The 84,597-nt window shown below is 67.5% G+C and carries 74 protein-coding genes, 1 tRNA gene, 1 other RNA gene and 2 pseudogenes (1 of these 78 running past the window's edge); 31 read left to right on the top strand and 47 right to left on the bottom strand.

Annotation, left to right across the window (positions count from 1 at the left end; all coding sequences use genetic code 11):
• The 3 genes in view from purL to purS are tightly spaced (at most 1 nt apart) and all read right to left on the bottom strand, a layout consistent with a single transcriptional unit that may run on beyond the window.
• Positions 1-1,724, bottom strand: partial view of a phosphoribosylformylglycinamidine synthase subunit PurL gene (purL, locus tag J2T23_RS12365; RefSeq protein ID WP_307360350.1) — the 5' portion only. 586 nt of this gene lie to the left of the window's left edge; 1,724 of the gene's 2,310 nt are visible here — the first part of the coding sequence; it begins with the start codon at positions 1,722-1,724; its stop codon lies off the left edge, out of view.
• Positions 1,721-2,494, bottom strand: coding sequence for a phosphoribosylformylglycinamidine synthase subunit PurQ (gene purQ / locus J2T23_RS12370; protein WP_141158234.1), 774 nt, complete (start codon positions 2,492-2,494; stop codon positions 1,721-1,723). The genes purL and purQ overlap by 4 nt, the downstream gene beginning before the upstream one ends.
• A gap of 1 nt (position 2,495) precedes the next feature.
• On the bottom strand, positions 2,496-2,747 hold the full coding sequence (purS, locus tag J2T23_RS12375) for a phosphoribosylformylglycinamidine synthase subunit PurS (RefSeq protein WP_015935902.1): 252 nt from the start codon (positions 2,745-2,747) through the stop codon (positions 2,496-2,498).
• Between the two features lie 247 nt (positions 2,748-2,994).
• Between purS and J2T23_RS12380 the strand changes: the two genes are divergently transcribed.
• Both J2T23_RS12380 and J2T23_RS12385 read left to right on the top strand, forming a co-directional pair.
• Positions 2,995-3,180 carry a hypothetical protein gene (locus J2T23_RS12380; protein ID WP_141158233.1) on the top strand — a complete coding sequence of 62 codons (186 nt, stop codon included), beginning with the start codon at positions 2,995-2,997 and terminating at the stop codon, positions 3,178-3,180.
• A 277-nt stretch (positions 3,181-3,457) separates the two neighbouring features.
• Positions 3,458-6,565, top strand: coding sequence for a S8 family serine peptidase (locus tag J2T23_RS12385; RefSeq protein WP_442439574.1), 3,108 nt, complete (start codon positions 3,458-3,460; stop codon positions 6,563-6,565).
• 74 nt (positions 6,566-6,639) lie between these two features.
• Here J2T23_RS12385 and J2T23_RS12390 read toward each other — a convergent pair whose 3' ends face one another.
• From J2T23_RS12390 to J2T23_RS12405, 4 genes are all read right to left on the bottom strand, one after another.
• Positions 6,640-6,972, bottom strand: coding sequence for a serine protease inhibitor (locus tag J2T23_RS12390; protein WP_141183216.1), 333 nt, complete (start codon positions 6,970-6,972; stop codon positions 6,640-6,642).
• Positions 6,969-7,901 (bottom strand): 3-methyladenine DNA glycosylase, encoded by a 933-nt coding sequence (locus J2T23_RS12395; RefSeq protein ID WP_307360355.1) that lies wholly within the window; start codon positions 7,899-7,901, stop codon positions 6,969-6,971. The genes J2T23_RS12390 and J2T23_RS12395 overlap by 4 nt, the downstream gene beginning before the upstream one ends.
• Complete coding sequence (locus J2T23_RS12400) at positions 7,879-8,439, bottom strand: SSI family serine proteinase inhibitor (RefSeq protein ID WP_307360357.1); 561 nt, start codon at positions 8,437-8,439, stop codon at positions 7,879-7,881. The genes J2T23_RS12395 and J2T23_RS12400 overlap by 23 nt, the downstream gene beginning before the upstream one ends.
• Before the next feature lie 73 nt (positions 8,440-8,512).
• Complete coding sequence (locus J2T23_RS12405; RefSeq protein WP_307360359.1) at positions 8,513-8,977, bottom strand: MarR family winged helix-turn-helix transcriptional regulator; 465 nt, start codon at positions 8,975-8,977, stop codon at positions 8,513-8,515.
• A gap of 76 nt (positions 8,978-9,053) precedes the next feature.
• Here J2T23_RS12405 and J2T23_RS12410 point away from each other — a divergent pair, with 76 nt between their 5' ends.
• Entirely contained in the window at positions 9,054-9,296 is a 243-nt protein-coding gene (locus tag J2T23_RS12410; protein ID WP_141158229.1) for a hypothetical protein, read from the top strand.
• A gap of 118 nt (positions 9,297-9,414) precedes the next feature.
• A complete protein-coding gene (locus tag J2T23_RS12415; protein ID WP_141158228.1) occupies positions 9,415-9,630 on the top strand; it encodes a hypothetical protein in 216 nt (71 codons plus the stop codon).
• Positions 9,631-9,715: 85 nt separating this feature from the next.
• Here the strand turns inward: J2T23_RS12415 and J2T23_RS12420 are convergent, their stop codons facing one another.
• From J2T23_RS12420 to ffs, 4 genes are all read right to left on the bottom strand, one after another.
• Positions 9,716-11,074 (bottom strand): aspartate kinase, encoded by a 1,359-nt coding sequence (locus J2T23_RS12420; RefSeq protein WP_307360362.1) that lies wholly within the window; start codon positions 11,072-11,074, stop codon positions 9,716-9,718.
• 216 nt (positions 11,075-11,290) lie between these two features.
• Entirely contained in the window at positions 11,291-11,890 is a 600-nt protein-coding gene (recR, locus tag J2T23_RS12425) for a recombination mediator RecR (RefSeq protein WP_141158226.1), read from the bottom strand.
• 75 nt (positions 11,891-11,965) lie between these two features.
• Entirely contained in the window at positions 11,966-15,349 is a 3,384-nt protein-coding gene (locus tag J2T23_RS12430; RefSeq protein ID WP_370871442.1) for a DNA polymerase III subunit gamma and tau, read from the bottom strand.
• A 21-nt stretch (positions 15,350-15,370) separates the two neighbouring features.
• Positions 15,371-15,467: signal recognition particle sRNA small type (gene ffs, locus J2T23_RS12435), an RNA gene on the bottom strand.
• 398 nt (positions 15,468-15,865) lie between these two features.
• On the opposite strand from ffs, the gene J2T23_RS12440 reads away from it, so the two are divergent.
• A tRNA-Ser gene (locus tag J2T23_RS12440) sits at positions 15,866-15,950 on the top strand.
• An 80-nt stretch (positions 15,951-16,030) separates the two neighbouring features.
• Here the strand turns inward: J2T23_RS12440 and J2T23_RS12445 are convergent.
• Complete coding sequence (locus J2T23_RS12445) at positions 16,031-16,966, bottom strand: oxygenase MpaB family protein (protein ID WP_307360367.1); 936 nt, start codon at positions 16,964-16,966, stop codon at positions 16,031-16,033.
• Between the two features lie 602 nt (positions 16,967-17,568).
• Here J2T23_RS12445 and J2T23_RS12450 point away from each other — a divergent pair.
• Positions 17,569-17,922: pseudogene (locus J2T23_RS12450) on the top strand (M23 family metallopeptidase); the annotation flags it as partial.
• A 74-nt stretch (positions 17,923-17,996) separates the two neighbouring features.
• On the opposite strand, the gene J2T23_RS12455 reads toward J2T23_RS12450, so the two are convergent.
• Complete coding sequence (locus J2T23_RS12455) at positions 17,997-18,809, bottom strand: hypothetical protein (RefSeq protein ID WP_307360469.1); 813 nt, start codon at positions 18,807-18,809, stop codon at positions 17,997-17,999.
• A gap of 89 nt (positions 18,810-18,898) precedes the next feature.
• Between J2T23_RS12455 and J2T23_RS12460 the strand changes: the two genes are divergently transcribed.
• Both J2T23_RS12460 and J2T23_RS12465 read left to right on the top strand, forming a co-directional pair.
• On the top strand, positions 18,899-19,411 hold the full coding sequence (locus J2T23_RS12460; protein WP_307360370.1) for a glutathione peroxidase: 513 nt from the start codon (positions 18,899-18,901) through the stop codon (positions 19,409-19,411).
• A 160-nt stretch (positions 19,412-19,571) separates the two neighbouring features.
• Positions 19,572-20,498, top strand: a complete 927-nt coding sequence (locus tag J2T23_RS12465) for a phosphodiesterase (protein WP_141158222.1) — start codon at positions 19,572-19,574, stop codon at positions 20,496-20,498.
• Between the two features lie 54 nt (positions 20,499-20,552).
• On the opposite strand, the gene J2T23_RS12470 is transcribed toward J2T23_RS12465, so the two are convergent.
• The gene (locus J2T23_RS12470) at positions 20,553-22,190 is read right to left on the bottom strand and encodes a stealth family protein (RefSeq protein WP_307360372.1); all 1,638 of its coding nucleotides are present in this window, start codon (positions 22,188-22,190) and stop codon (positions 20,553-20,555) included.
• A gap of 76 nt (positions 22,191-22,266) precedes the next feature.
• The gene (locus J2T23_RS12475; protein ID WP_307360374.1) at positions 22,267-23,196 is read right to left on the bottom strand and encodes a hypothetical protein; all 930 of its coding nucleotides are present in this window, start codon (positions 23,194-23,196) and stop codon (positions 22,267-22,269) included.
• A 143-nt stretch (positions 23,197-23,339) separates the two neighbouring features.
• Between J2T23_RS12475 and J2T23_RS12480 the strand changes: the two genes are divergently transcribed.
• Positions 23,340-23,639 (top strand): type II toxin-antitoxin system VapB family antitoxin, encoded by a 300-nt coding sequence (locus tag J2T23_RS12480; protein ID WP_210411385.1) that lies wholly within the window; start codon positions 23,340-23,342, stop codon positions 23,637-23,639.
• A complete protein-coding gene (locus tag J2T23_RS12485; RefSeq protein ID WP_307360375.1) occupies positions 23,632-24,306 on the top strand; it encodes a LytR C-terminal domain-containing protein in 675 nt (224 codons plus the stop codon). Before J2T23_RS12480 ends, J2T23_RS12485 begins: the two co-directional genes overlap by 8 nt.
• Before the next feature lie 30 nt (positions 24,307-24,336).
• Here the strand turns inward: J2T23_RS12485 and J2T23_RS12490 are convergent, their stop codons facing one another.
• Positions 24,337-24,987 (bottom strand): TetR/AcrR family transcriptional regulator, encoded by a 651-nt coding sequence (locus J2T23_RS12490; RefSeq protein WP_141158217.1) that lies wholly within the window; start codon positions 24,985-24,987, stop codon positions 24,337-24,339.
• Between the two features lie 35 nt (positions 24,988-25,022).
• Positions 25,023-25,721, bottom strand: coding sequence for a DsbA family oxidoreductase (locus tag J2T23_RS12495; protein ID WP_307360377.1), 699 nt, complete (start codon positions 25,719-25,721; stop codon positions 25,023-25,025).
• 214 nt (positions 25,722-25,935) lie between these two features.
• On the opposite strand from J2T23_RS12495, the gene J2T23_RS12500 reads away from it, so the two are divergent.
• Positions 25,936-26,997, top strand: a complete 1,062-nt coding sequence (locus tag J2T23_RS12500; RefSeq protein ID WP_141158215.1) for a glycosyltransferase family 4 protein — start codon at positions 25,936-25,938, stop codon at positions 26,995-26,997.
• 58 nt (positions 26,998-27,055) lie between these two features.
• Positions 27,056-29,236: an amylo-alpha-1,6-glucosidase gene (locus J2T23_RS12505; RefSeq protein ID WP_307360379.1), complete on the top strand. Its 2,181-nt coding sequence runs from the start codon at positions 27,056-27,058 to the stop codon at positions 29,234-29,236.
• Positions 29,237-29,241: 5 nt separating this feature from the next.
• Here the strand turns inward: J2T23_RS12505 and J2T23_RS12510 are convergent, their stop codons facing one another.
• Both J2T23_RS12510 and J2T23_RS12515 read right to left on the bottom strand, forming a co-directional pair.
• Positions 29,242-29,775 carry a GNAT family N-acetyltransferase gene (locus J2T23_RS12510; protein ID WP_307360381.1) on the bottom strand — a complete coding sequence of 178 codons (534 nt, stop codon included), beginning with the start codon at positions 29,773-29,775 and terminating at the stop codon, positions 29,242-29,244.
• A 16-nt stretch (positions 29,776-29,791) separates the two neighbouring features.
• The gene (locus tag J2T23_RS12515; RefSeq protein ID WP_307360383.1) at positions 29,792-30,751 is read right to left on the bottom strand and encodes a D-2-hydroxyacid dehydrogenase family protein; all 960 of its coding nucleotides are present in this window, start codon (positions 30,749-30,751) and stop codon (positions 29,792-29,794) included.
• 145 nt (positions 30,752-30,896) lie between these two features.
• On the opposite strand from J2T23_RS12515, the gene J2T23_RS12520 reads away from it, so the two are divergent.
• Entirely contained in the window at positions 30,897-32,090 is a 1,194-nt protein-coding gene (locus J2T23_RS12520) for an MFS transporter (protein WP_141158211.1), read from the top strand.
• A gap of 257 nt (positions 32,091-32,347) precedes the next feature.
• Here J2T23_RS12520 and aceB read toward each other — a convergent pair whose 3' ends face one another.
• Together aceB and aceA are read right to left on the bottom strand one after the other, a co-directional pair.
• Positions 32,348-34,000: a malate synthase A gene (gene aceB, locus J2T23_RS12525; protein WP_307360387.1), complete on the bottom strand. Its 1,653-nt coding sequence runs from the start codon at positions 33,998-34,000 to the stop codon at positions 32,348-32,350.
• A gap of 220 nt (positions 34,001-34,220) precedes the next feature.
• Positions 34,221-35,537 (bottom strand): isocitrate lyase, encoded by a 1,317-nt coding sequence (aceA, locus tag J2T23_RS12530; protein ID WP_307360389.1) that lies wholly within the window; start codon positions 35,535-35,537, stop codon positions 34,221-34,223.
• Positions 35,538-35,713: 176 nt separating this feature from the next.
• On the opposite strand from aceA, the gene J2T23_RS12535 reads away from it, so the two are divergent.
• Positions 35,714-37,198: a helix-turn-helix transcriptional regulator gene (locus tag J2T23_RS12535; RefSeq protein ID WP_141180697.1), complete on the top strand. Its 1,485-nt coding sequence runs from the start codon at positions 35,714-35,716 to the stop codon at positions 37,196-37,198.
• Positions 37,199-37,434: 236 nt separating this feature from the next.
• Here the strand turns inward: J2T23_RS12535 and J2T23_RS12540 are convergent, their stop codons facing one another.
• The 3 genes from J2T23_RS12540 to J2T23_RS12550 are packed head-to-tail and all read right to left on the bottom strand — an operon-like array spanning position 37,435 to position 40,560.
• On the bottom strand, positions 37,435-38,457 hold the full coding sequence (locus J2T23_RS12540) for a TAXI family TRAP transporter solute-binding subunit (RefSeq protein ID WP_307360457.1): 1,023 nt from the start codon (positions 38,455-38,457) through the stop codon (positions 37,435-37,437).
• Complete coding sequence (locus J2T23_RS12545; RefSeq protein WP_307360390.1) at positions 38,441-39,892, bottom strand: sensor histidine kinase; 1,452 nt, start codon at positions 39,890-39,892, stop codon at positions 38,441-38,443. The genes J2T23_RS12540 and J2T23_RS12545 overlap by 17 nt, the downstream gene beginning before the upstream one ends.
• Positions 39,889-40,560: a response regulator transcription factor gene (locus J2T23_RS12550; RefSeq protein WP_307360392.1), complete on the bottom strand. Its 672-nt coding sequence runs from the start codon at positions 40,558-40,560 to the stop codon at positions 39,889-39,891. Before J2T23_RS12550 ends, J2T23_RS12545 begins: the two co-directional genes overlap by 4 nt.
• 183 nt (positions 40,561-40,743) lie before the next feature.
• Between J2T23_RS12550 and J2T23_RS12555 the strand changes: the two genes are divergently transcribed.
• The gene (locus tag J2T23_RS12555) at positions 40,744-42,192 is read left to right on the top strand and encodes an MFS transporter (protein WP_370871443.1); all 1,449 of its coding nucleotides are present in this window, start codon (positions 40,744-40,746) and stop codon (positions 42,190-42,192) included.
• 163 nt (positions 42,193-42,355) lie between these two features.
• The gene (locus J2T23_RS12560) at positions 42,356-44,104 is read left to right on the top strand and encodes a pyruvate dehydrogenase (protein WP_307360395.1); all 1,749 of its coding nucleotides are present in this window, start codon (positions 42,356-42,358) and stop codon (positions 44,102-44,104) included.
• Between the two features lie 91 nt (positions 44,105-44,195).
• Here J2T23_RS12560 and J2T23_RS12565 read toward each other — a convergent pair whose 3' ends face one another.
• The 4 genes from J2T23_RS12565 to J2T23_RS12580 form a co-directional block, all read right to left on the bottom strand.
• On the bottom strand, positions 44,196-45,053 hold the full coding sequence (locus J2T23_RS12565; protein ID WP_307360397.1) for a hydroxymethylpyrimidine/phosphomethylpyrimidine kinase: 858 nt from the start codon (positions 45,051-45,053) through the stop codon (positions 44,196-44,198).
• A 71-nt stretch (positions 45,054-45,124) separates the two neighbouring features.
• Positions 45,125-45,535, bottom strand: a complete 411-nt coding sequence (locus J2T23_RS12570) for a hypothetical protein (protein ID WP_141180703.1) — start codon at positions 45,533-45,535, stop codon at positions 45,125-45,127.
• Positions 45,532-46,443 carry a TIGR01777 family oxidoreductase gene (locus tag J2T23_RS12575; protein ID WP_307360401.1) on the bottom strand — a complete coding sequence of 304 codons (912 nt, stop codon included), beginning with the start codon at positions 46,441-46,443 and terminating at the stop codon, positions 45,532-45,534. Before J2T23_RS12575 ends, J2T23_RS12570 begins: the two co-directional genes overlap by 4 nt.
• Positions 46,444-46,464: 21 nt before the next feature.
• The gene (locus J2T23_RS12580) at positions 46,465-47,121 is read right to left on the bottom strand and encodes a TetR/AcrR family transcriptional regulator (RefSeq protein ID WP_307360459.1); all 657 of its coding nucleotides are present in this window, start codon (positions 47,119-47,121) and stop codon (positions 46,465-46,467) included.
• A 195-nt stretch (positions 47,122-47,316) separates the two neighbouring features.
• On the opposite strand from J2T23_RS12580, the gene J2T23_RS12585 reads away from it, so the two are divergent.
• Positions 47,317-48,078 carry a queuosine precursor transporter gene (locus J2T23_RS12585; RefSeq protein WP_307360404.1) on the top strand — a complete coding sequence of 254 codons (762 nt, stop codon included), beginning with the start codon at positions 47,317-47,319 and terminating at the stop codon, positions 48,076-48,078.
• Between the two features lie 122 nt (positions 48,079-48,200).
• Here the strand turns inward: J2T23_RS12585 and J2T23_RS12590 are convergent, their stop codons facing one another.
• From J2T23_RS12590 to J2T23_RS12620, 7 genes are all read right to left on the bottom strand, one after another.
• Entirely contained in the window at positions 48,201-49,139 is a 939-nt protein-coding gene (locus tag J2T23_RS12590; protein ID WP_307360406.1) for a hypothetical protein, read from the bottom strand.
• Positions 49,140-49,295: 156 nt separating this feature from the next.
• Positions 49,296-50,045, bottom strand: a complete 750-nt coding sequence (locus J2T23_RS12595) for a dienelactone hydrolase family protein (protein WP_307360408.1) — start codon at positions 50,043-50,045, stop codon at positions 49,296-49,298.
• A 35-nt stretch (positions 50,046-50,080) separates the two neighbouring features.
• Positions 50,081-51,367, bottom strand: coding sequence for a tRNA guanosine(34) transglycosylase Tgt (gene tgt, locus J2T23_RS12600; protein ID WP_141180707.1), 1,287 nt, complete (start codon positions 51,365-51,367; stop codon positions 50,081-50,083).
• A 55-nt stretch (positions 51,368-51,422) separates the two neighbouring features.
• On the bottom strand, positions 51,423-52,148 hold the full coding sequence (locus tag J2T23_RS12605; protein WP_141180708.1) for an SRPBCC family protein: 726 nt from the start codon (positions 52,146-52,148) through the stop codon (positions 51,423-51,425).
• A gap of 82 nt (positions 52,149-52,230) precedes the next feature.
• A complete protein-coding gene (locus J2T23_RS12610) occupies positions 52,231-53,262 on the bottom strand; it encodes a DUF6707 family protein (protein WP_141180709.1) in 1,032 nt (343 codons plus the stop codon).
• Positions 53,263-53,350: 88 nt separating this feature from the next.
• On the bottom strand, positions 53,351-53,890 hold the full coding sequence (locus tag J2T23_RS12615; protein WP_141158190.1) for an NUDIX hydrolase family protein: 540 nt from the start codon (positions 53,888-53,890) through the stop codon (positions 53,351-53,353).
• A 9-nt stretch (positions 53,891-53,899) separates the two neighbouring features.
• Positions 53,900-54,652, bottom strand: coding sequence for a VOC family protein (locus J2T23_RS12620; RefSeq protein ID WP_141183258.1), 753 nt, complete (start codon positions 54,650-54,652; stop codon positions 53,900-53,902).
• A gap of 106 nt (positions 54,653-54,758) precedes the next feature.
• On the opposite strand from J2T23_RS12620, the gene J2T23_RS12625 reads away from it, so the two are divergent.
• On the top strand, positions 54,759-55,361 hold the full coding sequence (locus tag J2T23_RS12625; protein ID WP_307360413.1) for a YdeI/OmpD-associated family protein: 603 nt from the start codon (positions 54,759-54,761) through the stop codon (positions 55,359-55,361).
• A 134-nt stretch (positions 55,362-55,495) separates the two neighbouring features.
• Positions 55,496-57,139 carry a glycoside hydrolase family 32 protein gene (locus J2T23_RS12630; protein WP_307360414.1) on the top strand — a complete coding sequence of 548 codons (1,644 nt, stop codon included), beginning with the start codon at positions 55,496-55,498 and terminating at the stop codon, positions 57,137-57,139.
• Here the strand turns inward: J2T23_RS12630 and J2T23_RS12635 are convergent.
• The gene (locus J2T23_RS12635) at positions 57,136-58,428 is read right to left on the bottom strand and encodes a glycoside hydrolase family 76 protein (protein ID WP_307360416.1); all 1,293 of its coding nucleotides are present in this window, start codon (positions 58,426-58,428) and stop codon (positions 57,136-57,138) included. The two genes, J2T23_RS12630 and J2T23_RS12635, sit on opposite strands and share 4 nt — an antisense overlap.
• A gap of 141 nt (positions 58,429-58,569) precedes the next feature.
• On the opposite strand from J2T23_RS12635, the gene J2T23_RS12640 reads away from it, so the two are divergent.
• Complete coding sequence (locus J2T23_RS12640; RefSeq protein ID WP_307360419.1) at positions 58,570-59,364, top strand: 3-hydroxyacyl-CoA dehydrogenase; 795 nt, start codon at positions 58,570-58,572, stop codon at positions 59,362-59,364.
• Positions 59,361-60,569, top strand: a complete 1,209-nt coding sequence (locus tag J2T23_RS12645) for an acyl-CoA dehydrogenase family protein (RefSeq protein ID WP_141180714.1) — start codon at positions 59,361-59,363, stop codon at positions 60,567-60,569. Before J2T23_RS12640 ends, J2T23_RS12645 begins: the two co-directional genes overlap by 4 nt.
• A 14-nt stretch (positions 60,570-60,583) precedes the next feature.
• On the opposite strand, the gene J2T23_RS12650 is transcribed toward J2T23_RS12645, so the two are convergent.
• Positions 60,584-61,426 carry a DUF1684 domain-containing protein gene (locus J2T23_RS12650; protein ID WP_141180715.1) on the bottom strand — a complete coding sequence of 281 codons (843 nt, stop codon included), beginning with the start codon at positions 61,424-61,426 and terminating at the stop codon, positions 60,584-60,586.
• A 93-nt stretch (positions 61,427-61,519) separates the two neighbouring features.
• Here J2T23_RS12650 and J2T23_RS12655 point away from each other — a divergent pair, with 93 nt between their 5' ends.
• The 3 genes from J2T23_RS12655 to J2T23_RS12665 all read left to right on the top strand — a co-directional run bounded on the left by J2T23_RS12655 (position 61,520) and on the right by J2T23_RS12665 (position 65,380).
• Positions 61,520-62,059 (top strand): hypothetical protein, encoded by a 540-nt coding sequence (locus J2T23_RS12655; RefSeq protein WP_307360423.1) that lies wholly within the window; start codon positions 61,520-61,522, stop codon positions 62,057-62,059.
• A gap of 113 nt (positions 62,060-62,172) precedes the next feature.
• Positions 62,173-64,980, top strand: a complete 2,808-nt coding sequence (ppc, locus tag J2T23_RS12660; RefSeq protein ID WP_141158181.1) for a phosphoenolpyruvate carboxylase — start codon at positions 62,173-62,175, stop codon at positions 64,978-64,980.
• Positions 64,981-65,074: 94 nt separating this feature from the next.
• Positions 65,075-65,380 carry a hypothetical protein gene (locus J2T23_RS12665; protein ID WP_307360427.1) on the top strand — a complete coding sequence of 102 codons (306 nt, stop codon included), beginning with the start codon at positions 65,075-65,077 and terminating at the stop codon, positions 65,378-65,380.
• On the opposite strand, the gene J2T23_RS12670 is transcribed toward J2T23_RS12665, so the two are convergent.
• Positions 65,377-66,000, bottom strand: a complete 624-nt coding sequence (locus J2T23_RS12670) for a DedA family protein (RefSeq protein ID WP_141180718.1) — start codon at positions 65,998-66,000, stop codon at positions 65,377-65,379. The two genes, J2T23_RS12665 and J2T23_RS12670, sit on opposite strands and share 4 nt — an antisense overlap.
• A 34-nt stretch (positions 66,001-66,034) precedes the next feature.
• On the opposite strand from J2T23_RS12670, the gene J2T23_RS12675 reads away from it, so the two are divergent.
• Positions 66,035-66,559 (top strand): O-acetyl-ADP-ribose deacetylase, encoded by a 525-nt coding sequence (locus J2T23_RS12675; protein WP_141158178.1) that lies wholly within the window; start codon positions 66,035-66,037, stop codon positions 66,557-66,559.
• Here the strand turns inward: J2T23_RS12675 and J2T23_RS12680 are convergent.
• Entirely contained in the window at positions 66,556-67,518 is a 963-nt protein-coding gene (locus tag J2T23_RS12680; RefSeq protein ID WP_307360463.1) for an RluA family pseudouridine synthase, read from the bottom strand. The genes J2T23_RS12675 and J2T23_RS12680 overlap by 4 nt on opposite strands.
• Before the next feature lie 99 nt (positions 67,519-67,617).
• Here J2T23_RS12680 and J2T23_RS12685 point away from each other — a divergent pair, with 99 nt between their 5' ends.
• Together J2T23_RS12685 and J2T23_RS12690 are read left to right on the top strand one after the other, a co-directional pair.
• Positions 67,618-68,253, top strand: coding sequence for an ArsR/SmtB family transcription factor (locus J2T23_RS12685; protein ID WP_307360430.1), 636 nt, complete (start codon positions 67,618-67,620; stop codon positions 68,251-68,253).
• Positions 68,250-68,942: an SRPBCC family protein gene (locus tag J2T23_RS12690; protein WP_307360434.1), complete on the top strand. Its 693-nt coding sequence runs from the start codon at positions 68,250-68,252 to the stop codon at positions 68,940-68,942. The genes J2T23_RS12685 and J2T23_RS12690 overlap by 4 nt, the downstream gene beginning before the upstream one ends.
• Positions 68,943-69,042: 100 nt before the next feature.
• On the opposite strand, the gene yczR is transcribed toward J2T23_RS12690, so the two are convergent.
• Positions 69,043-70,554: a MocR-like transcription factor YczR gene (gene yczR / locus J2T23_RS12695; protein ID WP_307360437.1), complete on the bottom strand. Its 1,512-nt coding sequence runs from the start codon at positions 70,552-70,554 to the stop codon at positions 69,043-69,045.
• A 60-nt stretch (positions 70,555-70,614) separates the two neighbouring features.
• Here yczR and yczE point away from each other — a divergent pair, with 60 nt between their 5' ends.
• Positions 70,615-71,235, top strand: a complete 621-nt coding sequence (gene yczE, locus J2T23_RS12700; RefSeq protein ID WP_141158174.1) for a membrane protein YczE — start codon at positions 70,615-70,617, stop codon at positions 71,233-71,235.
• A 32-nt stretch (positions 71,236-71,267) separates the two neighbouring features.
• Here the strand turns inward: yczE and J2T23_RS12705 are convergent, their stop codons facing one another.
• The 4 genes and pseudogenes from J2T23_RS12705 to J2T23_RS12720 form a co-directional block, all read right to left on the bottom strand.
• On the bottom strand, positions 71,268-72,098 hold the full coding sequence (locus J2T23_RS12705) for an Fpg/Nei family DNA glycosylase (protein WP_141158173.1): 831 nt from the start codon (positions 72,096-72,098) through the stop codon (positions 71,268-71,270).
• Positions 72,091-77,136 (bottom strand): Lhr family helicase, encoded by a 5,046-nt coding sequence (locus J2T23_RS12710; RefSeq protein ID WP_307360441.1) that lies wholly within the window; start codon positions 77,134-77,136, stop codon positions 72,091-72,093. Before J2T23_RS12710 ends, J2T23_RS12705 begins: the two co-directional genes overlap by 8 nt.
• A gap of 34 nt (positions 77,137-77,170) precedes the next feature.
• Positions 77,171-78,775, bottom strand: a complete 1,605-nt coding sequence (locus J2T23_RS12715; protein ID WP_307360443.1) for an FAD-dependent oxidoreductase — start codon at positions 78,773-78,775, stop codon at positions 77,171-77,173.
• A 215-nt stretch (positions 78,776-78,990) separates the two neighbouring features.
• A pseudogene (locus J2T23_RS12720) lies at positions 78,991-79,341 on the bottom strand (DUF4232 domain-containing protein); the annotation flags it as partial.
• Positions 79,342-79,396: 55 nt separating this feature from the next.
• Between J2T23_RS12720 and J2T23_RS12725 the strand changes: the two are divergent.
• Together J2T23_RS12725 and J2T23_RS12730 are read left to right on the top strand one after the other, a co-directional pair.
• Positions 79,397-79,639 (top strand): hypothetical protein, encoded by a 243-nt coding sequence (locus J2T23_RS12725; RefSeq protein WP_307360467.1) that lies wholly within the window; start codon positions 79,397-79,399, stop codon positions 79,637-79,639.
• Positions 79,640-79,885: 246 nt separating this feature from the next.
• Positions 79,886-80,233, top strand: coding sequence for a hypothetical protein (locus J2T23_RS12730; protein ID WP_141180727.1), 348 nt, complete (start codon positions 79,886-79,888; stop codon positions 80,231-80,233).
• Between the two features lie 75 nt (positions 80,234-80,308).
• Here J2T23_RS12730 and J2T23_RS12735 read toward each other — a convergent pair whose 3' ends face one another.
• Together J2T23_RS12735 and J2T23_RS12740 are read right to left on the bottom strand one after the other, a co-directional pair.
• On the bottom strand, positions 80,309-80,953 hold the full coding sequence (locus tag J2T23_RS12735; RefSeq protein ID WP_141158168.1) for an NADPH-dependent F420 reductase: 645 nt from the start codon (positions 80,951-80,953) through the stop codon (positions 80,309-80,311).
• Between the two features lie 140 nt (positions 80,954-81,093).
• A complete protein-coding gene (locus tag J2T23_RS12740) occupies positions 81,094-81,723 on the bottom strand; it encodes a TetR family transcriptional regulator (RefSeq protein WP_307360448.1) in 630 nt (209 codons plus the stop codon).
• 71 nt (positions 81,724-81,794) lie between these two features.
• Here J2T23_RS12740 and J2T23_RS12745 point away from each other — a divergent pair, with 71 nt between their 5' ends.
• Complete coding sequence (locus J2T23_RS12745) at positions 81,795-82,574, top strand: SDR family NAD(P)-dependent oxidoreductase (RefSeq protein WP_307360450.1); 780 nt, start codon at positions 81,795-81,797, stop codon at positions 82,572-82,574.
• A 105-nt stretch (positions 82,575-82,679) separates the two neighbouring features.
• Here the strand turns inward: J2T23_RS12745 and J2T23_RS12750 are convergent, their stop codons facing one another.
• Positions 82,680-84,395 carry a thiamine pyrophosphate-dependent enzyme gene (locus tag J2T23_RS12750; RefSeq protein WP_307360452.1) on the bottom strand — a complete coding sequence of 572 codons (1,716 nt, stop codon included), beginning with the start codon at positions 84,393-84,395 and terminating at the stop codon, positions 82,680-82,682.
• Positions 84,396-84,597 lie beyond the last annotated feature (202 nt).

Below are 84,597 nucleotides of genomic sequence, written 5' to 3' on the forward strand. Positions count from 1 at the left end.
TGGATGGGCGTGGTGCCCGTCTGGTTGTACAGCGAGACGTTGCCGCCGGTGACGGGGATGCCCAGCACCATGCAGGCGTCGGACAGGCCGCGGATGGCCTCGGCGAGCTGCCACATGACGTCCGGGTCCTCGGGGGAGCCGAAGTTCAGGCAGTCGCTGACGGCCATGGGGATGGCGCCCGCGGTGGCGACGTTGCGGTAGGCCTCGGCCAGTGCCAGCTGCGCGCCGTGGTACGGGTCCAGGTAGGTGTAGCGGCCGTTGGCATCGGTGGCCAGGGCAACGCCCAGGCCTGACTCCTCGTCAACGCGGACCACGCCGGCGTCGTCGGGGAACGCCATGGAGGTGTTGCCGCCGACGTAGCGGTCGTACTGGTTGGTGATCCAGGCCTTGGAGCACATGTTCGGTGACGCCACGAGCTCGGTGACGGCCGCAGCCAGCTCAGCAGGGGCGGCCGGACGGCCGGCGTCCTGCACCGAGCCAGTGAAGGTGTCCGCCTGCACGGCGTCCTGCCACTCGGGGCGGGCGAACGGGCGGTCGTAGACCGGGCCGTCGTGCGCCACGGTGCGGGGATCGACGTCGACAATCACGTCGCCTTCCCACGTGATGATCAGGCGGCCGGTATCCGTCACCTCGCCCAGCCAGGAGTACTCCACGGCCCACTTGTCCATGACGGCCTCGAACGCTTCCACGTTCTCCGGCGTGACCACGGCCATCATGCGCTCCTGCGACTCGGACATCAGGATCTCGCCCGGGGTCAGCGTGGGGTCGCGGAGCAGGACGGAGGTCAGCTCAACCTGCATGCCGCCGTCGCCATTGGATGCAAGCTCCGACGTGGCGCAGGAGATGCCTGCGGCGCCGAGGTCCTGGATGCCTTCCACCAGGGAGCCCTTGAAGAGCTCCAGGCAGCACTCGATGAGCACCTTCTCCGCGAAGGGATCGCCCACCTGGACGGCGGGGCGCTTGGAGGGCTTGGTGTCATCGAAGGACTCGGAGGCCAGCACGGAGGCGCCGCCGATTCCGTCGCCGCCGGTGCGTGCACCGAACAAAACCACCTTGTTGCCCTTGCCGGAGGCGTTGGCCAGGCGGATATCCTCGTGGCGCATGACGCCGACAGCCAGGGCGTTGACCAGCGGGTTGCCCTGGTAGACGGAGTCGAACACCATCTCGCCGCCGATGTTCGGCAGGCCCAGCGAATTGCCGTAGCCGCCGATGCCCGCCACGGCGCCGTGCATGACGCGGGCGGTGTCCGGATGGTCGATGGCGCCGAAGCGCAGCGGGTCCATGACGGCGACGGGACGGGCGCCCATGGAGATGATGTCGCGGACAATGCCGCCGATGCCGGTCGCGGCGCCCTGGTAGGGCTCAACGAACGACGGCGAGTTGTGCGATTCGATCTTGAAGGTCACGGCCCAGCCGTCCCCCAGGTTGGTCACGCCGGCGTTTTCGCCGATGCCCACCAGCATGTCCTTCTTCATTTTCTCGGTGACCTTCTGCCCGAACTGGCGCAGGTGGTTCTTGGAGGACTTGTAGGAGCAGTGCTCGCTCCACATAACGGAGTACATGGCCAGTTCGGCGCCGGTGGGGCGGCGGCCAAGGACCTTGACGATCTCGTCGAACTCGTTCTGCTTCAGGCCAAGTTCCGCCCAGGGCAGCTCGGTGTCCGGAGTCTTGGCGGCGTTCTCGACGGTGTCGATGTTGAACTTCTTGGTGGTTTCGGTGGTCACTTGTCGCCTCCCACAATCTTGTTCAGGACGGAGGTGAAGAAGCCGAGGCCGTCGGTGTCGGAACCGCCGATGCCATCGAGCGATTCGGGGCCGAAGCCCGGTTCCACGGCGTGCTCGGGGTGCGGCATGAGGCCCACCACGTTGCCTGCTGCGTTGGAGATACCGGCGATGTCGCGGCGGGAGCCGTTCGGGTTGAAGCCCACATAACGGAATACGACGCGGCCCTCGGCCTCAAGGGCGTCCAGGGTTTTCTCGTCAGCGATGTACTGGCCGTCCTGGTTCTTCAGCGGGATGGTGATTTCCTGGCCGGCCTGGTAGTCCAGCGTCCACGCGGTGTTGGTGTTCTCCACGCGCAGCACCTGGTCGCGGCAGAGGAACTTCAGGTGGTCGTTCTTGATCATCGAGCCGGGCAGCAGGTGCGATTCGGTGAGGATCTGGAACCCGTTGCAGATGCCCAGGACGGGCAGCTTGGCATCGGAGTTGGCGGCGTCGATGATCCTGGACATCAGCGGCGCGAAGCGGGCAATGGCGCCGGCGCGGAGGTAATCGCCGTAGGAGAAGCCGCCGGGAATCACGACGGCGTCCACGTCACCAAGTTCGGTGTCGCCGTGCCAGAGTTCGACGGCGGTGGCACCGGCGAGGCGCACGGCGCGGGCAGCGTCCCGGTCGTCAAGGGTGCCGGGGAAGGTGACGACGCCGATGCGGGCGCCGGCGAGGCGCGGTTCCGCCGCGACAGCGACAGCTTCGCCGATCAGGGGAAGTTCAGTCATCTCAGGCCTCGACGACCTCGACGTTGACGACGTCCTCGATCACGGGGTTGGACAGGAGGGTTTCGGCGGCGTCACGGGCCTGGGCCAGGATTTCCTCGGTCACCTCGCCGTCGACCGTCAGTTCGAAACGCTTGCCCTGGCGGACAGAGCTGAAGCTGGTGAAGCCCAGCCGGGGGAGAGCGCCAACGATTGCCTTCCCCTGGGGGTCCAGAATCTCGGGCTTGGGCATGACGTCAACAACGATCCGGGGCATCCGGCAACTCCTGTGCGTGAGCTTGGGTAAGGGCGCAGCGGAGTGGTGCCGTCTCACGCCGTACCGGTGTGTCGGGGGACATGGTGGACGGGCGCTCCGCGAGCTTGCCCTATCATTCTACCGGCACGGGCGCATCGCTTTGAATCCCCGCGGCCCCGGTGGGGGTGCCGCACAAAACGCCGGAGCATTCGAGGCGTATGGAGGTCTGGTTCTGGAGTTGCCGCAGGGCCTTCACTAGGATTGCTGGATGGCTGAGAATTCGAAGTCCGTGTTGTTGCCGATGGTCGCTGCTGCCGTGTTCGCCGGCCTGGGCCGCATGGTGTTCCAGAAGGTCAAGGCTGACCGCCTGGCCCGCGAGACGCGGGTGGCGGGCCCGGTGGATGAGAAGACCAGGCAATGGATCAGTGACGTGGTGCGGACTCCGCGGCATTAGCCCGCAGGCATCCTCCCACTCTGTAGCAGGGCGTCCTTCGGGGCGCCCTTTTGCGTGCCTGAGGTTACTGAGGCTTTAACCGCCGTATGACAGGCGAAAATTTTTCAAATGTGCTCTATGTCATATCGCGCTCTCAGTCTGTACCCTGTGAACAGTCTGGTCTCAGCTAATTACAAAACCTGTAATTCCCTCTGCAGTGCCAGTCATTCGGGGCGCCCACCACTCTGGGCGGCACATCGTGAAAGGGTTGCACGTGAAATCAACTGGAAAGAGCCCCTTGCGGGCTGGGGGACTCCGGAAGGCGGCCGCCCTGGCCGTCGGGTTGCCCCTGATCCTTAGCTCGCTGGCAGTGGGGCCCGCTTCGGCGGCGCCTGACGTCCAGGGCGCCGGACACGCTTCATCCGCCGCCAAGGACGGCCAGTTCAGGGACGGCAGGTACATCGTGGTACTCGCCGGCCCGGCTGCCGCGGCCTATGAAGGGGGAACTGACGGGCTGGGCGCTACCAAGCCGCAGCAGGGCAGGAAGCTCGACGCGGGCAGTCCCAACTACAAGGCCTACGACGCCCATCTGCGCAAGCAGCAGCGCGACGTTGCAGCTGCGCAGGGGGTCACTCCCGCCAAGCAGTACACCGCGGCCCTGAACGGGTTTACGGCGGAACTGACCGCGGCGCAGGCGGGAGCCCTGTCCAAGGACAAGCGCGTCCTGGTGGTTGCGCCCGACGTCGAGAACAAACCCGATTACACCACCACCGACTTCCTCAAGCTCACCGGTCCTGATGGGGCCTGGGCCAAGCAGTTCGGGGGCGAAGCCAACGCCGGCAAGGGCGTAGTGGTGGGCGTTATCGATTCGGGCTATGCCCCGGACAACCCCTTCCTTCAAGGGGAACCGGTGAAGGCCCTGCAGGGTGAGGCGCAGGTTGGCGTCCCCTACCGCACCGGCGACGGCAAAATTGCCATGCTGAAAGCGGACGGCACCACTTTCGAGGGTGAATGCCAGAAAGGACAGGGAACGGGGGCATCCTTCGACGGATCACTCTGCAATTCCAAGGTCATCGGGGCCCGGTACTTCGCGGATTCCTTCCTGCAGTACGTAACACCCGGCAACCGCGCCCCCGAAGAGCAGATCTCCCCCGTGGACGTGGGAAGCCACGGCACCCACACGGCCACCACTGCCGCCGGCAACGCCCATATCGAGCAGGTGATCGACGGGGCCAGCTTCGGCAAGAGCTCCGGTGTGGCGCCGGCCGCCAAGGTTTCGGTCTACAAGGTCTGCTGGGAAGACACGAACCCGGACACCGGCGGCTGCTACTCCTCCGCTTCGGTTGAGGCCGTGGACGCAGCCATCAAGGACGGCGTCGACGTCTTGAACTACTCCATTTCCGGAAACAACAACAGCACCACCGATCCCGTGGCGCTGGCCTTCCTGAACGCCGCCGCCGCCGGCATTTTTGTTTCTGCCTCGGCAGGAAATTCCGGTCCCACGGCCTCCACCGTCAACCACGCCTCGCCATGGCTGACCACGGTGGCCGCCGCAACCTTCCCCAGTGACCTGGTGGGCACGGTCAAGGTATCCGACGGATCGCTGTACCGCGGCGCATCCATCATGAAGTCCGAGCCGGCGGACAAGCCTGTGGTCCTGGCTGCTGCTGCCGCCGCGGCCGGTGCGGCCAACCCCAACCTCTGCGGCCCGGGCACACTTGACGCCGCCAAGGTGGCCGGCAAGGTTGTGGTCTGCGACCGCGGCGTGGTGGACCGGACCGCCAAGAGCCAGGAAGTCCTGGACAAGGGCGGCGTGGGCATGATCCTGGTGAACCTCACCAGCAGCTCCGAGGACGCCGACAACCACGCTGTTCCCACCGTCCACGTCAACGCGCCCAAGAGCCTGGAGCTGAAGGCCAAGCTCGAAGCGAATCCGGCACTGACGGTAAGTTTGGTCAAGGGCGACCTGACCGGACTTCCCCCGGCGCCGGCGCCCCAGATCGCGGGCTTCTCGTCCCGCGGGCCCACCCTCGCGTCCGGCGGTGACCTGCTCAAGCCTGATATCTCGGCCCCGGGCGTGAACGTCCTTGCCGGCGTCTCCACGATCGGCAACCATGGCGACCAGTTCGGATTCATGTCCGGCACGTCCATGGCCGCGCCGCACATCGCCGGTTTCGGTGCCCTGGTGCTCGGCAAGCAGCCGAAATGGTCGCCCGCCATGGTGAAGTCCGCCATGATGACCACCGCCTACCCGCTGGTGAACGCCGACGGCACGCCCAATACCGATCCCTTCCAGGGCGGCGCCGGCCACATCGACTCCACCCGTGTCCTTGATCCCGGGCTGGTCTACGATTCAGGCATCCAGGACTGGCTCGGCTTCCTCAACGGACAGGGCGTGGAAACGGGAGCGCCGCAGGCGGGCACCATCGCTGCCCGCGACCTCAATGTTCCCTCGGTTGCCCTGGGCAGCCTGGTGGGTGAGGTCCAGGTCAAGCGCAAGCTGACCGCGCTGGTCCCGGGCATGTACCGCCCCGAAGTGAACATGCCGGGCTTCAACGTCAACGTCGAACCCAAGGCATTGAACTTCGCCAAGGCCGGGCAGACCCGTGAAGTGACCCTCACCATCCGGAACGTCAGCGGCCCAGTGGGCAAGTTCAGCACCGGCAGCCTCACCTGGAAGGGCCCACGGACGGTGAGCTCACCGATCGCCATCCGGCCCGTTGACGCCCAGATCGCCCCGTCGTTCTCCTTCAGCTCGCCCACGGGCACCGGCAGTGGATCGATGAACCTCGTATCCGGCTCGGACAGCCCCATCGCCGTCGGAGTAGAGGGGCTGGCACCCCTGAGCCAGACCGCCATCACCAAGACCCCGGGAGCGTACGCAGCCACGAACGACGCGCACAACGCCCTGCTCCAGGTGAAGGTGCCAGCCGGCGCCACGTTTGCCCGGCTGGGCATCCAGGCGCAGTCGAACGACGTCGACTGGGACATGGTGGTCTACGCACCGAACGGATCCGGGGGCCTCACAGCCACCCAGGTGGCAACGGCATCGGCCAGTGAGTTCCTGGACCTCGAATCACCGCGTCCCGGGACCTACTACGTGGTGGCGAACCTGTACGCCACCCCGGACAACGGGCCTGCCACTGCTGCGGTCCAGGCCGTCTCCTTTGCCGGTGACGCAGGCAACCTGACGGTTAATCCCAACCCCATCGTGGCGCCGAACGGGACCGCCACCTCGGCCACGCTCAATTGGACTGGACTTTCCGAAGGGTCGTACCTCTCCCGGCTGAGCCTGGGCAGCAACGGCATCAAGACCTGGGTCAACGTGCAGGTAGGTTCCGGCTCTGCCCCGGCTCCGGCCGGCGCTCCCCAGATGGGCATGGCCCAGGCTGTTCCCGCAGCCTGACCATCAACTAAGCATGGGGGGAGGGTCCCGGACGATACGTCCGGGACCCTTTTTCGTGCCAAGGGCGCCGGCGGTCAGGCGCCGTTGCCACCCAGCAGGGGAGCCATGGCCTTCCACCGGGCGATCTCGCAGCCATCCGTCCGGGTGAAGACCGAATGGACCGCCCGGCCATGGAACGTGCCCGAAACGACGGCCACCTGTGGTCCCCCGTACTGCTGGGTGCACAGCCTGGGTGGCCCGGGCCGGGGAAAGAAGATGTCTTCCCCGAATTCCTCCACGGCCGCCAGCGCAGCTTCCGGTGCCGGCAGGGTGGTCCCGGGCGCCGGAGTCCCGTCCTCCGCCACAAGCCGGAACACATACTCGGGAGCCTCCGGGGCCTCCCGGACGCTGATGGCCAGGTCGATCACTTCTGCACACCATCTGCGAGGGCACCAAGGTCCAGGGCAAGTCTCTCCCGCAGCGCGGTTGCCTCCGCGGCAAAATTGCGCTGGTGCTCAACGTAGGAAGCCTTGCCCTGTGGAGTTTCGATGGGAATGGCTGGGTAGCCCCACTCGGCGAGGTCGTATGGGGAAGCCTGCATGTCCATGGCCCGGATGCGCCAGGAGAGTTCGAAACAGTCCATGACCAGTTCGCTGGACAGTGCCGGCAACAGTTTGTACGCCCACTTGTAGAGGTCCATGTTGGCGTGCAGGCAGCCCGGCTGCTCCATGTGGCGCTGCGACTCCCGGCTGGGCGAAAACTCGTTGAGCGGAATGGCATCAGGGGTGTAGAACCGGAACGCGTCAAAGTGGGTGCACCGGATCCTGTTGTCCTCCACCACCTTGTCCGTACCCGCTGACCCAAGCCGCAGCTGCAGGTATTCGTGGCGGAGGTCGAACTTGTCCTGCCGGTAGACCATGGCCCATTCATGCAGGCCGAAGCAGCCGAACTGGGCAGGCCGGGCCGCCGTGCCCCGAAGGATCACCCCGGCGAATGCCACTGCTTCCTTGCGGTCCGCAAGGAAGGCGGCCCGGTCGAAGGTGGCCGCCGTACATCCCGCAGGCAGGCCCAGGAAACCAAGCTCGCCGTCGTCGAGCCTCCGGTAATGCTTCCAGCCCAGCCGCTCGGCTGCCTGGGCGCCGGTGAGGACCGCGCCGGCGCCCGGGTGCCAGCGCTTCAGCTGCCCCGGTTTCTGCGTGTAGTAGGTGAAAAGGAAATCCTCCACCGGGTGCTTTTGTCCTGCCGACCGGCGGGCCAGGTAGGGATCGGCGTAGCGGCTGACGCGCTGCAGGTGGGCTTCCTCCCGTGCCTGGGCGCTGTCCTCCGCCAGCAGGCTAAGAGGCTCCACCGGCGGCACCGAGCACATCCCTGGCAGCGTCCCATGCGCTGATCTCGCATCCGTTGGTCCGCGCAAATTTGGAATCCACGGCCACGCCGTCCACCATGCCCGTGACGGTAGCTGTTTGGGGGCCGCCGTACTGTTGGGTGCAGGGCCGCGACGTCCCTGCCGGGGCCGGGGCCAGGATGCCTGGGTTCGCTTTCAGCGCGGCGCAGGCGGCAGCGGCGTTGGGATGGCTGCTTTCGGCGGCGGGGGTGCCCGCGGAACAAACCAGGGTGTAGTCGACTTCGGGTGCGCCCGGGGACGGAACCACGGTGATGGCGAGCTCGGCATTTCCCTGTCCCGGGCCCTCGTTTGGCCGCGACGTGGCGGGGGCGGGCGCCGGTACCGAGGTTTCTGTGTCCGGAGAGGGGGCGGCAGTGCCGGCCGGGGAGCCTGCCGATGCGGTGGAGGGCGCTGTTGACGCGGATGTGCCATTGTCGGGAGTGCCGCTGCAGCCCGAGACCAGGCCGGCGGCAACGGCAAGGAATGCTGCGAGCATCCGGAACTTCCGCATCAGGCCACCTTCCCTTCGTCCAGCAATTCTAGTCGCTTGGCATGGGGCAGGCAGGCCGTCGCCCTCCGGGCAGTCACTGGGAGGTGGCGGCGATCAGCCCCATCATGGAGGCATGCAGTTCGGTGACCTGGTCACGGGTCAACCCCAGCCGTTCCATCATGGTTCCCGGTACCTGGAGCGCCTGTTCCCGCAGGGCAGTGCCTTTGGGAGTCAGCTCCACGGCCAGGGCGCGCTCGTTGCCGTCCACACGGCGCCGAGTGATCAGTTCCGCCGCTTCGAGCCGGCGCAGGAGCGGAGAGATGGTGGCCGGCTCCTGGGCCAGGGCTGTACTGATGTTCCGGAGGGTGCGCGGGCTGTCCTCCCAAAGGCAGAGCATCACCAGGTACTGCGGATGCGTGAGGTTGAGCTTCTCGAGTACGGGTTTATAGGCGCCCACCACGCTGCGGGCGGCCACCGTCAGCGCAAAGCAGAGCTGATGTTCAAGCAGCAGGTCTTCGTCGTGTGCCGGGTCTGTTGCTTGTGAGTCCGTTGCAGTCATTGGGCCTCCGATTGTTAGTGCACTAATCATTAGTGTACATTTGTTTTAGCCGGTATTGAGTGGAAGGAACCTCTTCATGGGCAAGGACAGGTCCGCGGACAAGGGCAACGCCTCCCAGCGCTTCATGCGCGCCACCGGTAAGCTGCGGGCCGTTTTTGGGCCTGCCAACCGAAGCGCCCTGGCACATGACATGACTGAAGAGAACCGCCGCCTGCTGGCCCAGCGCCAGGCGGAAACGCAGCAGTGGGAGACCGTCACCAGGCCGGACGGCAGCACCTACGTGGTGCCGAAGAACCCCGAGGACCGCTCCCTCCGGTAGCAATTCCGCCACCCTGGGCCGGAGCCTTTTTGCTGTCCCGGGCATAAAATTAGGGCACTGGCTCCTGACGGAGCCAGGCGGCACTTTCGCCCGATATTCGGGAAGGGGGTGGAAAACAGTGGCACATGTCCTCACCAGTTTCATGGGCCTGACCGAGCGGCTCCGCTTTGTCTTTGGTCCCGCCACCCGACTGGACGCCGATGCGCCCGTGGTGCACAAACACGACGAATTTGAACAGGCTTCCGAAGAGGACCTTTCTCACTTCGTGGTGGAGACCGATTCAACCGGCCACCATTACGCGGTGCGCCGCGAAGATCTGGAACGCGAAACCTGATCCTTCCCGGATGCTTCCAAGCACGGAAAAGCCGGGCCGTCCTTCTCCCTTCAAGGGGAGGGGCGGCCCGGCTTTTCGTTGGCGCCTACCGGCCGGTGCCGCCGTAGACCGTCGCTTCGCTTTCGGTGTCGAGCCCGAATGCCTTGTGGATGACGCGAACTGCTTCGTCCAGCAGATCGGCGTGCGTCACCACCGAGATACGGATCTCCGAGGTGGAGATCATGTTGATGTTGATGCCGGCGTCTGACAAGGCCTTGAAGAACGTGGCGGAGACGCCGGGGTGGGACCGCATGCCGGCGCCGATCAGCGACAGCTTGCCGATCTTCTCGTTGTATTCGATGGCCTCGAACCCAATCTGGTCCTGCGCAGCCTTCAGGGCGGCCAGGGCTTCGGCGCCTTCCACGATGGGCAGCGTGAAGGAGATATCGGTCTTGCCCGTGCCATGCGTGGACACGTTCTGGACGATCATGTCGATGTTCGAGTGGGCGTCGGCGATCACCTGGAAGATCGCGGCGGCCTTGCCGGGGATGTCGGGGACGCCGACCACGGTGACCTTCGCTTCGGAACGGTCATGCGCAACGCCGGAGATGATTGGCTGCTCCAAGGCAACTCCCTCTTGAGTGGTGATCTTGTCGTCGGCGCTGGGGATGACCCAGGTGCCTTCATGCTGGCTGAATGAGGAACGGACGTGGAGCGGGACGCCGAACCGGCGGGCGTACTCCACGCAGCGCAGGTGGAGGATCTTGGCGCCGGACGCCGCGAGTTCCAGCATCTCTTCGCTGGAGATCGTGTCGATCTTCTGGGCTGACGGGACAACGCGCGGATCGGCGGTATAAATACCGTCCACATCTGTATAGATCTCGCAGACGTCCGCTTCGAGGGCTGCCGCCAGCGCCACGGCCGTGGTGTCCGAACCACCGCGGCCGAGCGTCGTGATCTCGTTGGTGGTCCGGGACATGCCCTGGAAACCTGCCACGATGGCGATGTGGCCTTTGTCCAGGGCGGTGCGGATGCGGTGGGGGTCGACGTCGATGATCCGGGCCTTGCCGTGGATGCCGTCGGTAATCATGCCTGCCTGCGACCCGGTGAAGGACTGGGCGGACGCGCCGAGCTTATTGATGGCCATGGCCAGGAGCGCCATGGAAATCCGCTCACCGGCAGAAAGGAGCATGTCCATTTCGCGGGCGGGGGCGGAATCGGTCACCTGTGCGGCGAGGTCCAGGAGCTCGTCCGTGGTGTCACCCATCGCAGAGACAACCACCACCACCTCGTTGCCGGCAGCCTGTGCATCCACCACCCGCTTCGCGACGCGCTTGACGCCGTCAGCATCAGCAACGGAGGAGCCACCGAACTTCTGCACAATGAGTTGTTTGGTCACCGCGCCGGAGGCGGGGGCTGCCAGCGGCTGTGTTGCGTGGTGCACTTCGGTGGTGGGCGTACTCATGCGCGTACCTTCATCGGATCAATTGGAGTTCTGGAGGCCAGGCAGCCTGACGCTTGACGGCGCGGCAATCCTTTGGGACAGTTTATCGCCGCGCCCGGAGGGACGTTGAATTGTGACCACATTCCGGCCACGGACCACCGGGGCCGCAGCCTTCGCCGGCAGGGGCGGCAGGTCCGGCCAGGGGGGAGGTCCGACGGCGGGTGGCCGCCGGGTGCCTTAGCCCAGGGCGTTCCGCCGGCCCTCGAAGGCGCGGCCAAGGGTGACCTCGTCGGCGTACTCCAAATCACCACCAACGGGAAGGCCGGACGCCAGTCGGGTGACTGCGATACCGATCGTCTTGAGCATGCGGGCCAGGTAGGTGGCCGTTGCCTCACCCTCCAAGTTGGGGTCCGTGGCGATGATGACTTCCTGGATTTCGCCGTCGTTCAGCCGGGTGAGCAGTTCACGGATCCGCAATTGTTCCGGCCCCACACCGGCGATGGGATTGATGGCGCCGCCCAGCACGTGGTACCGGCCGCGGAACGAACGGGTGCGCTCCACGGCCAGGACGTCCTTTGACTCCTCCACGACGCAGATGACCGCGGGGTCGCGGCGTGGGTCGCGGCAGATGTTGCACAGCTCCTGTTCCGTGACGTTGCCGCAGACGGTGCAGAACTTCACCCGTTCCTTGACGGTGGTGATCGCCTCGACCAGCCGCTTCATGTCCTGGGGATCGGCTTCAAGGATGTGGAAAGCCAGCCGCTGCGCGGACTTGGGGCCCACGCCCGGAAGGCGTCCGAGCTCATCGATCAGCTCCTGGACGGCACCTTCGTACACTTTTTCCTCTTTAGCTTCGTGTGGATAGCGGATGGATCAGTCAGTTGGCCATGCGGGGCCGGCACTCCTCAGCCGTCAATAGCGTGGCGTCACAGGGCTTCCGTCCAGGGACCGCTCCTCGATCAGTTTTCCGCCCAAAATGCGTTCGACGGCGGCCCGGCCGAATACGCCCGATTCCTCGATGGTTTCATCGTCGGCGCTCGGGATGTCCTGGACGTACGCGCTCGGGGCGGCGGCGGCCCTGGCCGGCGCCTTCGCGCGTCCAGCCTCGGCTTCAGGGCTGTTGGACAGCCGCTGGTAGAGGCTTTGCCGGGTTTGGGTTGGTCCGGCGGCAGGGGTAGGAACCGGCGCGCCAGCCGCTGGCCGGGGAGGGGCGGGTGCCGCGGCCGGTGCCACCGAAGCCGGGGCAACGGCGGCGCGGGCAGTTGCGGCCTGCGTAACAGGGGACGGGGCTGCAGCCGCCATGGCGAATTCGGGTACCGCAGCGCGGTCGGGGGACGGCGACTGGTAGGTTCCCGAAGCCGGGTCAGCATGGCCGGAGCCGGAGCCGGAGCCGGAGCCCGGAGCCCAGGATGGCACCGTTACGGCAGGGGCCACGGGTATGGAGGGCGGCACCTGGGCGGTTGCGGGTTCGTAATGCGGGACATCGGCCGATGCCCCGATGTTGTCATTTGCCGGGCCTGAGGCAGGTGCGGCACCAACGTTGCTCTTGTCGCCAACCACCCATACGCCGGGCGCCTGCTCCACCGCCCTGGTCCAGGGATCGTGGGCGGCGTCCGCCCGCGGGGCATCAGATTGGGACGCGGTACTCGAGCCCGGGGCGCCGGAGGGAGTGCCTTGGGTACGCGCGGCAGCGCCGGCTGCCGGCTGCGGGACACCAGGGGCAGGGGAGGGTGATGCCGTCCGGCCGTCCGGACGTGCCGAGGGCTCCCAGTCCATGGGGGGCTCCTCATCCAGTGGGGGAGCATCCTCATCCCGGGGCGGGCCCCAGTCGTCATCGGAATAGGAGTAGTCACCACCTGCCGATGGGTAGGTGGGCGGGGCGGCGTCCGTGGCGGATGGCTGGGCAGCAGCGTTCCCGCCGTTGACGGATGCGCGGCCGGACACTGGCCCCCGGGTGGCGGAGGCGGTGGCGACTTCCGTGGGTCGGCCCCCGGCCGGGGCAGCAGCAGGGGGAACGACGGCGGATGCCGCGGCCGGGCTGGCGGCAACGGCGGAGCTGCCCGAGCGGGCAGCAGGGGCGGTGGTACCGGCGTTGGAGCCTCCGGCGCCGTCCGGGTTCTCCGCATTCCCGCCAAGCGGCGTGCCGGGGACGGCCGCGGTTGCAGGAGCATGCGCAGTGGGTGCTGCCCCCGCAGGGGCCCCGGCAGGCGCAGGAGCCAGCCCCCAGGCAACGTCAGCTGAGGTGGCCGGAACCACCGGACTGGCGGGTACTTTTGGGTTTGGCTCAGAGCTCGCCTGGCTGGCGCCACCGGCAACCGCCTGGATCTGGCAGTCGATACCGACAGTCTTGAGGATGGCCTGCCGCAGGTTGTCCGAGTGGTCCGCCCTGCCGAAGGCGCCGGCAAGCCCCGATGTGGTGAAGGACAGCGTCAGGATGCTGCCGTCGAACGCCTGGACCTGCGCATTGGGCTCAACAAGGGCCCAGGTGCTGCGCTTGATTTTGGACAGTGCCTGCAGGACGTCCGGCCAGGCCCGGCGAAGGACCTCCACGTCTCCCATGGCCGGGGGAGCAGACGGGACGGACGCGCCGGGTGCCTGCTGGTTCGCCGCCGGGACCTGGCGGGCAGGTGCCTGCGGTGCAGCATCGGGCTGCGGCGCTGCGGTGGCCGGCGCCGCAGCGGGGGGTAGCTGCGCAGCAGTGGGGGCCCCTGGAGCGGCGGCGTTCTGGGGCGCCCGGCCACGGACAGGTTCCTCGACGGGCCAATCGCTGGTGCTGACCCGAGGTGGCGTAAGCGGGCTGCGGGCGCCGTCAACGGCTGGAGTATCCTGCCCGTGCCCGGAAGTGGGCGGGGACGGAGCTGCCGGAACAGGGCGTTCGTGCCTGCCCTGGGCATCCTGGGCCGCGGCAGGCGAACCGTCCCCGGCCTGCGCTGGAGAGTCCTGCGCTGGAGAGTCTTGGGCGGCCGGCTCCTGTGCGCGATGGGAGTCCGAGGGGGTGTCCACGCGGGCGGCGGCCGGAGCCGCTGTTTGGGGCGCCGGTGCTGCTCCCGCGGGCTGCGCGGGCGTTGCCGTTGCGGGGACACTGACGTCGGTCCCTGCGTAGTTCAGCCGCCTCTCCACGCGGTCGATCCGTGCGGCCATGCCCCGTTCGTTCTGCTCGGAGCTGGGGAGCAGGATACGGGCGCACAGCAACTCCAGGTGCAGCCGGGGTGAGGTGGCCCCCGTCATTTCAGTCAGGGCCGTGTTGGTGACATCGGCAGCCCGGGAAAGTTCGGCGGCGCCAAGGTTGTGGGACTGGTTCTGCAGGCGGGCGATCTGGTCCGCCGGCATCCCGCGCAGGATGGCGTGGGCGCTTTCGGGCATGGCCTGGACGATGATCAGGTCGCGGAAGCGCTCCAGCAGGTCCTCAACGAACCTTCGGGGATCGTGGCCAGTCTGGATGACCCGGTCCACGGCGCGGAACACGGTGGCGGCGTCGGAAGCGGCCACGGCCTCCACGACGTCGTCCAGGAGCGAGGCGTGCGTGTAGCCGAGCAGCGCCACTGCGAGCTCGTAATCCAGCCCGTTGGGTCCGGCACCCGCCATGAGCTGGTCCAGGACTGAGAGGGAATCACGGACGGAACCGCCTCCCGCGCGGATCACCAGTGACAGGACCCCGGGGGCCACGGGAACGTTTTCCTGGCGGCACAGGAGCTCAAGGTAGGCCATCAGCGGCTCGGGCGGTACCAGCCGGAACGGGTAATGGTGGGTCCGGGAACGGATGGTTCCGATGACCTTGTCCGGCTCCGTGGTGGCGAAGATGAACTTGATGTGTTCCGGCGGCTCTTCCACGATCTTCAGCAGGGCGTTGAACCCGGCCGAGGTGACCATGTGGGCTTCGTCGATGATGAAGATCTTGTAGCGGTCCCGCACCGGGGCGTAGGTGGCCCGCTCACGGAGGTCACGGGCGTCGTCCACGCCGCCATGGCTTGCGGCGTCGATTTCGATGACGTCGAGGGAACCCGGGCCGCCACGGGCCAGTTCCACACAGCTGGGGCAGGTTCCGCAGGGGGTGTCAGTGGGGCCCTGGGCGCAGTTGAGGCAGCGCGCCAGGATCCGGGCGGAGGTGGTTTTGCCGCAGCCCCTGGGGCCGGAGAAAAGGTAGGCGTGGTTGACGCGGTTCTTGCGCAAAGCCGTCATCAGGGGCTCGGTGACGTGCTCCTGCCCGATAACGTCGGCGAACGAGTCGGGACGGTATCTGCGGTACAGGGCGGTAGTAACTGTCACGAAGAAAACCCTACCAATCCGGGCTGACATCATGCCGCCCTGTGGGGGAATAGTAAAGACCCCCCATGCACCCGCCAGAGCCCGTCTACCCTTGCTACCTTCCGGTCCTGGGGGAGTTCAACAGGATGACGCCACATGAGGGGCCGTCAGATACTTTACCCGAACATGGAGCACGACTCGAATCGGCGCCCGCCACTGCCTTCCGACCCCCGCACGGCCGGTGCGGGGCCGGTGCGGGACCGGAAGGAAACAGGCATGTATCTCCATTGCGCATCTCTGCCCCACCCGCGATCATGTGTATGTACACCGATTGGGGCAATCTCAAGGTTGTGAGCTGCGTGGCCTGGCGTAACGGAACGGACCCGGCAGCTCAACGGTGCACAGGGAATGGGCGCATTGGGGGCGTCCATTTCCAGGCGAAAAGGCAACCCGGCACCCGTTCAGCGGGGAGGCGGGCGGCGGCCCAAAACCCGCGCCGGAGGAGCCAATTGGGCGATGCGGAAAACTTCAGGTAATCTAGTACCTGCTTTTGATTCAGAAGCAGTTGGAGAATTCGCCTAGCGGCCTATGGCGCACGCCTGGAACGCGTGTTGGGTTAACGCCCTCGGGGGTTCAAATCCCCCATTCTCCGCCGGTCAAGAACCCGGTCCCGATAACCCGGGGCCGGGTTCTTGCTTTATGCGGAGCGTGCAGGCCCCCGAAAATGGGGGATCAGGCCACATCTGCCAACGGTTCCCCCAGCCGCCTCAGACGCTTCCTCGCTGCCGTTTCGCTGGGACCCCTCCGCCTCAGCGGGCCGCCCAAAGCAAAATGGACGACGACGAGCACGGCTTTGGTTGCCAGCCGGACCGGCAGTGGAAACGGGCCCAGCCGTGGAACCGAAAGTCCCAGCATGTCCCGGTACCGGGGTTCCAGGCTGTACACGGCACCAGCAAACAGGATCCGGTAGCCGGGCTTCAGCAGGGGATGCAGCGGCGCATTGCGGATGAACTCCACAGTTTCCTTGACCCGGGCATCCGCGCGCAGTTCGCCCCCTGCATTCCACCGTTCCAGCTGGCCGTGCAGCTGTGCTTCCGTCAGCGGCGGGTCTTCCACTCCCATCAGCGTCCCGGCCTGGGCCCACTGCCGGACGTACGCGTCCGTGCCGCCCGGGATGGGCTTGCCCCAGATCTTGTGGGCTGCGAGGAAGCCATCGGTAAAGGCCAGATGGATCCAACTGGCCAGTCCGGGATCGTTCGCACTGTAGGCGCGTACACCGCCGTCGTTGTCCTGGTAGTTGCCTTGGACGGGCTCATGCAGGCGGCGGACACGCCGGGTTGCCTCCTCCGCGGCCGCCGTGGACCCATAGGTCACCGTGAAGATCCAGCGGATGGTGTTGGCCAGCCGGCGCAGGGGATCGTCGCGGAAGTTGGAGTGCTCGTGGACCCCCGCCAGCGCGCCCGGATGCAGCGACTGCATCAGCAGCGTGCGGATGCCACCCACGATGGGCGTCATGGAGCCGTGCACCGCCCAAACGGCGGATCCGGGCAGGTGGTAGCCGGGGTCGTCCCCTTCGGCCAGCTTCAGCGTCCAGTCCGGCGGGGCGTCGGCCCTGCCGGAGAACGTCTTTTTGATCTCGTCCTGCCATGTACGAAGGACATTGCGCATGAGACATTGTTGCCCATTTCCGGCGGCACGGCCGCTCCGGTGGTGAAGCGCGGCCTCCCACCCCCTAACGGCCCACAAAAAACCCGCATAGTCCGGCTTTGGGGTTTCCACCCCCGCGGTCCTGTGGTCCCATGGGACATACCGTCGAGACAACGCGCGGCAGGCCACGTCCTGGAGTCAGTGAATTGGGCAAGAATTCCGTGCCCGGCAACCGCAAGCCGGACCAGCGCAGCCTTCCCCCAGTGGCCCGTGCCGTCGCCGCTGCCGGTGTCCTGGCGGCATCCGTTTATGCCGTAAACCTTTCCGCCGGCTCCGGGGAGCGGCCGCAGTTTGCGCGGTCGGTTTCCGAAGCAGGGACCACCCCCGGTGCGGCTGCCCTGGACGGAATTTTTGGAACCATACTTGGCCACGAACCGGACAGCGCACCTGCTTCGTCCAAGGCAGACCAGGTGGGTGCCGCGCCCCTTCCACCCGCCATCCTTTCCAGTCCCCAGGCCACGTTGGCGTTCCCGCGCACGGCAATCGGCGGCGCCGACCAGGGTACAGCGGCCGCCCTGACTGTTGGCCCTGCCGGCGCGGGCAGGCCATTGGCCGGATTCCTGATGGCACCCCTGCAACTCCTGTATCCGAGTTCGCCGTTCGGTTTCCGGGTGAGCCCGATCAGTGGGTCGGCGGGGGACTTCCATCTGGGACAGGATTACGCAGCGCCGTGCGGGACACCGGTTTACGCAGCTGATTCCGGCGTCGTGCGGGCAGCCGGCTGGCACCCCTGGGGAGGCGGCAACCGGATAGAGATTGACCACGGCGACGGGCTCATCACCACCTACAACCATCTGGAATCGATCGGCGTACGCACCGGCGACCAGGTACGGGTGGGGCAGGCCATCGCCCGCGTAGGCACCACCGGATGGTCCACGGGCTGCCACCTGCATTTTGAAGCCATCCTGAACGGCCGTTACACCAACCCCCTGAGATGGACATTCCTCCAGCTCCGGGCGATGAACCAGTCTTTCCCGGCTGACATGGTTTCCTATGCGCCGGGCACGGGGTTGTCCGGCGGCCGGATCAGCTGGACCATTCCCCTCCAGGTCGATCCGGGTGATGGACTCCCCGCAGCCGGCCTGCAGGCTTCGCCCTTCCCGCCGCTCCCGGTCCCGGGGCCGGCGCCGTCGCCGTCGCCGTCCCAACCGACGGGCGTTGTGCTGCCGCCACCCGACGTGCAATTGACGACGACGGCCCCGCCAACTGCGGAACCGGCGGGCAGTGCCGCGCCGCCGCCTTCCGATCCGGCAAGCCCGCCGCCGTCGCCGACGGATCCTGCGACGACTGACCCGACAAACCCTTCACCGTCGCCCACGTCGCCGACGGAACCTGCGCCGTCTGATCCGGCACCGTCTGATCCTGTAAGCCCGTCGCCGTCACCCACGTCACCGACGGAACCTGCGCCGTCTGATCCTGCGACGACTGACCCGGCAAGCCCGCCGCCGTCGCCTACGCCCGTCCAGCCCGAACCCGCACCGACGGAACCTGCGCCGTCTGATCCTGTAACCCCGCCGCCGTCGCCTACGCCCGTCCAGCCCGAACCCGCACCGACGGAACCTGCGCCGTCTGACCCGGCAAGCCCGCCGCCGTCGCCTACGCCCGTCCAGCCCGAACCCGCCTCCGTGGGGCCGGCACCTGTCGAACCGGCCCCTGCGCCCGTCGCTGTTGAGCCCGTTCCTGTGCCACTTCCCGTTGAACGTGCCCCGGCACCGGCGCCTGTTGACCCGGCCCCCATCACCACCACGCCTTCACCCGAGCCAACCGTTCCAGCCGCGGAACCCACCCCGGCGCCAACTCCCACCGTGACCGAGCCATCCCCAACGGCACCCCCGCCCTAGAAATTTTCTCCTCCGGACCCGTACGGTCCGCCGCCGGCAACGAATTCCCTGCATGAGCAATTTCCTGCTGTCGCGCAGCCCGCGACCCCTCTATCCCATCCCGCTGATCCTGAACGACGGCACCAGGACACATTTCGGCCAGTTCAAAGGGAAGGTGGTTTTGGTGGTCAACGTGGCCTCGAACTGCGGCTTCACGCGGCAGTACGCCGCGCTGGAAGCGCTGTACGGGAAGTTCCGCGACCGCGGGTTCGAGGTCCTGGGGGTTCCGTGCAACCAGTTCGCGGGGCAGGAGCCGGGAACCGACAGCGACATCGCGGACTTCTGCGAACGGAATTTCGGTGTCACGTTCACCCTGACGGCCAAAGCCGAGGTCGGCGGCCGCAACCAGCACCTGCTCTATTCAGAGCTCACCAAGTTCAAGACCGGGCTGCTGCCGGGGCTGGTGAAGTGGAATTTCGAGAAGTTCCTGGTCAACCGCGAGGGGGACGTGGTGGCCCGGTTCGCCCCTACGGTCGAACCAGATTCGGAAGAGGTGACCGGCGCCATCGAACACGCACTGGGATAAACGGGCAGCGGGCCGAATGCGGCCGGCAAAAGCGCAGTTCTTTTAACTTTTTCCACATCAGCCACGGCGATTTACCCCATGTTTGCCAAATGTCTGATTGGATAAATATTACTGAAGGGTACAAGGGAAGAACGGCTTCCCACCAACCATAGAGGTAGCAATGGAGCACATCGAGGCCGAACACCCCCGGCCACGCCACTTCCTACTCCACCTGAGCGATCCCCACCTGTTGGGAGGTCCGGAACCCCTCTACGGAATCGTCGACAGCGAGGCCAGGCTTGCCCAGCTGTTCGACGAAGTCAAAGCGTCCGGGGCCCGGCCTGAGGCTGTCATCTTCACCGGTGACCTCGCCGACAAGGGTGACGCCGAGGCCTATGTAAAGCTGCGGGCCATCGTTGAGCCGGCCTGCAAGGAACTCGGGGCCCAGGTCATCTGGGCCATGGGAAACCATGACGACCGCGCCAACTTCCGCCGGGGGCTGCTGGACCAGCCCGGCAGTGACGAACCCGTGGACCACAGTTACTTCATCAATGGCCTGCGTGTCATTACCCTGGACACCACTGTGCCCGGGTTCCACCACGGCGAACTGAGCCCGGCGCAGCTGGAGTGGCTGGCCCGCCAGCTGGAAACCCCTGCTCCGGACGGAACCATCCTTGCGATGCACCACCCCCCGGTCCCGTCGGTGCTGGACCTTTCGGTACTCGTGGAACTGCGCGACCAGGCTTCGCTGGCGGCGGTGGTGCGCAATTCGGACGTCCGCACCATCCTGGCCGGACACCTGCACTACTCCACCACCGCGAGCTTTGCGGGCGTGCCTGTCTCGGTCGCTTCGGCCTCGTGCTACACCCAGGACCTGAACGTCCCTGTGGGTGGAACGCGCGGCCAGGACGGCGGCCAGGCGTTCAACCTGGTACACGTGTACGAACACACCATTGTGCACTCCGTGGTGCCCATGGGCAGTGCGCCCACGGTGGGCGAATATGTCTCCCCGGAAGAGACGGCCCGGAGGCTGCAGGCTGCAGGGGTCCGGATTCCGGAGACCACCAAGCGCGGCAGCACCAAGCTGGGCGCACCCAGCCGGCGCTAACACGGTTGCTCCGGCCGGCCCGGCTACCGGACCGGCCGGAGCGATGCGTGCGGCCTACTTTTCCCAGGGCGCCCTGATAGGAAAGTACCGTTCCAGGAAGTCGGTCACCACTTCAGCCCGCTCGTCCGCGCTGACCTCAGGAAAGCTGCCGTCGTTCAGGCAGAAGAAATCCATGTTCCGCTTGGCCAGCAGCTTGGGCAGGTACTTCAGGCCGGAGCGCATGGTGGTGTCCACGTAACGCACCTTTGCCGCCGTCTGCGTGACGGCTCGGCCCGTAAGAAGGGCGTAATAGTGGTAGAAGGAGTTGGTCACGGAGATGTTGTCCGCTGCCCGGAATCGGCTGGCAGCGGTCTTGCGGAACTCTTCCGGGAATTCCTCCTCCATCTGGTCCACGACGCTGCGCCGCAGCGGCGCGGCCGTATGCTCGAGGTGCCGGGTGGTGATCCGGCCGAACCGGTTCCACAGGAGTTTGCGGTTTACCCGGGCGGCGTTTTCGAACCCGCTGCGTTCGGCGTCGTTCTCACCCAGGCCGATCCTTGTTTCAGCCTCGATGAACTTGGTGATGCCTCCGGGGGTGAAGAACATGTCCGGGCCCACCGGCCGGCCGAAGAACATGTCGTCGTTGGAGTAGAGGAAGTGCTCGGACAGCCCTTCGATGTTGTGCAGCTGGCACTCCACGGCCTGCGAGTTGTGCGTTGGCAGCACCGAGGGATCGGAGAAGAACTCCTCGCTGCGGACGATCGTGACGGACGGGTGGTCCGCCAGCCAGGCAGGCGCGGGGGAGTCCGTGGCGATGAAGATGCGCCGGATCCACGGTGCAAACATGTACACGGACCGCAGCGCGTACTTGAGTTCGTTGATCTGCCGGAACCGGGCCTCGTGGTCGTCGCCTTCGCCCAGGACATGTCCCTTTTGCTGGGCGCGGCGGGCCGCGATGTATTCGGGGGAGCTGCCGTCCACCCAGGAGAACACGATGTCGATGTCGAAACTGATGTCGCTGGCGTGGTCGGCGAACATGTTCTCGATGGTGGGCCAGGTGTGGCCGTACCGTTCCACGGTGCCGCGGACCGCATCCTGGCGCAGCAGCGTCCGGCGGGTCAGCGAGTTCTCGATGGGGAGGATCAGCTGCTCGCCCTCAAAGGCCCACAGCTCGATCTGGACGCCGGCTGAGGCGCCAAACTCAAAGCCGCCCACCGGTTCCACCCGCGGCCGGTAGAGGCGGAAGATGCGTCCCTGCCGGTTGGGCGAGAGCTCTCCGTCCGCCACCAGGACGGAAGTCTTCTTCTTGGCGTCCACGGTCATCGAGTAGAAGGGTTCGTCCCGGCAGGCATCCACCAGGGCGGCCCGGAGCTTCTTCCGGTCCTTCCAGTCCAGGGCCACCACGGGCCTGTCGTTGTTGCCGCGGACCAGGAGGTACGAAAGGCCGGCCTTGGCCAGGACGTTGCGCAGGAACAGCAGGTCTTCCACCATGGCCTGGTACGGAGTCCTGGTGTCGTTGATCAGGGCGTAGCGGCCCTTGTGCCGGACGACGTCGGGTCGGTGCTTGAGGCGTTGCTCAGCCGCTGCCGATGTGATTTCGGCGTGAAATTGTTCTTCCACGGACGCTTGGGCGCCGTAGTAAACCTCGTCCTGGACCGGTGCTTCTGTAATGGTGGTCTCCGTGCTGGTGGTGGTGGGCATTCTTACCTGCATGATAGTCCTGCCCGGGTAACGGAAGGTTTCCGGGCAACTTGGCGGCCGGCAGGCCGCTTGTCCGCCCGGCAGCGGCTCAGGCGCCCAGCGCGTCGCGCCATGCGTGAAGGAAGGCTCCGCCGGCGTCGTCGTGGATCACTGTGTCCTCCAGCCCCAGGTCCGCTGCCGTCAGTACCGGATACGGCTTGCTGGGAATGCCGTCCGCCGGGCGCACGTCGACGTGCTTCACGGGGTGGTCGTTGTGGTGCAGCCAGTCCGCCATGGCGTAATCGGTGCGGGAATCGCCCACGGTCCGCCACGCCTGGGGCGTAATGCCCTGCGCTGCGAGGAGTTCCACCGCGCGGCTGGCGCCCAGGTCCTTGCCCAGCCGCACCGACTCAATGTCCGTGGAAATAATGGTGGGATCCACCCGGTAGTCCACCTCGTCGTCGGAATTTGGTGCGTGGTGGTCGAGCCGGACAACACCCAGCCCGTGCCGTGCCATGAGCTCCACGGCCTCCGCATCAAACAGTTTCTGCTCGGCCAGGTAGTCGGCGCTGGGCACGTTGATGTGCTGCTCCACGGACACCATGGCGCGCTTGGTCTCGTCGAAGAACATGTGGGCGGCATAGTCCTCCGCCACGAGCCGGCGGATGTCATCCCCGTACGCTGCCGGAACGGCGAGTTCCCGGTCCACGTGGATGGGGCCGGGGCCGGCGGACGTATAGCTGAACCAGACCGCGCCCTTTTCGCAGATGGCATGGATGACGGTTCCCGCCGGAATGCCGGCCGCGATCATGGGTTCCATGACCTGCTCGCGGATAAAGGCGTCGGAACGGCCGGTATTGAAGATGACCGGGATGCCGGCAGCCGCGAGGGCCACCAGGTCAAGGATGATGCCGGGCTTGACGTCACGTGTCACCGGGCTGGCCACCGGGCCGTCCACGTCCAGCAGGAGGGCCAGCGGCGGCGCCGCCGGCTGGCTGGTTCCGGGCGCGGACACGGCAGGGGACTCGGAGACTGTCATGGGTCCATTCTGTCAGCAGGACCGGCGCCATTCCGCGCCCCCGGCGCCGGGGGCGCGTGGCAGATGGTCACTGTTTGGCTACAACCTGCCGCGCGCCAGCCGTGCCACTTTCGCTGGGGCACAGGGGTGCCTACTGTTGCATGGTGATATTCAAAGCTGTGGGCGAGGGCCGCCCTTACCCCGACCATGGTTACAGCACCCCCAAGCAGTGGGCGTCGCTGCCGCCGCGGCCGGTCCGGCTGGATGAACTGGTGACCACCAAGCGCACCCTGGACCTGGAAGCGCTGCTGGCGGAAGACTCAACATTTTTCGGCGACCTGTTCCCGCACGTCGTGCAGTACCGGGGGACCCTTTACCTGGAGGACGGCCTCCACAGGGCGGTGCGGACCGCCCTGCACCAGCGCACCGCGATCCATGCCCGGGTCCTGGTGCTTGATGGCTAGCAAACGGCCAAAGGATCCGAGCGTCCTGCACGGCCACCACGTCGTTACCGGCCCTGAACTGCGGGCCGCCATGGAGGCGGCGAGGGACGCCGACGAAACCGCCCGGGTCCGGCGCCGAGTCCTGCACGGGGTGGTGCTGGTCCTGCTGATCGGCGTGATCGCCGCGGCCATCATCCTTGCCCTGGCCATCATCAACGGCCGGCTGCAGCTGCCCTCCGCGGAGCCCGCCCCGAGCCCGGTGTCATCCTGCCCGCCTTCGATCTACGACTACGTTCCGGCGGACAAGGTCAACCTCAACGTCTACAACTCCACCAGCCGGCCGGGCCTTGCCCGGTCCGTCGCGGACGAATTCCTTGCACGCAAGTTCGTCGTGGGGAACGTGTCAAACGTCAACGCCGGCTACCGGGGCGTGGCCGCCGTGGTGTCGGGTGCAGCAGGGCATGCGGCGGCATTCACGGTCCAGCGCCATGTGCCCGGCTCGGACTACTTCCAGGACGGAAGGACCGATGCCAGCGTGGACGTGATCCTGGCACAGGACTACAAGGCACTGACACCGGCGGACTTGGTGGACCAGACCCCCGGCAAGCTCAGTTGCCCAAGGGAAAGCCGGCGTATCGCGGACACGGACAAGCTGCCCGTGATGCCCGCCGCCGCTCCGACCCGCTGACCGCAGCCAGCCGGAAACAGCGGGCCGGACTCATCGGGCCACCACCGGAAGCTGGGCCACCTTCACCGGGCGCCCGTCGTCGTCGAACCGTGCGCCGGCGCCCAGCTGGATGAACCGGACGGTCCTGGCCACACGCGCTTCCAGCTCAGCCGGCTCGTCGCTGCCCCGCGCCGCGCTGGAGGACAACGTGCCCAGGATCAGCTGGGACTGCTGGCCCACGTCCGCCACCGGCAGGTACCCCTGGTCCATGCCGTCGCGCAGGATGCCCTGCAGCAGGACGCTGAGCTCGCCCACATGGTCGGAGAGCTTGGCAAAGGACGACGGCGACAGCACCGCCCCCATGGCAGGGCCCGGCGGGAGGTGGCGTCGGCTGAGGTCAACCACCTGGGCACGGACGTACAGGGCCAGCCGTTCCACCGGGTTTGCAATCCGGTCCAGCGATTCGCGCAGTTCGGAGAGGAACTTCTCGGTCTCGTCAAGGGCGTAGGAGATCAGGAGTTCTTCGATATCGGCGTAGTAGTTATAGACAGCCGTGCGGCCCACGCCTGCGTGCCGCGCCACGTCCGTCATGGTCAGCCCCGGAAGGCCGTGAGTGAAGAGAAGCTCGCCAAAAGCGGTGAGGATACGTCGCTGGGTGTCCGCGCGTTGTTCGGCATTGCTCGCCGCTGAAATCCTGGGCATACAGACACTTTACCGCGATGTGTCAGTAAAAAGCGCTAAACGGCGCACCCGTCAGGTCCGCAGGCCTCAGCCTCGGAGGAATTGACCAGGACCAGGGGGTTGGCGTCCTGCCATGCCTGGGTGAGGGCAGCGGTGAACGTCTCAGTGGGCTGGGCGCCGGACAACCCGAATTTGCGGTCGATCACGAAGAACGGGACCCCGCTGATGCCCAGGCCCCGGGCCTCCTGGAAGTCGAACCGGACCTCGTCCGAGTACTTGTCCGTGGTGAACAGTTCCTCCACCTCGCCTGCCGGCAGGCCGAGATCGTTGCCCAGGGACGTCAGGTACTCCCGGCTCCCGATGTCCTTGCCGTGCTCGAAGTGGTCGCTGAGGAGGCGTTCCTTGGCAGCGTCCTGGCTGCCGTGGGCTGCCGCAAGGTGGATCAGGCGGTGGGCGGTGAAGCTGTTGGCCACCACCACCTGGTCGAACCGGTAGTCAAGGCCCTCGCCCTTTGCCTGCTGGGCCACATGTTCGAACATCTGCGACACCTGCTGGGCGGGCATGCCCTTCCGGCTGCTCAGGTATTCCAGTTCGGTTCCGTCATAATGCTCCGGCAGTGTGGGATCCAGCTGGTAGCTGCGCCACACCACGTCCACAGCAGCGCGGTGGGGGAACGCAGCAAGCGCAGCCTCAAACCGGCGCTTGCCGATGAAACACCACGGGCAGGCAACATCTGACCAGATCTCAATCTTCATGCCTTGCACAACCCGGCTGCCGTTGCCGCCATTCCGGCGCGTGCCGTGAGATGGGGCACAATCAGCCCTTGTGGCCGGGGCGATCCTGGGCAATAGTCGGAGTTAGGTGAAGCAGACGCCCTACAAAAATAAAACACCGCGGGACCTCCATGTCCCGCGACGGAATATGCCTGGCGGCTGGGGAGCGCGGGCCTCGTTTCCCTGGAGGCCAAGTATGCGAATTGGACTTATTGCCGGACCCTGGATTCCCATTCCTCCGCTGACATACGGCGGCATCGAAAGGGTTGTGGATACCTTGGCGCGGGGCTTTGCGGCCGCCGGGCACGACGTACTGCTCGCGGCTCCCACCGAAAGCACCTGTCCCGTTCCGCTGCTGCCGGGCATGCGGCCGGCGGTCCGGGATGAGCTTGGCTCGACGATGTCCGAACTCAGCCATGTGATCCGGGCCTACCAGGGGCTGCAGGACGTGGATATCATTCACGACCATACGCTGGCGGGCCCGCTCTACGCCCACCGGCCGGCCAAGGTACCGGTGGTCACCACCATCCACGGTCCTCTCCACAAGGAGGCGGAAGACCTCTACCGTGCCATGGCCCGGGATGTGGCAATTGTTGCAATCTCCCGGGACCAGGCCTCACACGCTCCGGAAGTCCCCGTCACCCAGGTAATCCACCACGGCATGGACGTTTCCGCGGTCCCGGTAGGCAGTGGCCGTGGCGGGTATCTCTGCTTCGTTGGGCGCGCCTCCCACGACAAAGGGCTGCTTGAAGCAATCACACTCGCCCGGGACGTGGGCATGCACTTGAAGATCGCCGTCAAGATGCGGGAACCGGACGAGATCCGCTACTTCCGCGAGGTCATCGAACCGATGCTGGGCCCCAACGAGGATTTTGTGGGGGAAGTGGACGACGCCACCAAATACCGCATGATGGGCGAAGCCACGGCCTTCCTGAACCCCATCCAGTGGTCCGAGCCGTTTGGGCTGGTGATGATCGAGGCGTTGGCCACCGGAACTCCCGTGATCGGCACAAGGATCGGCTCAGCCCCTGAGATCGTGGAACACGGCCGCACGGGCTTCCTTGGAAAGACCGGGGAACTGCAGGGCTTCGTTGAGGCAGCCGCCGGGCTCAGCAGGGAGCGCTGCCGGGCATCAGTGGAGGACCGGTTCAGTGCCCACCGGATGGTGGCGCAGCACCTCAGGCTCTTCGATGACCTGCTGGCGGGGAGATTGCCGGGAGGGGTTCCGGTTACCCCGCCGGTGCACCAGAATCGTTAAGGGGACGGGCGGGCGTTGGGCTCCCCGGCAGCATCCAGCCTGAGAAGGGAGTCCTTCCATGACCGCCTGGAACGAAGACAATGAGGCCTCCGGCTCCGATGTTGGTGCCGTCACCGTACTGGAAGGCTCTTCGTTTTGCATCTCGGCCGGTACCGGCGACATAAGCGCCGACGGCAGCACAAACGGCGCGTTCTACCAGGACACCCGGATCGTCTCGGGCTGGGTGCTGCGGATCAACGGCTCGCGGCGCGAACCGCTGTCAGCCCAGAAGGCCCAGCCGTTCGAAGCAACCTTCGTGGGCCGTGCAACGTGGCCCGGAGGCCGGTTCGACAGTCCGCTGGTGGTCCGCCAGGTCCGCCACATCGGACCGGGCCTGCAGGACGACATCATCCTGGAGAATTACGCGGCGGAACCCGTTGAATGCGCCATCGAGCTGCTGGTGGACGCGGACCAGGCCGACCTCTTCGAAGTGAAAGGCGGCCGCACAACGGGCCCCGATGACACCACCCGCGCCGTGGTGGATGGAAAGCTCATCATCGAAGCATCCCGGCACGGCCAGCAGCGGGGCTCCGCCATCGGGGCCAAGGATGCGGAGGTGGGCACGGATGGGCTCCGGTTCAACGTCACCGTTCCGGCCCGCGGCAAATGGAGCACCAGCGTCATCGTGGTGCCGCTGGTCAATGGGGAAGCCCCGGAAAAGCCCTTCACCGAAGGCCAGCTCCCGCACCACCGTGAGGGCGTGCAGCGCCACTTGGCGTGGGAGGAGAACGTTCCGCGGATCAGCATCGAGGACACCAGCTTCCAGAATGTGCTCAACCGCAGCCAAAGCGACCTTGGTGCACTACGGATCTTCGATGCCCGCCATCCCAACCGCGCCGCGGTCGCGGCGGGGGCTCCCTGGTTCATGGCGCTGTTCGGTCGGGACTCGCTGCTGACGTCCTACATGAGCATGATGGTCAACCCCAATCTCGCCCTGGGCACGCTGCAGACCCTGGCCGGGATCCAAGGGAAGAAAGTGGACGTGGATTCCGAGGAGGAACCTGGACGCATCCCGCACGAGGTCCGGCTGGGCGTTACTGCCGGCCTGTCGCTGGGCGGCACGGCGTACTATGGCACGGCGGATGCCACACCGCTTTTCGTCGCAACCCTGGGCGAGCTGAGCCGGTGGGGGCTTTCCCGGGATGCGATCCAGCCACTGCTGGCCCACGCCGACCGCGCCCTGGAATGGATCGAAAAATACGGCGACCGCGACGGCGACGGCTTCGTGGAGTACCTCCGGCCCAATGACCACGGCCTGGTCAACCAGGGCTGGAAGGACTCCTGGGATGGCATCAACTTCGCGGACGGGACCATCGCTGAAGCCCCCATCGCGCTCTGCGAGGTCCAGGCCTACGTCTATGCGGCCTACCTGGGCAGGTCGCTGCTGGCCCACTGGACAGGGGATCCTGACCTGGAAAAGCACTGGGCCGACAAGGCTGCAGCCTTCAAGGAGGAGTTCAACAGGAAGTTCTGGCTGCCGGACAAGGGCTACTTTGCGGTGGCACTTGATAAGGACAAACGGCATGTCGACGCGCTGACGTCCAACATCGGCCACTGCCTGTGGACGGGCATCGTGGACGAGGACAAAGCCGCGTCCGTCATGGAAAACCTGATGTCCCCGCAGATGTTCACGGGCTGGGGCATCCGCACGCTGGCCTCCGACATGGGCGCCTACAATCCCGTCAGTTACCACAACGGCTCTGTGTGGCCGCACGATACCGCGCTGGTGGCCACTGGGCTGATGCGCTACGGGTTCGTGGACGAGGCCAAACGGGTGGCACTGGGCATCCTCGATGCTGCCCGGCATTTTGATAGCCGGCTGCCGGAATTGTTCTGCGGGTTCGACCGCGGCGAGTTTCCGGGCCCTGTTCCGTATCCCACCGCATGCTCACCCCAGGCGTGGGCGGCGGCGGCGCCCGTGCAGCTCGCCAGGATCCTGCTGCGCTTCGACCCCGTCTTCACCCGCAGGGTGGTGCACCTGGCGCCGATCCTGCCGGAGTCAGTGGGAACCTTCCGGGCCGAAAATGTCCTGTTGGATACCAGCCGGGTCACCATCACCGCCACCGGAACAACGGGCGCCATCGACGGACTCCCGCCGGGGCTGAAGCTCCTGACGGAGCCCCGCCCGCCACTGGCCTACCCACCGGACGGAACCCCCGCCAACTCCCGCGTCCCGGGCACCCAGCAGGCCAGCAGCTGAAGCGCTCAGGGCAGGGCGCGTTCCAGCACGAAGTCGTGCTCCACGGTGCTGCCCAGCCGGAACGATTTGGTGCCCACCTTCCGGAAGCCGGATTTCTCGTAGAAGCGGATGGCGCGGGCGTTCTGGCTGTTCACGCCCAGCCACGCCCCGGCGCCCCCGGTGGCAGCCGCGGCCTGGAGGCTGGCGTGCATCAGTTCAGCAGCCGCGCCCAGGCCGTGGTATTCGGGGTGGACGTAGCACTTGCTGATCTCCACGGAGGGCAGCAGTGCCAGTGCGGAGGCTACGTCCGGGTCCGCGGCCGGCCTGTCCACCAGGAGGCTGTAGCCGGTGAGCCGCCCGTCGGCGTCGATGACCAGGATGGTGACATCCGGGTCCTCGAGGTAGCCCGTGAAGTGTTCCTCGCTGAGCGTGTTGGCCAAGTGGGCGGCAATGTCGGCAGGTGAGGACGACGGCGGGCAGGCCAGCGGAAAGGTGACGGCCGCCAGGTCGGCGAGCGGGCCGGCGTCGTCCGCTGTTGCCCTGCGGATGATGTGGGTCATGTGGTGTCCCTCCACGTCAGGGGGTGATGGTTCGGACGGGGGAGCCGGCAAGCCAGGCGGTGATGTCCTCGAGGGCGCCGCCATAGAACTGCCGGTAGCTTTCCTGGGTGACGTAGCCCAGGTGGGGCGAAAGCACAGTGTTCGGCGCGGCGAGGAGCGGGTGCCCGGCCTGCAGGGGTTCCTGGTCGAAGACGTCCAGGGCGGCGCCGCGGATCCACCCCTCGTTCAATGCCTTGATGAGCGCGTCCTGGTCTACCAGGGGTCCGCGGGCGGTGTTGACCAGGAGGCCTTCGGGGCCCAGCAGCTTCAGCTCGGCCTCACCCACGATGTTCTCCGACCGCGGGGAGAGCCGTAGGTGGAGCGTTGCGACGTCGGCCACCGTGAAGAGTTCTTCCTTTGACACCGGCCGGGCGCCGGCTTCCGCTGCGGAGTCCGCAGTGAGGTTTTGGCTCCAGGCCACCACATCCATGCCGAACGCCTGCCCGTAGGCCGCAATCCGCCGGCCGATCTTGCCCAGGCCCACGATGCCCAGGGTCTTCCCGGCAAGTTCGACGCCTACCGTTGACTGCCAGGCACCTGCCCGCAGCGAGCTTTCCTCGGTGGGAAGGTGCCGGGCAATGGCCAGCAGGAGGGCCCAGGTGAGTTCCGGCGCTGCCGTAGGTGAGCCGGGCGTGCCGCAGACCGTCACCCCGTGTTCGGCGGCGGCTGCCACGTCGATCGCGGCGTTCGCCATTCCGGTAGTGACCAGCAGTTCCAGCGCCGGCAGCTCCTCGAAGACTTCCCGGGGGAACGCGGTCCGCTCGCGCATGGCGATCACCATGGTGGTGTCCGCCAATGCCGCAACCAAGGCATGCCGCGACGTGAAAGGTTCACGGTAGGTGGTCACGGTGACACCCGACGCCTCCAAAGCCGCGAAGTCGGCGAAGCCGTGGGCCACGTCCTGGTAGTCATCGAGGATGGCAAGGCGGTGCGTCATCGGGAGTCCTTCGCAGTGTCCTACGTCCTGGGTCACGCTTATCGTATGGCAGGGGCCGGCCCACAGGGTGCGTGAAGCCCCGGCAGCGCAGGAGCGTGATAGCAATGGGAGTGATGAATCCACGCCTATTCCCGATTTTGTCCCTGTGAGCGGCCCCGCCCTGTCCCGCATCCCGAAAAGCTGGGTCCTGCTGGCCTGCATCGGCCTGCTGGCCCTGAACCTCCGCGGCCCCATCGTTTCCGTGGCACCCCTGGTGGACCTCATGCAGGCGGAACTGCACTTTTCGCCGGTCATGCTGGGGCTGCTGACCAGCATCCCGGTGCTGTGCTTTTCGCTCGCCGCTCCGCTGGCGTCCCTGGCGGCGCGGAAGTTCGGTGCGGAGTTCGCGGTGACGCTGACCATCGTGGGGGTGCTGGCCGGCGTGCTGCTCCGTTCCGCGGGAGGGCCGGCGCTGGTGGTGGCCGGCACGGTGGTCATCGGCGTGGCCATTACGGTGGGCAACATTGCGGTTCCTTTGATCATCCGCCGGGATTTTGCGCCGCGGCGGCAGGGGACCGCGATGGGCATCTATACCGCAGCCCTGAACATCGGATCCTTCCTGACCTCGGTGGCCATGGCCCCGCTGGCGGCCGTGACCGGGTGGCGGCTGGCCCTAGCCGCGGTGGCTGTGTTGGCCGTCGCCGCGGTGGTGGTGTGGGTGCTGGCCGTGGGTCCCCGCACAGCGTTCCTGGTCTCGGCCGAAGACGGCGCGGACGCGCCGCGGGCCCCCGTGAGCCGTTCCGGGTGGATCACGGTGGGGCTCACCGCGGGCTTCGGGGGCCAGGCCTTCTCCTACTACGGCGTCACGGCATGGCTGCCCAGCTACCTGCACGACGAACTGGGCATGAATGCCGCACAGGCCGGCGCAGCGTCCTCGATCTTCCAGATCCTGGCCATCGTGGGCGGCCTCGGTGTGCCTTTTGCGGCCAAGTACATGAGTACGACGGCGGTGGCGGTCACCCTTAGTGCCCTGTGGCTTGCCGTTCCGGTGGGGCTGCTTTTCCTGCCGCAACTGTGGTGGCTGTGGTCCACCTCCGGCGGCATCGCACAGGGCGGCGGCATCACGCTGATCTTCATTGCCGTCATCAAGCTGGCCCGGGACCAGGCCGCTGCGGGCCGAATGTCCGCCACCGTCCAGGGGCTGGGCTACTGCCTCGCAGCCGTGGCCCCGCCGCTGCTGGGATTTGTCCACGACAGCTCTGGATCCTGGACGCCGGCCCTGCTGGTCATCCTGGGTTCGGTGCTGGCCTTCTTTGTCGGAACCACGCTCTCCGTGCGGAAGGTGCCGAAGGGCCGCTGAGGCGACCCGCCGCCGTCGGACGTTCCGTCACCCCCGACGCCCGCTCACTTCTTGCACTAAACGGTGAAACGCCCGCTCACTTCTTGCACCAAATGGCGGAACGCCCGATCACTTTCTTTGGGAAAGTGATCGGGCGTTTCGGGTTTTCCTGCAGTAAGTGAGCGGGGGTGTGAGGGGTGTTCCGTTGCCGGGCCGGCGCCCCGGATTTCGGGGGGCCTGTTGCGAAGGGCGTGCCGGCCCGGCAAACGGAGGTTTGGTTACGCCGCGGCGAGCTCCTCGACGGTGGCCTTTTCGCGGGCCTCGGTCAGGTAGCGGGCGTAGGCGGGGAGGGTGAGGAACGAAGGGAACTCACGGCTGAGCGTGACTTCCTCGAAGATGTCGCGGGCGTCCTCGAACCGGTCGCCGTCGAAGCGCTCCAGCCGGGCGAATTCCTCGTCCAGGAGTTCCTCCACCCACTCGTGGCTGACGATCTCGCCCTGGTCGGTGATGGCCCGGGCGTAGATCCACTGCCACAGCTGGGAGCGGGAGATCTCCGCGGTGGCGGCGTCCTCCATGAGGTTGTGGATGGCCACCGCGCCGTTGCCCCGGAGCCAGGATTCGATGTAGCGGATGCCCACTTCGATGTTGTTCCGGATGCCCTGCTCGGTGATGGTGCCGGTGGTCGCGGCAACGTCGATCAGGGCACGGTCATCGGGGGTGACGTCCTCGCGGAGCCGGTCCAGCTGGTTCGGCTTGCTGCCCAGGACGCCGTCGAACACCTCGCGGCACACGGGCACCAGGTCGGGGTGGGCCACCCAGGAGCCGTCGAAGCCATCGTTGGCCTCGCGGGTCTTGTCTGCGCGGACCTTCTCCAGGGCGTTGGCGTTGGCTTCGGGGTCCTTGCGGTTGGGGACGGCCGCGGCCATGCCGCCGATGGCCATGGCACCGCGCTTGTGGCAGGCCCGGACCAGCTGTTCGGTGTAGGCGCGCATGAACGGCTGGGTCATGGTCACCTGGCCGCGGTCCGGGAGGACGAAGCGCGGGCCGCGGGTACGGAAGTTCTTGATCAGCGAGAAGATGTAGTCCCAGCGGCCGGCGTTCAGGCCCGAGGCGTGGTCGCGCAGTTCATAGAGGATCTCCTCCATCTCGAACGCTGCGGTGATGGTTTCGATCAGCACCGTGGCGCGGATGGTGCCCTGCGGGATGCCGAGCAGGTCCTGCGCCAGGATGAAGATATCGTTCCACAGCCGGGCTTCGAGGTGGTTCTCGATCTTGGGCAGGTAGAAGTACGGGCCCTTGCCCTGCGCGAGGAGGCGGCGGGCGTTGTGGAAGAAGAACAGGCCGAAGTCCACGATGCCGCCGGCGATGGGCTGGCCGTCGATGAGCATGTGCTTTTCCGGCAGGTGCCAGCCGCGGGGGCGGACCACGATGGTGGGCAGGTCCCCGGCCGGGCGGAGTTTGTACTCCTTGCCTTCTTCGGTGGTGAAGTCGATCCGGCGCTCCAGGGCGTCGGTGAGGTTCAGCTGGCCCTTGATGACGTTCCGCCACGTGGGGGTGGAGGAGTCTTCCATGTCCGCCAGCCATACCTTGGCACCGGAGTTCAGGGCGTTGATGGTCATTTTCTTGTCCACCGGGCCCGTGATTTCCACGCGGCGGTCCTCCAGGCCCGGGGCCGGGGGAGCGACCCGCCAGGACGGATCATTCCGGATGTGCTCGGTTTCCCGCAGGAACCGCGGGTCCGCTCCGGCGGCGATGTCAGCCCGCCGGGTGCGCCGCGCCTGGAGCAGTTCCTGCCGCCGCTCCGCAGTGGCCCGGTGCAGCTTCGCGATGAACGACAGGGCGTCCGGCGTCAGCACCTCGTCCTGCCGGCAAATCGGCTGCGCGGTCAGGGTAATGCCATTGATCGTAAAACTATCGGTGAAGCTGTTCATCTCAGTCTCCTTAAAGACGAAAGGGAAGTTCGACGGCGGGTAGCGGCAGGGCGGCGACTGAGGCACGAGGCCGAGGAGCCGGTGTCGCGGCAGCCTGCGTAAAAGGGGCCCTGTGCCCGCCCCCGACCGAGTTCTACGAGGTCATGGGGCGGGCGTGGGGAATAGCAGGCAGAGCGACGCCGGTCCGAAGGCCGGAGGCGACACCCGCCGTCGTAAGTTGCTAGTGGAACTGGCCCTCTTCGGTGGATCCCACGAGGGCGAGGGTCGACGCGTTCGGGTTGAGCGCCGTGGAGAGGGTGTCGAAGTAGCCGGTGCCGACTTCGCGCTGGTGCTTGGTTGCGGTGTAGCCGCGGGACTCGGAGGCGAATTCCTTTTCCTGGAGCTCGACGTAGGCGCTCATGCCTTCACGGGCGTAGCCGTGGGCGAGGTCGAACATCGAGTAGTTCAGGGCGTGGAAGCCGGCCAGGGTGATGAACTGGAAGGTGAAGCCCATGGCGCCGAGTTCGCGCTGGAACTTGGCGATGGTGGCGTCGGCCAGGTGCTTGCGCCAGTTGAAGGACGGCGAGCAGTTGTAGGAGAGCATCTGGTCCGGGAACTCGGCCTTGACGGACTCCGCGAACTTGCGGGCCAGTTCCAGGTCCGGGGTTCCCGTTTCCATCCAGATGAGGTCGGAATAGGGGGCGTAGGCCTTGGCGCGGGCGATGCAGGGTTCGATGCCGTTGCGGACCTTGTAAAAGCCCTCGGCGGTGCGCTCGCCGGTGATGAATTCCTGGTCGCGCTCGTCGACGTCGGAGGTGATCAGGGTGGCGGCCTCGGCGTCGGTGCGGGCAATGACGACCGTGGGGGTGCCTGCGACATCTGCTGCCAGGCGGGCGGCGTTCAGGGTGCGGACGTGCTGCTGGGTGGGGATCAGGACCTTGCCGCCAAGGTGGCCGCACTTCTTCTCCGAGGCGAGCTGGTCTTCCCAGTGAACACCTGCTGCGCCGGCCTGGATCATGGATTTCATGAGTTCGTAGGCGTTCAGCGGACCGCCGAAGCCGGCTTCGGCGTCGGCAACAATCGGGACCAGCCAGTCCTCGACCGTCTGGATCCCCTCGGAGAACTCGATCTGGTCTGCGCGGAGCAGGGCGTTGTTGATGCGGCGGACCACGGTGGGGACGGAGTTGGCCGGGTAGAGCGACTGGTCCGGGTAGGTGTGGCCGGAGTTGTTGGCGTCGGCCGCGACCTGCCAGCCGGAAAGGTAGATGGCGCGCAGGCCCGCCTTGACCTGCTGCACTGCCTGGTTGCCGGTGAGGGCGCCCAGGGCGTTGGTGTAGCCGCCGGTTTTGTGCTCCTCGGTGAGCTGCTTCCACAGCTTTTCCGAGCCGCGGCGGGCCAGCGTCTGCTCTTCGGTGACGCGGCCGCGGAGGCGGACGACGTCGGAGGCTGAGTAGTCCCGGGTCACACCTTCCCAGCGGGGGTTGGCGGCCCACTCGAGCTCCAGGGCGGCGGCCTGCTCTTCGGGCGTCTGCTGGGTGGGCTCAAATGCTGCAGTCATCGTTGATCTCCTTGATTGAGCTCCGGATGGAGTAGGTGGGAACCGCTTCGTTGAGGTTCCCACCGGCTTATCCGGTGCGGTGTTTCTTTCCGTGACAACTACTTTTCAGCACTTTCAACCCCCTTTCTAGATGAAAAGTCTGGAAAGAAATGCACTTCTTCACGTATTCTTCATAAATGTCGCCTTCAAGCTGGAACAGGGACGTTTCCCAGCCACCGTCAGCCGCCGCAGCGGAACTTGACGTCATTGCGCTGGGCCGCCGCGTCCGCCATCTCCGCAAACAAGCCGGGCTCACGCTCGATGACCTGGGTGCCGCCGTCGGGACCGCTCCCAGCCAGCTGAGCCTGGTCGAGAACGGCAAGCGGGAGCCCAAGCTGACGCTGCTCCAGCACTTGGCAGCAGCGCTGAATGTCAGCATCGACCAGCTGCTCGGGGCCGAGCCGCCCAGCCGCCGAGCCGCCTTGGAAATCGAGCTGGAGCGCTACCAGCGCGGGCCGCTGTACGAGTCGTTGGACCTGCCCAAAATCCGCATCAGTTCGCGGCTTCCGCTGGATGTGCTGGAGGCCCAGGTGGGACTGCTGCACGAGCTGGAACGGAAGATGAACGAGCAGGTGGCCACCCCGGAGGAAGCCCGCCGCGCCAACGGCGAACTGCGGGCCATGATGCGGGAGCGCGGCAACTATTTCCCGGAGTACGAGGCAGAGGCGCAGAAGGTCCTCAAGGAGGTGGGTTACACCGCAGGTCCGCTGAGCCAGCACGTCATCGCGGACATCGCCGAGCATCTCGGTTTCACCCTGCATCACGTGGGGGATTTGCCGCATTCCACCCGTTCGGTGACGGATTTGAAGAACCGCAAAATTTACCTGACGCAGAGCCAGCGGCAGGACCACGACCCACGCTCGGTGCTGCTGCAGGCCCTGGGCCACTATGTCCTGGGCCATGAAACGCCCAAGAACTACGGTGACTTCCTGGCCCAGCGGGTAGCCACCAACTACTTCGCCGCCGCCCTGCTCCTGCCCGAGCAGGCAACCGTCGAATTTCTGCAAAAAGCCAAAGCAGCCAAGGAAATCGCCGTCGAGGACATCCGGGACGCGTTCGCCGTGTCCTATGAGACCGCCGCACACCGGTTTACCAACCTGGCCACCAAGCACCTCGGCATCACGACGCACTTCCAGAAGACCCACCAGAGCGGCATCATCTACAAGGCGTACGAGAACGACGGCGTGAACTTCCCGCAGGACCACACCGGCGCCATCGAGGGCCAGCCGTCGTGCAAGGCCTGGACGTCGCGGGCGGTGTTCGACGTCCCGGACAAGTTCAGCGCCTACAGCCAGTACACTGACACGCCGTCCGGCACGTACTGGTGCACGGCCCGCACCGAGCGGTCCGCCAGCGGGGAGTTTTCCCTAAGTATCGGGGTGCCGTACCAGCACGTGAAGTGGTTCCGCGGGCGGGAAACCACGGCCAGGGCGACGTCCAACTGCCCGGATCCGAAGTGCTGCAAACGGCCGCCCGCCGAGCTGGCCAACCAGTGGGCCGGGAACGCGTGGCCCTCGGCGCGGGCCCACTCGCACCTGTTGGCAGCCATGCCCCCTGGCGCCTTTCCTGGGGTGGACGAAACCGAGGTGTACAGCTTCCTGCAGGCCCACTCGGGGAGCTGAACAACGCCCCATCACTTCCTGCGGGTTTCTTCCTGACGCCCCATCACCTTCTGCGGGTTTCTTCCTGACGCCCCATCAGCTCCTGCCGGTTTCCTTCTGACGCCCCATCACTTTCTGGGCGGAAGTGATGGGGCGTTTTGGTTTGTGGGGCAGGAGGTGGTGGGGCGTTTTGGTTTGTGGGGCAGGAGGTGATGGGGCGTTTGGGTTAAGGCGGCAAAAGGTGATGGGGCGTTTGGTCAGCCGTGGAGCTTGCGGTAAGCCCCAGCGGCGGCGGGGTGCAGGGGGATCCCGGCGGTGTTGATGAGGCTTTCCGCGCTAAGGAACTGCACGCCCAGGGTGGATTGGGGAATGAGTTCGCCGGCGTTGTGCACCAGCAACTGGACTGTGCGCTCCACGGTGGCGCTGTCCAGGTCCCGCCGGCAGAGCAGCAGGTTGGGAGCCCCCACTGTCCACACCGCGGGTACTCCTGGATAGCTGCCCTCCGGAATCAGGACCCGGTCGTACATTCCGCCGTACCTCCGGCGCAGCTCCGGCAGCAGCGCGGACAAGTCCAGCAGTTCCAGCGCCACCTCCTGCTGCGCGGCGGCGATGGCGGCGGTGGGCACGCCACCGGACCAGAACAGCGCATCCACGGTCCCCGCCTTGAGCGCCGCGATGCCGTCGTTCAGGCCAAGATGTTCGACGCCGGCAGTCCCCGCAGAGGGCTGCGCCGCATCCGTTGAGGTGCCCAGCCCCGCTGCTTCGAGCAACCGGGGAGTGGTAAGGGAAGTCCCCGATCCGGGTTGCCCCACGGCCACCCGCCGCCCTGCCAGCCCGGAAATGTCCCGGATGGCACTGTCCTTCCGGACCACGCAGTGGACGTAGTTCTCATAAACCTTGCCGATCGCAGCGATCCCTGCCGCCTCCCCGCCGGACTGGTCCCCGGCGGCATCGGCCAGGGCGACGGCAAAGGCGGCACGCCCAGCCCGCAACTCGGCGATGTTGTCCAGGCTTCCGCCGGTTGCCACGGCCCGGGCGTGGCCGGCTACGCCGTGGCGCTCAAGCGCTGCGGCCAGCAGCGTCGAGAACTCGAGGTAGAAGCCGCCCGGCTCACCGCCCGCCACCACCAGGTCCTCCGGGCGGTCGCCCCCGGTGCAGGCGCTGAGGCCGGGCGGCAGGCAGGCCGCGAGTCCGACGGCGACGACTGACGTGAGCACGGACCGCCGCGGCACTTGCGGCACTGGACCGCCCGGGGCTACGGGATCACGCACGGGCACCACCCCGGCTGGAACCCGGGAGCGCATGGCCGGCAGGATGGACGGGGAACTCGATGCGCGCGGACAACCCATGGGGGACGGCATCGGCCAGCACCAGGCGCGCGCCGTTGGCAGCGGCAAGCTCTCCCACAATGGTCATGCCCAGCCCGGTGCCCGGAACCGACGCATGCTGAGGCGACCGCCAGAACCTGGTGGCTGCCGAGGCGCGCTCAGCGGCGGTAAGCCCTGGACCGTCGTCGGTAATTTCCACCGCCACCATGCCCGGTTCCGGCCGGACCGCCGCCGTGATGGTGGCACCCCGGGCGTACTTGATGGCGTTGTTGAGGAGCTCGGCCGCCATCTGGGCCAGCTCCGCCGGGTGGCAGGAAACCAGTGCCGGCGGCTGCGGGGCCGGAGCAAGGACCAGCCGGCAGCCTGCCTGTTCCGCCAACGGGGCTGCCCGTTCGATTTCGCCCTGGAGCACAGGGAACGGGTCCATCGGGTCCGGCGCGGGAAGCTCTTCGAGGCTGCCGGCAGCCCGCAGGTAACCTTCGGACGCGCGGTGCTCAGCTGCGGCGAGTTTCAACACTCCGTCCAGGATCTCTTCCACCCGGTCCAGCTCCGCCACGGCACGTTCGGCTGCGTCGTGTTCGCGGGCCGTTTTCAACTCGAGCTGCAGCAGGTCCAGCCGCAGCCGGAGTGCCCCCACCGGGTTGCGCAGCTGGTGCGAGGTGTCCGCAATCAGCTGGCGCTGTGCTGCCATGCTGGCACTGACAGTCCGCGCCATCGCTGTGAAGGACCGGCTCAGTTCCCGCAGCTCCGGGGGCCCGTCCTCAGGGAGGCTCCCGGTGCGCCCGGTCCGCTCCAGCTCGTGCAGGGCCGAATCCAGGCGCAGGACCGGACGCAGGACCCAGCCGGTGACCCGCGCAGCCCCCACCAGGAGTACGGCCGCCAGGGCAAGCGCGGCAACCCCCACCCCCAGCCAGCGTTCGCGGAGTTTCTGCCGTGCAGCGTCGGCGTGAACGTCCAGCAGCACGGCGCCCAGGACCTGGCTGGCGCTGCCGAACGGCCGGAAGATGAGCTGCGAACCGGAGCCAAGGGGTTCCAGTGGTTCAAGGGTGGTGTTGCTGACGTTCAGCCGGGCCAGGGACAAGGCGTTCTGCACGTCGGGCCGTCCGGCATCCAAACCACCGGAGGCCAGGGTCTGCTCCTGGACGCGCACCACGATCCCCTCGCCGTACAACCCGGAATACGTGTCCATCTCCCGCTGCAGCCGGGCCGTGTCCCCATCGCCCGCGGCGTCAAAGGCCACCTGGGCCAACCGGTTCAGGGAGGTGGCCCGGTTGATCTGGAGCTCCTGGGTCAGTTCACGTGACGCGGATGTGAGGATGGTGCCCGAGATCAGGAAGACCACCACCAGGCAGAGTACGCTGAGGACGCCCAGCACCCGCAGCCTCATCCGGAAGCCGCCTCCACCCGGTAGCCGACTCCGCGGACGTTGATGATGAAGCCCGGTTTCTGCAGTTTCGCCCGCAGCCCGGTGAGGTGGACATCCAGGGACCGGGAGGAGGCCAGGAAGGCGTCACCCCACAGTGCGTCCAGGATCTGTTCGCGGGTAACCACCGAGCCGGCGTGGCGTGCCAGCAGGGCGAGGAGTTCGAACTCGGTGGCGGTCAGGGCCAGCGGCAGCCCCGCTTTTGTAGCGGTGTGCCGCTTCAGGTCGATCGCCAGGTCGTCGAGCACAATGGTGTCTTCCTGCTGGACGCCCCCGGCCCGCGCCGCCCGCCGCGTCACCGCTTCGATCCGGGCCAGCAGTTCCACCAGCTTGACCGGCTTGACCAGGTAGTCGTCCGCGCCGGAACGGAGCCCGAGCACCACGCTGCGTTCGTCGTCCCGCGCGGTGAGGATCAGGATGGGGACGTCGGTGACCTGCCGGAGCTTGCGCAGCACCTCCAGCCCGTCCATGTCCGGCAGTCCCAGGTCGAGGAGGATCACCTGGAAGTTCCGGTGGGAGAGCAGCGCGTCAGCGCCGCGCGCGAGCCGCCGGGGGTGGTGGCCGGCGCTTTCGACGGCGGCGGTCAGGGCACCTGCCATGGCGTCGTCGTCCTCGACGATCAGCACGTCCATTGCCATCTTCCTTGCCGTTGCTGCGGTGCCTGGATCATCCCCCGCCTTTGGAGACTACCGCCTGAAGAACGGATTTGCCCGACGGCGGCAGGCCGGCAAGGCGGGGAGAGGCCGTCAGCGGATACCTAAGGAAGTGTTAGGAATTGCCCCTCCGCGTTGGTTGTGCGGTGGATCACCCATACCGTGGATGAGGCCCTCCGGCGTTGGAGGACGCACGTCACCACAAGGAGGAACTCACCGATGAGCACCCAGCAAACCGCGCCCCGATCGGAGGCCGCCCAGACCCGGCGGGCCGTGGGCAACATCCTGAAAGGTTCCGCCGGCAACCTTGTGGAGTGGTACGACCTCTACGTCTACACCGTCTTTGCCGCCTACTTCCAGGCCCACTTCTTCAATTCCAAGGATGAGCTCCAGGCGGGCCTCGAAGCGATGGCCGTGTTCTCGACGTCGTTCCTCATGCGCCCCATCGGCGCCTGGTTCTTCGGCCGGTACGCGGACCGCAAGGGCCGCAAGGCGGCGCTGACGCTCAGCGTCACCATGATGTCCGCCGGCTCATTCGCCATCGCGGTGCTGCCCACCCAGGACGTGATCGGCCTGTGGGCCATGATCCTGCTGGTGCTGGTCCGCGTGATCCAGGGCTTCTCCGTGGGCGGCGAGTACGGCACCAGCGCCACCTACATGTCCGAGGCCGCCACCAGCAAGCGCCGCGGCTTCTTCTCCAGCTTCCAGTACGTCACCCTGATTGGCGGCCAAATGCTCGCCCTGCTGGTCCTGGTGATCCTGCAGAACGCCATGCCCAAGGGCGACCTGGGCGAGTGGGGCTGGCGCATCCCATTCGCGATCGGCGGCGTGGCTGCCCTCGTGGTCCTGTGGCTCCGCCGCTCCATGGAGGAGACCGTTTCCGCCGAGCAGATAGAGGCCGCCAAGACTCCCGTGGTTGCCGGACAGGCCCAGCCGGGCACCATGAAGCTGCTGTTCACGAGCTACTGGAAGCCGCTGCTGGTCTGCATCGGCATCACCCTTGGCGGCACCGTGGCGTTTTACACCTACACCAACTTCATCCTGAAGTTCATGAACGATACCTCCGGCATCGCCAAGACCGACACCTCCGTGATCAACTTCTGGGCCCTGTTCATCTTCATGCTGCTCCAGCCCGTCTACGGCATCATCTCGGACAAGGTGGGCCGCAAGCCGCTGCTGCTCTGGTTCGGCATCACCGGCGTGCTGTTCACCTGGCCGCTGCTCTCCACCCTGGCCGGCACCAAGGACCCGTTCACCGCGTTCCTGCTGATGATGGGTGGCCTGCTGATTGTCGGCGGCTACACCTCGATCAACGCCCTGGTGAAGGCCGAACTGTTCCCCGCCTCCATCCGTGCGCTCGGCGTGGGCCTGGGCTACGCGATCGCCAACTCGCTCTTCGGCGGCACCGTGCCGCTGATCGGCGCCGCGTTCCAGAAGGCCTCGCGTGAGGACCTGTTCTTCACCTACGTGACCATCACCATCGCGATCTCGCTGGTGGTCTACATCTTTGCCCTGAAGAATAAGAAGGCCACGCACCTTGATGACGAACAGGGCCATGCATGGGCATCCAACGCGGCCGACGGCGAAGAACGGGTGGGTGCCGGACGGTAGCCTTTAGCGGCACCCAGGGGCCAGCTCCCCAAGGAGGCGTACGACGGCGGCTGCCGGGCCGCCGTCGTACGCCTCTTTTTGCATGCCACGCCCAAGTGTGCCCGGGGTGGGCGGACTATATTGGGCGAGTGTCAACACCACCACAATCGCGGGAGTCTGCACCATGGCCAAGGAACTTGCCACCCAGCTCATCGAACAACTCCAGGCTGCCGGCGTGCAGCGGATCTACGGGATTGTGGGTGACAGCCTCAACCCGATCGTGGACGCCGTCCGCCAAACGGGTGGCGCCGCGAAGGGCGGCATCGACTGGATCCATGTCCGCCATGAGGAAGCCGCTGCCTTTGCCGCCGCTGCCGAAGCCCAGCTCACCGGCAGGCTGGCGGTCTGTGCTGGATCCTGCGGCCCCGGAAACCTGCACCTGATCAACGGGCTCTACGACGCCAACCGCTCCGGGGCGCCCGTGCTGGCCATCGCCTCCCACATCCCCAGCAAGCAGATCGGCAGCAGCTTTTTCCAGGAAACCCACCCGGACCGGCTGTTCAACGAGTGCTCGGTGTACTCGGAGCTGGTCAGCACCGCTGAGCAGGCGCCCCGGGTGATGCACAGCGCCATCCAGCACGCGCTGGGGCTTGGGGGAGTCGCCGTCGTGACCCTGCCTGGCGACATCGCAGGACTGGAAGCCGCAGGCCCCACGCCGCTCCCGGCCACCTTCCGGCCGGCCAGCCTGGTCCCGGACCCGGCCAGCGTCCAGGCCCTCGCGGACGCCATCAACGACGCCGGCAAGGTGGCTATTTTCGCCGGCGCCGGCGTGGAGGGGGCGCACAGCGAGCTGATGGCGCTCGCCGAACTGGCCAAGGCGCCGGTGGGCCACTCCCTGCGCGGCAAGGACTTCGTCCAGTACGACAACCCGTTCGATATCGGCATGACCGGGTTGCTGGGCTACGGAGCCGCCGCGGAGGGCATCGAGGACGCCGACCTGCTGGTCCTCCTGGGCACCGACTTTCCCTATGACCAGTTCCTGCCTGACACCCGCACCGCGCAGGTGGACCGGGTGGCCCACCGGCTGGGCCGCCGGACCGACGTCGACATTGCCGTCCACGGCGACGTGCTGCCCACCCTGCGCGCTCTGCTGCCACTGGTGACGGCGAAGAAGAGCCGCCGGTTCCTGGACCAGATGCTGAAGAAGCATGACCGGCTGATGAACAAGGCCGTGGGCGCGTACACCCGGAAGGTGGAGAAGAAGCAGCCCATCCACCCGGAGTACGCGGCGTCGCTGCTGGACCAGGTGGCCGCCGAGGACGCCATCTTCACAGCGGACACCGGCATGTGCAACGTCTGGACCGCGCGGTACATCAACCCGCTGGGCACCCGCCGGCTGATCGGGTCCTTCCTGCACGGCTCCATGGCCAACGCCCTGCCGCACGCCATCGGCGCCCAGTTGGCCTACCCCGGCCGCCAGGTCATCTCCGTCTCCGGCGACGGCGGGCTGTCCATGCTGCTGGGCGAGCTCATCACCGCGGCCGCCTACAAGCTGCCGGTGAACGTGGTGGTGTTTAACAACTCCACCCTGGGCATGGTCAAGCTGGAGATGCTGGTGGACGGGCTGCCCGACTTCGGCGTGGACGTGCCGGACGCCAACTACGCGGCCGTGGCAGGGGCACTGGGCTTCCATGCCGTCCGGGTGACCGATCCTGCGCAGATCGAGGCGGCGTACCGGGAGGCCTTCGCGCACCCCGGCCCGTCACTGGTGGAGCTCATCACCGATCCCAAGGCGCTGTCCATCCCGCCGAAGATCTCCGGGTCACAGGTGTTGGGGTTCGCCACGGCGATGTCCAAGGTGGTGCTGAACCGGGGAGCGGGCGAGGCCGTGAGCATGGCGCGCAGCAACCTGCGCAACATCCCGCGGCGCTAGCTGTGCTGCCGAGTTCGCCGGAAACTGCCGGGTTCGCCGCAAAATCCCGGCGGTCTCGAGGGTTTCCGGCGAACCCGCGGGGAGATCGGTTCTACCGGGTGCCGCCCTGCCAGAGGGCGTCGAACGGGGCGCCGGAGGCAACGCGGTTGCGGATGCCGGCGGTAACAAAATCCTTGGCGGTCCGGGCAGCATCCAGCGGCGTGGCACCCTTTGCGAGCTCGGCGGTTACTGCGGCGGCCAACGAGCACCCCGCACCGGAAACTGCCACCTCGCCCACCTTGGGAGCACTCAGGACTTCGAGCGTCTCACCGTCGTAGAAGACGTCGACGGCGTCCGGGCCTTCCAGGCGAACGCCGCCCTTGGCCAGGACTGCTGCGCCGCTGAGCTCGTGGATCCGGACCGCAGCGGCCTTCAGCGACTCCACGTCCGTGATGTCCAGGCCGGACAACGACTCCGCCTCGAAGTGGTTGGGCGTGACAAACGTGGCCAGCGGCAGGATCTGGGCTTTCAGGGCCTGGTCCGTGTCCAGCGCGTGGCCGGGCTCCTGGCCCTTACAGATCAACACCGGATCCAGCACCACGTTGGCGAAGCTGTTCTCCTGCAGGGCACCGGCCACCGTGCTGATGGTGGCGGGGCTGCCCAGCATCCCGATCTTCACCGTATCCAAAGCCGAAGGTGCGCCGGACGCCGGACCATACGCCGCCGTCGTCGCCTCCAACTGGTCCGCGATCACCTGCTGGGCCACCGGCACGAACCGGTGGTTCCAGCTGTCCTTCGGGTCGAAGGACACGATGCACGTGAGGTTGGCGATACCGAAGACACCGAGTTCCTGGAAGGTCTTCAGGTCGGCCTGCGCGCCGGCGCCACCGGTGGCTTCGGAGCCGGCGATAGTGAGGACGACGGCGGGACTTGCGGTGGGCAGCGTTGCGTCAGGGGTAGCGGAAGTCATGCATCCATCCTGCCACCCGGCGTCGGGCGCTTTCCATGTGTCACCGGACAGGGGGCCGGGACGCGGTATGGTCAGGGTTCCAGCGGTGGGCCGGGCTTCCGCGCAGCCACGGGTTCCGGCGCAGGCGCGTCATGGACTGTGACGAGGCCGGACACGGCTGCCCGCCCCAGCGCTGCGCAGAACCCCGTCCAAAGGATCGTGCCCCACATTGCGGACCAGTGGCTGCCGGTGATGACCATGAGCGTGAGCACCCCCGTAACCAGCCCTGCCACGCCGACGGCCACGGCGTGGAGCAGCTGGTTGCGGACGGGCCGCATGCAGATCCCGGCAACCAGCGCCAGGGGCATTCCCAGGATTAGCGCGGAGAGCGTTCCGTAGAGGTAGCCGGGGAAACCCAGGGGGAACCCGAAGACCAGGACCGTGAGGCCCGCGCCGGGAAGGAACGCGCCTGGGCCGAAGGTGACGCGGAGCGGGCGGCTCATTCCCGGCCCTTGGCGATCTGCAGCAGTGCCCGGCCCAGCTCCGGCTGGCTGTAGACGAAGCCCGCGTCGAGGAGCTTCTGCGGCTGGACCCACCTGCTTTTGAGCACCAGCTCGGTTTCGGTGCGGATCAGGACGGCCCCTGCACGGAGGAGCCACGCAGGGGTGGGGAGCCCGAAGCGGGCGCCGTAGGCCCGCCGCACCAGGCGCATCATCTCCCGGTTGCTCACCACGTCCGGCGAAGCCACATTAACGGGTCCGGTGACGTCGGTCCGCGCATGCAGGAAGCGGATGCTGCGGTACAGGTCCTCCACGTGGATCCAGCTGAACTTCTGCCCGCCGTCGCCCATGTGGCCGCCCAGGCCCAGCCGCGCCAGGTTGGCGAACGGCGCCAGCGCGCCGCCGCGGCGGCCCAGCACGATGGCGATCCGCAGCGGGATCTTCCGGGTGGCCGGCGTGGTGGCCGCCGCGAGGGCGGCCTCCCACGCTTTGGCCACGTCCACGGAGAACCCGGAGCCAAGCTCGCCGTCGGTTTCAGGCTGGGGGTGGTCCCTGGCATCCCGGTAGATGGTGCCGGTGCTGGCATTGAGCCAGGTCGACGGCGGCTCCGGGCATTGTGCGATGGCCCGCCCCAGGGCCTGGGTGGTGGCCACGCGCGAGTCCATGATGAGCGCCTTGTTCCGCCGGTTGTAGCGGCAGGAGACGGACCGTCCGGCGAGGTTCACCACCAGCCCGGCGCCGTTGAGCACCCGGACCATGCCGGCGTCGTCATCCCATCCGGCCGCGGCGCTGCCCGTTCCCTTGCGTCCAATGGTGCGCACGGTCCATCCGTCTTCCCGGAAGCGCCGGCGAAGGTATGTGCCGATGAAGCCGGAAGCCCCCGCCACCACCACGGTCTTTGTGCAGTCCATGTTTCCCCCAATGTTTCTTCCCTAATCGCGGATGCTGCGGCTCAGGTCCAGGACGTCGTCCAGCACCTTGCTGACTCCCGGGATGCGGGCCAGTGCGAGACCGCGGGCAATGAGTGGGGCCGCACCGTCCACCAGCCTCCTGGTCCGCCGCTGGCCCTCCGAGGTGTCATAGACCCAGAAGAGCGTGATGCCCATGTAGCAAAGCCACAGCAGCTCCGGCAGGTCGGTCCGCAGCTTCTTCGGTACGGCAGGCCTGGCCCCGTCCACGGTGCGCCTGAAGATGTCCAGGGATGCCTCGCGCGCAGGCGTGGACCCTGCTGAGAAGGGGTTCACCGGTGATGTTGGCCGGATTGCGGTGGCAACGAAGTCCGCGCCGAACCGGTGGTACGGGGCCATGACGTCAAGGCCGGCATGCAGCGTGGCCTTCAGGCGCTCAGCCAGGGAAGCGGTCCCGTCCAACGCTTGCGAGGCCCGCGCCGCATGCTCTGCCTGCACCTGGATGTACAGCTCGTGGACCAGGTCATCCTTGGACGCGAAGTAGTAATAGGCGTTGCCGACGGAGACGCCTGCCCCGGCGGCGATGGCGCGCATGGTGGTCTTCTCGAACCCGATATCTCGGAACATTCGCAGCGCCGTGTCCGCCACCAGCTGCCTGGTCTGTTCGCTCTTCGCTGCCACGGCACCCCCATTCTTGAACATGTTCAAAAACAGTGTGCCACAGTAGTTGAACATGTTCAAAAACTGTTTCCGTGCTAACCAGCCCTTCTCCTGGGGAGCTTTGCCGCAGGGCACGGTGCGAGAATGGCACGAGTGCTAATACAACCGGCCGCCCCGTACGGCAGGCCGGCCAACCACTCCTGAACGGATCCCTCAATGACCTCCGCCCCCGGCCACAGTGCCGTGCCCCAAACCGTCCAACCCACTGCCGCAGGTCCCGCCGCCAGATTCGCGGACATCGGATCGCCCTACTTCGGGATCATGCTGGCAGCCATGGCAGTGGTGCTGATCCTGTCCAACATTGGAGCGTCCAAGGGGGTGGCATTCGGCCCCATCGTCACCGACGGCGGCTTCTTCCTCTTCCCGCTGGCTTACATCCTCGGCGACGTGATCAGTGAGGTCTACGGCTTCAAGGTGGCCCGCAAAGCCATTTTCACCACATTCGCGCTGTCCGTCTTCGCTTCCCTCTGCTACTGGGTTGTCATTGCGCTGCCCGGGTTCGACGACGAGTACGGTGCCGCCAAGCAGTCCGCCCTGGAAGGGGCGCTTGGCCCCGTGCCACAAATCGTCCTGGCCTCCCTGCTGGCATTCCTCGCAGGGCAGACCATCAATTCCTGGATCCTGGTCCGGATGAAGGCCCGCACCGGGGAGAGGTCCCTATGGGCGCGGCTCATGGGATCCTCGGGCGCCGGGGAGTTTGTGGACACGCTGATCTTCTGCAGCATCGCCGCACCCGTCATCGGCATCGCCGACCCCGGCAGCTTCGTGAACTACGTGCTGGTGGGTTTCGTCTACAAGACCGTGGTGGAGTTCCTCTTCGTCCCCGTAACCTCGCTGGCCATCAACTGGGTCAAGCGTCGCGAGCCCAGTTACGGCGCCGCCGGCCACGCCGCGGAAGGGGTGACAAACGCCGCATAGCTGCCGCCCGGCGTCGTACGTTGCAACTGCTGATCGCGTGGGATCGCCGGAAAGCTGCCGGATCGCCGGAAATTACCGGCGACCCGGCACCCTTACGGCGATTTCGCGCTCCGGCCGGGTGGCTAGGGCCGGAGCGCCGCAAGGACACGGGCCTTAAACTCGTGTTCGCGGAAGAGGTCGGCCCATTTCACGCGCACAAAGGTCCAGCCGTCCTCGGTGAGGGCGTTCTCCCGCTGCCGTTCCTGAAACAGCACCTCGGCCGTTGGCTTGTAGTCGAAGTACTTCGTTTTCCCGTCGAATTCGAGGGCAACCTTCTTTTCCTTCCAGGCGAAATCCAGCCGATACCGCCCGGCACGCGTCGCCACCGCAACCTGGGGCTCCGGCAGGGGAAGTTTCAGCCGCAGCAGGAGTTCGCGCGTGAGTGTCTCGCCGGCGGACTCCGACCGCGGATCTGCGTGGGCGAGCGCCAGCCGGAGGGTCCGGATTCCGCGGCGTCCCTGCAGGCCGTCAGCCATTCTCTCCATGAGGGCCTTGTCCGCACCTAGCCGGAGGGCGTGGTCCATCAATACCAGTGACTGCCGGTAAGCCAGCATCATGGCGCAATCCACTGCCGTCCGCTCCAGCGAGGTCACCCGGAGGTTGCCGAGGGTCACCACTTCCGGCCCGGTCCAGGGACGGGTGTGGCCACGGACATCCTTGCCGAGCCGCTCGCTCGAGGGGTTTCCCGGCAGTAAAAGGTGGATCAGGTCATCAACATCCCAAACATACAAATGGTGCAGCCGGGCGGCGGAGGTGTGGCTGTACACATAGCCGCCGGCTGAAGTGGTCAGCGTCCCGTGGGCATGGGCGTGGATCAGCTGCCTGCTGCGGACTGGCCCCGACTGCTTCTCCCACAGCTCGGCGCGGATGTAGCAGCCATGGCGGAGTCGGACCAGCTTCCCGTGGAGGGCCAGGGCCTTGATGGCCCGGGAATTGAGGCCGTGCCCGTGCAACTGTTCCGTCCGCCAGAGGTTGCCGGTGCCTGGAAGAGCGGGAAGGCGTGCTGTCTGCTGCGGTGTCATTCCGACAGGGTCCCGCCGCTGCGGCACCATGGGAAGGCGCCGCCGTCGTCATGTGGAAAACGTCCCGCGTCCCGAGCTCGCCGGAAGCCGTCCGGATCGACGGAAAGTTCCGGCGGGCCGGCAGCTTTCCGGCGGGTTCGACGGCGGCGGGCCGGCTTAGGCCTTCAGCGTCCCGTCCAGCAGGGCGCGCAGTTCCTGGAAGTGCCGCTCCGTGGCTTCGGGGTGGAACGCCGAGGTGTCCGCCATGGAGTAGCCGTGCGGTGCCCCGGCGTAGATCTCGTTGGATGCCTGCAGTCCCGCGGCGTGGAGCGCTTCGCCCAGACGGGCGACGGCGTCGGGGGCCATGCTCCGGTCGTGGTCCGCGTGGCCGAAGACGAACCGCGCCCGCGCGTTGCCAAGCCCCAGGTGCGGGCTGTCCGGATCCTCCGTTGCCAGGCCGCCGCCGTGGAAGCCGCCGCACGCTGCCACCACTTCGGGGTGCGAGGTGGCGGTCCGGACCGCGAGCCGGGCGCCCATGCAGTAGCCGGTGGTCCCGATGGGGCCCGGCGCCACGTCGTCGAGGGCTGCCAGCGCGGAAACCCAGGCATCGATGTCCGGCAGGGCCTTGTCCGGGGTCAGCCTGCCCACCCGCGGGAAGGCAGCCTTGCCGGCGGCTTCCCGGCCCTCCTGGGTGGACATGTCACCCCCGGGGGCAAGCTCGGCGACTGTTCCTTCACGGTAGAAAACGTTGGGCGCCAGCACCACGTAGCCCCAGTCGGCAATGCGCTGGGCCATCTCCTGGATGCGCGGGCGCAGGCCGAACGCGTCCATGTAGAAGATGACTCCCGGGAACGGGCCGTTTCCGGCGGAAGGGCGGGCAACGATGGCTTCGGCACGGCCTGCAGGGGCCTGGATCTCGATGAGCATCTGGTCAGGATAGCGGAGGCGCCCGGGAGGCATGCTCAGGAGTAGTACCGGCCCAGGGTCTCTGCCTTGAAGTCGAAGAACGTGCCGGACTCGATGGCCAGCCGGGCGTCGTCCACCATCTTCACCACGAACCGCTCGTTGTGGATGGAAATCAGGGTGGCGGACACCATTTCCTTGGCCTTGAACAGGTGGTGGATGTACGCCCGCGAATAGTTGGTGCAGGCGTAGCAGTCGCAGCCCTCCTGCAGTGGCCCGAAATCGCGCTTGTACTTGGCGCCGGAGAGGTTGAACCGGCCTTCCGGGGTGTAGAAGGCGGAGTTCCGGGCCACCCGCGTGGGGGAGACGCAGTCGAACGTGTCGGCGCCGTTTTCGATGGCCGTGAAGATGTCATCCGGTTCGGAGATGCCCAGCAGGTGCCGCGGCTTGTCCTCCGGCAGTTCCTCGTTGCACCAGCGAACGATCGTGCCCAGGTTTTCCTTCTCCAGCGCCCCGCCGATGCCGAAGCCGTCGAACGGCATGGCGCCAAGGTCGCGGCAGGCCTTCCGGCGCAGGTCCTCGTACTGGGCGCCCTGGATCACGCCGAACAGGGCCTGGTACGGCTTGCCCGCGCGGTCCTCCGTCAGGCGGAAGTGTTCCGAGATGCACCGCTCCGCCCACAGCCGGGTGCGCTCCAGCGATTCCTCCTGGTACCGCCGGGAGTTCTGCAAGGTGGTGAGCTCGTCGAACGCGAACATGATGTCCGCGCCGATCTGGTGCTGGACCCGCATGGAGATTTCGGGGGAGAACCGGTGGCGGTCGCCGTTCAGGTGGGACTTGAACCACACGCCGTCGTCATCGATGTGCGCCAGGCGCTCTTTGCCTGGGGCCACGGCGTCATCAGGCCCGGAAGTATCCACGGACTTCATGTCGATGACCTTCTTGAACCCCGAACCGAGGCTCATCACCTGGAATCCACCGGAATCAGTGAAGGTGGGGCCGGGCCAGTTCATGAAGGCACCCAGCCCGCCGGCCTCGTCCAGGATGTCAGGGCCCGGCTGCAGGTACAGGTGGTAGGCGTTGGCCAGCAGGGCCTGCGCGCCCAGGTCCGCCATTGATTCAGGCAGTACGGCCTTCACCGTGGCTTTGGTCCCGACGGCGATGAACGCCGGGGTCTGGATCTCACCGTGCGGGGTGGTGATGGTCCCGGTGCGGCCCAGGAATGCCCCGCCGTTTTCAGCCTCCTGCGCGGCCGATGGCGGGCAGGACTCCGCCAGGCGGGTGCCGACCTTGAAGGAGAACTGTGATCGGGTTTCCGGCAGGGCGAAGGCGGGGTTGGCTGGCACCGTACCAGTGTGCCAGCAATCCCCCCGCGGCCCGTAAACGCGGGCCCCGGTACGCTCAGCTGGCCGGTTCTGAGGCCGGGTAGTTCGAGGCCCGCCAGGAATCCCAGGATTGCCGGATGGCGTCGAAGGCGCCGGCGCCAAGATCGTAGGTCGAGGCGATGACGAACGAGCCATCACCCTCCTCGCGGACGTCCTTGATGGCGGGATGGTCTGCCACCACCAACAGCCCCTCGCCGTGTTCCGCGTAGCTGTGCACCGTGAGCCCCACCTGGTGGCTGGTCCGGTACCAGACTTTGCCGCTGATCTCCTCACCGGTGCCGAGCGTCAGCTGGTACGGCTCACCCGGCGCCGGGAGGTCGGAGAGCCCCAGCTTGTCGATCGCGGAGCCGTTGCCCTCGGTCAGGTGCAGGAACAGGGTGTGCCGCTTGCCGTGCGGGTGGCGTTCCAGGGCGAACCGGAGCTGCTGCAGGAAGGTCAGCCAACCCTGCGTGATGTCCTCGTCCCATGCCGCCCATTCGGAGTTGTGGTCCACCGCGCCGCGGGTGACGCTGACCCGGGTACCGTCCGCAACCGGGTGGAGCTCGAACGTGTCCCCGCCGTGCACGGTCAGGCTGGTGTGGTCCGCGGATTCCTGTACATCGGAGAAGTAGATCTCCTTGATCTCGGACTCCAGGTCTTCGGCCTGCCAGCCGTGCCACTGGGCCACCCTGGACGGTTCCCGCAGCATGGTCCAGACCTGCGGGGCGTCGGCGTTGATCACTACGCTGAGATTGTTCGTCATAGCCCCGAATGTACAACTCCGGCTACCCCCGGGGTAGGGCTAATTTCCCTTGCTGGAAGTTACCGGCAACGTGGCCCTGTGTTCAGGAGCGGACGGCCTCCAGCTCGTTGCTGATGCGCCGTTCAAGTTCGGACATGCCGATGGTTTCGGAGCCGCCGTGGGCCCGCAGGAACAGCAGGGATTCGAGCCGCAGCAGCCGCCATTCGCGCTCGGCGTCGTGGTTGGAGTTGTCGATCGAGCGGAAGATTTCCTTGTCGTACAGGTTGGGTTCATTGAGCGAGCGCTGCCGCACCTTGGCTGCCATCCGTGCCTTGAAGGCGTCCGTCTCCTGGTTTTCGGGAGTGCGGATCAGTTTCTCGTAGACCTCGGCCCGTTCGTCCTGGCCATCCTGCCGGCAGATGTAGCTGGCCAGCGCCAGGGCTGCCTCCACTGAGGTCCACCGGCCGGGGTTCCCGTCGTAGGGGAGCACGGTGATCAGGTCTGCCACCGATAGTGCGCCGTCCGCGTCCTTGAGCGTGATGAACAGTTCGTGCGCCAGGTCGCTGAGGTCCTTCAGGCAGCTGCCGGACTTGAAGTTGACCCCCTTCGAGAGCCGGTCCGCCAGGAGCAGGACGCCCTCGGCGTCTGGGTGGGCCTCCGCGGCTGCCTCCACCACGGATTCGGGGGTGCCGTCCGGGGCGGGGATGAGCGCCAGTTCCTCCTCGCCGGGCCCGGTCACCGCGGGTGGTGCCGGGGGAAGGGGAGGGACGACGACGGCGGGCGCCACGTTGAGGGGACCGGTCCCGGCGCCGGGCTGCTCCTGCGCGCCGTTCCGGGGCATCAGGGTTTCCGCGGGTGGTGCGGCCTCGGGAAGGTCCGCCGGCAGGGGGAGCTGGGTGATGTCGTCGTGCGCGCCGTCCACCACGGTGACCATGGTGCCGATGGCCACCCGCAGTGTGCCGCCGCCGGAGAGGCTGGCCAGGACCAGTGCGGGGGAGCCGAAGTCGTCGTGCTCAAGCTCCACCTGGTCGATTTCGGCAGTGCGCCGGCCGTCGGGGAGGAGGATGTGGCTGCCGGTGGTCAGAGATCCAGCCTGCTGTTCACGGTGGTGCCTGGCGGCTGGTGATTCGGTCATGGGAGTCCTTAAGTTCTCTTGCGGTCCGCCCTACAGTCTACAAAGGCGGGCACTCAAAACCGGGGACCCCCACGTCCCGGCGGGGTGGTCAGAAGCCCACGCCTGCAAACGCCAGGGCCTGCCGGATCAGGCCGCCGCGGCCGCCGGAGAACTCCATCTGCACGCCGGGGCTGAGGACTTCCTCCGGGGTCATCCAGGTCAGTTCGAGGGCGTCCTGGCGCGGCTCGCACTCGCCCGTCACCGGGATCACGTAGGCCAGCGACACGGCGTGTTGCCGCTCGTCCGTGAAGCCGGTCTGGGACGGCGCGGGGAAATATTCAGCCACGGTGAACGGCACGGGGCTCAGCGGCAGCTGCGGGAACGCCAGGGGGCCCAGGTCCTTTTCCATGTGCCGGAGCAGGGCGGCGCGGATGGTTTCGCGGTAGATCACACGGCCGGAAACCAGGGAGCGCACCATGGTCCCGTCCGCGTCCGCCTGCAACAGCGTTCCCACCTCGTTGACGTATCCCAGCGGGTCCAGCCTGACCGGTACTGCCTCTACGTACACCATGGGCAGCCGCCCGCGCGCCTCAAAGAGGTCTTCTTCGGAGAGCCAGCCGGGATTCGGGTCAGGTGTGCGCACGTTCATGCTTAAGTTCTACCCCATGGGGCGGTGCTGGGAGACCCACACCGTGGCGGGCGCGTTGGGGCTGCCCGCGTCGGGATTGGCCACATGGAGGGTGCTGCCAAACGCCTCCTCCGTCAGGCTGGCGGAGAAGCCGGCCGCGGTGAGGCGCTCCCGCAGCTGCTCCAGGCCGCCGCCGTATTCAAAGCCAAGGCCCGAGCGGGACGCTCCGGCTGCCGGCCGCACCAGGAGTACCCCGCCGTTCTTGGCCGTGAAGTCCGCGGTTTCGTCGTTGTCCGGCACGGGCCGGGGGCGGGCGCCGATGTGCAGCAGCGTGCGGACGGCACCTTCGGGGTCCTCGGTGTACCAGACCGCGGCGACGGCCAGGGCGGGATCGGCGTCGGCACACTGGGCAAAGTGGGCGGCCTTGTCCGCGAGGAAGCTGAACCCGTCCGGCGCGCTGATCCGGCAGGCGTCACCGTGGTCGGCGGTAACGGGTTCGGCCGGTCCGGTGCCTTCCGCCGCTCCCTCCTGTGGGGAGTCTTCCTTGGCTGAGGCGTTGGTGCGCCTGGCGAATTCGGCAACGTCGCCCACTTCCACGGCCAGCACCGTCCGGCCGTCCTGTCCGGAACCGGCCTCGGCGGAATGGACTGCCAGCCGCCCTGAGCCCGAATCGAAAACCGTCCACCCGCCGTCGTCCTCGGTGGGGACCATTCCCAGGGCGGTGAGGAGCTGTTTCCAGGCCTCGGTGCGCGAGGTGAAATGGACGGGGCGGACTCGGAGCATGGCATTGTCCTCGGGGTTGCGGATGGGCCGGTAGGGCCATGATGCCACGTGTTGCTGTCCGGCACACGGGCCTTGTGGTACGGGATTCCACAGGCAGAATTAGGCCATGGCCAATGACCTTGAGGAACTGCTGCTGCCCGACGCTGCCGCCTGGCGTGCCTGGCTGGAAGAGAACCACGGCACCAGCCCCGGGGTGTGGCTGGTGCTGCACAAGAAGGGCGGGACGGTGACGGGCCTTGACTACGCGGCGGCCCTGGACGAAGCCCTTTGTTTTGGCTGGATCGATGGGCAAGGCAGGCGCCGGGACAGCGAAAGCGTGTTCCAGCGGATGACGCCGCGGCGCCCCCGGAGCATCTGGTCGGCCCGGAACGTGGGGCACATTGCCCGGCTGGAGGAGGCCGGGAAGATGACCGACGCCGGACGGGCCGCCGTGGCGGCGGCCAAGGCGGACGGCCGCTGGGACGCGGCCTACGGTGGGCAGGCCGACCTCGAGGTGCCGGAAGACCTGGCGGCCGCCATCGCAGCCAACCCGGCAGCGCAGGCCACCTTCGAGGTCCTGACAAAAACCAACCTGTTCGCCCTGGTGTTCAGGACCAATTCGGCGAAGCAGGCGGCCACCCGGGAACGCAGGATCGCCGGGTTCGTGGACATGCTGGCACGGGGAGAGACACCCTATCCGCAGAAGAAGCGGCCACCGGCACGGGACTGACTGCCGGTGTATGACGTCCCCGGATTGGGTTCCCGGGAACAGGGCCGGTAATATTGACGGTTCACTTGCGCTGGTGCCGTTCCCCTGTCCCGGGGGACGGCACTTGTGCGTTCAGCGACGGATCGACACCACCCATGCCCTTCCCACGTCCCGCGTCCATTCGTGCCGCCCTCCGGCGACCCCCCATTCTGTGGGTCCTGGCCGCCGTCGCCGTGCTGGCGCTGGCCGTTTCGCTGGTACTGGCCGGTACCGTCCAGCGGGGCCCCGGTACGCAGGAAAGCGGCCCACCAACCGCCGCGCGTCCAACGGAAGCCGCGCCGGAGGGGGATGACGTTTTCCGGCCGGCGTACCACCTCACGCCGGACGAACACTGGATGAACGATCCGCAGCGGCCCTTTTTCCTCGACGGCCTCTGGCATTACTACTACCTCTACAACGCCGACTACCCGGAAGGGAACGGCACCGAGTGGTTCCACGCCACCAGCACGGACCTGGTGCACTGGAAGAACGAAGGGGTGGCTATTCCCAAGTTCCGCAACGGCCTGGGCGACATTGAGACCGGCTCCGCCGTAGTGGACACGGAAGGGACGGCTGGGTTTGGCAAGGGGGCCGTGATCGCCGTCCTCACCCAGCAGCACGACGGTGTCCAGCGCCAGTCCCTGTTCTACTCCACGGACAAGGGCTACAGCTTCCAGGGCTACGGACAGAACCCGGTGATGGAGAACCCCGGCGCCGAGCACTGGCGGGACCCGCGGATCGTCCGGGACGAGGCCAATAACCAGTGGCTGATGCTCCTCGCGGAGGGCCACAAGATCGGCTTCTACACCTCCAGGGATTTAAGGCAGTGGACCTATGTGTCCGGCTTTGGCCAGGAGGGGCTGGGAATCCTGGAGTGCCCGGACTTCTTCCAGCTGGACCTCGACGGCGACCCCGCCAAGCGCACCTGGGTCCTGGCAGCGAGCGCCAACGGATCCGGGGAGGGGCGCACCACCGGCGTGGCCTACTGGACCGGCAGCTTCGACGGCAGGGCCTTCACCGCGGACGGCGGCCACCAGTGGCTCGACGGCGGACCGGACTTCTACGCGGCCGTCACCTGGGCTGGCCCGGGGCTTGACGACGCGCAGCCGATGGCGTCCCGGCACGCCATCGGCTGGATGAACAACTGGGCCTACGCCCGGAACCTTCCCACCAACGGCTGGTACGGGGCGGCCTCGGTGGTGCGGGACATCCGGCTGGCGTCCGACGGCGGCCGGCCGGCCCTGGTGTCCTCGCCTACGGCCGCGCTCCAGTCACTGGAGGGGGCGCCAGTGCAGGTGCCCGGCGGGAGCATTGATGGCGGCCTGGCACTCCCGGTCCCGGACAGCGGCGCCTTCAAGGCCGACGTCGAGCTGGCCAAGCCCGCGGACGGGACCGGGGAGGCGCGGGTGCTGCTGCAAAGCGGCGGCACCACCTATGCCACGGTGGGCTACGATTTCGCGGCCGGCCGGGCGTTCGTGGACCGCGGCGGCGATGCGGCGGCCGGCGGGAGCGGCCTCGCTGACCAGGCGGACGCCAGCCGCGTATACCGGCAGGAGCGCTCGGTGGACGCCCGGCCGGCCGGGGACACCGTCCGCCTCACCGTCTACGTGGACCGGTCCTCCCTGGAGGTCTTCGTGGACGGACAAGCCCTGACCTCGCTGGTGTTTCCGCCGGCGGGACCCAAGGAAGCCCGGCTGGTGGCGGAGGGACCGGTATCGCTCAAACGCGGCACCGTCACGCCGCTGGCCGGCATCCGCTAGGCGCCGGCTGCGGCGGTGACGGCGGCCGCTGCCTCCAGCGCCATCCAGGCCTGGAGCTGGGTGGAGAGTTCGACGGCGGCGCCCGGCGGATACGTCGCGGCCGCCGGTTTGGCTGCGTGCAGCGAGAAGATGCTCGTGCCTTGCCGCCGGGCATTTGCCTCGCCGGGGCCGACGGGGCGCCGGCCGGACCAGAGCGCTTCAGCGGTGTCCGTCACCAACCGTGCAGCCGTGGCGCGGGTAGCCGCGGGAAGCCGGCGGTCTGCCGCGGCGAGTGCCAGGTAACGGCAGAGAATCCCGGTGAAGAGGCCGCCGTCGCCTGTTCCTTCGCAGCGCAGCACCGAACCACCGGAGCCCGTGCCGGCTCCGTTGCCGCTGCCCGGGACGGTCAGCAGCCGCTGCACGGCGTCCACCAGGACCGCAACCCGGCCCAGGTTCGCCTCGCCGCCCAGCTCCAGGAGTGCTCCCAGCACCGGGCCCTGGTTGTAGGTGTATACCGCCCGCTCCAGCACCACCTCTCCGGAGGGATCCAGGCGTGCGCCGTCAAGGTAGAGGGCCTGGTCCGCGTCAAAGAGCGTGGTGTCGAGCCAGTCCAGCAGGGCCTGGGCCTTGGGCTGATGGCCGGTGCGGGCATAGAACAGGGCCACCGGCGCGGTGGCCGGGGTGTTCTTGAAGTCGCGTTTCTTGCTCCAGAAAGTCCCGCCGCCCAGGTCATCGGTGCAGGCGGCGTCGAACTGCAGCGCCAGCGACGCCCGGACCACGGCGTTGCGGCGGCGGCCAGGACGACGGGTTTCCTCGGCCAGCCTGTCCAGGCGGAGCGTTGCCAGCGCCAGCCACGCCATGTCGTCGTAGTAGCTGTTCACGAAAGTCAGGGCGTTGCGGAGCCTGATCCCGGTGACCAGGCGCGAGGCCAAGTGCCCGGCGCTGGGCCGGCCCGGGCCGTCGAACCGGGCCGCCGGGGTGGCTCCGCCGCCCAGTTCCCGCCGCCCGGCGTCCACCAGGCAGTCAACGTAGTGCGCCTGCCACCAGTAGTGCCAGGGGAGGGCCAGCGATGCGGCAGGCCGCATCCGGCGGAGTGCGGTACGCCATCGCGGCGCTGGCTGGGTGCCCGGCTCCTGCTCCGGCGTTGAGGGGGTGGGCGGTCCGGCCGGGTGCCTGCCCTGCCACAGCACTGCGCCCAGGTGGGTTCCGGGCAGGAACAGCAGTTTCCGGCCGAACAGGGCGGTCACGGACCGGGCCGCGTGGTTCGCCCTGTCCTGCCAGGCGGTCAAGGAGGTGCTGCTGGACGTCATGCCGTCCACCCTAACCGTGCCGCCGGCACCAGGGAGGGCAGGGCCTCGGGGGTGAGTGCGGCGGCGCGGGATTTCAGTTAACATTCATTAACTGTTGCTCGGGTCGCGCCGCGGCATGGGGACACACATCAAGGAGGATGGATGGACATCAAAGGCAGCGTCGCACTGGTGACAGGCGGGGCGTCCGGGCTGGGAGCAGCCACCGCGCAGAGATTGTTCGACGCCGGCGCATCCGTCGTGCTCGTTGACCTGCCGTCCTCGGGCGGACAGGCACTGGCGGACGAACTGAACGGCCGCGCCGCAGCCGGCCAGTCCGCCGTCTTTGCCCCCGCAGACGTGACCAGCGAGGCCGACGTACGGGCCGCCGTCGGGACCGCCGCGGGGCTGGGCCCGCTCCGGATCGTGGTGAACTGCGCAGGGATCGCCACCCCCGGCAAGGTCCTGGGACGGGACGGTGTGCTGCCCCTGGAATCCTTCAGCAAGGTCATCCACGTCAACCTGGTGGGGACCTTCAACGTCCTGCGCCTGGCCGCCGAAGCGATGGCGGCCACCGAGCCCGCCACCACCCCGCTGGGCGGCCCGGAACGCGGCGTCATCATCAACACCGCCTCCGTGGCGGCCTTCGACGGACAGATCGGCCAGCCCGCGTATGCCGCCTCCAAAGGCGCCGTGGCCGCCATGACGCTGCCGATCGCCAGGGAACTGGCGCGCTCGCTGCTCCGGGTGGTCACCATCGCCCCGGGCATCTTCGAGACCCCTATGATGGCCGGCCTGTCGCGGGAGGCGCAGGACTCGCTCGGCGCCCAGGTTCCGCACCCGTCCCGGCTGGGCAAGCCCGCGGAATACGCCAACCTGGTGGCACATATTGTGGACAACGCCATGCTGAACGGCGAAACCATCCGCCTGGACGGCGCTATCCGGATGGCGCCGAAATGAGCGCGCCGGACGTCCCGCAGCTGCCGGCGGCGGACTTCTTCGCCGTCGAAGCGATGCTGGACGAGGCTGAACGGAACAAGCTCGCCGAGCTGCGGGACTTCCTGGCGGCCGAGGTGGCGCCGTACGCGGGGGATTGGTGGAACAAGGCCGAGTTTCCCGCCCATATCCTCCCCAAGCTGGCCACGCTGGAGCTGAGCACACCGGTCCACCGCGGCTACAGCCATCTTTTTGCCGGACTGGTCATCGCGGAGATCACCCGCGTGGATACCTCCCTGGCCACGTTCTTCCTGGTCCATCACGACCTCTTCGTGGAATCGCTGCACACCTTCGGCACGGAGGACCAGAAGCAGCGGCTGCTGGCCGACGCCTCGGAGCTGCGCACTACGGGTGCCTTCGCGCTGACCGAACCGCTGCATGGCTCGGATGTGGCGGGCGGCCTGGAGACCCGGGCCCGGCGGATCTCCTCCACCACGGGAGAAGCGGACGACGCCGGCGATACGTGGGTGCTCAACGGGGCCAAGCGCTGGATCGGCAACGGGACGTTCTGCGACTACATGCTGGTGTGGGCCCGGGATGAGGCGGACGGTTCGGTGCGCGGCTTCATTGTGGACGCAACGCTGCCGGGTGTCAGCCGGAGCAGGATCGAGAACAAGATCGCCCTGCGCACCGTCCAGAACGCGGACATCCAGTTCCGCGATGTCAGGGTTGCCGAGGCGGACCGCTTTGCCGGTATCAGCAGCTTCGAGGACACCAAGGAACTGCTCCGCAGCTCACGGATCATGGTGGCGTGGCAGGCGGTGGGCCAGCAGCTCGCCGCCTTCGACGTGGCCCGGCAATACGCGGTGGAGCGGCAGCAGTTCGGCCGGCCGCTGGCCCACTTCCAGTTGATCCAGCAGCAGCTGGTGACCATGCTGGGGAACGCCGTGGCCAGCATGTCCATGATGGCCGGGCTCGCCCGGCTGCAGGAGCAGGGGGCAGCCAACATGCCGCAGGTGGCCCTGGCCAAGTCCTACCTCAGCGCCCGCATGCGCGAAACCGTGGCGCTGGGCCGCTCCATCCTGGGCGGCAACGGGATTGTTACCGACTACCGGATGGCCAAGATCTTCGCCGATGCCGAAGCCATCTACACCTACGAGGGCTCGTTCGAGGTCAACACCCTGATCGTGGGAAGGGCCATCACTGGAATCTCCGCCATCGGTGGTTGAGCCGGTCGAAACCCTTACCGGCCGGGGTACGGCTCTTTCTCGCCGGCTTCCACCCGGATGTCCAGGCTGTTGTTCTTCACGGGCATGGGGCAGGTGCCGTAAGGGGTGAAGGCGCTGGGGTAATTGATGGCCCGGTTGAAGTCCAGCACTACGGACCCGTCCGGCCGCGGCCTGGGGAGGGAGAGTTTCCGCCACTCGTCCGTGGTGTCGCCGTTGGTTTCGTCGTGGAACGTGACGGTCAGGGCGCCGAGCTTTTCTTCCTCCGCCTGGAGCCGGAACTCATGGCTGCTTCCCGGGAGGCGGAAGACCACCTCGCCTACGCTGCGGTGCACGCCGTCAACCAGCGGGTTCGCGGTGCCGATCGGCACATCCACCGGCGCCGGGTAGGGCTCAAACCTTCCGGTGACCTCCCAGTCGGGGTTGTACGGAAAGGTAGGCACGCCGTCGAATTCCGTGAAGGCCGGTGATGCCGCGTCCCGGGTGCGGATCGCATACCGGCCGCCGCGCATGGCCAGTTCCACCACTACCTGGTCCCCGTCCGGGCCGCCGAACTGCACCCACATCAGTGATTCCTCGTCCGCCAGGACGGCGGATACGGTGCCGTCCACCTTTTCCCCTGTCTCCACCAGCGTGAGCCCGTCCGCCGGAACCGCGGTGAGGAACGCCGTCGAGCCCGTGGCGTCAGTGGACCACAGGCCGGGGGCCGGCTCGACGGCGGAAGGTGAGTCTTCGAGCCACTGGAAGGAGGTGAGGGTAAGCCAGCCGTGCGGCGCTGCCAGGGCTTTGTTGCGGTTGGCGCGGAAGCGCTGCCAGCGCTCGGCCCTGGCGGCGTGGGTGGTGGCTGGGGTGGTGGTCATGGTTCCTTCCAGTTGCGTATGCCTTCGGCTACAACTGGATCGCGGACGTGTTCATTCCGCCGCTGAATCCTTTGTCCGGGGTTGAATGGAGTGGTGGACATCCTTGCGGGAGTGAATCGGGAGTGGCTTGCCGCGCTCCCCTGGCTGGCGGCCGTCCTTGCCGCCGCGGTCGTCCTGGCGTGGCGCCGGCGGCGGCCGGACCTCGCAGCACCTGCCGCCGTCGCCGTCTTCATGGCAGCCAACGTGGGCGCCGGCATCTACGTCCTGAACCACCTCGCGGACGGGCGCTGGGGCGGGGACGCGCAGGCGAAACTCGCCCCGCCCACACTCTCCGGAACCCCCGTGGTGGGCCAGTTCCTGCAGCCGCTCGACGGAGCCATGGCAGGCATGGCCGGCGGGGTAAACGATTTCATCGACTTCCGGGCCGCGCTGCCGGTGGCACTGGACTTCTTCGCGGCCGCCGGATGGGCGCTGGCACTCCTGGTGCCGCTGCTGCTCACCGCTGCCGTGGTCCAGGCCGGGAAGGCCCGGCGCCGCACGGCGGAGGCTGCCGCCTGGCAGGACGAGGTGCGGAACCTACGGGCTGAACTCGACGCCGTCAAACGGCATGTGGGGTACCGCGACATCTTGTGAGACGGATTCCACTGAGGCGAGGCACCGGGGGTAGCATCTTTAGCTAGTAACGTGGCTCACAGTATCCAGCGCAGTGTACGAGCCAAGTCCGAATCCCTCGAAAGATTGTTTCAATGGCTCACACTGCAACACCTCCCGAGACCGACCTTGCCTCCGAACTGCGCGCGGATGTCCGGCGCGTGTCCACCCTGCTGGGTGAATCGCTGGTCCGCCAGCACGGGCCGGAACTCCTGGACCTCGTGGAGCAGGTCCGGCTCCTGACCAAGGAATCCAAGGAAGCAGCGCGCGGCGGTGCGCACGCCACCGGCCCCTGGAGCGCGCACGACGTCGTTGCCCAGGTCCGCGAACTCCTGGGTTCCCTGCCCATCGAGCAGGCAACCGACCTGGTGCGTGCCTTTGCCTTCTACTTCCACCTGGCCAACGCCGCCGAGCAGGTCCACCGCGTCCGCGGACTCCGGACCCGGGCCGAAAAGGACGGCTGGCTGGCCAAGACGGTGGCGGACATCGCGGCGCAGGCCGGCCCGGAGGTGCTGCAGGAAGTAGTCAACGGGCTGGACGTGCGGCCCATCTTCACCGCCCACCCCACCGAAGCGTCCCGCCGTTCCGTCCTGGACAAGATCCGGAAGCTTTCCGATGTCCTGTCCCAGTCCACTGCCGAAGGGTCCACCGGCCGGCGCCGGCAGGACCGGCAGTTGGCCGAGATCATCGACCAGATGTGGCAGACCGACGAGCTGCGCCAGGTCCGGCCCACCCCCGTGGATGAGGCCCGGAACGCCATCTACTACCTGGGCGGCATCCTCACCGATGCCATGCCGGAGATGCTGTCGGAGCTGTCCGAGCTGCTCGGGGAACATGGCGTCAGCCTCGCCTCCAAGGACGCCCCCATCAGGTTTGGCTCCTGGATCGGCGGTGACCGCGACGGCAACCCGAACGTGACCGCGGCCGTGACCCGCGAGATCCTCCAGATACAGAACCAAAACGCCATCCGGATCAGCATCGGCATGATCGACGAGCTGATTTCCATCCTGTCCAACTCCACGGCGCTGGCGGGCGCTGACCAGGGGCTCCTCGAGTCCATTGATGAGGACCTGAAGAAGCTGCCGGGCCTGGACAAGCGGGTCCTGGAACTCAACGCCCAGGAGCCGTACCGGCTGAAGCTCACCTGCATCAAGGCCAAGCTCATCAACACCGGCAAGCGGGTGGCGGCAAACTCCAACCACGAGCACGGCCGCGACTACAACGCAACCGATGAACTCCTGGCTGACCTGAACCTGCTGGAGCTCTCGCTCCGCAACCACTCCGCGGCGCTGGCGGCGGACGGCTCCCTGGCCCGCGTCCGCCGCGCCATCGCCTCCTTCGGCCTGCACCTGGCCACCCTGGATATCCGTGAACACGCGGACCACCACCACGACGCCGTCGGCCAGCTGATGGACCGGATCGGCGGACCGGGGCTCCGCTACGCCGAGCTGAGCCGGGAGGAACGATTCGAGGTGCTCGGCTCGGAGCTGGCTTCCCGCCGCCCGCTGTCCGGCCACCCGATCAAGCTGGACGGCGCCGCCGACGGCACCTACGACGTCTTCCGCGAGATCCGCCGGGCCCTGCGCATGTACGGTCCGGACGTCATCGAGACCTACATCATCTCCATGACCCGCGGCGCCGACGACGTCCTGGCCGCCGCCGTGCTGGCCCGCGAGGCCGGCCTGGTGAACCTCTTTGGCGACAAGCCCTACGCCAAGCTCGGGTTCGCGCCGCTGCTGGAGACGGTGGAGGAACTCCGGGCCTCGGCCGAGATCATCGACCAGCTGCTCTCCGACCCCTCCTACCGGGAGCTGGTGCGGCTGCGCGGGGACGTCCAGGAAGTGATGCTGGGCTACTCGGACTCCAACAAGGAATCCGGCGTGATGACCAGCCAGTGGGAGATCCACAAGACCCAGCGCAAGCTGCGCGACGTCGCGGCCAAGCACGGCGTGCGCGTCCGCCTGTTCCACGGCCGCGGCGGCTCGGTGGGACGCGGCGGCGGGCCCACCTACGACGCCATCCTGGCCCAGCCCAACGGTGTCCTGGAAGGCGAAATCAAGTTCACCGAACAAGGCGAAGTCATCTCGGACAAGTACTCCCTGCCTGAGCTTGCCCGCGAAAACCTGGAGCTGTCCCTGGCCGCCGTCCTGCAGGGGTCGGCCCTGCACCGGGACCCGAGGACCTCCGAGGACCAGCGCGAGCGCTACGGGCACGTCATGGAGGCCATCTCCGACGCCGCCTTTGACCGGTACCGGAAGCTGATCGACCACCCGGACCTGCCTGCCTACTTCATGGCCTCCACCCCGGTGGAGCAGCTGGGCTCCCTGAATATCGGTTCCCGCCCGTCGAAGCGGCCGGATTCCGGTGCCGGGCTGGGTGGCCTGCGTGCCATCCCGTGGGTGTTCGGCTGGACCCAGTCACGGCAGATCGTGCCCGGCTGGTTCGGTGTGGGGTCCGGGCTTAAGGCCGCCCGCGAGGCCGGCCACTCCGCGCAGCTGGTGGAAATGATGGACCACTGGCACTTCTTCCGCTCCGTGCTGTCCAACGTGGAGATGACGCTCGCCAAGACGGACATGGACATCGCCGGCTACTACGTGTCCACCCTCGTCCCGGAGGAACTCCACCATCTCTTCCGCACCATCCGGGAGGAATACGAACTCACCGTTGCCGAGGTCCGCAAGCTCACCGGTGAAAACCTGCTCCTGGATGCCCAGCCGACATTGAAGCGGTCCCTGGAGATCCGCGACCAGTACCTGGATCCGATCAGCTACCTCCAGGTGGAACTCCTGCGCCGCATCCGCACCGAGGGCGGGATCAGCGGGGCCGAGATCGACGAACGCCTCCAGCGGGCCATGCTCATCACCGTGAACGGCGTCGCCGCGGGCCTGCGCAACACCGGGTAACCCCCGCGGTTGCCCATCACTTGGGGTCCCTAACAGGCGCTGTTAGGGACCCCAAGTGATAGGGCATCTTCGGTGTTTGGATAGGGTTGGGAGCATGCCTTCCTTCCAGACCCGCCTCAAGATCACCGGGCTCCGGCCGGGGAATCCGCCCGAGTCCGTCATGGACGCGGCCGTGGAGGCGCTGGGCACCCGGCACCACGTGGAGGCACACCAGCTGCAGATCGCCGGCGGCGTGCCGCAGCTCAACCTGCGTTTTCTCGTGGAAGCCAGCGAGTACAGCGGTGAGAACCGCCAGGCGGTGGAATCTGCAGCCATGATGCGCGACGCCGTCGAACGCGTTGCGCTGACAGGTTCAATCAGCGTGCTGCGGCGCAGCCGCGGCAAGTGGCTGCCGGTCTAGCCTGCGTCGGGGAGGGGCTCGTCCTCCACCGGGGACCGGTCGCCGCGGCGCCGGGTGACGATGATGCCCACGACGGCGCCGATCACCAGGCCGACGGCCACGCCAATCAGGGAGCTGGCCCAGAACGGCAGCTTGGTGGTTGAGCCGGTGAAGTAGCCCAGGCCTACCAGCCAGCAGGCCCACAGGACGGCGCCCAGGCCCGCACACAGGCTGAAACCGCGCACAGAGACGTTTGCCACGCCGGAGGCTGCCGAAGTGGCGAGCCGGCCGCCGGGGATGAACCTGGCGCCGATGATGGTGCCATAGGTCGACGACCGCCCGGCCTTGGCCAGTGCCGCATGGATGCCGGCGTGCACCCGGCGGCCCCATTTCCAGCGATCCAGTACGTGGCTGAGCCGGCGGCGGAACAGGTGGAACACCACCATGTCGCCGATCCAGGACGCCAGGGCGGCGAGCAGCAGGACGAGGAACACGTTGGCCCGGCCGTCCGCGGACAATGCGCCGCCGGTAATCACCACCATCTCCGAGGGGATGGGCGGGAAAATAGCGTCGCCAACCACCAGCGGGATGACCCAGAAATAGAGGGCCGTCCCCCAGCTGTCAACGCTGCCGAAGTCCATTGCCACAAGGTACCGCACTTGGGAAACTGGCCGCATGCGGATCTCGGTCCTGCAAGGGGACATTACGCAGCGGCGGGTGGACGCGGTGGTGAACGCCGCGAATTCCTCGCTGCTCGGCGGCGGGGGCGTGGACGGTGCGCTGCACCGGGCCGCCGGGCCGGAACTGCTTGAGGCGTGCCGGGAACTTCGCGCGGCCCGGCTGCCGCACGGCCTGCAGACCGGCGCCGCCGTGGCAACGCCGGCCTTCCGGTTGCCGGCCCGCTGGGTGATCCACACGGTGGGACCCAACCGGCATGCGGGGCAGACGAACCCGGCACTCCTGGTGTCCTGCTTCAGTGAGAGCCTGCGCCTGGCTGAGACGTTGGATGTCCGGGAGCTGGCCTTCCCTGCTGTGGGAGCCGGGGCTTACGGGTGGAGCGCTGGGGCTGTTGCCGCGGCGGCGCAGGAAGCGCTGACCGGTTTCCGGGCCGCCCATCCGGCCGCCGGGCTGGAGCTGGTGGAGTTCGTGCTGCGCACCGCGGAAGTGGAGGCGGTGTTCAGGGACGTCCTCGGGGTTTAGGCCCGTGCCCGGACCGCTTCGCTGAGTTCCAGGCTGCTGCGGTATTCCACGGGCTTTCCGGAGACCGGGTCAACGAACCTGATGCCGCGGGCCAGGAGCTGGAGCGGCCTGGAGTAGTCGTCCGGCGCCTTGTCCAGCAGGTCGGGGTAGAAGGCGTCGTTCACGATCCCCAGCCCCAGCGAGGCCATGTGGACCCGCAGCTGGTGGGTCTTCCCGGTGTGCGGTTCCAGGCGGTACCTGGCCAGGCGCTGCCCTGCGCCGTCGGCACCTGCCGCAGGCCCGCCGTCGAACGTTTCCAGCCGCTCAATCCGGGTTTCCGCGTTCGGCTCACCGTCGATGACCTCCGCCAGCAGGTAGCTGCGGGACTTGGTCATCCGGTTGCGGACCACCACGGGGAAGTCGACGGCGGGGTGCCCCGGCGAAGGCTCGGCGGCGGACACGCATTCGTACTCCTTTTGCACCTGCCGCTTCTCGAAGAGCACCTGGTATTTGCCCCGGGTCTGCGGGTTGGTGGAGAAGAGCAGCACGCCGGCCGTCATGCGGTCCAGCCGGTGCATGGGGATCAGGTCCGGCAGCTCCAGCTGGTTCCGGAGGCGCACCAGGGCGGATTCCTGGATGTAGGTGCCGCCCGGCGTGGTGGGCAGGAAGTGCGGCTTGTCCACCACCAGCAGGTGCTCGTCCCGGTAGAGGATGCCGATCTCCACCGGCAGCCGCGTTTCCGGCGGCAGGGTGCGGTAGTACCAAATGAAGGTGTGGTCCTCGAGCCTGGTGTGCCGGGTCAGCGGTACGCCGCCCTCGCCAACGATCTCGCCGGCGTCGAACCTGTCCTCGATGCCCTGCGGATCAATGTGGCCCCAACGATGCATCATGTAGTCCATCGCGGTGTCCCACGGGCCCTCGTCCGGAAGGCGCAGGCGGGTGGCGTTGACGCCGTCGCGCACGGGGAGGGGGGATTGCATCACCGGTCCATTCTACCGGGGGCAGGTGGCCGGAGCGGGTGGGATCCGACGATAAAAAACTTCTTGACAAAAAAAGTTGTCGGTTGGCACACTGGTGGCATGCAGGACATCGCAGTTATCGAGGACCCCGCAGCCGCCGAAGCATCCCTGGACCCCATCCGCACGCGGATCCTGAGGGAGCTGGTGCTGCCGGCGTCAGCCACGCAGCTGGCCGTGCGCGTCGGACTTCCTCGGCAAAAGGTGAATTACCACCTCAAGGCCCTGGAACGGCATGGCCTGGTGGAACTGGTGGAGGAGCGCCGCAAGGGCAACGTGACCGAGCGGGTCCTGCAGGCGGCGGCGGCCTCCTACCTGATCTCGCCGTCCGCGCTGGCCGCAGTGTCCCCGGACCCGGGCCGGTTCGCCGACCGCTTCTCGGCTTTCTGGCTGCTGGCGCTGGCGGGACGGATGGTGCAGGAAGTGGGCAAGCTCATCACCGGCGCCGCCGCGGCCCGGCAGAAGCTGGCCACCTTCGCGATCGACGGCGACATTACCTTCCGCACTGCCGCGGACAGGGCCGCGTTCGCCGAGGAGCTCGGTGTCGAGGTGACCCGGCTGGTGGACAAGTACCACGACGGCGGCGGGTCGCCCTGCGGGCGGCGGCACCGGCTCGTGGTGGCGCTGCATCCGGCACTCAAAGAAACCAATGCCTCCACGGCAACCAACGAAACAGCAGGCAAGGAGCAGGACAAATGAGCGACAAACGGGACTTCGAGATCGTCCAGGACACCGAACTGCCCGGCACCCCCGAGCGGGTGTGGGAAGCCGTTACCAACGGAACGCCGGCATGGATGTTCCCCACGGACCAATGGCCGGCAGTCAAGACCGTTGAGGAATACCCCCATCATCTTGTGTCCCGGATGGAGGGGCCGGACGGCTGGTTCAACCAGCTGGAGCACGTGCTGGAACCGCTGGACGGCGGCCGTGCCCGGCTCCACTATGTCCACAGCGGCATCTTCGCTGAAAACTGGGACCAGCAGTACGACGGCGCCAGCCGCCACACCGAGTTCTACCTGCACACGCTGGGCCAGTACCTGCAGTACTTCGACGGCCGCCCCGTGGTGTTCACCGACATCCAGGCCCCGGCGGCGTCCCAGACAGCGGACGGCTTCACCCGCCTCCGTGACGCACTGGGCGCCGGTTCCACAGGGCCGGGCGCCACGGTTGATGTGGAGCTCGACGCCGTGGGGCGGCTGGCGGGCGAGGTGGACTTCGCGAATGAGCACTTCCTGGGCATCCGCACACCGGACGCCCTCTACCGGTTCTTCGGCCGCAACGCATGGGGTGCCCCCGTGGGCATGACGGTGCACGATTTCAGCGGCTCCGGCGATTCCGGGACCACGGCCAAGGCGTGGAGCGGTTTCCTGGAGCGGGTGTACGCGTAGCTCCCGCTTCCCGTTCCACGCCCAGATCGCCGGAAAGCTGCGGGGTAGCCGTCTTTTTCCGGCGGTGAGGCACCGCCCCGGCGATTCCGGCAGCGGTCGCTCAGGCGATGGCGACGGCGGGAGCCTGGGTGAGCGAACGCCGCAGCTGGGGTGCGGCGTCCAGCCGGTCCTGGGCCGCCCGGAGTGCCAGGACGGCCACCTCCAGTTTGTCCGGCGTCAGGGTGAAGGGCAGCCGCAGGTTGCGTTCGAAGGCGCCGCCGATTCCGAACCGGGGCCCGGCCGCCAGCCTGATGCCATAGTCCGGGGCAAGGACTGTCAGCGCCGTACTGATGGGGGCCGGGAGCCGGCACCATACGGAGAGGCCGCCGGCAGGCGGTGCCGCCTGCCACGTTGGAAGGTGTTCCGCCAGGAGATCCAGGAGGGCTGACCGGTTGCGGCGCAGCGTCTGCAGCAGGGCCGGCAGCGGTTCCTCCAGTGCCCGCACCAGGTGGGCTGCCGCGAGCTGCTCCATGACGGGGCCGCCCAGGTCCAGGGTGGTCCGGGCCGCCGCAAAGCGCTGGATCATGGACTCCGAGGCGCGGATCCAGCCCGTGCGCAGGCCGCCCCAGTGGGACTTGCTCAAGGAGCCAATGGACACCACAGTGCTGCCGAAGCCGGCAAGGGGCGTGGTGGCGGTGCCGTCGAGGTTGAGGTCCCGGAGCGTTTCGTCTGCCACCAAAACGGTTCCGGCCGCTGCCGCCGCGCGGACCAGTTGGCGGCGCTGGGCATTAGGCATGATCAGGCCTGTGGGGTTGTGGAAGTCCGGGACAAGGTAGGCAAGTTTTGGCTTCTGCTGCACCATGGCAGTTTCCATGGCCGGCAGGTCCCAGCCGGACCCGGCAAAGGCGACCGGGACGGGTCGGCACTTCGCGGAGCGGATGGCATCCAGCGCGTGGGGATAGCTGGGGTGTTCCACCAGGACCCGGTCCTGCCGGTCAGCCAGGGTGCGGATGATGATGGTCAGGGCGTGCTGGGCTCCGGAGGTCACCATGACCTGGCCCGGCTGGGTTGGCACTCCGGCCGCCGTGTAGCGGTCCGCGACGGCCTGCCGCAGCGGCAGCAGTCCCAGGGCGTCGTAGCCAAACCCGGGCAGCAGTGCCGGCAGCTCCGTCAGCGCTGCGGCGAAGGCCCGGTGCACCACCTCGCCGCTGGCAGGCAGCGCCGAATAGGCCAGATCCACCAGTCCCGCGGGTGCGGTGAGTCCGGGCGCGGTAAGCCCGGGTGCGGTGAGCCCGGGGGCCGGCAACGCCCCGGTGGATGGAGGCTGCGGACCGAAGAGGGCCGAACCAAAAGGGGTCAATTCCGGAATGCGTGTGCGCCCGCGGCTGCCCTGGCCGCTGCTGAGGAATCCCTGCTCCCGAAGGCTTGAATACGCCGCCGTTACCGTCGTCCTGCTGATATCGAGTGCGGCGCACAGCGCGCGCTCGCTGGGCAGCGCCGTATCCAGCGGGATCCTGCCGTCCAGGATGAGCAGCCGGATGACGTCGGCGAGTTCGCGGTATGCCGGCCCCGTCCTGGTGTTCCACGGGCCGAGGAGGCGCGACAGCGCGAGGGCGGTAAGGGCGGCAGGCATGTAGCCAGTATTTCAGACTGGATATGTAATTCAATGCCAGTTTGCTGTGATCATGGTTCCATGATGACCCGCAGACTCGTCCAGCTGTTCACCGGCCTCGCCATGTACGGCATCTCCCTGGCCATGTTTATCCGCGCCGGCCTGGGCCTGGATCCGTGGGACGTGTTCCATCAGGGTCTGGCCAACCGGACAGGGCTGAGCATCGGCGTGGTGGTAATCGCCGTGAGCTTCCTGGTGCTGCTGCTGTGGATTCCGCTGCGGCAGATGCCCGGCTTCGGGACGCTCTGCAATGCCATTCTGGTGGGCGTCTTCGCGGACATCGGGTTGGCACTGATCCCGACGGTCAGCTACCTGGCCGGCCAGATCGGCCTCCTCGCGGGCGCAGTGCTGGCCAATGCCGTGGCCTCTGCGTGCTACATCGGTGCCGGATTCGGGCCGGGTGCCCGCGATGGCCTCATGACGGGGCTTGCCCGGCGCACTGGATGGACGGTCAGGTTTTCCCGGACGCTGATTGAGGTGACGGTGCTGGCGGCCGGCTGGCTGCTGGGCGGATCGGTGGGTGTGGGCACCGTGGTTTACGCCCTGGCGATTGGTCCCCTGGTCCACCTCCTGCTGCCGCGCTTCGTGGTTGGCCCCGGCAAGGCCAGTGCCGCCAGGGAACCCACCACCGCGAACTGTTAAAGCGCCTGACTGTTAGGGCGCCTGGCTGTACGTCAGGCAGGCGGGGGCTGGCACCTCGGACAGAAGTAGATGTCCCGCTCCTCCTCGCCGTTTGGCTTGCCCAGGAGCCCCCGCTGGATGGGGGTGCCGCACTTGAGGCACGGCCGCCGTTCTCCGCCGTAGACCCAGTAGCCCGGCCTGCCCGCCATCCTGCCCACCGGCATGCCCCGGTTATTGAGGATGGTGACGCGGCGCCCCGCACCCAGGTTGACCTCCAGGAGCTGTTTGGCGTCGGTCATCATGGTCCGCACGTCTGCGACATCGGCAACCGGGGTGGCGGGATGCACCCCCGACAGGAAGCACGCCTCGCAACGGTAGATGTTTCCTATGCCGGCGAGGTTCCGCTGGTCCAGGAGTGCCACACCGATGGGAACCTCGGGGCGCGACCTGACGCGCCGTTCGGCCTCGTCCAGGTCCCAGTCAGGGCCCAGGAGGTCCGGGCCGAGAAAGCCCACAATCGAGTCTTCGTTGGCGGTGGCCACCACTTCCACGACGCCCAGCGAGAAGCCGACGGCGTCCGCCACGGCAGTGCGCAGAACGCACCGGGCGGTGTAACCCGGTTTCCGCCACCTCCCGCCGGGCGGGTAAACCTGCCAGGCGCCTTCCATCTTCAGGTGCGAGTGGATGGTCAGCCTCTTGTCCTCTGGGCTGACCACACGCATCAGCAGGTGCTTGCCCCTGGGGACCACTTCATCCACGGTCCAGCCGGAAAGGTCCAGGGTGGCGAACCGGGGCACGCGGAAGTCAGAGGCAATCAGTGTCTGTCCCGCCAGGGCCTCATGCAGCTGGTGCGCGGCCCGCCACACAGAATCCCCCTCAGGCACGGATCCTCAGTCCTTTCGGCGTGGAGTAGGCTCCGGCGGCGCTGAGGGCAGCGGCAACAGGGGTATCGAGGATGCCGTGGCCGTTCACCTTCTCCATGATCAGCTTGTCCACCGCTCCACGGGTCACGACTCCCACCAGCGCCGCACCTGCCGCGGCGAGGACGGCGTCGTCGTCGCTGAAAGCCAGCAGCGTCTTTCCGCCGCGCTCCACGTAGAGAATCAGCGCACCGTCCACCAGCACCACCAGCGCCCCGGCTTTGCGGCCGGGTCGGTGGCCGGTACCGGCGTCGTCCTGCGGGGCGGGCCAGGGGAGTGCGGCGCCGTAGGGGTTGGCCGGATCTGTGGCGGCGAGGGCAAGTGCAACGGGTTCAGCCTTGGCCAGCCCGGTGTCCTCCGAGTAGGAGCGAAGCCGGTCCACGGTGGCGGGCACTGCGAACTGGGCGGCGCCCAGGTGCTCGATAAAGTAGCCGCGGCGGCAGCGGCCGGCTTCCTCCAGCCGGGCCAGTACCTTGTACATGAGTCCGAAACCCCCCAGGATCTGCTCAGCCATGACCGAACCCCTGGTAACCACGCCGTAGCGGTCCAGCAGGAGTTCCGCGGTGGCACGGGCGTGGATGGTGGCATCGAGTTCAGGTTCGGGCAGCGCGGACCAGCGGCCAGCGGCAGTGGGCGGCGTCGCTGCGCCCTGGGATCCGTAGCGGCCGCCGGACAGTCCGGGGGACCCCATCAGGCCGGTGCCATGGGAACGGCCCAGCCGGCTCAGCCGTGGTGCCCTTGCCCGCGGTGCGCGGGCAACCTGGCGGTGGGCGGTGTGGCCCCCGGCGATCAGGGCCCGCACGGGGGCGAAGGTGTCTCCGGTGATCCGGCCGGCCCAGGCCAGGTCCCAGAGCGCTGCCACTACTTCCTGGTCGCTGAGGACGGCGTCCATGCCGCCGGCAACCTCGGACAGTTGCCGGAAGAAATACCCGCCGCCGTTGTTCCGCAGGTGATCAAGGAGCCGTTGGCCGGCGTCCCCTGGTTCGAACTCGGGGGACGGGTTCAGCGTCAGCTCCACCGAATCCGCCAGGTGGAGGCTGATCCAGCCGTCGTTCCCGGGCAACGCCCCGGCCCCGGACCACAGGACCTCGCCGGCAGCCATCAACTCATCAAGCATGGCCGGCTGGTAGTTGGACACGCGGGTGGACAGCACCAGGGGTTCCCATGCCGAGGCGGGGACGGGTACTCCCGAGAGCTGGTCGATGGCAGTGATGATGCCGTCCAGTCCGCGCAGCGAGGGCTGTCCGCGGCCGCCGCCGGGGGTCCTGACATGTTGCCATGCGGGGAGGAAGCGTCCGTAGGCGGCGGCGTCCACCGGTTCCACTTCCGCGCGCAGGGCGGCCAGGGAGCGACGCCGGAGTTTGCGCAGCACTTCGGCGTCGCACCATTCGCTGGTGATGGTGTGTGGGGCGTCAGCGCCGGGGGCGTTGGCTGGCGGCGGTGCTGCTCCGTCAATTTGCGGCGCTGCGTCAGCTTCCTCTCGGGCCGGCGGGGTCACATGCGGCCTGAATTCCCCTTCCACCACGCGGCCGTCCGCCGCCAGGCGCTTTAGCGCGGTGCCCACCACGGCCACGCCCAGGCCCAGCCGGGCCGCAGCCTCCGCCGCGGTGAAGGGGCCGTGGGTGCGGGCATACCGGGAGACGAGGTCGCCCAGGGGATCGGCAACCGGCTCAATGAAGGCCAGCGGAACACCCATCGGCAGCGGCACGCCGATGGCATCGCGGAGGCGGGCGGCGTCCTCCACCGCGGCGAAGCGTTCCACGCCGCCGATGTTGACCTTGATGGCACGGTTGGCGCGCTGCAACGCCAGGAGGTGGGCGTTGGCGTCGGCCGCAGTGGCGGAGGGGGTTTCGGCGCGTGCAGCCTCCACGGGCTCACCCACCGGTTCGGCGGACTCATGGGCCCCGGGTTCGTTGGCCTCGACCACAGGGGTTTCGGCAGGTTCCAGCCGCAAGGCGGCCTCTTCCGGATCGAGGGGCCCCAACAGCCGCAGCAGGTCCGCCACGCCTTCCATTCCGCGTGCACGGCGGTCCGGGGCGAGGCGCTGGAGCTCGCGTTCGGTGGCGTCGATGACCTTCGCGTCCAGGAGTTCGCGCAGTTCCACCCTGCCCAGCAGCTCATTGAGCAGCGTGGAGTCCAGCGCCAGCGCGGCGGCGCGCCGCTCCGCGAGCGGGGAATCGCCCTCGTAGAGGAACTGGGCCACGTAGCCAAAGAGAAGGGACTTGGCGAACGGTGAGGGCTGCTGCGTGGTGGTCTGCAGGATCCGCAGTTCCCGCCGTTCCACGGATGCGGCGATGTCCTTCAGCGCCGGCAGGTCGTAGACGTCCTGCAAGCACTCGCGCACGGTCTCCAGCACGATCGGGAACGTGGGGTATTTCCGGGCCACATCCAGCAGCTGGGCGGACCGCTGGCGCTGCTGCCACAGGGGCTGGCGTTTGCCGGGGGTCTGCCGGGGCAGCAGGAGCGCCCGTGCCGCGCATTCCCGGAACCGGGAGGCGAAGAGGGCGCTGCCACCCACCTCGGCGGTGACAATCTGTTCCAGTTCCTCGGGATCGAAGAGGAACAGCTCGGCGCCCGGCGGCTCGTCCTCCATCATGGGCACCCGCAGCACGATGCCGTCGTCGGCCGCCATGGCGGAGCCATCCAGCCCGTAGCGCTGGTGCAGCCGCTGCCCCACAGCCAATGCCCAGGGCGCGTGCACCGGCATGCCGAATGGGCTGTGCAGGATCACGCGCCAGTCGCCCAATTCGTCGTGGAACCGCTCCACCACCAGCGTGGTGTCGCTGGGGACCACCTCGGTGGCCTGCTTCTGCTCGCTGAGGTACTGGATGAGGTTGTTGGCGGCGAAGTCGTCAAGGCCGCTGGCTTTGCACCGTTCGGTGGCCGGGCCGGGATCGGACGCGGACAGCTCGCGGACAAACGCACCCAGGGCGCGGCCCAGGTCCACCGGCCGGCCCAGCGAATCACCCTTCCAGAAAGGCAGCTTTCCGGGCTGCCCGAATGCAGGGGAGACCAGGACGCGGTCGTGCGTAATGTCCTCGATCTTCCAGCTGGTGGCGCCCAGGGCAAAGACGTCGCCCACCCGGGACTCGTAGACCATTTCCTCGTCAAGCTCGCCTACGCGGCGGCCACCCTTGGGCGCGCGCGCCGGTTTGCCGTCCTCGGCGGGGGAGGCAGAGCCTTCCTGTTCAGTGCCGATGATGTAGACGCCGAACAGCCCGCGGTCCGGGATGGTGCCGCCGGACGTCACGGCCAGGCGCTGCGCTCCCGGCCGGCCCTCGATGGTACCGGCGTTGCGGTCCCAGATGATCCTGGGCCTGAGCTCGGCGAATTCGTCGGAGGGATACCGCCCGGCCAGCAGATCCAGGGTGGCTTCGAACGCGGATCGTGGGAGGGACGCAAAAGGCGCGGAGCGCCGCACGGTGCTGAACCATTCCTCCACGTCAATGCTGCCCAGTGCCGTGGCGGCCACGGTCTGCTGGGCCAGGATGTCCAACGGGTTGGCAGGGATGCTGAGCCGCTCGATCTTGCCGTCCAGCATGCGCTCCACCGTGATGGCGGTGTGGACCAGGTCAGCGCGGTGCTTGGGGAAGAGGACGCCCTGGGAGATCTCGCCCACCTGGTGCCCGGCGCGGCCCACCCGCTGCAGGCCGCTGGCCACCGAGGGGGGCGATTCAACCTGTACGACCAGGTCCACGGCACCCATGTCGATGCCCAGCTCCAGCGAGGAGGTTGCCACCACGCACCGAAGCCGGCCGGACTTGAGGTCGTCCTCGATAAGCGCGCGCTGGTCCTTCGATACGGAACCGTGGTGGGCGCGGGCCAGGACCGGATCTGCCCCGGCGGAGCTTCCGGCCTGGGCCATCATGTGCGCCGGGGTGGCGGTTGACGCGGGAATGCCCGACGCCGGTTCCCCCGCAGTGCCGGGCGGAGCCGCCTGCCCTTCCGGACCGGGCCCGTCCCAGCCGCCGCCGACGGCAACCAGTTGGCGTTCGGCGTAGATCTCGTTGAGCCTGGCCGTGAGACGCTCCGCGAGGCGCCGGGAATTGGCGAAGACGATGGTGGACTGGTTGGCCAGCACCAGGTCCACGATCTTTTCCTCCACGTGCGGCCAGATGGACGCCTGCGGCTGCAGCCCCGATGCCGGGCCGGAATCGAACGCCCCGGCCGCGCCCTGCAGGTCTGACATGTCCTCCACCGGCACGGAAACCGTCAGGTCCCAGTTCTTCCGGGCCGGCGGAGCGACAATTTCCACCGGTGCCGAGCCCGCAAGGAACTGCGCCACGAGTTCCCGGGGTTCCACCGTGGCAGAAAGCCCGATGCGCTGTGCGGGTTTGGGCAGCAGCGCGTCCAGCCGTTCCAGTGATACGGCAAGGTGCGCTCCCCGCTTGGTGCCCGCCACGGCGTGGACCTCGTCAAGGATGATGGTGTCCACCTCGGTGAGCGTCTCCCGGGCCTTTGACGTGAGCATGAGGAACAGCGATTCGGGGGTGGTGATGAGGATGTCCGGCGGGCTGCTCAGGAGCCCGCGGCGCTCAGCTGCGGGCGTATCCCCGGACCGGACCCCCACGGTGATCAGCGGCGCGGGTAGCCCAAGCCGCTTTGCGGTCTGGGTAATGCCGATCAGCGGGGAGCGCAGGTTCCGCTCCACGTCCACGCCCAACGCCTTCAGCGGTGATATGTAGAGGACGCGGGTCTTGCGCTTGGGTGCCCGCGCGCGTTTGCCTTTGGCCGGCGGCTCCTCCGCGGCAGGCTCAGGGGCGTGCGAGACCAGGAGCCGGTCCAAGGCCCAGAGGAAGGCGGCGAGCGTCTTTCCGGAGCCGGTGGGGGCCACCACCAGGGCATGCGAGCCGGAGGAAATGGCGTTCCAGGCGCCGGCCTGCGCCGGAGTCGGCTCCGAAAATGCGCCCAGGAACCAATCCCGGGTGGGCCGGCTGAACTGGCCCATGGGCGCAGCCGTACCGGAGGCACCGCCGCCGGCAGGACGCTGTTCCTGGTTCATGCCTCCATCATGCCCCACGGCACCGACACCCAACTCACGCAGGCCCGGCCTGGGGCAGGTCCTTGGTGGCAGGGCCCTCAAGCAGCTTGCCTTCGTTGGTGAAGCGCGAGCCGTGCAGGGGACAGTCCCACGTCTGTTCGTTGTCGTTCCAATGCAAAATGCCGCCCAAATGGGTGCAGACCGCGGACAACCTGCAGGTGTTTCCGCCAACGGTGGATACTGCCACCGGCCGGTTGCCGGCGCGGTAAACGCTGCCATGGCCTTCGGTCGGGGCTGCGGCAGTCGCGTGTTCGCCAGGGACGGGTGCGGGGGCCGCAGCGACAGGAGTAGTGCCCGCGCCCGGAGCAGGAGGCGCAGCAGGCCGGTCCTTGGCACGTTTGAACCCGTCAAACCTCCGGCCCTCCGCCGCCAGCTTCCCCCAGTCCGAGGCCAGCCTGGCCGCCACCCCGGCGTTCAGGCTGACGGCGGAAAACGCGCCGGCTGGTGCCGTGATGCGGTGGTGGATGGTGTCAGCCCAGGGCATCTTTCCGCCGAGGATGTCCGCCGAGATCCCCAGGGCGGCGGCCACCGCGTTGGTCATTCCCCATTTGTTGTAACCGGTGCCAAAGTAGATCCGGCCCTTACCCCGGGGAAGCTTGCCAAAGAAAGGCATGAGGTTGGTGGGGTGGTAGTCCTGCGCGGACCACGTGTGGGTGGCAACAGCACCGGGATAGTGCTTGTCCGCCCAGGACAGCAGGCCGGCCAGGTGCGCCTTCTCGGAATCGGTCCTGCCCACGTGGTGCCCGTGCCCGCCCACCAGCAGCAGGTTCCGCCCGTCCACCTCATAGTCCCGCAGCGAATGGGTGGGTTCTTCGACGGAGATGTACATTCCCGGCGGAGGTGCCTGCTCCTCCTGGAGTTCAAGCGCGGCCGCGTAGGAACGGGCGGGCTTCAGCTTGGCGAAGTACAGGCCGCGGTCCAGGACCGGGATGCCGGTGGCCAGCACTACTTTGTCCGCCCTGACGCTGCCCCGGTCGGTCCGGACAATGGAGGGCGCGTCACCGGTCACGTCGCGAAGCCGGACTCCGCCCACGATGCGGCCGCCCCGGCTCCGGATGTCCGCCACCAGGGCATCGAGGACATCCATCGGGTTGATCTGGGCCTGGCCGCGCAGGCGCACGGCGCCGTGGACGGGAAACGGAAGGCCGGCGTCGCGCACATAGTCCACGTCCAGCCCGGCAGTGCCGGCGGCGCTGAGCTCTTCCCGCAGTTTCTCAGTGCCTTGGGCGGACGCAGCGTATGTGTAGGCGGTGCGGCGCTGGAAGGGCACGTTTTGTTCCTCGAGGTAGCGCAACAGCCACGCCTGTCCCTCCCGGTTCCCGTCCACGTAAGCCTGCACCTGCTTCCGCGAATACTGGCGGGCGAGCCGGGACAGGAACGTGCCCTGCAGCAGGGAGACCTTGGCGGTGGAATTGCCGGTGGTGACGGCTCCCGGGTGGCGGGCCTCGAGCACCAGCACGCTTTGCCCGGACCGGGCCAGCAGCAGGGCGGTGACCAATCCGGTGAGCCCTGCACCCGCCACCACCGTGTCGTACCTGGAATCCGGTTCGAACGGATCTGCGGCGAAGGGAGCCCTGCGGTCCAGCCAAATCGACGTCATGCCAGTCCAACCTGCCTTCGGTCCACAACCTCACAAGCCCGATTTGCGACGGGTCCGTTATGCACCCCTGCTACTCGCGGCATATTTGATAAGTGTACTTATGAAATCGGTTTTTGGTCCGACGGCGGTCCAACATAAACGTCAGGGTGCCCCGGCTTGTCGGCCGGGGCACCCTGACGTCATTCGGGGCTTCCGCGGGGCGTGAAGCCAAGCGGTCAGGCGGGCTGGAATGCTCCGATACTCAGCAGGGTGATGTCCGCGTTGCTGCAGGCCGTGGTGGGCTCCGGGATGAACAGGGAGTCGGTGTCCTCCGGCGGATAGATCCTGTACCCGGCGGCGTCGACAGGTGCGCAGCCCTGGTAGTTGCGGGCCTGTGTGTACCGGAGGACTGCGGTGCCGGTCTGCCCGGGGGCCAGGAGGACGTCAACGACGCCGGCGGAGTCGTCCCGGGCCGCAGGTGCGCCGATGGGGGCGCCGGTGGCTTCCGCTACGAGGGAGACGCCGGGGTAGCCGCGAAGGATGCAGGGGTCGGAGCCCTTGTTGGTGAGGTTGAGCTTCATGTAGACACTGCCGGCGGCCCCGCCGCCGGATGCGTCGGTCGCGGCGGTAAGTCCGGTCGCCTTGCATAGCCCGGGCCCGCCGGCAGCGGATGTGGCTGGGGCGGGTGAAGCGGGCGTCGACGTTGCCGGTGCCGGGGACGACGGAGGCGGCGTGGACGCCGATGCCGTGGGGGACTGGCTGGCCTGCCCGGTGGCGGGCGTGGTCGTCGTTTGGGACTGTGGCTGGCTTGGCCCGCATGCGGTGAGCAGCAGCGCCGCAGCCGCGGCCGCCGTCGTCAAGGCAAACCCCTGGGAAATTTTCTGAGACCTCATGGCACCACCTTCGCGGTAGCCGTTGCCCGCGTCAACGATGCCACATGCGGTAGCGGCAATTTGATGCCCGGATCGTGATGATCCGGGCACCAAATGCGTCCCTCCTGCCCGCCGCCTGCGACGTGGGTGCCGGCGGCGGGGGCGACGGTGCCGGCCCCCAAAGTGCCGGGCCCTGTGACGGTGTCGAGGGGCGGCGCTAGACTGCCAGCGTACGTGTTGGCGATCGAAGGAGAAGTTCATGGACTACACCGGAAGCCAGTCGGAGAAGGTCATCCAGGCCGGTGAACTGGGCCGCAGCCACATAGGGCAGACCATCAGCTTCCAGCCGAACGAGTTCACGGTGGTCTTCGGAAAGCTCGCAGGCATCGCTCGGACCGAGGCCATGGTCTACCTTTCCCTGGCGGGAGTAGGAAACGGCACGCACCTGAAGGATGAATACGACCTGCCCGTCACGCATGAGGTCTACGTGCCGGTGGATGTCATTTCCAACGCGGAATCGACCATCAAGGACCTGTTCGGAAAGGTCCAGGAGAACCTGCGGGGCGGCGGCCATAAGGGCGGCGAGGACCGGACTGACCGGCTCTAGCCGCAACTGAACAGGGGAAGGCCGGCACGAACGTGCCGGCCTTCCCCTGTTCAGTTGCGGTGGGTGCTTCGCCGGCTACGCCGCGGGAACGAAACTCAGGGCCGAGTTCCACTGGAACTGGGGCAGCTGCTCATTGGCTGAGAGCAGGATGTTCAGGAAACCGGTCTGTTCCAGCTGCCGTGCGCGGCGGAGTGGCCCCACCACAATGGGGGTCAGGCCGGCAGCGGAAGCGAAAGCGGCGACGGCGGCGACTGCTGCCTCATCATCTCCGGCCACCAGGACGTCCAACTTCTGGCCGGCCACTTGGCCCTCGCCAAGGGTGGCGGCAAAAGTGGTGTTGAAAGCCTTCACAACTTTCGCTCCGGTGGCCTTCTGCAGTTCCTCGGCGGCGGAGCTGCCGGCCGGAACGGAGAGGCCTTCAAAGGTGGAGAAGTCCACGGGGTTGGTGATGTCGACGTAGACCTTGCCGTCGAGGCCGTCGCCGTAGCGGGCCACGATTTCCTTGGCGGCGTCGAAGTACACGGCCGGGATGACGATGGAACCGGTGACTGCGTCGCCCAGCACGCCGGTGCTTACCTGGCCGGTGAATTCCGCGGCCAGGGCGTCGGCCTTGGCCTTGTCCCCGTGGGCCAGGATCTGGACGCTGTTGCCTCCGGCGATGGCGCGGGCTGCGAGTCCGCGGGCCATGTTGCCGGTGCCGATGATGGTGATGTCGGTCATGATGTTCTTCTTTCCAAAGAGGCGGGATAGGAAATTCACTGCAGTCCTTCGTTGAAATGCCCTTACTTGAAGCTTCAACTAGTGTCTTTGTGAATCTATTCCCGGCCAAGGAAACTGTTGTCCGCTTATCAGTACCGGAGTCAGGTGGCTGGGATCCTGAGGACTTCTGCCGCTGCCCGCAGGTAGGGGGCCGGGTCGGCGTCGGTTCCGGCGGCCCAATCCAGCCAGGCCTGGAAAGTGGCGGCGATGAAGGCGGCGCTCACATACCCCGCGGTTCCTTGCGGCACCCCGGCCGCCGAGAGGTAGGCCAGAGCCTCCCGGCGCTGCGCCCCCAGCGCCTCGTGGCTGTGGCTGAGCAGTTCCGGGTGCTCTGCGATGAGCCGGAGGCGCGCCCGGGCCAGATCCGGATGAGGCAGTGCGGCCGCCCCGGCAGCCACCGCATCGGCGAGGACGCTGATCGGCGGCCCGGGCCGGGCAGGACTGCCGGCGGCAGTGGTTCCGGTGCCCAGGGCACGCAAGGATGCCTGGAGGGCCGGTTCCATGCCGCCCCACACCAGGTCCGCCTTGGTGGCGAAGTAGCGGTAAAGGCTCTTCCTCCCTATTCCCGCGGCCTGGGCGATGTCCGCCATGGAGGTCTTGCCGTATCCCTGGCGGGCAAACAGGTCCATTGCGATGCGTGCCACGGAGTCGGCGTCGATGGTCGCCGGCCTGCCCGCCGCGCGCGCGGTTTCACCGTCCACTGCTGCGCCTCCATCCATATCGCGTGCCATTGCTTCCCTTCCATAATGACACCGCGTGTCATAAAGTGTGGGCATTACGCTCCCACTCTGGAAGGACCATCATGGCCACCGACGCATCTTGGCAGGAATCCGTCACCCCGGGCCGGTTCGCCGGCAAGACCGTCATTGTCACCGGGGCTGGCTCAGGCATCGGACAGGCCACGGCACTGCGCGTGGCGCGCGAAGGTGGACGGGTGGTGGCGGCCGACATCAGCCAGGAGCGGCTGGATGAGCTCGTGGCGCACAACGCCGACCTTGACCTGGTTCCGGTGGCGGGGGACATCTCAACGGAAGAAACAGTGGCTGCCATCGTCGGGGCCGCCGGGGGCAAGGTAGACGCACTGGCCAACGTTGCCGGCATCATGGACAACTTCGCCCCGATCCACGACGTGGATGACGACACCTGGGACCGGGTCTTCCGCATCAACGTCACTGCGTTAATGAGGCTGACACGCGCAGTGCTGCCGCTGATGCTGGAAGCCGGCACGGGCTCCGTGGTCAACGTGGCCTCCGAAGCAGGGCTGCGGGGTTCCGCGGCCGGTGCCGCCTACACCGCGTCCAAGCATGCGGTGGTGGGCCTCACGAAAAATTCAGCCGTCATGTACGGGCCAAAGGGGCTGCGCTTCAACGCGGTGGCCCCCGGCGCCACCATCACGAACATCGTGGCCAACTGGGGATCGCAGCTGGCCGTCGAACGCCTGGGCCCGCTGATGCAGGCCAACATACCGGCGCCGGCCACCGCCGCCCAGCTCGCCGCGTCCATCACCTTCCTGCTCAGCGATGACGGCACCAACATCAATGGCGCCGTCCTTGCTTCCGACGGCGGCTGGTCGGCACTGTAGCCGGCGGCGGCGCTGCTGACCGGCAGTTAAGGCAAGCGGGCGACGGCGGGAGCTCCCGCCGTCGCCCGCCTCACCTTGGGCCGTGGGCGCCAAAGCGCGCTGCACCTAGTACGCCTTGACGCGCTGCTCCACGATGAGGTGGATCAGGGCAAACACCCCGTCGCCGTCGATGGCCGCCAACGCGGCATCCAAGGCGGCCGGCACGTCCCGGTCCTCGGTTACGGTGATGCCAAACCCTCCGAAAGCCCTGGCCATCAGCGCAAAATCGGGGTTCTTCAACTGCGTGCCGGACACGCGCTGCGGGTAGTGCCGTTCCTGGTGCGTGCGGATGGTGCCGTACTCCTGGTTGTCCATGACCACCACCAGGGGCGTGGCGCCGTACTGGGCGGCGGTGGCCAGCTCCTGCCCATTCATGAGGAACTCGCCGTCCCCCGCGATGGTCACCACCCGCCGTCCTGGCTGGGCCAGCGACGCGGCGATCGCGGACGGCACCGAGTACCCCATGGAGCCGTTGCGGGCGCTGATCATGGACGCGTAGCGGCGGGTTGGGAAATACCGGTGGGCCCAGTTGGTGTGTTCCCCGGCCCCGAACGTCACCATCGCATCCCCGGGAAGTCGGGGCACAAGGTTGGCCATCAGGGTGTCCATCCTCGCCTTGCCCGGCGCCGGGGACGCAGAAGGGAGCGCCGCGAAGCTTTCCTGCTCTCCCCGCATCCTCGCCGTCCAGGCCTTCCACTCTTCCTTGACCGGCAGGTCGATGCACTCCAGGTCCCGGACGAACGCGTCCGGTTTGGCCAGGATCTGCCGTGACACGGGTCCGGACCGCCCCCGCAGCGAAGGGTCCGCCGTCACCAGGAAGTTCTTCTTGCTCCAGTCCTGGCGGCACACGAATCCGTCAGTGATCACATCTCCGGGCACCGTGCCCACGAACACCAGGAGGTCTGTCTCCTCCAGGAGGTCATATGTGGGCCTGGGCCGGCCGTACCCGATTGGCCCCACGTAGGACGGCGAATCAAAGGACACCGTGCCTTGGGTGCGCCACTCCGCGGCGGCCGGGATGTGATGGCGCTCCAGCCAGGAAGTGAGCTGCGTGGCCGCCTCCTGCGTCCAGTCGTTGCCGCCGGTGACGAAGAGCGGCTTGCTGGATTCGGCCAGGGCAGCCTTCAGTGCCGCGGAGTCCGTGCCGCTCAAGCCCCCTGCGGCTACGGGTATTGCGGGGTGGAGTTCCGGGCTGACCTGCTGGCGGATCACGTCCTCGGGCAGGCCAACAACCACGGGCCCGGGCCGTCCGCTCATCGCCGAAAACATGGCTTCGGCCACGATTTCGGAGGCCCGCTCCGGATGGTCCAGAACCATGACGCGCTTGGCGCCGGTATCGAACCAGGACTTGATGTCGAATTCCTGGAACGCTTCGCGGTCCCGGTGGGCAAACGGGATCAGGCCCACGAAGAGCAGCATGGGTGTGGAGTCCTGCCAGGCGGTGTGCAGGCCCACATGCGCATTCGCGGCGCCCGGTCCCCGGGTGACCATCGCGACACCCGGGCGTTGCTGCAACTTGCCGTCCGCCTCCGCCATGTAGGCGGCCCCGCCTTCATGCCGGCAGACGACGGTTTCAATGCTGGACTGGTGCAGGCCGTCCAGCACGTCGAGGAAGCTCTCGCCGGGAACCACGTAGGTGCGTTCCACGCCGTGGGCCACCAGCGAATCGACGATGACGTGTCCGGCGGATTTGAGGGCGGGCGCCACACGTTCCTGGTGGTGGACGACGGCGGCGGGCTGGGGATGGGAGGTGGTCAGGGTGGGCTGCGGCTCTGGTGTCATGGTCTTTCTTCAGCTCGGATGATTGCAGGCGTTGTGGTCAGGAAATGGGCATCCGGTTGGCGATCACGGGTGCTTTCCCGGTGTAGCCGTCGCGGGTTTCGGCGATGTGGCGGATGCGGTGGCGGCAGGCGTACCAGCCGGCGACCATGAGGATGGAGGCGATGGCGGTGACGAGCATGGTCAGGGGTGAGTCGATGAAGAC

This window comes from Pseudarthrobacter niigatensis, assembly GCF_030812615.1.
In the GTDB taxonomy this organism is placed as follows: Bacteria; Actinomycetota; Actinomycetes; order Actinomycetales; family Micrococcaceae; genus Arthrobacter; species Arthrobacter niigatensis.

Bases quoted from the DNA above. Each gene is read 5' to 3' on its own strand.
- J2T23_RS12550 (WP_307360392.1), bottom strand. From the start codon at position 40,560: ATGGACGTGCTGATCGTCGAGGACGACGACGCCATGGCAGGTGCCCTG.
- J2T23_RS12690 (WP_307360434.1), top strand. From the start codon at position 68,250: ATGAGCGACAAACGGGACTTCGAGATCGTCCAGGACACCGAACTGCCC.
- J2T23_RS12665 (WP_307360427.1), top strand. From the start codon at position 65,075: ATGCCTTCCTTCCAGACCCGCCTCAAGATCACCGGGCTCCGGCCGGGG.
- J2T23_RS12500 (WP_141158215.1), top strand. From the start codon at position 25,936: ATGCGAATTGGACTTATTGCCGGACCCTGGATTCCCATTCCTCCGCTG.
- purS (WP_015935902.1), bottom strand. From the start codon at position 2,747: ATGCCCCGGATCGTTGTTGACGTCATGCCCAAGCCCGAGATTCTGGAC.
- J2T23_RS12405 (WP_307360359.1), bottom strand. From the start codon at position 8,977: ATGACTGCAACGGACTCACAAGCAACAGACCCGGCACACGACGAAGAC.
- J2T23_RS12490 (WP_141158217.1), bottom strand. From the start codon at position 24,987: ATGCCCAGGATTTCAGCGGCGAGCAATGCCGAACAACGCGCGGACACC.
- J2T23_RS12650 (WP_141180715.1), bottom strand. From the start codon at position 61,426: ATGACCACCACCCCAGCCACCACCCACGCCGCCAGGGCCGAGCGCTGG.
- J2T23_RS12465 (WP_141158222.1), top strand. From the start codon at position 19,572: ATGGAGCACATCGAGGCCGAACACCCCCGGCCACGCCACTTCCTACTC.
- J2T23_RS12535 (WP_141180697.1), top strand. From the start codon at position 35,714: ATGTCGCCTTCAAGCTGGAACAGGGACGTTTCCCAGCCACCGTCAGCC.
- yczE (WP_141158174.1), top strand. From the start codon at position 70,615: ATGATGACCCGCAGACTCGTCCAGCTGTTCACCGGCCTCGCCATGTAC.
- purQ (WP_141158234.1), bottom strand. From the start codon at position 2,494: ATGACTGAACTTCCCCTGATCGGCGAAGCTGTCGCTGTCGCGGCGGAA.
- J2T23_RS12545 (WP_307360390.1), bottom strand. From the start codon at position 39,892: ATGAGGCTGCGGGTGCTGGGCGTCCTCAGCGTACTCTGCCTGGTGGTG.
- J2T23_RS12625 (WP_307360413.1), top strand. From the start codon at position 54,759: ATGGCCAATGACCTTGAGGAACTGCTGCTGCCCGACGCTGCCGCCTGG.
- J2T23_RS12585 (WP_307360404.1), top strand. From the start codon at position 47,317: ATGACCTCCGCCCCCGGCCACAGTGCCGTGCCCCAAACCGTCCAACCC.
- J2T23_RS12470 (WP_307360372.1), bottom strand. From the start codon at position 22,190: ATGCAGGTAAGAATGCCCACCACCACCAGCACGGAGACCACCATTACA.
- J2T23_RS12445 (WP_307360367.1), bottom strand. From the start codon at position 16,966: ATGCGCAATGTCCTTCGTACATGGCAGGACGAGATCAAAAAGACGTTC.
- J2T23_RS12560 (WP_307360395.1), top strand. From the start codon at position 42,356: ATGGCCAAGGAACTTGCCACCCAGCTCATCGAACAACTCCAGGCTGCC.
- J2T23_RS12635 (WP_307360416.1), bottom strand. From the start codon at position 58,428: ATGACGTCCAGCAGCACCTCCTTGACCGCCTGGCAGGACAGGGCGAAC.
- J2T23_RS12595 (WP_307360408.1), bottom strand. From the start codon at position 50,045: ATGCTCATCGAGATCCAGGCCCCTGCAGGCCGTGCCGAAGCCATCGTT.
- J2T23_RS12735 (WP_141158168.1), bottom strand. From the start codon at position 80,953: ATGACCGACATCACCATCATCGGCACCGGCAACATGGCCCGCGGACTC.
- J2T23_RS12750 (WP_307360452.1), bottom strand. From the start codon at position 84,395: ATGACACCAGAGCCGCAGCCCACCCTGACCACCTCCCATCCCCAGCCC.
- J2T23_RS12730 (WP_141180727.1), top strand. From the start codon at position 79,886: ATGGACTACACCGGAAGCCAGTCGGAGAAGGTCATCCAGGCCGGTGAA.
- J2T23_RS12740 (WP_307360448.1), bottom strand. From the start codon at position 81,723: ATGGCACGCGATATGGATGGAGGCGCAGCAGTGGACGGTGAAACCGCG.
- J2T23_RS12430 (WP_370871442.1), bottom strand. From the start codon at position 15,349: ATGTCAGCCCGGATTGGTAGGGTTTTCTTCGTGACAGTTACTACCGCC.
- J2T23_RS12475 (WP_307360374.1), bottom strand. From the start codon at position 23,196: ATGACAGTCTCCGAGTCCCCTGCCGTGTCCGCGCCCGGAACCAGCCAG.
- J2T23_RS12710 (WP_307360441.1), bottom strand. From the start codon at position 77,136: ATGAACCAGGAACAGCGTCCTGCCGGCGGCGGTGCCTCCGGTACGGCT.
- aceA (WP_307360389.1), bottom strand. From the start codon at position 35,537: ATGACTGCAGCATTTGAGCCCACCCAGCAGACGCCCGAAGAGCAGGCC.
- J2T23_RS12570 (WP_141180703.1), bottom strand. From the start codon at position 45,535: ATGAGCCGCCCGCTCCGCGTCACCTTCGGCCCAGGCGCGTTCCTTCCC.
- J2T23_RS12495 (WP_307360377.1), bottom strand. From the start codon at position 25,721: ATGAAGATTGAGATCTGGTCAGATGTTGCCTGCCCGTGGTGTTTCATC.
- J2T23_RS12620 (WP_141183258.1), bottom strand. From the start codon at position 54,652: ATGCTCCGAGTCCGCCCCGTCCATTTCACCTCGCGCACCGAGGCCTGG.
- J2T23_RS12485 (WP_307360375.1), top strand. From the start codon at position 23,632: ATGGCTAGCAAACGGCCAAAGGATCCGAGCGTCCTGCACGGCCACCAC.
- J2T23_RS12565 (WP_307360397.1), bottom strand. From the start codon at position 45,053: ATGACTTCCGCTACCCCTGACGCAACGCTGCCCACCGCAAGTCCCGCC.
- J2T23_RS12715 (WP_307360443.1), bottom strand. From the start codon at position 78,775: ATGACGTCGATTTGGCTGGACCGCAGGGCTCCCTTCGCCGCAGATCCG.
- J2T23_RS12420 (WP_307360362.1), bottom strand. From the start codon at position 11,074: ATGAGTACGCCCACCACCGAAGTGCACCACGCAACACAGCCGCTGGCA.
- J2T23_RS12605 (WP_141180708.1), bottom strand. From the start codon at position 52,148: ATGACGAACAATCTCAGCGTAGTGATCAACGCCGACGCCCCGCAGGTC.
- J2T23_RS12380 (WP_141158233.1), top strand. From the start codon at position 2,995: ATGGCTGAGAATTCGAAGTCCGTGTTGTTGCCGATGGTCGCTGCTGCC.
- J2T23_RS12400 (WP_307360357.1), bottom strand. From the start codon at position 8,439: ATGCGGAAGTTCCGGATGCTCGCAGCATTCCTTGCCGTTGCCGCCGGC.
- J2T23_RS12640 (WP_307360419.1), top strand. From the start codon at position 58,570: ATGGACATCAAAGGCAGCGTCGCACTGGTGACAGGCGGGGCGTCCGGG.
- J2T23_RS12505 (WP_307360379.1), top strand. From the start codon at position 27,056: ATGACCGCCTGGAACGAAGACAATGAGGCCTCCGGCTCCGATGTTGGT.
- J2T23_RS12680 (WP_307360463.1), bottom strand. From the start codon at position 67,518: ATGCAATCCCCCCTCCCCGTGCGCGACGGCGTCAACGCCACCCGCCTG.
- J2T23_RS12610 (WP_141180709.1), bottom strand. From the start codon at position 53,262: ATGACCGAATCACCAGCCGCCAGGCACCACCGTGAACAGCAGGCTGGA.
- J2T23_RS12745 (WP_307360450.1), top strand. From the start codon at position 81,795: ATGGCCACCGACGCATCTTGGCAGGAATCCGTCACCCCGGGCCGGTTC.
- J2T23_RS12675 (WP_141158178.1), top strand. From the start codon at position 66,035: ATGCGGATCTCGGTCCTGCAAGGGGACATTACGCAGCGGCGGGTGGAC.
- J2T23_RS12685 (WP_307360430.1), top strand. From the start codon at position 67,618: ATGCAGGACATCGCAGTTATCGAGGACCCCGCAGCCGCCGAAGCATCC.
- J2T23_RS12615 (WP_141158190.1), bottom strand. From the start codon at position 53,890: ATGAACGTGCGCACACCTGACCCGAATCCCGGCTGGCTCTCCGAAGAA.
- aceB (WP_307360387.1), bottom strand. From the start codon at position 34,000: ATGAACAGCTTCACCGATAGTTTTACGATCAATGGCATTACCCTGACC.
- J2T23_RS12645 (WP_141180714.1), top strand. From the start codon at position 59,361: ATGAGCGCGCCGGACGTCCCGCAGCTGCCGGCGGCGGACTTCTTCGCC.
- J2T23_RS12575 (WP_307360401.1), bottom strand. From the start codon at position 46,443: ATGGACTGCACAAAGACCGTGGTGGTGGCGGGGGCTTCCGGCTTCATC.
- ppc (WP_141158181.1), top strand. From the start codon at position 62,173: ATGGCTCACACTGCAACACCTCCCGAGACCGACCTTGCCTCCGAACTG.
- J2T23_RS12590 (WP_307360406.1), bottom strand. From the start codon at position 49,139: ATGACACCGCAGCAGACAGCACGCCTTCCCGCTCTTCCAGGCACCGGC.
- J2T23_RS12670 (WP_141180718.1), bottom strand. From the start codon at position 66,000: ATGGACTTCGGCAGCGTTGACAGCTGGGGGACGGCCCTCTATTTCTGG.
- J2T23_RS12410 (WP_141158229.1), top strand. From the start codon at position 9,054: ATGGGCAAGGACAGGTCCGCGGACAAGGGCAACGCCTCCCAGCGCTTC.
- J2T23_RS12510 (WP_307360381.1), bottom strand. From the start codon at position 29,775: ATGACCCACATCATCCGCAGGGCAACAGCGGACGACGCCGGCCCGCTC.
- J2T23_RS12515 (WP_307360383.1), bottom strand. From the start codon at position 30,751: ATGACGCACCGCCTTGCCATCCTCGATGACTACCAGGACGTGGCCCAC.
- J2T23_RS12460 (WP_307360370.1), top strand. From the start codon at position 18,899: ATGAGCAATTTCCTGCTGTCGCGCAGCCCGCGACCCCTCTATCCCATC.
- yczR (WP_307360437.1), bottom strand. From the start codon at position 70,554: ATGCCTGCCGCCCTTACCGCCCTCGCGCTGTCGCGCCTCCTCGGCCCG.
- J2T23_RS12630 (WP_307360414.1), top strand. From the start codon at position 55,496: ATGCCCTTCCCACGTCCCGCGTCCATTCGTGCCGCCCTCCGGCGACCC.